Raw genomic sequence first — 115343 nt, 5'->3', positions numbered from 1 at the left:
CGAGCGGTTCAATGTTTATGCCACGGATCTTGGCGAAGAAGGCCTCGATCTGGGTAAGCTTTATGATTATGACATCATCATTCTCGATCTCAACCTGCCCGATATGCATGGTTATGATGTCTTGAAAAAGCTGCGGCTTTCCAAGGTCAATACACCGATCCTGATTTTGTCGGGGCAATCGGAAATGGAAGATAAGGTGAAAGCCCTGGGCTTTGGCGCCGATGATTATCTGACCAAGCCCTTTCACAAAGAAGAGCTGGTGGCCCGCATCCATGCCATTGTGCGCCGGTCCAAGGGCCATTCCCAATCGGTGATCAAAACCGGCAAGCTTTCGGTCAATCTGGATACCAAAACCGTGGATGTGCGCGGCAATCGGGTGCATCTGACCGGAAAAGAATATGCCATGCTCGAACTTTTGAGCCTGCGCAAGGGCACCACCCTCACCAAAGAAATGTTTCTCAATCATCTTTATGGCGGCATTGATGAGCCGGAATTAAAAATCATTGATGTGTTTATCTGCAAGCTGAGAAAAAAGCTGGCATCGGCCACTGATGGCGAAAACTATATCGAAACCGTGTGGGGGCGTGGCTATGTTTTGCGCGATCCCGATGAAGACAGCCATGGCGAAAAAAATACGGCCACAAATTCCGGGGACAGAAGCCCCAAGGGGGCCGAAGTCGCCAACGCGCTGGCCAGTTAAAAGCCGGCAGACCCATTGAAACAAAAAAAGGCTCGCCAAGTGATGAAACGCACTGGCGAGCCGATTTCAGATGGTGATCATAAAACTCCGATCAGCGCTTGCGGCGGACGATCATCCCAAGACCAAAAAGCCCGGCCATGTAAAACAGCGCACTCGCGGGCACGGGCACATCGGTAACATAGCGGCTGGCAAACAGAAAATCCTGCGACGAGACATGGGACACACGTTGCGCGCCATCTGTCAGCCCCAGCCAGCCCCAGCCCACAGGAAAGCCGCAATGCACTGATTGCGGGCAATCGAGCCGATGGTTATTGGATAAAAAGCTGAACAGCCGACCCGATTGATCGCCCCAGGCAATCAGGCCCACCTGCATCCCGGCATCAATCCCTAAAACAGAATCCAGAAAGCTTAATTGGCCGGTTCCCTTGGAACTGGCCCCCGCACCATCACCAAAAATCTGGATCCCCGGATTAAGAGGATCGAAATCAGCCGCCGCTGCAAATCCCTGATAGGTGAAATCAAAGCTCACCGGGGCCGAAGCCACATAAGACCCGCCCCCCGAATCGCGCCCACCTTCGCCCACGCCTGTGATGCGAAAGCTGTTCAGGGCCGGATCATCATGCACTTCAAGCCGTGCTGTTACCTCGGTAAAAGCAAAGGTCCACACATCGGATGCACGCCCGCCACCGGTCATAAAACGCTCGATCCCATCAAGGCGCAGGCCATAAATCGGCGGTGCCTGATTGCCATCGGGGTGGCTGAACAGATTATAATCATGGCTGGCAATGACCGCAGCCTCCACCGGAGCCGCCATCGCCATTCCCGACAGGATCACCGCCACACAGGATGCCGCAGCGCTTTTCATTCCCTTAGCTGTCATCTTCGCCCCCATCTCGCCTGTCGGCTCAAAAATCAAACGGTCCATGCCTGATCACGCCAAGCGCGCCAGATCTCCCCCCTGTCACAGCAAGATATGGGCCATTTCGGCCATCACCATAAAAGCCATTCATAATCAATATGTTAGTTCCCTCTCATCCTTATTTGTCGCGTGACTATTTTTGATCTGTAAAATTAGCTGACGGCTTTGTCCCATTTTAGAACAAGTCTATGCGCCGCCCGCATCAGCCCTGCCAATATGGTGATGGCGCGCTCAGTGGCCCTTTCATGCTAGGCTCGTCCGGGGCTATGATCGTCCCAGCATGATATTTGGAGCCTTATATTTAAAGCCTGATATTAAGAGACCGATCACCAAAGACCGATAGCTGGAGAGTGCGCTTCATGTTCATCCATTTTTTCCAAAGCCTGCGGCAATCCGGTGTGCCGGTGAGTCTCAAGGAATATCTGATGCTGATGGAAGCCCTGGATGAAGGTTTGGCCGATTATTCGGTCGAGACATTTTATTATCTATCCCGGGCGGCTTTGGTGAAGGATGAAAGCAATCTTGATAAATTCGACCGGGTATTTGGCCATGTGTTCAAAGGGCTGGATCTGCTGAGCGATGGCGATCAGATCGAATTGCCTGAAGATTGGCTGAAAAAACTGGCGGAATTGCATCTAAGCCCGGAAGAAATGGAGCAGATCAAATCTTTGGGCGATTTCGATCAGATCATGGAAACCTTGAAAAAACGCCTCGAAGAGCAAAAAGAGCGCCATCAGGGCGGAAATAAATGGATCGGCACCGCCGGGCGATCGCCTTTCGGGGCCTATGGCTATAATCCCGAAGGCGTGCGGATCGGACAAAAGGAAAGCCGCCATCGCCGCGCCATCAAGGTGTGGGACAAACGGGAATTCCGCAATTTCGATGATCAGGTGGAATTGGGCACCCGGTCCATCAAGGTGGCCCTTGGCCGTTTGCGGCAATTTGCCCGCACCGGGGCTTTGGATGAATTTGATCTTGATGATACCATCCGATCCACCGCGAAAAAGGGCTATCTGGATATCAAAATGCGGCCTGAGCGGCATAATGCCGTTAAAATCCTGCTGTTTCTTGATGTTGGCGGATCGATGGATGATCATGTGAAGATCACCGAAGAGCTATTTTCCGCAGCCCGCAGCGAATTCAAGCATCTGGAATTTTTCTATTTCCACAATTGCCTTTATGAAGGCGTGTGGAAAGATAATCGCCGCCGCCATCAGGAACGCATCGATACATGGCAGATTTTGCACAGCTTTCCCGCCGATTATAAGCTGATCTTTGTGGGCGATGCATCCATGAGCCCCTATGAAATTGCTTATCCGGGCGGCTCGGTGGAACATTGGAACGAAGAATCCGGGGAAACCTGGATGCGCCGGGCCTTGAGCGTTTATTCCAAGGCCGTGTGGCTCAATCCGATCCCGGCCCAGCACTGGGCTTATAGCCAATCGCTGACGATGATGCGCGATCTGATGAAAGATCGGATGTTTCCCCTGACTTTAGCCGGATTGAACGATGCCATGCGGGCACTCGTTTAAAGGCGGTCTCCGCTGACCTCAAACGGCCCCTTCAGCGCACATTTTCATTGACCTTGATGCAACAGCGCGTCTCCTTGCCATCCAAGGCGCTTTCCATGGAAAATTTGACCAAAGCCGCGTGGGAAACATCATGGGGTCGATCCGAAAGGCGCAGAAAGCGGCAGGTTTTCCGCTCTTCAATGGGGCCATCGGCCAAATCATCTGGCCCGGCTTTTTTCGGCTGATAGCGATAATTGATGCTGATCGTGCGCAAATCTGCGGGGAGGATTTCAAGGGCATATAAAATCGAGGGGATATTATCAGGTCGCCTTTTGAAATGGGCATGGGGATCGTAATTGGGGAAAACGGTTTGTTGGGCTTCAAGCGCAGTCAGCGGTTGATCTTTTATGGAGACATCTTGCCATGAAAGGCTGTGATCGTCATGAGCAGAGGCGATCCACGCCTTGCAAAAGCGCACCTCTTCATGATCACACGCGGCCAGCCCCAAAAATCCAAAACAGAAAAGAGCACGTCCGAGCCGCATCCGCCATTCCTTCGACAATGGGCAAAATTATGTGGCAAAATCATGCTCAGGCGCCCATCATGATATCCGCTTGTTCCGTCTTATTTTTATCAGCATTCGCGTTCACAATAAACACACGATCGGGTGGCAGGGTCACACAGGCTTTGGTGCCCTCAGCCAATTGCGACTGCAAACCCAAGCTCCCATCATGGCGATCAAGATAGGCCACACTCAAGGGCAGGCCAAGGCCCGCCCCTTCATGATTGCGGGTAAAAACATTTTGTATCTGGCCAAAGGGCTGCAAAGCGCGCTCAACATCTCGCTCCGACATGCCAATGCCTTCATCCTCTATGCACAGACGAAAGGCCCCATCATCAAGCAAGGCGGTCGTGATCCGCACCTCGGTTCGGGGCGGCGAGAATTTCACCGCATTGGACAGCAGATTGAGCAGCGCCTTGCAAACCAGGTGCCGATCAATCAGCAATTCTATGGACGAAAGCTGATGAGGCGAGGACATATCAGCCATCACAAGCGCGATTTCTTTCGCTTTCGCCTGTGATTGCACCTTTTGAAGGGCTTCAGCGATCAGATTTTCAGCCTTGCATCGCTGTTCATCCAGATCTTTTTCCCAGCTTCCAATATAGGAAAGATCAAGAATATCATTGATCACCGATAATAGATTATGGCCAGCCTGATGAATGGATTTGGCATGTTCGCGATAACGATCATTGCCCAAGGGCCCCAGCATTTCATTGGCCGCCATTTCCGAAAAACCGATGATCGCATTGAGGGGGGTTTTCAATTCGTGGCTGACCTGCGCCAGAAAATTGCTTTTTGCAACATTGGCCGCCTCGGCCCGCGCCCGGCTCTGCTTCAGGGCTTTATTCATCCGTTTTTGATATACGAATAAAATGCTGGCGATCAAGGCTGCGAAAACAGCCACAGACAGCCATAAACGTTGCAGCTTCAATCTCTGCTCATTTTGAAATTGGCTGGATTCTGCCGCTAATCTTTTCGCCTGTTCTTCCTCGACCCTTTCATCAAGGCGCATCCGCAAGCCGGAAAGATCGCCTAAATACATGTTTTTCAGCGCTTTCATCCTTTGATTGGTATAAACTATATGGGATGTCAAAGCAGCTTCATATTGCCCCTGAGCTTCCTCAAGCTGTGATTGCAAAAGGAAAAGGAAGGATGCAAATTCCGATCCCTCTAATTCAGGGTTCTGTGCGATATAATCACGCACCTGTTGGATATAGGGTTTAGCAGCTTCAAGGCGATCCAATGCGATCAAATTCTGCGCTTGGGTCATCGCCAGATCGGCCGAGAAAGGGGCATTGGCATCAAGGGCGGCAAAAGCCTTATCGGCCCATGAAACCGATTGCTCATAATCTTCCATAAAATGATAGGCTTCAGCCAGCCCATAATAGACATAAAAATGGCTATCGCTGCGCTCTCGCCCTTCGAGTAAAGACAAAAACCTCTGGTAAATTTCCACCGCCCTTTGCGTATCCCCCAAAGAAGCGGCAGTCGTTGCTAAATTAAAGAGAATGGTTTCGCCATCAATCAGCACTTCGATCTGATCCGCCAGATCCAGCGCCTTTAAATAATAACGCGCAGCGCCCTCCACATCATCAAGATTGGTCATCACATAACCGCTGATATTAAGCAGATCGAGACGCAGAAAAGATTTTAATTGCTCATCGTCCACAGCATCCAAAAGAACAAATCCTGTTTCCAGAATTTCAAGGGCCTGTTGCATCTGCCCAACCACAGGATAAAGGGCGGCCATCCGGCTGCCTGCATAAAGGGCAGCAGCAGGCTTGTTCTTGAGCCTTGCCTCTTCTTCATAAATTTCCAGAGCCCCCAAAGCCGCCTGATAGCCCCCTTCCATGCCATTGGCATAAGCCAGCGCAATCTGGCCCAGCGATTCCATTTGCCGATCATCGGCCAAACGGGCCTCAGCAATCAGGCGGTTGGCCCAGATGAGGCTTTCCTCTTGTAATTCAAGCCAGGAAAAAAAGCTGGCAATCCTGAAGATTTGAAGCCTTTGCGCCCTGCCCTGAAGCTGTTCGACCAAGGCGATTTCATCATCCAGAAAAGCCTGCGACAGCACATGCTGACCATTTTCAATCCGCTCCATAACCTGATCCAATAAATCATCGGTCTTGGCAGCAGATTGATCAGACAGAACAGACTGTTCAGGGCTTTGCGCGAACGCAGAAAAAGCGGGCGCCAGCACCATAAGGGACACGACCAAAAAATGGGCAAAGTGCTGAAAAAATATTTTTCTTTCCATCAAGGAAATCATTTCATGAATTTTATTTGAAACAACCATGCGATCTATCTGCATGAACCCCGTGCTGCTATGATACGCGCTTACCGTGAGTCAAGATCAATAGATTGTGATGATGTATAATTTCATTGCTGCAATGGATAATGATATTTCACGTAAAAATATGCTTATTATAAACAGATCTGTAACAAAGGGCATAAACAAGGCTAAAATCGATAAACCATAGAACGAATCACCAAGGCATCATATAAATTCCCGGAGTCCTTATCGGGCTGAGCGACGAGAACCCTTTTCCCGCTCTGCATTGCTTCACCCCTCATGATCAGGATTGACATGAAAATCGAAAACAAAAATTGCCTTTTTGACGATTATCTAAAGATCGAAAGCGCCGATATCAGCTTTGGATTCAAGGATCAAGGCATCTCTGGCCCCCATCGTTTGATGCGCCTCAATCGGCGCGATGCGGCCTCGGTTTTGCTGATTGACGATATTCAGCGGGAGGTGATTTTAGTCGAGCAATTCAGATGGCCCACCCATGAAAAAGGCCCCGGTGCGCTTTTGGAAATCGTCGCCGGGGTGATCGAAGAGGGGGAAAAACCGGAAGACGCGGCCCACCGCGAAGCCATCGAGGAAGCGGGGCTCACCCCCGGCCCCCTGACCCTGATCAGCTTGTGCTATCCCACGCCCGGCTATTCCACCGAGCGGAGCTTTATCTTTGCTGGCACCATCGATCATAGCAAAGCTGTGCATAAAGGCGGTGGCACCGATCCCGGAGAACATATCGAGATCGTTCGCATCCCTTTCGATGAGATCAAATCTTTGCTGGCTTCAAACCGGCTTCAGGATGCAAAAACCGTGATCGCCCTGCAATGGTTTTTGTTGCAGTCCTGATTGACAAGGCTTCACTGGGGCTTCATTGGGCTTTCAGGCTTTGCTGCACGGCCCGCAGATCATCATCCATCGCCTGCCAAATCGGGCTGGATTGTGCATCCGCATCCATGGCCACCCGATCCGCCAGCCACTTTATCTGCTCATTCAGCACCATGCGGCCATCATAATCATCCCGCTCGAACAAACCGGCCCCCATGCGCGACATTTTTTCATATAAGGTCATCAAGGGACGCCCCGACGCATCGGCTTTGCGCAGCAATTCAACCACGTAACTATCGAGATCACGGGCCCGCATCCGAATTTCCTCGGTCGCGGGTCCATATCCCTCCCGATTGTTCAGAGTTTCTCGCGCTGCCCGTTCCGATGAGCGGGCAAAGGCTTCATCCACACTGGTCAAAGACCCGCGCAAGCGATCATCTCCGGGCGCATGCATCTTCATTTTATAGCCCCGCTTGCCGGTCGATCGCCGGGGATCGATCTGCTGTTCGGCAATGATCCGGGCCAAAGCGGCGGCCACTTCTTCGGTTTGATCCGCCAGCAAAAGCACCGCAGTGGAAATCTGCCCCTCGCTTTTGCCCAACATCACAGCCACCGGGCGTTCATCCTCGATCACCTTGATGGGAAAGCGCAGTTCAGGCTCGATCCGGGCGGCTTCAAACAAAGGCACGCTGACCGCATCCACATAAGCCTGCGCCTCATTCAATCCATCCTGCGCCCTGAGCGCAAACGAAGCGAACACGCCAAGCATGATCAAAAGGGCGGCAGCCCTGCGCCTTGCCATAAAAATAACCTGTCTCCTCATTGCCTGATCACCGCATCAAAAGGCCATGAAAGCCTTCCATCGGCATCATCTATTTCCTGATTTGGAAGCGCAAGGTTTTTGCCAAAGCCTGGCCATAAGGCGGCAGGGCCCCAATCAATCTGGTGATATTAAAGCCCGTTTGCCGATAGATCGTGCGGGCATGGCTGAAGCTTTTGAAGCCTTCCACCCCATGATAAGACCCCATGCCCGATGGGCCGATGCCCCCAAAGGGCAGATCTTCGTGGGCCACATGCCACAAAACATCATTCACCGTTACCCCACCCGATGTGGTGCGCGCGATCACATGGCGCTCCTCGGCCTGATCCCGCCCAAAATAATAAAGCCCCAAAGGACGATCATGGGCATTGATATAGGCGATGGCCTCATCAATAGACTGATAGCCCACAAGGGGCAGGATCGGGCCGAAAAGCTCATCGCGCATCACCGTCATCTGATCATCTACGCCGCTCAGAATATAAAGAGGCATGGTGGTGCTTGCCCGATCATCGGGCTGTTTCTGGCCATCCGAGCCACACACCGAAAGACGCGCCCCTTTTTCCTGGGCATCCTTGATATGAGCCTGCAAGCGGCTGTGATGGCGACTATTAATGATGGCCGTATAATCAGGATGGCGATCCATTTGCGGATAAAGCCGGGCGGCTGTTTTTTCCAAAGCCTCCACACAGGCGGCCATCCGATCCTGTGGCACCAGCAGATAATCCGGGGCCAAACAAATCTGCCCGGCATTCATCAGCTTGCCAGTCAAAACCCGCTCAGCCATCTGTTCGAGATCGGCGCTTTTCGAGACGATCACAGGGGATTTGCCGCCCAATTCCAAAGTCACCGGCACCAGATTATCTGCCGCCGCCCGCATCACATGGCGGCCCACAGCGGTGGAGCCGGTAAACAGCAGATGATCAAAGGCAAGGGAGGAAAAAGCCTGACCCACATCAGCCCCGCCGGTGATCACGGAAATTTCCTCGCCATCGAAATACTGGCCGAAAAGCTGCTCCATCAAGGCCGAGGTGGCCGGTGTCAATTCAGATGGCTTGATCATCACCCGATTGCCCGCTGCCAAAATCCCAGCCAGGGGCGCAAAGGTCAGATTGACCGGAAAATTCCATGGGCTGATCACGCCCACAACGCCTTTCGGCTGATACGCGATCCGCCCTGATGCCCCCAAAAGCCCAAGGGGAAATTCAAGGCCGCGCTTTTCCGGCTGCATCCAATAGCGCAAATGTTTCTTGGCAAATTTCAAGGCCTTCACCGCCGAAGCGATATCGGTGAATTTCGACATCAGCACCGGGCGAGAATCGAAATCCTGCGCCATCGCCGCACACAGCGCATCTTGATGATCAACCAATATGGCAAGGGTTCGGTCAAGGCGGTTGATGCGGCTTTTCACTGAGACCGGCGCCTCATCAAGAAAGGCTTTTTTCTGCGCCGCCAAAACATCATTCATGGCTGCCCGATAGGCCTCTATCGTTTGATCGGCATCAATTGCTTGCATCCGGCTGGCCATCCCATCCATCCTTTTCAAAGACAGGGTTCATCACTGCAGGGCCAATGAAGGCTTGGCCCTGTTTCGGTCTTAATCTAGCATATGATAGGCTGGGTGCATCTTTTTAATCCCCTCTATTGCGGTGGGTTCCGGCTGATCGGGGTTGGATTTTAAAGCTGCCATGAAAACCTGATCAAGGAACCAGCCCTGATGACATCCGCCTTGCGTTCATATGTCTTGCTTTTCAATGCTCTTATGGTTGCGGCTTTCGTCTGGCCCCCCATTCCGGCACAGGCCCAAAACCGCGAAACAGCGCAGGCAGGGGCGCAGAATAATAACGATAGCCAGACCAAAGCAGACGATGGCCAGCTTTATTCCCCCGGGGCCATTCCGCCGCCACCGGTGTCGGAAGCCCCGCTGGTCCTGGCCCACGCCCGGCCCAATTTCAATAATATCAATGGCGTTATCTCTTTCATCGATGGGGTGGTGCATGGGGCGATGGCCCGCGATCACATCTCAGGGGCGATGATCGCGATCATCAAGGATGATGAAATTCTATTGAACAAAGGCTATGGCACGAAAAGCGATGGTAACCTGATCGATCCCGAAACGACCCGATTTCCGATGGGTGCCCTATCGGATATCATCATCTGGACCGCCATCATGCAGCTTCAGGAAAGCGGCTATCTCAGCCTTGATGATCCCATCAATCGGCATCTGCCCCCACAGCTTCAGCTTGAAATCGATCCCACCGGGCCGATCCTGATCCGCCATCTGATAAGCCATAGCGCCGGATTTGAGAGCGCGGGCAGGCCCAATCAGCGCCGCCCAGCGGGAGAAATCGCCCTTTATTCCGAGCACAATGCCGCCCTTGGCGCTGCGATCATCAGCCAGATCACCGGGCTTTCCATCGCCGATTATAGCGATCAGAATATCTTTGCCCCCCTTGATATGGCGGATAGTCACATGGCCACGGCCGATGCGCTCTCCTCCACGGCCAACGATATAGCCCGATTGATGGGGGCCTTTCTGGCGGATGGGCAATGGCGAAATGGACGGATATTGCGTCATCACACAGCGCAGCGCATGTTTGAACCACTGTTTCAAAATGCCCCCTTTGTGGTGGGGATGGCCCATGGATTGATGACCTATAGCCTGCCCGGTGGCTTTCGTGGTCTTGGCCACAGAAGTCACTTGGGCCAAAGCGACCAAGGCGGGCAAAAGAGAATACTTCAGGCCAATCTGGTGATGATCCCCGAACTGCACCTTGGCATTTTCATAGCCGCCACCCTACCCGGCGGGGCAAGCCTTGTTGAGACTTTGCCGCCTCTTCTGGTGGATCATTATTTCGCCAGCGGTGATGAACCTCATGCACAAGTCGCCCCAGAGACCGCCGCATTTGAGGCACAGAACCCGGATGATTTCATCGGGCTTTATCGCCCCTTTTCCAAGCCCTTGCGCTCGGTGGCCGGGCTTTTATCGCCATCCGATTTTTATATCGAGGTGAAAATCCCGTCTGACAAAGAGATGAGCAAAACCAATGGCCTTTTGATCCGCCACCCCGATCATGATGGGGGCAAGGCCCAATTATACCATCCGATTGGCCCGGCACTCTATCAAGCCGAGGGGCTGGAAGCCCCGCGCGCCTTCAAAAAAATCAGCAGGAAAGGGATCAGTCGATCCGGGCAGATGATTTTAACCGATGAAACGGGCCTTGATCCCGCCCGCAAAATCGGCTGGGCCGCCACGCCTGCCTGGTTCCTATGGCAAAGCCTGATCATTGCCGGGCTGGCGGTGATCAGCCTGCTGATCGCCTGCCGAAACAGCGCGCGACTGATCAAGACCCCATCACATAAAGCGCTGCATATCGGAATGATTCTGTCATCAGTCTTGTGGCTTTTCTTTTTGACAATTTTGCTGATCGCCGCCGCCCGCCCCATCCTTGCCCCGCTCATGATTCCGATACTTGGCTATGGTGCGCTTTTGGCACTTTTTATAAATCTGGCCAATCTCGCCATGCTGATCCGCCTTGCCATGCTGAGCCACTCTGGGCGTCATCAGTCTTTCATTAGTCATGAGTCCTTTTTGGCTGCTATAAAAAACAATGGCACCCGGATTTTTCAGGCCCTGATCATCGCGATCAGCCTGATTTATCTGTTTACCCTTTTTCAATGGGGGTTTTTCCCCGGTTTTTGACCTGACCACAAGCGGATCATGAATATGACAGATCATCGCCCCCGGCTCATACATTCCAAATGCCACACAGGCGGCATGTTCGGCCTTGCGCTCATCGCGCTTTTGGCCACAAGCCCGGCACAGGCCCAGAGCACGGCCCCCGATCCCAGCACAGATCCTAGCACAGATCCCAGCACCAACCCCAGCGCAGACCCCTGGTGGGTCGCGGGCAAATCCGCCATCGAACAGCGTTTATCGGTGCAGAAAAACGAAAACCGGGCCAAAAACATTATCCTGTTCATTGGCGATGGCATGGGTATTTCCACCCTCACCGCCATGCGCATTTATGATGGGCAATCGCGCGGCGAAAGCGGTGAAGAAAATATCATGCCCTATGAACGCTTTCCCCATAGCGCGCTCATCAAAACCTATAATCATAATGCGCAGGTGGCCGATTCCGCAGGCACCGCATCAGCGATGATGACCGGGGTGAAAACCAATATCGGCGTGATCAATATGGCGGCCCGGCATCCCGTGGGCCAGTGCGGTGATTGGCAATCGGGCCAAAGATCAAGCTTTGCCGAAAAGGCCGCGCAGGCGGGCCAATCCATTGGCGTTGTCACCACTGCCCGGCTGACCCATGCCACGCCGGCCACCGTCTATGCCCATAGCCCTTCGCGGGATTGGGAAGATGATAGCGACATACCCACCGAGGCGAAAGCCGCAGGCTGCAAGGATATCGCCACCCAACTCCTCGATTTTGGCCCAAAAAATGGCAAAGGGCTGACGGTTGCCATGGGCGGTGGGCGCGGGCAGTTCCTTCCCAAAGAAACAAAAGACCCCGAATATCCAGACCGCGCAGGCAATCGCGCCGATGGCCGCGATCTTAGCCAGGAATGGCTGCAACGCTATGATCGCGCGGCCTATGTCACATCGCTTGATCAACTCAGCGCCCTTGATCTTGCAAAAACCGATCATCTGCTCGGGCTGTTTGAGCCTTCGCACATGAAATTTGACTCCCAAAGAGCCAAGGATTTGGAGCAAGGAACCGGGCCGGGCGAGCCATCCTTGGCCGACATGACCGGCATCGCCATCAATATGCTCAGGAAAAACGACAAGGGCTATTTTCTGATGGTGGAAGGCGGGCGGATCGATCATGCCCATCATGGCGGCAATGCCTTCAATGCCTTGCAAGATGGGCAGGCCTTTGCCCGGGCCGTGGCAATCGCTTTGGAAAAGGTGGATCTTAATGAAACGCTGATCCTTGTAACCGCCGATCACAGCCATGTTTTCACCATGGCGGGTTATCCGGCGCGCGGCAATCCCATTTTGGGGCTGGTATCGCCCCCGGCCAAAGATGGCAGCCCATCCCATGAACCGGCCCTGGCCGCGGATGGCAAGGCCTATACCACTTTGGGCTATGGGAATGGCCCCGGCGCCATCAAGGGCGAGCGCCCCGATCCGGCAAAGCATGAAATTGACGCCCCCGGCTATCAGCAGCAGGCGCTGGTGCCCTTGCCATCGGAAACCCATGGGGGCGAGGATGTGGCTTTATTTGCCACCGGCCCCTGGGCGCATCTGGCAGGCGGCGTTTTGGAACAGAATGTGATCTATCACATCATGGATTATGCCAGCACAGCGCATAAGGCTCCCTGAAAGCCCCATTCAAAGGCCGCCTCAATCCAGCAATTTGGGGCGGTCTTCGGGGCGGCCCAGCAGATAACCTTGCATATAATCAGCACCCAAGGCGCTTAAAAGCCTTGCGGTGCGCTCGTCTTCCACCCCTTCGGCGATCACTTTCACATTCGATTGCTTGGCGGCATCGATCATATTGGCCACCAGATTCCAGATCGGCGGTTCATCGCTGATCCGCGAAATCAGGCTTTTATCCAGCTTGATATAATCGGGATTAAGGCCGATCAGCATGGTCAGATTATTGAACCCGCTGCCAAAATCATCAAGGGCTATGGAATAGCCCGCATTGCGGCAAAAATTGATCATCCGCGAAAGCAGCGAAATATCGGCCACCGCTTCGCTTTCAACAATTTCAAAAACCACCTGGCTGGGGGGGATCTGCGCTGCCTCGATCAGATCAAGGGTATCGGTAAAGGCCGATTGCCCCAAAGAAACGCTGGTGGGCAAAACATTGATGAACAATTTTTCCGGTATTCCAAAGCGTGCCGCAGTGCGCACCGCGCAATCACGGGCTGCCGCATCAAGACGCGCCGACAAATTCGGCTCGCGCGCGGCCGTGAACATTTCCATGGGTGGCACCATGGTGCCATCATCGCGCAGACCGCGAAACAGAAATTCATAGCCCATCACCGCCCGGCCATTCACCTCGACAATCGGCTGCACCTGGCTTTTAAACCGCCGATCATCGAGCATTTTTACAAGCCAACGCGAAGAATGATGATGAACGAAATGCTCTACCGTCTGGATATTGGCAAAATCCGATAAAACCGGGGCCTTTCCATTCAAAACAAGGGCCTTGGTTGTCTGCCTTTGCTCCAGATCGAGGCGTTCCCCCAAAACATGCGCCAAAAGCGCCACATCATTGGCAAAAATCCCCACCACGCTTTGGGCATCGGTGGCAAAGCTGGTAAAGCCCTTGGCCCGTAATTCTCGCGACAAGATCATGGCTTCATCCGGATTGCTGGCCCATAGCAAGGCGCGCACCAAACCGGGTCTGGCTTCGGGCAGATCTGTCTTGAATACAGACATGCTCATGAATAGTCCTTTAAAGGACTTTGCAATGATGCGGCCAGACTAATGAGCATTTTCAATCTTATGACACTTTATTTCGAGCCAAGGTCATTAAAACCCTATTGATTGAAGTTAGCGGCGAGGAATAAACAAAGTGTTAGCATTTTCATCCGACCAAAGACGGATATTGCTGGAAAATGGCCCGAATCCCTTCAATTTTAGCCTTTTTGGCGAGAAGAATTTTCAGAAGAATAAAAGCTTTTTGCGGACAGAAAAAGCCAGCCGGTATCAACCCCCGCGCAATGAGATCGATTTCAGCGCCGCGATAGCCATAGGTTGATTCGAAGACCCGCCCGGCGCCTGATTGGCTGGCCAGAATTACCGGCATGGTGGCGGCAAGATCGGCCAGTTGGTCAGCCATCGCTTCCGGCACATGGCCACCGCCAAAGCCCGCGATCACCAGCCCGGCGGTGTCATTGGGCAGGATCAAATCCGCCCCCGTGCTGCCATAAGCAATCATATGAAGCGCTGCAGCGGGCAGATGATCCGCACTGAGATCATCGCCCATATCAGGCTTTGCAAAAACCATCGCCCGGGCCAGCACATGAATGCGCCCCTCGATATGGCAGGCCACAGGGCCTGCACCCGGCGATTGAAAAGCCGCCAGATTGCTCATATGGGTTTTTTGGGCAAAAACCGCGCTGTGCAATTCATCATTCATGCATAAAAGCACATCAAAGCCGCGCAATTGCGGGGAACAGGCCGCCCGCATGGCCGCCAGAAGATTGGCTGGCCCATCCGCCGATAGCATGGTGGGATGCCGCATCGCCCCGGTAAAGATCACCGGCACCGGCACATCGATCAGCATCGATAAGGCAAAGGCGCTATAGGCAAGGCTATCGGTGCCCTGGGTCACCACAATGCCATCGATGCCATCGGCCACCGCTTGATTGACAAGGCGGGCCAGATGGATGATCTGCGGCAAGCCGATATTGGCACTGCCCAGCCGCGCCAGTTCGGTGATGGAAATATCCGCCAGATCGCCAAGAGCGGGAACCGCCGCAATCAGCGACGCCCCATCAAGGCTGGGCACCGCCCCGCCATCCGGACCATTGGTCATGGCAATCGTGCCACCCATGGTAAACAGGGCAATCTGCGGCTTTGCCATCCCTTATCCCATATTCATAGAAAGCGCGCCGAACCGATCAGGCCCCCAAGGCCTTTTCAGCCGACACATAATCAACACCCAGATCCTGTGCCACCGCTTCATAAGTAAGATGACCACGATGCACATTCAGCCCATTGCGCAGATGGAGATCATCGCTCAGGGCTTTTTTATAGCCCTTGTCGGCCAAAGCGAGAGCAAAAGGCAAGGTCACATTATTGAGCGCAAAAGTGGAGGTGCGCGCCACCCCGCCGGGCATATTGGCCACGCAATAATGCACCACATCATCAACCAGATAGATGGGATCATTATGGGTGGTGGCCCGGGATGTGGCAAAGCAGCCGCCCTGATCGATGGCCACATCCACCAGCACCGAACCGCGCTTCATGCGCGAAACCATTTCGCGGCTGACGATCTTGGGCGCTGCGGCACCGGGCACCAGAACGGCCCCCACCACCAGATCGGCCCCCAGCACATGTTCTTCCACCGCATCGACGGTTGAGAACACAGTATTCAATTTCGAACCGAACTGGAAATCCAGTTCCTGCAGGCGGCGAATGGATTTATCCAGCACGGTCACATGGGCTTCCATCCCCATGGCCATCCGCGCCGCATTGGTGCCCACCACACCGCCGCCGATGATCACCACATTGGCCGAAGGCACGCCGGGCACCCCGCCCAGCAGCATCCCACGGCCACCCTGACGCATCTCAAGACAATGGGCACCCGCCTGAATGGACATCCGGCCCGCCACTTCGCTCATCGGCGCCAGCAGGGGCAAGCCGCCCCGGGCATCGGTCACCGTTTCATAGGCAATCGCGATGGCGCCGGAATCGAGCAGGCCACGGGTTTGATCGGGATCGGGCGCCAGATGCAGATAAGTGAACAAAATCTGGCCTTCCCGCAGCATTTTCAATTCCGCTGCCTGCGGTTCCTTTACCTTCACGATCATATCGGCACGGGCAAAGATTTCTTGCGCGCTATCAACGATTTCGGCCCCTGCTGCCTGATAAAGCGCGTCGCCCAGATCAATCTCATGCCCGGCGGATTTCTGCACGATGACCTGATGGCCATGGGAAATCAGTTCGCGCACGCTGGAAGGCGTCAAACCGACACGAAATTCAAGATTCTTGATTTCCTTGGGAACACCCACAAGCATAGCACACTCCATTTTTGTTAAACCGCTGTGCGGCCCTGATTTCCTGCGCCTTTATACAATGATAAAACCGCCCTGTCTTTCCTTGTGGGTGCCCCCTTCCCACCCCGGCGCAACTTTGATCGAAAGCTTCATATTTTTTGATCATTTGGAAAGATTAAGGCATAAAATAAGCGGTGTTTCCAGCATTTCATTATAAGCAATCCATGCGGGCCATTGAGGGGGCACGCGATAGAGTTCGCAATGGCTGCTTGACCTTGGCGCATCCGCCTGCAAACCTCTCAACAGATTTTAATCATCACGCAGGGACAAGAAATGTTGAAAGCATGGCTTTTGGGTGCGGGCCTTTTGGTGCTGGCCGGTTGCGACCAAACTGGCGACCAAACTGGCGATCAAACTGGCGGCCAAAATGGCAATCAGGCGCTTGATCAAAACGCCATGGCCAGCAGCCTGCATCAATATACCGCGACCCTTGCATCCGATGAATTTGCGGGCCGGGCCCCCGCCAGCGAAGGCGAAGAAAAAACCATCGCTTTTCTGGAGCAGCATTTTCGCGCGCTTGGCCTGAAGCCGGGTTTTGGCGACAGCTATGTTCAGCCCGTTCCCTTGGCTGAAATCACTGTCAATCCCAAAGGGGGCCGCTTTCATGCCGCCTTTACCAAAGAGGGTGAGGCCTTAGGGATGGGCTATGGCAGCCAAATTCTGGCCTGGAGTTTGCGCGAAGAGCCCGAGATCACAGTCGAGGGTTCGGAGGTGGTTTTCGTGGGCTATGGCATCAACGCGCCAGACTATGGCTGGAATGATTATGAAGGCATCGATGTTAGGGGTAAAACCGTGCTGATGCTGATCAATGATCCGGGCTATGCCAGCGGCGACCCCGCAATCTTTAATGGCAAGGCGATGACCTATTATGGCCGCTGGACCTATAAATTTGAGGAAGCCGCCCGTCAGGGCGCTGCTGCCGCTCTTCTGATCCATCAAAAAGACCCCGCTGGCTATCCATGGGATGTGGTGCAATCAAGCTGGTCCGGCCCGCAATTCAGCCTCGTTTCAGAAGATAAAGGCCAAAGCCGGGTGGCCGTGGAAGCTTGGGTCTCCTCGTCCGCTGCCACGGCTTTGCTCCAACGTGGTGATCTGACATTGGATGAGGCCCAAGCGCTCGCCCTTTCCCCCGATTTTAAGGCCATGCCCCTGCCCGTCACATTTTCAGCGAAGCTCAACAGCACTGTGCGCCATACCACATCCCATAATGTGATGGCGGTGCGTGAGGGAGCCACCGCGCCGGATGAAGCGCTGATCTATATGGCCCATTGGGATCATCTGGGCACCGATCCCAGCCTGAAGGGCGATAAAATCTATAATGGGGCGCTTGATAATGCCACGGGCACGGCGGGGCTGATGGTGCTGGCCGATGCCTTCAGCAAGGCCCCAACCCCGCCCCGCAGGTCTGTTGCCTTTCTGGCGGTAACAGCAGAAGAGCAAGGACTTTTGGGATCGGCTTATTATGCCGCCCATCCCGCCTTTGCCCCCCATAAAACCGTTGCCGCGATCAATATGGATGGGCTGAATATCCATGGCCCGACGAAGGATATCACCCTTATCGGCTGGCAGCAGAATGATCTGCAGGATATGCTGGAAGCCGCCGCCCAAAAGCAGGATCGCATGGTGGTAGCCGAACCCACACCGCAAAACGGCTATTTTTATCGCTCCGATCATTTCAGCCTCGCCAAGGTGGGTATCCCCGCCCTTTATGCCGATAGCGGGGTTGATAGCCGCGCCCATGGCCGCGAATGGGGATTGGCGCAGCAGCAGGATTATATCGATCGGGCCTATCACAAGCCCGCCGATGAATATGATCCGAACTGGGATTTATCAGGGGCGGTGGAGGATTTATTGCTGTTTTACGAGATCGGCCATCAACTGGCTTATGGGGATCGTTGGCCCTTATGGAAGGAAGGATCGGAATTTCGCGCCATCCGCGAACAGGATCTGGAGGACGCCCAATGAAATCCCCCTTCTTTGCCTTATGCGGGCTTTTTGTCCTCGCGGCCTGCGATCAGGCCCCCAAAAACAGCGATCCGGCATCCGGCGCATCCCAAAGCCTTGAAGCCCGGGCGGAAAAACTGGCCCACCAATTTCTGATCGCCGATACCCATATCGATGTGCCTTATCGGTTGCATAAGCTTTATGAAGATGTGACCCGGCCCACAGTTGATGGTGATTTCGATTTCCCCCGGGCTTTTGCGGGGGGGCTTGATGTGGCTTTCATGTCGATCTACACCCCTGCGGCTTATGAATTCGAGGCGCCGGGCAAAGCCACGGATCATGCCGATCAAATGATCGATCTGGTGGAACGGATCATGGCCACAGCCCCCGATCAAGCCACCATTGCCCGCAGCACCGATGATGTGATGGCAGCCCGGGCGGCGGGCAGGATCGCTTTGCCTTTGGGCATGGAAAATGGCGCCCCCATCGCGGGCAGCCTTGATCTGCTCGATCATTTTTATAAGCGCGGCATCCGCTATATCACTTTGGCCCATTCGCGCTCCAACCATATCGCCGATAGCTCTTATGATGAAGCCCGCCCCCATGATGGGCTGACCGCATTCGGCACAAGCCTCGTCCATGCCATGAACCGCATGGGGATCATGATCGATGTCTCGCATATATCGGATCAGGCTTTTTGGGATGTGATGGATGAAAGCGCCACACCGGTGCTGGCCACCCATAGCTCGGCCCGGCATTTCACCCCGGGATTCGAGCGCAATATGGCGGATGACATGATCAAGGCCATGGCCGCCAAAGGGGGCGTGATCATGATCAATTTCGGTTCGGCCTTTCTCACCGAAGCCGCCAATGGCTATAATAAACGCCTCGATACCGCCTATGAAGCCTGGCTTGAAGAAACCGAACAAGAGGCAAGCGCAGAGCTGGAAACCGCTTTCGAGACACGTTATCGCGCCGAAAACCCCTATCCCTTTGCCACCTTATCCCATGTGTTGGATCATATCGATCATGTGGTTGAAATCGCCGGGATCGATGCCGTGGGTATTGGATCGGATTATGATGGCGTAGGCGATAGCCTGCCGGTGGGGCTGAAGGATGTGTCGGCCTATCCCAATCTGATCAAAGGGCTTTTGCAGCGCGGCTATGATGAAGCCGGGATCGAAAAAATCATGGGCCGCAATCTGATGCGCCTGTGGCGGGCGGTTGAAGATCACGCAAACGAGGCGCAGAATGATGCCACAGCACCCGCCAATGAATAAAGACACGCTGAATAAAGACGGGGCGGCGCAGATTTTGCGCATCGGGCTTTTGGGGGCCGCACGCATCACCCCACGGGCCATAGTTGAGCCCTCGGCGCTGCATGGCGATATTGATCTGATGGCCATTGCCGCCCGCGATAAAAGCCGGGCCGAAGCCTTTGCCGAAGAGCATGGCATCCTCGAGGTGGCCGATGATTATGCTGCCCTGATCAATCGCGCAGACGTGGATCTGGTCTATAATGCCCTGCCGCCCGCTTTTCATGCCGATTGGTGCATCAAGGCCATGGAGGCGGGCAAGCATGTGCTGTGTGAAAAGCCCTTCGCCCTTGATGAAATGGAAGCCCGCGCCATGGTTGCGGTTGCGCGCAAAACCGGCAAAAGGCTGATCGAAGCCTTTCACTATCGCTATCATCCGCTGTTTTCGATGATTTTGGCGCATGTCAAAAGCGGCCAATTAGGGCAGTTGCAGCATATCAGTGCCACCTTCAGCACGCCCATCAGCGATTCCGCATCCGAATTTCGCCGCCATCAGGCCCTGGGGGGTGGCGTTTTGATGGATATGGGCTGCTATCCCCTGCATTGGTGCCGAAGCCTGACCGGGCATGAACCGGAAAACATGGTGGCCGAAGCGATTGTGAAAGACGGCGTGGATGAAGCGGTGGGCGCGGAATTTAGCTGTGGCGATACCCAATGCGCCATCACCATGCGGATGGATACTGAAGCCGAGCGGGGCAATCATCTGCTGATCGAAGGCAGCGCAGGCCGCCTGTTTGTAAAAAACCCCCTCGCCCCGGACCGCGGCCATCATTATATCATCGAAACCCTTGAAGGCAGCGAGGAAGGGGAAATCAGCGGCCCCACAACGATGGAATGTCAGTTATTGGCGGTGAAGCGGGCTCTTTTCGAAGGCCAGTCCCTGCCGACAGAAGGGGCCGACAGCATCAACAATATGCGCGCTATCGATCTGGTGCGCCATGCTGCCTCCCTTCCATAAAGGGCGGCCATCCTTGGCTTGGACCATCCTTAGTTTGGACAGGGGCCATAAATCGCGCTAAGAATGGGCCGACCGTAAAAACTCCATAAAATCGGGACCACAGAGATGTTTTTCGACTTTCCAACCCTGCGTTTTGATCATGGTGAAGAGCTTGATATGCTGCGCGAAACAGCGCGGCGCTTTGCCGAGGATAAAATCGCCCCGCGTGCCGCCGAAATCGATGCCACAAACACCTTCCCCCGGGATCTGTGGCCCGCGATGGGGGAAATCGGCCTTTTGGGGATCACCGCCCCCGAAGCCTATGGCGGCGCGGATATGGGTTATCTTGCCCATTGTATCGTGATGGAAGAAATCAGCCGGGCATCGGCATCGGTGGGGCTGAGCTATGGTGCCCACAGCAATCTGTGCATCAATCAGATCGTCATCAATGGCAGCGAGGCGCAGAAAAAAGCCTATCTGCCCAAGCTGATTTCCGGCGAATATGTGGGCGCGCTGGCGATGTCGGAACCCGGGGCGGGATCGGATGTGGTTTCGATGAAAACCCGGGCCGTGAAGCACAATGACGGCTATGTCATCACCGGCAATAAAATGTGGATCACCAATGGCCCGGATGCCGATGTGCTTTTGGTGTATGCCAAAACCGATCCTGATGCCGGATCGAAAGGCATTTCGGCTTTTCTGGTGGAAAAAGATACCCCCGGTTTCACCACGGCGCAAAAGCTCGATAAATTGGGGATGCGCGGCTCCAATACCTGCGAACTGGTTTTCGATGGGGCCAAAATCGGCCTTGATCAACTGGTTGGCGAAGAAAACAAGGGTGTGCGGGTTTTGATGTCGGGCCTTGATTATGAACGGGTGGTGCTGGCCGCAGGGCCTTTGGGGATCATGCGTGCCTGTTTGGATGTGGTTTTGCCCTATCTGCATGAGCGCCAGCAATTTGGCCGTCCCATCGGCGAATTTCAACTGATGCAGGGGAAAATCGCCGATATGTACACAAGCTATGGGGCCTGCCGATCCTATGTTTATGCGGTGGCGCAATCCTGTGATCGCGGCGAAACCACCCGCAAGGATGCGGCCGGTTGCATTTTATACGCAGCGGAAAAAGCCACGCAAATGGCCCTTGAAGCCATTCAGGCGCTGGGCGGCAATGGCTATATCAATGAATATCCCACGGGCCGATTACTGCGCGATGCGAAGCTTTATGAGATCGGCGCGGGCACATCGGAAATCCGCCGGATGCTGATCGGCCGCGAGCTTTTTGGCGAAACCGCCTAATCCTTTAAGGGTTGGGACTTTTCAGGCCGCAGGATTTCAGCGCCTTTGGGTTTTGCGGCTGCTTTGATCGGGGCCATAGCTGGTGCTGAGATAATCAAGGATTTCCCCCCTCATCTCATCATCGAGGGGGGGCATGCCCTGTTCTTTTGTCATCCAGTCCAACAGATAATCCCAGCGATCGCGGCTCAGCCTTTGCTGGGTGACCAGCTTCATCGAATGGCAGGCCGAACACATATAAAATGTGGTTTCGCGTCCCTCGCCCGCCTGCATCATGGCCATTTCAGGTGGCATATCCGGATCGAAATCTTCATCTGCCTGTTGGGCATGAACCTCAGACCCCACCAGCAAAGCGAGCATAACAAACCAGCCGAATTTCATCATCATGCCACCGTTACCGCGATGCGATGATAGAAATTATTGAGATAGCCCTTGGGATTCCAGCCAATGGTAAAGGGCTGAGATATGCCGCGATCATCGGTCGCTTTCGCCCAGATTTCATAATAGCCCGGTTCCGGAAAGCTGATATGCCCGCGCCATTGCTGCCAGGCAAAGGGATTGGCGGGCTCATCCAATTCGGCCTCTTGCCATGTGGCGCCGAAATCATGGCTTATGTGCATCTGCGCCACTTTCCCCTCGCCCACCCAGGCATGGCCGCGCACATCCAGCGCCGGCTTGGAAAGAGCCATGCCATCCACCGGATGGGTGATCAGGGATTTCACCGGCATCGCTTCGATGATCTCGAAATCACTTTCCGCAACATCGGTTCCCGGGGCCACGGGAAAGCGCGGCACGCGATAGCTGGTGCCGGTCATCTTGGCGCCATCATGCACCTGATCGCGCAGCCAGATGCGGGTGAGCCATTTTTGCGAGCAGCTTCCCGGCCAGCCCGGCACCACCAGCCGCAAAGGCGCCCCATTCATGGGATGGATATCGCCGCCATTCATGCCAAAGGCGATCAGATTGTGCGGATCCATGGCTTTTTCGATAGGCACCCCGCGCGACAGGGGCATTTTGGATGGATCCCCCGATAAATGGCTATCCGCCCCTTCATGAGCGGTGTAGATCACATCATCCTTCACCCCTGCGGCTTTGAGCACATCGGCCAGCCGCACGCCGGTCCATTCCGCACAGGCCACGGCCCCCACCGTCCATTGATTGCCGCTGGCACCCGGTTCAAAAAAAGCCCGGCCATTGCCGCCACATTCAATCACCAATCGTTCGGTGACCGTTTCAAAATCGCGCTTTAAATCCGCGATGGATAAGGTCATCGGCCGATCCACAAGGCCATCGATGCGCAAACGCCAATCCGTGGCCGACATATCTTCGGGCGGAAGGCCATTATTGCGAATGAAATGCCGCGCAATGGGGGTGATAGGATCATCAAGGAGATGCGCCGGGGTTTCGGCATTGAAAGGCCGGTCATTCAAAATGATCAAGCCATCCTTCCCCGCAACAACACTGCCCTGCGCCAAGGCATGGGGGATAAGCCCGGCGGGAAAATGGCGATGAAAGGGCACCGCAGCGCCCAAGGCCGCCCCAAAAGCCGCAAGCCCCGCACCGCGCAAAAAACCGCGCCGATCCGCATGGGCCTTCCGCCCAAATAATCGGGCTTCGGCTTCCAGCGGATTATCCGCATAAAAGTCCGTGAGAGGAGTGGGTTTGGGGTCCGACATGCCTGCCTCTTGGTGATTAAATCCGATAAAATAGATGACCTGCTCATTATGCTTAGTTTTTCTATTGCGGTAAAGTCACCTTGCCTTCACCAGCGTGCGAGGCTTGGCTTGCGGCCATGCAATCCCCCTGTTTTTTAATCAGAACAAAACAGCCGTTTTTTGACCTCATTCGTTTTTGCAATTTTCTTGTCATTATTGCATTTTTGTGCAAAATCTTTAGCATAAAATACCATAAACGATTCTGATACAGGCAGGGTGACGGGGGTTTTGATCATGATAAATGGCAGAAATAAATGGATAATGGCCTCTGCCTTCGCATGGCAATGCTCTGTCATGATGGTGGTGATTTTTGCATTTTTCACCGCCTTGGGCACCTTTTTTCAGGGGGCCGAGGCCCATGGGCAAAGCCTGATCAGCAATTCCAAAAAGATAGAGCCCCAAATCTTAAACAAAAATGAGCCGCATCTGCTGCCGGTCAAAGATCGCCCGATCAAGGATGATGTCATCTATTTCATGCTGCCTGATCGCTTTTATAATGGCGATCCGGCCAATGATCGCGGTGGAATGGCCGGCAGCAAACTCGATCATGGCTTTGATCCCACCCACAAAGCCTTTTATCATGGCGGCGATCTGAAGGGGGTGATCGAAAAGCTTGATTATCTGGAGGGTTTGGGGATCACGGCCATCTGGATGGCGCCAATTTTTAAAAACAAGCCGGTCCAAGGCCCCAAGGGACAGGAATCGGCAGCCTATCATGGCTATTGGATCACCGATTTCACCCGTATCGATCCCCATTTCGGCAGCAATCAGGATTTGAAAGATCTGGTCCGCATGGCCCATGATCGGGGCATCAAGGTCATTTTCGATATCATCACCAATCACACAGCCGATGTGATCCAATATCAGGAATGCCAAGGGGAAAATATTTGCCCTTATCGCTCTTTGGCGGATTATCCCTATACCACCCGGGGGGATCGGGAGGGCCCGGCCATCAATCAGGGCTTTATGGGGGATGAACCACACTATCAAACAGATGAGAATTTTGCCCATCTCACCCGCCCCGATTGGGCCTATAGTCCCTTTGTCCCCAAGGCCGAAGCGGATATAAAGGTGCCGCAATGGCTCAATGATCCCATCTATTATCACAATCGCGGGGAGACCACTTTTAGGGGCGAAAATTCCCTTTATGGTGATTTTGCCGGGCTTGATGATCTGTTCACCGAACATCCCAGGGTTTTGGCTGGGATGATCGAAATTTATAAATTCTGGATCAAAGAATTTGGTATCGATGGCTTTCGGATCGATACGGTGCGCCATGTGAATATGGCGTTCTGGCAGCGTTTCGTGCCGGAAATCCGTGCTTATGCCGCAGCCCTTGGCAATCCCCATTTCTATGTTTTCGGCGAGGTTTATGATCCCGACCCCAAAGCCCTGAGCCAATATGTGCGGGATGGAAAATTCCCCGCTGTGCTGGATTTCGGTTTTCAATCCATTGCCCAAAAGGTGCTGATTGATGGGGCCCCCACGCAGATGCTGGCAGATTTTTTCGCCGCCGACCGGCTGTATCAAAGTGATTGGAGCGATGCCGGCCTTTTGCCCACTTTTCTGGGCAATCATGATATGGGCCGCTTTGGGCATTTTCTCCTCAAAAAATTTGGCGCCGATGCCGATGACGAGATGCTGCTCAAGCGTCTGCGCATGGCTCATGCCCTGATGTTTTTCGCGCGTGGGGTGCCGGTGATCTATTCTGGCGATGAACAGGGTTTCACCGGCGATGGCCATGATCAGGATGCCCGCGAAGATATGTTTAAAAGCAAAGTTGCGGTTTATAACGATAATCGCCTGATCGGCAGTGACGCCAGCACGGCCGAGGATAATTTTGACCCCACCCACCCCCTTTATCGCAGCCTTGGCAAATTCGCAGCCCTTTACCGCGCCCATCCTGCCTTGCGCCGGGGGGAGCAGATCAGCCATTTTGCGGCAGAAACTGCTGGGATTTACGCCTTTTCCCGGATCGATGTGCAAAGCGGCGCGGCACTCCTGATCGCCATCAATAGCGCTGAAACTCCACAAAACGCACGATTGAGCACCCTGAAAGCATCAGGAATTACTGCGGACGAGCCCGGCCTTTTGCTTGGGGATGGGCAAGCGGTGCGCGATGCTGTCAGCGGTGATCTGCAGCTTCACCTTCCCCCTTTATCTTTTGCTGTATGGGGCCTTTATGACAAAGAATGACATCATCAGATCACGCCATGAGTCTGCCCCGAACAGGCCGGATGAACGGAGGCATCCTGAAGAACCCTGGTGGCGCGGTGCGGTGATCTATCAGATCTATCCCCGCAGCTTTGCCGATGCCGATGGTGATGGCATCGGGGATCTGAAAGGCATATTGGATCATCTTGATTATATTGCCGCTTTGGGGGTGGATGCGATCTGGATTTCGCCCTTTTTCACCTCGCCAATGGTGGATTATGGCTATGATGTTGCCGATTTCTGCAATGTCGATCCCATTTTCGGCACACTCGATGATTTCGACGCGGTTTTGGAAAAAGCCCATACCCTGGGGCTGAAGCTGATTATCGATCAGGTCTATTCCCATAGTTCGGATCAGCATCCATGGTTTTTGGAAAGCCGCCGGGATCGCAGCAATCCCAAGGCCGATTGGTATGTGTGGGCCGATCCGAAAAAAGATGGCGGCCCGCCCAATAACTGGCAATCCCTGTTCAAAGGCGCGGCCTGGACATGGGATGGCCGCCGGAAACAATATTATCTGCATAATTTCTTAAGCGAACAGCCCGATCTCAATCTGCGCAATCAAGCAGTGCAGGATGCGATTTTGGATATTGCCCGTTTCTGGCTTGATCGCGGCGTGGATGGCTTTCGGCTGGATGCCGCCAATTTCTATATGCATGATGCCCAATTGCGCGATAATCCACCCAGCGGTCGCAGCGGCTTGCGGCCCTATGATTTTCAAGAGCATCTTTATAATCGCTCGCGGCCCGAAAACTTTGCTTTCATCGCGCGTTTGCGGGCGCTTATCGACAGTTATGAGGATCGCTTTACCGTTGCCGAAATCGGCGATCACAGCTCCCTTGAGGAATTGATTTCTTATGTTGAGGGTGCAGATCGTTTACACACGGCCTATAGCTTTGTTTTCATTGAAAATGATCGGCTAAGCGCACAGCTTGTAAATGAAGCGGTTTCGGCCTGGGATCAGGCAGATAACAGCGCCTGGCCAAGCTGGGCATTCAGCAATCATGATGCCCCAAGGGTGGCATCCCGCTGGGGCCGGGATCGCGGGGGTGAACATGATCCGCGTTTTGCCAAGACCCTGAACACGCTATTATGCAGCCTGCGCGGCACGGTGTTCATCTATCAGGGGCAGGAATTGGGGCTAAGCCAGGCCGATATTCCCTATGCCCGGCTCGCCGATCCCGAAGCCATTGCCAATTGGCCCGATACGCTGGGCCGCGATGGGGCCCGCACCCCCATGCCATGGCAGGCCCAGAGCTCTCATGCCGGGTTTTCAACCACCGAGCCCTGGCTGCCCATCGATCCTGATCATCTGGCTTTGGCTGCCGATGGCCAGCAGGCCGATCCCCGATCCTGCTATCGGCAGATGCAGGATTTTCTGGCCCTGCGCAAGAACCACCCGGCCCTGCGCCATGGCTCCCTCCATTTTTTTGAAAGCCCCGAACCCATCGTGGCTTTTGAACGCCGCCATGGCGATGATCGCCTGCTGTGCGCTTTCAATCTGGGCCCCGATCCTTTGGATTGGCATCCCCAAAGCACCGGCCCCCAAAGCACCGGCCAGTGGTCAAAGCTTGCTATCACGGGGCTGGATGGATCGATCAAGGCTGGCGGCCTGCATCTGCCCCCCTTTGGCGGCTGCATCCTGAGCCACGAAGAGGGCAGATAAAGCGCTGAACGATCAGGCGCCGCAGGATTCGCGAACAATCAATTCGGTTGGCAATTGTTCCGACCGCACCGCCTGACCATCGAGCAGGCGTAATAATTTGCTGATCAAAAGCCGCCCCGCCTTATCCACATCCTGAGAAATGGTGGTCAAGGTGGGGCTGGCATAGGCGGCCATGCGCACATCATCATAACCCACCACCGATATATCCGATGGCACATGAAGCCCGCTTTTCAACAGGCCCCGCACCACCCCGATGGCGATCAGATCACTGGCCGCGATCACCCCATCAAAGCGGATCCCGCTTTCGATCAGCGCCTCGATCGATTCCATTGCCGATTCCAGATAAAAATGCGCCGACCGCACCAAAGCCGGATCGAAAGGAAGATCAGCATCCGCCAAGGCCTGCTTATAGCCCTCAAAACGCAGGCGCAGTTCGGGGGCTTCAATATCACCAATGAAAGCGATGCGCCGCCGCCCCAGCCGGATCAGATGGCTGGTGGCCCGGTGCCCGCCTTTGAAATTATCGCTGCCCACGGTGCAATATTTCTGATTGGGCAGGCGCGCCCCCCATACCACAAAGGGCACACCGCGATCCGCAAGACTGTTGAGATCATCATGCACCGTGCTTTGGCCCAGAAAAATCAGCCCATCTGATCGCCCGGTGCTGAGCAGAGACAACATGCCATCCAGATCGCTTGGCATCACATGCGAAATCAGCAGATCGCAATCGCGCTCGATCGTCTGATCTGCAAGCCCGCCTAAAAGATCGAGCAGAAAGGGATCAGAAATCCGCCGGTCGCGCCCCTGTGGGGGTGGGATCACCGCTGATATGGTGCGCGATGTGGGGGCCACCGGCCCCAGCTTATCACGCAGGCGGCCGGAATAATGATGGGTTTGGGCAATCTGCCTGATCCGGCTTTTGGTGCGCTCGCTCACCAGATCGGAATTGTTCAGGGCCCGCGAAACCGTTGAAATGGAAACGCCCGCCAGTTCTGCCAGATCTTCCAGCCGATAAAGCGGGCGATCACCAAAAACGCCCCGCTCATGCATTCGTTTTTTATCCATGGAATTGAGGTTCCACCCGCCCTTATGATTATCAGGGGTGACCTTAGCAAGGCGCGGGCTTTTTGCAAATCGGCAATTCATTTTTGCAAAAGCCCGGCCGTGCCCCATTTCCACGCATGATCAGGCGGCCTGCGCTTCACCCGCTTTGTGGCGTCCTGTGGTCTGGCGAAACAGATAAAGGCACATAAGGATCGCCAGCATCGGCACCAACGACAGATAAAAGGCGGTCTGGCCATCAAAAGCCTCGAACACCCGCCCGGTGATAAGCGAACCCGTGGTGCCCCCAAGGGCGGAGAAAATCACGATCAGACCGGTCATCGAGGAATGCCGCGCCGTGGGCAAGGCCGATAGAATAACCGAATTGATGGCCGGATAAATCGGCGCCATGAAAAGCCCGATCAGCGGGAACAAAAAAGCCGCCATGGGGGCCTCGGCCCAGCCGCTCACGACCTGTCCTTCCAGCCCCCTTGTGAGGGGCAAGGTCAGCAAAACAAGACCAGCCATCGCCAGCACACACACATTAAGCACGGGATACCAACTCACTCGGCTTAAAACCGCCCCCGCGCTCAATCGCCCAATCGCCAAAGAAGCGGCAAAAATGCTGGTGGCCTGCACGCTCATGTCCGAAGGCAGATTTAAAACCTTGTTATTGAAATTGGGAAGCCATGTGCCGATGCCCTGCTCGATCAGCACATAAAGAAAAGCCGAAATGACAAAAACCAGCACCATCGGCAAGGCCAGCAATGCCATCATCTTGCGAAAATCCTGAACCATCGAGCTTTTGTCCCCATGGCTGCCGCTTTCATCCATTTTGGTGCTGAGCAACAACACGATATTGAACAGGCACAAGACCGCCAGAACCCAATAAACATCGAGCCAATCAGACCCGCCTGAGGATCCATCGCCGATGAAGAAGCCAAAAATCCAGTAGCCTGCAAGCACTCCCACCATGAACATGCCTTCAAGCACATTCATGAAACCGGCATGATCGCGGGGGTTTTTGGTGATCAATCCGATCGAGGAATAAACCGATACCTTGACGAGAGCAAAAGCCACCCCCACCGCCATGAACATCATCTTGGTCGCAAAAAAGCTATTGGCCAGCGGCATGGCCAAACAGGCGAGCGTGACCAGCATAAGCCCCGCAATCATCGAGCGGCGATAGCCAAAACGCGGCAGAAACGACGCCACGACAAAAGAAACGACCGCAATCGAAAGGTCCTTGAAACCCTCCAATATGCCCGCAGCACTTTCCGTGACCCCGAAGCTGTTGATCGATTGCATGATCACCGTGCCCACGGAATTGAGCAGGATGGCGAACACGATATAGGTCGTGATCAGCGATAGTCGGATCCTTATCGTTTCCACGCGCGATATCCTCCCATTATTGCAGCCCTTTTTTGGGCCGCGTCTTTTATCTTTCACCGAGATTGGCCCTTTATCCTGGCCTTGTCACCCGATCAGCCGATGTCGTTCCTGATGATCCTGCCCTCATGATCCTGATGGTCATCAATTTCATGTGTCAGCATCATATCCTATTGCATTATGAAATGCATTTCATTAAGTTTTTGTCTTATAGATAACCAAGAAAATGATGATCACGCAAAGGCACTCGCTCAGCCTCTTGCCGTGAAACAATCGGTCCGACCGGGGGAGGCGTTCAGCAAGATGTCCATCACAAAAAATCCATTCCTTAAAGGATCGCCCTACAAGCTCGATGCCTGGTCTCTCAGCGAACAGGGGAGCGAACAGGGGGTGGATCAGGCGAACCTGCCGCGCAGTCTGTCGCTTTTCTCGGTGGGCAATGGCCTGATCGGTGTGCGCGGCGGCTATGAAGATGCGCTGGATGAAGGGGATCTGGGCCGGGCTTTGGTTTATGTGAATGGCATTTATGAAACGGTTCCCATCCATTATCATGAAAAAGCCCATGGCTTTGCCGAAAGCAGCGATACCCGCCCGCCCGCGCCCAATGCAACGCCGATCCATCTTTATGCCGATGGGGAAAGGCTTCATGCCGGCAGCACCCGGCTTGTTTCATCCAGCCGCCGCCTTGATTTCAAAACCGGCGTTCTGGAAAGCCATCTGTGCTGGAAAACAGCGCGTGGTGCCATCATCACCGCCCGTTATGAACGCCTCGCCTGCCTGCAAAGGCCCGGCATTCTGGCCAGCAGAGTGACCATCAGCGTCAAGGGTGCACCGGCTGATCTGTCCATCCACTCCTTCATTGAAGCGGCTGAAGTAGAAGCCCCCGCGCGCGATCAGGAAAAGCCCCATGAAGGGGCCCATGATCCCCGCCTTGGCCCGGCATTCAAGCAATCCCCCTTTATCAGGCGTTCCGCGATCATCGAAGGTTTGGCAGAGGGTATGCTTTATCAATTGGCCAGAAGCGGGCAATATCTGGCTGTTGTCGCCGATCATGAAGCTTCAAACGGGCTTAACAGTTTTCCTTCCGAAGCGCGTGGGGGAACGGATCGGGGCGCGGAGCAGGCGTATAAAGCCAGCTTATCGGATGGCGAAAGCATCAGCCTGACCAAATTCATCTGCTATGAAGCCAGCCCGCCCACTCCGCAGCCCGCCGCGCTTCAGGATCATGCCCGAAAAGCGCTCGATGATCTGGCAGCCGCTAAGGCTTTGGGCTTTGCCGGGCTTTTGCTGGAACAGGCCGATGATCTGGCCGATTTCTGGGTCCATGCCGATATTGCCATTGATGGGGCGCCCGAAGATGGCTTTGCCCTGCGCTTTAATATGTTTCAGCTTTTGCAGGCGGTGGGCCGGGGCGGCGATACATCCCTGTGCGCCAAAGGCCAGACCGGTGAGGGCTATGAAGGGCATTATTTCTGGGATGCCGAAATTTTCGGGCTGCCCATGCTGGCATCGGCACGGCCACGGCTTGCCCGCGATATGCTGCTTTATCGCTGCCGAACTTTGGAACAATCGCGCCAACATGCCCGCGAAATGGGCCATGCTCGCGGTGCCCTGATTGCCTGGCGCACCATCAGCGGGCGAGAATGTTCGGCTTATTTTCCCGCCGGTTCTGCGCAATATCATATCAATAGCGATGTGGCCTATGCCCTGAAACGCTATGTGGATATGACCGGCGATGAAGATTTCCTGATCGAACACGGGGCCCGGCTTTTATTTGAAACCGCCCTGATCTGGAACGACATCGGCTTTTTCAATCCACTGAAAAACAACGCTTTCTGTATCAATTGTGTCACCGGGCCGGATGAATATACAGCCCTTGTGAACAATAATTTCTATACCAATGCCATGGCCCGCAGGCATCTTGATCATGCCTATGAAATCGCCCGATGGATGGAGGCGAAAGCCCCCGATGCCTTTACCGCCCTTGCCCACGGGATCGGCCTCACCCAGGATGATATCGCCCTGTGGCGCAAAGCCGCTGATCAGATGTATCTGCCCTATAGCGAAAATTTAGGGATTCATGCGCAGGATGACAGCTTTCTCGACAAGAAACCCTGGGATATTGCGGGCACGCCAGCCGATAAATTCCCTTTGCTTTTGCATTATCATCCGCTGAGCCTTTATCGCCATCAGATCTGCAAACAGGCCGATACGGTGCTGGCCATGGCTTTATTGGGCGATCAATTCGATCCGGCCGATATGACCCGGGATCTTGATTATTACGAAGGCGTAACGGTCCATGATTCAACCTTGTCGGCCTGCATTTTCGGGATGCTTTCCAGCCAGTTGGGGCGGGCGGAAAAGGCTTTGGATTATTTCCACCATGCCGTTTATGTGGATCTGGGAGATCTGCACAAAAATACCGGGCATGGCCTGCATATGGCCTCATCCGGGGGAAGCTGGATGTGCATCATCGAAGGATTTGCGGGGATGCGGATCAAGGGAAATGATGCCCTGAGCTTTGCCCCCTGCCTGCCTGAAAAATGGACGGCTCTGCGCTTTAATCTGGGCTTTCAAAATCGCTTGATCGCCATCGAGATCACTCCCCAAAAAACGCAGTATCGCCTTTTGAAAGGGGCACCCATGCGCATTTATCATGGTGATCAGATAATGATACTGGATGAAACGCAGGATATCAGCACCCCCACCCGCCAGACAATCGCCGAAAACAGTGGTCAGAATAGAGGCACGAGAAGCGCATGATAAAGCGAATTTTCAAAGCCGTTCTCTTTGATCTTGATGGCGTGCTGGCCGATAGCGCCATGGAGCATTTCAAGGCCTGGAAAAAGCTTGCTGATGACTTGGGCATTGCCTTTGATATCGATATCAATGAACGAATGAAAGGGGTGAGCCGCATGGCATCCCTTGATATTTTGTTGGAAAAGGCATCGCGATCCTATTCTGATGCCGAAAAAAACCAGCTGGCCGATCGCAAGAATGGCTATTATCGCGCCATCATCGAACAGCTCAGCCCGGATGCTCTATTGCCCGGTGCCCGTGATGCCCTTCTCGCCTGTCGTGATCTGGGCTTGCAAACCGCATTGGCTTCGGCCAGCCGCAATGCCCCCACCCTGATCGAAAGGCTGCAGATCAGTGATCTGATCGATTATATTGCCGATGCCGGGGCGGCCAGGCATTCAAAACCCGCCCCCGATATTTTCCTTATGGCGGCCAGGGGCATTGGCTGTGATCCCCAAGCCTGCCTTGCTTTGGATGATGCGAAAGCCGGCGTGCAATCGGCCAAGGCGGCGGGCTGTTTTGTGATTGGTGTGGGGGATCGCGAGACCCTTGATGAAGCCGATGCCATCATCCCCAATATCGCCGCCTTCAGGCCAGCGGACTATTGCCGCTGATCAGCTCGAATCCCGGATGATCAGGCGGGTTTCCAGCATTGCCGAAGCGGGCCTGTGGCCTTCAATGGCCAGCATCAGCTTTTCAACCAATAAGGCGCCCGCCCGGTGCACATCCTGCCGGATGCTGCTTAAGGCCGGGTGGAAATGCTCGGCGGCCGGAATATCATTATAGCCCACCACAGACACATCTGCGGGCACCGCCAATCCGGCCTGACGCAAAGCGCTGATCACCGCCATTGCCGCCGTATCGCTACCCGCGAAAATGGCATCGGGGATCGGATCGGGGCTTTGCATCATCCGGGTGGCGGCTTCATGGCTCGTGGCATAAGAAAAATCGACCATCGACAGATCGGTGATCTGCAAACGTGCTTTGTCTTCGGGATGGCTTTCGCAATATTCTTCAAGGGCCGCCACAAGCCCCTGACGACGAGCCGAAATCTCAAAATGCTGGGGATCGCCGATGAACAGGAAACGGGATCGCCCGCGTTCAAGCAAATGGCGGCCGGCCAATAAACCACCGCGAAAATTATCGCTTCCCACCGCACAATAAGACAGCCCATCTTCCACAGCCCCCCACACCACAAAAGGCACAGGGCGGCCCGCAAGAGCGATCAATTCATCCCGACGCCCGCCTTCCCCCAAAAAGATGATACCATCCGCCCCGCCCGATAAGGTGAGGGATGCCAATTGCTCGATAGTGCTATGGCTGGGCGAGCATAAGAGCAAATCCTGATCCCGCTCACCCAAAGCTTCGGATACCCCCGCCAGCAGATTGAAGATGAACGGATCGGAAATGCGATTTTCACGATGGGAGCCAAAATCAAGCACGACCGCGATGGTATGGGCACGATTTTGCCGCAGTTTTCTGGCATTGCGATTGACCACATAGCCATATTTTGCAGCGACTTCGAGCACATGCTGGCGGGTTTGTTCGGTCACCAGCGGGCTGTTGCTCAAAGCCCGCGAAACCGTTGGCTTTGAAACCCTGGCAAGGCGCGCGATATCGTCCATCGTTTTCGCCCGCCTGCCGATCATTTTTGTGCCAGTCCCTTTCAACCCATCACCCCTTTGAACTCTTCCCCCTCAAAGGGGTCTGAAGCATTTTCCGATCGCAGTGGATCGGATCAAATACTCTCAATATCTGTTTGACCGCGATTTCTTTGCCGCGTCGTGATCCCACTCCGCTCGAAATCGCTCAAGCCTATCATAATCACGGCCATGGGCTTGTTATCATGTTTTGAGTTGTAAGCAAAAACGACGATTCCCCTTCCCTCGAAAAATTGACGCCCCCCTTCTGGCGAAAATTCATGAAACAGAATAGATGCTGATCTGCCACAGTCCATCTATTTTTTTGACATTCATGAAATGCATTTCAGAAAAACATTGAAATGCATTTCATTTAGACCTATTGAATCAAATACACGTAATGATCCGGGCTATCAAATCCCCGGAGACTATAGACGGCGGCACAAAGCCGACGCAAAACTGCCATATCTGCCCATTGGCCAAACCGGCCCTATGGTGATGTGGTGATGGATGGCTCTTTATGGGGAGGATGACATGACCTCAAAAACACACGGCTCACGGGCCGCGCGCATTTCTGCACGCGGTTTCCTGACAACAGTAGCGGGCTTTGCCCTGCTTTATGGTGCAAACGCTGCAACCGGGCAGGCTTTTGCGCAAACATCGACCACCGATAGCGAGCAGGCTGCCGATCAGCCCAGCCAGCGGGAACAAAGCAATACCCTCAGCCTTGAGGAAATCGTGGTCACCGGCCGCCCCGGCGGCGCGGGGATGCGCAAGCTGGATGCCAGCTTTGCCATCACCACCATGAATAATGATGCAATTAACAAATTCGCGCCCAAAAGCACCGCCGATCTTCTGAAAGCGGTTCCCGGTGTGTGGGCTGAAAGCTCTGGCGGTGAATCCGGTGCCAATATCTTCGTGCGCGGCTTTCCCGGCGCAGGTGACGCCGAATTCGTGACGATTCAGGTGGATGGCATGCCCATCTTCCCGCCCCCCACATTGTCTTTCCTTGAAAATTCCAGCTTGTTTCGGATCGATGAAACGGTTGAGCGCATGGAAGCTTTGCGCGGCGGCCCCAATCCTGTCTTCTCCAATGGCCAGCCAGGGGTAACGGTCAATTTCATCCAAAAACAAGGTGGCCCGGAAACCGAGGGCATCATAAAGCTGTCTGGCACCGATTTTGGTGAAAAGCGGGTCGATGTACAGATGAGCGGCCCCTTGGCTGATGATCTGTTCTACAGCTTTGGTGGCTTTTACCGCACATCGAACGGGATCAGAGATGCCGAATTCAATTCCGAACGCGGCGGACAGATCAGCGCCAATATCACCAAGCTATTCGATAATGGTCAGATCAATGTTTATACCCGCTTCCTTGATGATCGCGGGGCCTGGCTTTTGCCGATCCCCCTGTTGTCGGATGAAAATGGCAATATCGAAGATTTCCCCGGCTTTGATCGCGGCACCGGCAATCTGATCGGCAATGACAATCGCCTTGGTGTTATCGAAACCGGCCGAAATGGCGAAACCCGCCGTCTGGATCTGGCCGATGGCCGGGGCGCTGAATTGTTTATGATTGGTGGCAGCGCCGAATTTGAATTCGATGGCGGCTGGACTGTCCGCGAAAAATTCAATTATATGTCGGGCGATGCCAATACCATCGGCCTTGTGCCAGCCGATACCCCCCGCACCTTGGGCGATATTCTCGCTGGAATCGATACGAATGGCGTAGGCGGCACATTCTCCTTCACCGGTACTGGGGCCCAGATCACCGATCTGAGCCAGCAGGCGCTGACGGCGGGCATGTGGTCGGTGGAAAAGGATATCGAATCCTTTACCAATGATTTTTCGGTCGCCAAAGAGCTGTTTGAAGGCAATACCTTCACTGTTGGCCTTTATATTTCCGATTATTCATCAAACGATCTTTGGTTTCTGGGTAATAATCAGCTTCTGGCTGCCGAAGAAAATGCCCGGCGCATCGATCTCAGCCTCAATGATGGCACCCAGGTGACCCGCAATGGCTTTATCGGCGCGCCGTTCTTTGATGTGAATGCCGCCTATAATGGCCGCAATATTGCCGCCTATTTTGCTGATGAATGGCAGATCACCCCCGATCTACGCATCGATGCCGGCTTCCGCATCGAAAACCAGAATATTGATGCCACCCTTGAGAATGTGGATTTCGGCGTCGATCTTGATGATGACCCCACCACCCTTTTCAACAATAATGCCGCTGTTTTGAATGGCTCCTTCCGCACCATCAATTTTGATGAAACGGAAACATCCTGGACCATCGGCGCGAACTATAATCTAAACCAGGATATGGCGATTTTCGCTCGGGTCAATAATGGCCAGAAATTCCCGCAATTCGATAATCTGCGGGATGGGGCGGATGGCATTCAATCCATCGATCAATATGAAGTGGGGCTGAAGGCCTCGACGGATATGGTCAGTGTGTTTGCAACCCTATTCTATAATGATTTCAAAGGTTTGCCAGAACAACGCTTTATCGATGGCGAAAATGTGGTGATCATTTCCGGCTCGAATGCCATCGGTGTGGAAGGCGAATTCGTGGTGCGGCCCTTTGAAGGCTTGTCGCTCGCCCTCACCGGCACATGGCAGGATGCCGATTTTGATGGGAATAGCGTCAATGCCGGCAATCGCGTTCAGCGTCAGCCGAAATTGCAATTGCGCTTCACCCCCAGCTACGACATCGCCCTGCCCTGGGGCTTTGCCACCCTTTATGGCACCTTCACCCATGTGGGGGATCGCTTCTCGGATTCTGAAAATCAGCAGGTTCTGGAAGATTATCAAAAGCTCGATGCCGGGATCGTCATGGATGTGGATAACTGGACCTTCCAGGTCACCGCAGACAATCTCACCGACAGCCATGGCTTGACCGAAGGCAATCCCCGTGTTCTGGGGGCCCAAACCGGCACGGCGATCTTTGCCCGGCCGATTTTGGGGCGGTCCTTCCGCTTCAGCCTGAGCTATAATTTCTAAGAACCACAAACCACTGGGCCCGGAGACACCCTCTCCGGGCCTTTTTTTTACCCATACGCATCATCTAATGGAAAGATCCGATCATGCAGCACAGAGCGTGACGCCCCCGCATCCGTTTGATCCTCACCATGATAGCAGCCTTTGGCCTTGCTGCCTGTGGGCCGGAGGCTTCCCCGGAACAAGCCCCAGAACAAGCCCAAGCGCTTGACAATGATGTGCTTGCCTTTCAACTTCGCGAAGGGCGCATTTTAAACAGCTTTTATCGGCACGGGCCGGTTGCCGCCCATATGCTGGCCACATCGGGCCTCAAGCCGCGCATCATCACCGCCTATCCGGCTGGCAATAGTGATGTGTCCCTATGGTTCAAAGCTTTGTCTTCACCAATAATCTGGCACCAAAGCCCTGAGCTTATCCCAGAAAGCCGCCATCAGGATGGCACCGCGCTTCATGGCGCATTTTAACCTATATTGGACGCGATAGCCTTTTGAGCCTGCAACTGCTGTCGCCTGTTCTGGGCTGACGAAGAGAAGCGGTCGATCTGCACAGGCAAACCACACAGGACCTGCAGCAAAATATTTGGCGGTAAAATGAATTTTGAGTGCATTTCCATGCAGGCTGGCTGGGGCGGCAGGATTCGAACCTGCGCATGACGGGATCAAAACCCGTTGCCTTACCACTTGGCTACGCCCCATCACTGAAGAGCAAGATCATCAGCGCGTTTGGATGGACCTTAAAGCATAGGCAAAGCCGCCTGTAAAGCGCTTCAAAGTCCGTTTGGAAAGATTATCGGGTGATCCCCAAAACACCCAAACGACGGGTGAGTGAGATATAAACCAACAGATAGCTGAAACCGCTGAGAACGATCAGGGCCAGCGTATAAGAAGGCCACAGAAAAGCGGCCATTCCGGGCAAAATCACGTGCGCAAGATAGACAAAAAGGCCATAGCGCCACGACATGCTATCATTGATCACATGATGGAAATGATTGCGATCCGGTGAAAAAGGCGCCCGCCCACGGCTGACCCGGCTGAAAATCAGCCGAATACAATCAAGAACCGGGATCAGGAACCATAGAACGATCATATCCGCAGGCAGGGCCATGGCGCTGTGATTAAACACATAGATCGATAGCATCCCCAGAATGATCGCCAGAGAATAGCTGCCCGCATCGCCCAAAAACAGCTTGCCCCGGATATTGAAAAACCCGGTCACAGTCAGGGAAATCAGCAGGCTGATCAAAATCGGCCGCAATTCATCAGGGGCCGGAAGCATAAGAAAGGCCGACCAAACAATGCTCATCCCGATGACCAGACCATTTTTGCCATCCGCCATATTCACGGCATTTTGCAGGCCCAGCAAACAAACGAGGGCAAACCCGGCGGCCACTGTGCCCGGCAAAAGAAAGGCCGCATCGGAAAAGGAAAAATGCAAAACGGTCAAACGCAGATCGGGGATCATCGCCACCGCAAACGCCAGGATGAACGCAGAAACAATCAACCGCCAAACAGGCCGCATATGGCTGCGATCATCAAAAAATCCCACCAGAAAAATGCCGAAGGTGGCAAAGCTAACGATCCAAGGAAACCCATTGAGCCCGGGCTGAAAGATAAAGGTGCTGGAAATAAAGGGAAAAATAATCGCAACACCCCCGATCAAAGGTGTTGGGCGGCTATGGCGTTTGCGGCCATTCACCCCATCGGGCATATCCATGATGCCAAGGGCATGAGCCAATGGCTTTGCAACAAGGCAGGCAACCAGCGCCATGGCAAAGGAAATCAGCCCTGCAGCAAATAACAGATCCCCGTTCACATTCTCTCTCCACCCGCTTGCGACACGTCTTCTTATAGAAAGCCGGTTAACCGGTTCTGAATAACTAAAACCCAATTATGTAAATTTCGCGGCACATGAATAAAAGACATTCAAAACATCGATGGTGCAAAGCAGATTATGCATCCCTGGATGGGTCCGTCATCCTGACTTAGCGGTTGGTTTGTCAAGATATCGCCCAAAAGTCAAATAGTTAATTAACAATCTGCGGCCAATCGGAATAAATCCGCTGGCGGTTAATCCCGGCGACATAATCATATAATCGGCTGTTGAGCCGCAATCTTTGTGCACTATCCCGGGCCAAATCTGTCAATTCCGTGCTCACAGAGCGACGCGGGCCACCAAATGGCCATAATCCACCAAGGGGAATGGTGATATAAACGCCCTTATCAGGAGATGTGCCGCCAAATTCGCGATCCGATCCATCCGAAAGGGCGAGATAGCCGCCGATCCGCACGCCATTAGCAAAACGCCGTGAAAGATCGACGCTGCCGCCCCAATCCCCCGCCAGAAAGCGCCCGGCCCGCACCACCGCCAGCACGCCGGATGCCCATTCCCGATAAAGGCTGATCTCACCGCTTAGGCTATCGCGGCCTTCCAGCCCAAAAAGCTGATCTTCATCCCGGCGTTTCAGCCAATTCAATTCCCCCCCCACTGACCAGCCATCATCGGGATTGCGATAGAGCAATTCGGTGGAAAGGCCTGCATAGATCTGCTCAAAAATGCCCGCAGAAACACGGCCATAAAGATGCGGTGCAAAGCCACCACGCCAATCGGCCTGCAAATAAGGGATCGATGTGCGGCCATTTTCGATGAAGCGCTTTACATCGCTGCGCACCACGGGCAGATCGCTGCTTGATGAAGCCGGGCTGATCTGATCCAGATTGCCCGCAATAAACCGCCGCACCGCCCCGGATAATTGCAGCCCCGGCGCAAGATCGAGGGAGCCCAGCAGATCGATAGAAAGATCAGCAAGCCAGGTACCGCTTTCCTGATCGCCGATATGCTGGATGAGAACCGGAGCCACCCCCCATTCCAGAAAGGGGCTGGCCTTGTCATTCTCCACCCTCATGATTTTGTCCGGTAGGGGCGCAGGCTCCATCTCGATGGCCGAAGTGAGCCAGATTTCCTCAGCCGAGCCGCGCCCCGCCACAGCCCGCACCACATCCCGGCGCAAAAGCTGCACATCGATGGCATCATGCCCGCCCACGCCTCGGCGGATCGAGATGGCTTCCAATTGCTCCGTGCCATGCCGCGCCAGATCGCGGGCAATCCGCCCGATCCGTTGGATTTCAAAATCCGATGGGCCGCCATCAATCCAGATGGTCATGCGGCCATCCAGCCATTCCAAGGATCGTGGCCTGATCCCCGCCTGGGCCATTCTGGCAAAAAAATCGGCGGCAAAGGCTTCAAGGGCGGTTTGATTATCATAGCCCGATGCCATAACAAGGCTTTCCGCCACATCAAGCCTTTGCGACAAAAGCGCCCCATCGATCCGGCTGCCATCAGCGGCATCGATCTGCACTGTGGCCCGGGTGCGGCCCTCGATGCGGAGCGATGAAACCGGGGCATCGGCTGTTGCCATCATGATTGCACGGGCGCTGGCCATGGCTTTTTGGGCCGCAAAATCGCGTTCAGCAAAGCCATCCGCAAAAGATCGCACTTTGATCAGATAAAGATCATCGGGCAAGGCGAGCAAAAGCGGATCGGGCGGAGCGCTGGCAAAGGCCATATCCCCATTGACCGCCCCCCCAAAATCATAAAGGGCAACCCCATCCGCCAGCCGGATCGTGGCGGCATATCCTTCATCAGCACCATAAAGCCCATCCACAAGCGCCAGCACCGCCCCGGCAGCACGGCCATGATCCTCATCGCGTTGATAAAGACGGGCGTCACTTGGCTTTTCCGGACCGAAGCTCAGCCAAAGCTGATCGATCACCAACGGGATGGCCTCAAAGATCGCGCGCGCCAAAGCCTGTTCATCCATAGGGCCAAGCCCCGCCATGGGAGAGGTGATCGCCACATAAACAGCATTGGCATCCGCAGAAATCCGCGCCGTATCATAACCTGCCCGGCGCAAAAAGGCGGAAAGCTCAAGCACCAGATCATTGGTCCTCCGATGGGTGGACCCAGCGGGCTTTGGTGCACCTGCTGCCTCATCCCCCGATGGTTCTGGTAAAGGTGCGCCTGCCGCCGGATGGGCCCCTTGGCGCCCATCACGCGGATAAAAACGCGGCAGATCAAACAGATCGAAACGCACCGCCATTCGGGCTGAAAGGGTATTCCCCCGCTCAAAGCCAAGGGCCATATCAAGCCAATGAACCGGTCTGTAATTCACCCCCATATTGATGGGAAAATCTTCGTCAAAGCGATTGCCAAGGGGCGCGCGTTCTGGGTCAGCCCCGCTATAATCAAACTTCACCGAAAAACCATCAATAGGCGTGTGCCATTCCACACCACCAAAAAAAGCCAGATCATTGCCGGAAAAATAATTGCCGAAATTAAACGAGCCGCGCACATCGCCAGAACTGCGGCGGCGAAAGCCATCATCAAGAGAATCAAGGGGATTGCCGATATGCCCCCGGCTACCGAAATAGCCCCACCCAAGGCCAAAGGTAATATCCACAGAGCCAAAACGCTTGCTGGCTACCAGATATTCCCCGCCAAAATCCGCATCGCCAAACAGATCCTGCCCCCCCAGCGCCACAGCCGGCAAGAAATCCCCTTCCTGAAGCAGGCGAATTTTCAGATCAAATCCGCGCTGACGCCGGGTGCCGCCCCCTTTCAACGAAAACAGATCTTCCAGAAAGGATATCTGGCCCAAAGGCAAAACCGTGCCATCCTGGGCAACATTGGTGATATCCGTGACCCTAAAATTCGCTTCCAGCCAGGGCAAGGGCTGCGCCCGGATCGTAAAGCCGCGATAAGGCTCGACAAAAAAACCGCCCAATTCAACGGTTCCCGCCTTTGAAAAGCGCGCCGAAGGGCTTTGGAGCAAGCCGGTGGTGCCAAAAGCCGTGGTGGACGGTTGGGGCTCGTCAAACCCGGCCAGGCTTTGCCCATGGCTTTCGCCAACAGCCATGAAAAGCCCGAACAGGCCCACCGCCCCCATAGCCTTCAGGCTGAAGACCATCCCGCATCCCCACACATCAGCGCGAGATCACGGCAATAGACGCCGCAGACACCGCCAGATTGCTTATGACATCGGAAATTTCCCGCACGATATTGAGGGTTCGGAGGGGATTGACATCTTTTGGCACAACAATGGTGCTGCCCGGGGGCACCATCGATGCATTGCGCGACCAACGCGAGAGTGAAACCGGCTGCGCAACCCCATTGGGGAAAACGACAAACACCCGGTTTTTATCAGCGGTTTCCTGAAATCCCCCGGCTTCATCCAGATAATCCTCGATGGATTTGCCGCTTCTGAATTGCAGGGCACCGGGATTAAGCAAATCCCCTGCCGTCAGTACAAAATTGGGCCTTTTCGGGATGAAGATGGCATCGCCCGTTTCCAGAACCAGATCGCGTTCGGGATTTTGGCGCAAAATCTGGGGATCGGCTTCCACCACAACCCGGCCGGCTGCCTCAACCGTTGCAAAGGAACTGACCAGAGAATTGGCCGCCGTCAGGGCATCGCCGGAAATATTTTCCCGTAGCATGGCCAGTGCCAAAGCATTATTCAGTTCGCGCGCAGTGCGGCGGAAGCCTTCCTGCTGTTCCTGCTTCACCCGCATCCGGGTAAAAACCGCGCCAAAGGGATAGGCCTGATCGGTCAGCCCGCCCGCCCGCATCATGACCTGAAGCAGGGTTTCTCCGCGCTTGATGGTATAAACACCGGGCCTTTTAAATTCCCCCGACAGCAAAACCGTACCGGCTTCCATGGTCGCCTGCTGCGATGCAAAGCGGATGGTGCTGCCCGGGGTCACATCGATACTGGCCAAAGAGGCGCTGCGCAAATCAACATAGCGCCTTTCGGTGGCCCCCAGTGCCGCCAGTTCACGATTACGAATGCTGGAAATTTCGATCTGTTCGGGATCGGCAGACAGACTCAGCCCACCACTGGCCGCCACCAGATCACGCAAAGAGGCCGATCCGGCAATGGGATAAAGCCCGGGCTGGCGCACGGCCCCCATCATCACCACCGAATATTCAATGGCCAATGGCAGGATTTCCGGGCGCTCATCGAAAAATTCATTGCATTGCGCCGCCTGCGCGGCCAAACGCGCCAATTCGCTGGCCGAAACGATTTCATCCGAAGAAAAATCAGACGCCCGCTGCACGGCTGAATTATCCCGATTTCTGCTGCCATTCTGGCCAACCGCGCCCAATTGGGCCTGTTGGCCTTGTTGAAGCTGCTGTTGCTGCTGTTGTTGCTGCTGCTGTTCCTGTAACTGCCGATCTTCCTCGACAATGAATACCGAACGCGCCGCCGCCGCCAAGCGTTCACTATCTGCCTGACGCGCCCGCCGAGCCAAAGACACCACCGCATCACATTGATCCGGCGTCACCGATTGCGGGGCGAGAACGGCACTGCGCACGGCTTCAGATGAAAGATAATCCAGTTCGCGTGGCCCCAAAACCAGCAGGCTATCCTGATCACGCAAAACCACATCTTCGGTGCCCGCCAAAATCGGCCCCAGATCAACCGGCTTATAGGCCAGTTGCTGCGACAGATCATCAATGGTCTCGACAATGGCAAAAAGCGAATAGGGGGCCATTTTCAGGGCATCGCCCCCTTTCAGCAGAGCACTGATAGTGGGGGCCGCGCTCAATGGCTTGAAACCGGGCTGGCGCACATGGCCCAAAAGCTGCACCCGTCCCAGATGCACCTGACGCTGGGGATAAACCTGATAGAGATCGCCCGAAGCCACATGATCCGTGGCGCTGGTGCTGGCAAAATTCTGATAGCCATCATTGCCGATGCGATTGCGATCAATGCTATAGCCCCGTGGCCGCAAAGACCCCCCGGCCAATTGCAGCACCTCGGCCACAGCGATCCCTTGATCCGCTGCTTTGCTTTGGTCGGTCGGCAATTCATAAATGGCCGGGCGCACCACATCCCCCGCCACTGCCACGGTGGGGCCGATCAGGGGCACCAGCAGGCGATCCCCATCGCGGATCTGAAGAGAAATATCCCCCGTGCCGAAAAAAACATCGTAAAGATCAATCTCAAGGCGCTGGCCATCGCGAAAAATCGTCAAACGACGCAAGGAGCCGGATTTCTTGATCCCCCCCGCCAAAGCCACCACCTGCAACAGATCGGATTGGCTGGTGGCCTGATATTGTCCGGGATAGTCCACTTCTCCCATGACCGTAACACTGACCTGACGCAAAGCCCCGATGGAAACATAAGCTTCCGTGCCCAAAAGCGATTGCGCCACGCGCTGGCGCACATCCCGGGCAAAATCGCCAAAACTGCGGCCCGCAGCCGGAATCGGTGCCAAATCCGGCAAGATGATCCGGCCTTCACGATCAACCCCGGTGACGATGGTGCCACCACTTTGCCCCACCATGGTGACGACGATTTCATCGCCAACGCCCAGAATATAACCATCGGATAAGCGCCCGGTGACCGGCATATCCGATGCCGCCAGGCTATCGCGAAACAGATCATAACCAAATTGCCGCAACAAGGGCGGCGCTTTGTCCCGCTCTTTGGCGGCACGCATCTCTTCGAGCTGCTCCAATTCCAGTTCGGTCATCGGGCGAAGGGATGCCTGCGTTTGCAATTGCGCCTGCTCCAGCCGTTTGCGGCGCTGATTTCTGGCCCGGGCTTCTTCGCTTTCAATTTCGCCGGGTAAATCCCGACCCAAGCGCCGGTTATAATCCATCTCAAGGGGAGAGAGCGGCTCTTCAACAGGAAAAAGCTGCTCGCCTTTGGGCCCAATCTTATCATTCGTCTGGTTGCCCTTAGGCTGCCGCGAAAGATCAAGGGCCGACGGGGTTTCCACAGGCCGATTGCTCAAAGATTGGCCTTGGTTAAGCGCCCGGCGCAGGCTATCGGCATCGGGCAATTGCGCTTGCGCCCCACCGATCAGGATCAAAACGCCCAAAATCCCAACAACCAGACGATGGATGAAAGGATTTGCCCCCATGAGGGCAGGCGTAAAAGCATATCGCCGCGCATCCATTTTCACGATCCCACATCCCCGCAGTATCCGATGGAGTTCATCTGCCATCACCCGCAAAAAGCTCTCTGCACAATCTAGATATGCGTCTCACTGTCAAGCCCGTATCGGATTAAAAAGCCCAAAACACCCTTCGCCTAGGCATGATCGCCCTGATCATCGCATAAACCGCCCGCCCAAGACCACCATTGCGGTGCTTTGGCCTGCAAAATTTCACGCGCCGAAAGCGCCTGCGCCACATCATCAAACAGAGCAAAGCAGGTGGCCCCCGATCCGCTCATCCGGGCCAGACGCGCTCCGGGCAAAGCGGCAAGGGCGGCGATCAGATCGCCAATGGCCGGGGCGATCCCACAGGCCGCAGCATAAAGATCATTGCGGCTTTCCCGCGCCAGCCAATCCAGATCCTGCCATTTGATCTCGGCAGGCAAGGCGGGGGAAAAAGCCCCAGCCGCCTGCTTATAGGCCAAAAACACATCCGGCGTGGGCACCGGGCAACGGGGATTGGCCAAAATCACCCCCCAGGGCGGCGCCGCACCCGCCGGGCTGATCTGTTCGCCAATGCCCGCCACCCAAACGGGCCGGTTTTGCAGGCAAGGCGGCACATCGGCCCCCAATGCTTGGGCCAAGGCCTGTAATTCATCCGCCGCGATGGTGTGTTGCCACAGTTTCAGGCAGGCCAAAAGGGCCGCTGCCGCATCGGCCGAGCCCCCCCCCACCCCGGCGGCCACCGGGATGTTTTTGATCAGCCGCACATCATAAGAGCCGGTGATCCCCAAATGACCCTGCAAGCGCCGAATGGCGCGGATCACCAGATTGTTCTGATCGGCTTCGCCTGCCAAAGCCTCGGCCATAGGGCCATCGATGCGCAAGCGAATGTGGTTTTCCCCCGCTTCCCGGCCAAGGGGGCTGATCTCAAGACGATCATAAAGGGCGGGAAACACAAACAGGCTATCAAGCAGATGATAGCCATCATCCCGACGCCCGGTGATATGGAGGAACAGATTGATTTTTGCGGGCGCAAAAGCGGTCACATCGCTTATCTTGTCGATCATCCGATATCACTTCCCATCAGGGCCGGGGTTGATCGGAGGCTTTAGGGGCAACAGAAGATGACGTCATGGCAACGGTTCCAGCATTGTCCGTTTGTGCAGCGGCAGCCTTGTCCGCCTCATGCTCTTTTTGCGCAAGCTCAAGGCCGATCTGCAATTTCTTCTCGATCAAGGCCCGCTGATCGGCTTCGGGATCAGAGGCCAAAGCATGGTTCCATTGAAAGCGGGCTTCGGTGCGGCGGCCCACCTTCCAATAAGCATCCCCCAGATGATCGTTCAATGTGGGATCGGATGGTTCCAAAATCACGGCCCGTTCCAGATGGCGCACCGCCTGTTTATAATCGCCCCGCAGATAATAGGCCCAGCCCAAACTATCGATGATAAAGCCATCATTAGGGCGCTGCGCCACCGCCTTTTCGATCATCTCGGTGCCTTGTTCCAGATTCATGCCCCGATCAATCCAGCTATAGCCCAGATAATTGAGCACCTGCGCCTGATCAGGATTAAGCTCCAGCGCTTTCAGAAAATCCGCTTCCGCCTTTTCAAATTGATCTGTGCGTTCATAACCGATCCCACGGGTGAAATATAAAAACCACGGGGCCACATCGGGATCATTGGTATTGAGATGAATGGCTTTGGTATAGGCGGCCACCGCAGGCTCGAATTTTTCATTGCTGCGATAAATATCCCCCAAAGTTGCCCAGGCCTGCGCACTTTCAGGGCGCATCGCCAGATAAGTCTGCAACAGATCAACAGCCTTCTCAAGATCACCCGCTTGATGGTGAATCCAGGCGGCCTGAAGCTGAGCATTTTCATAAACGCTCGCCTTTTTATCGATTTTCTTCAGTTCTTTGAGGGCCAAATCCGTCAGTTCGGCCTCGACCAGCATATTGGCCAGCCGCAGATGGGCATCATCCATATCCGGCGAAAGAAAGCTTGCCAAACGCGCATAAACAATGGCCGGACGATGGGCGTCATCGCGATCAAGCTCCCCCGCCGCACGGAACATCACAAGGCTGACAGCGCCTGCGGGGGTGGCGGTCAAACGATCAGGGATTTTACCCGCGAGCAATTGATCGCGCGCCTTCAGCAGAAAAGCATTATCGCTAAAGGCCTTCAAAAATTCATCGATCAGCGAAAGGGCCTTGTCGCCTTCTCCCCGTCCTTGCAAAAAAGCGGCATAGGAAACAACCGGCTGCAAAGAGGCCATCTGCGTGCCTTCAAGGGCGGCCAGATAAGCGGCCCGCGCCGCATCATCCTGCTTTAAATAATCGAGCAGATAGGCCCGATGGGCCGCGGCAAAAGGCTTCAAAGCGGCCATCTGATCAAGGGGACGCAATGCGATGAGCGCGGCATCGCGCTGGCCTTGGGCTGCATGAATCCAGGCCGCCGCAATAGGGGCCACCAGCATTTCAAAGCCCCCTGTGCGCAAGCTGTCGATATAGCCCTGCGCTTGTTTATAGCGCCCGTTTTTGAGGGAATCGAGGGCCAGAAACAGCGTGGCTAGGCTGTTATCGGAACCGCGCGCATAAAGCCTGCGGGCCACCAGGGCTGCCTGATCAAAGCGCCCATCGGTGAGCAGCGTGATAAAGGCCCGGCTCAAGATCATGCTGTTGCCGGGGTCCTGATCAGCGGCTTTCAGCAAATAGTCAGCGGCCCGGGGATCCCCCGTTTGATGCGCAAAACGGCCCGCGACATAGCTGCCAAAATCCACCTCACCCAGCGGAGCACTGGCAAAGCTGAAGCCCTCCTGTTCCTGCGCGACAGAACAGCCCGAGAGCAGGGCGGTGGCCAGAATCAATCCTTTGGTGCGCATAAACGACATTCATATCTCTCCGATCAGGATCATCAGTCCACAGCACAATCCATGGCAATGGTGCATCTTCTTGTGCCCGATTGGCGCATTCTGCCCTGCCACCATCATGGCAAGCCTACATATTGGGATAATTTGGCCCGCCGCTACCCTCTGGCACCACCCAATTGATATTTTGTGTGGGGTCCTTGATATCGCAGCTTTTGCAATGAACGCAATTTTGCGCATTGATCTGCAGGCGCGCCTGCCCCTCTTCGCGGCCTATGATTTCATAAACCCCTGCCGGACAATATCTTTGTTCCGGTGCTTCATAAAGCGGCAGATTGATCTTGATGGGCACATCAGGATCTTTCAACTGCAAATGCACGGGCTGATCTTCTTCGTGATTGGTATTCGACAAAAAGACCGAAGACAAGCGATCAAAGCTGATCACCCCATCGGGTTTGGGATAATGGATCTTTTGATGATCAGCCGCTTTTTCCGTGGCGCTGTGATCGGCCTGCTGCTTGAAGGTCCAGGGGACGAGAAACCCAAGGCCGATACTGTTGAGCCATAAATCAAGGCCGGAATAAAGCGTTCCCAAAGTCACCCCGAATTTATGCAGGGCCGGACGGGCATTGCGCACCTGATGCAGATCCGTCCAGATCCATGATTGCTTCAGGGCTTCGGGATAGGCATTCAGGATCGTGTTTGCTGGTGCCCCATCAGCCGCCACACCATCAGCCAAAGAGTCATCAAAAAGGGCGGCATAGGCGGCATCGGCCGCCAGCATCCCGCTTTTCATGGCGCTGTGCGATCCCTTGATCCGCGGCACATTGACAAAGCCCGCCGAACAGCCGATCAGCGCCCCACCGGGAAAGACAAGACGGGGGATGGATTGCAGCCCCCCTTCATTGATCGCCCGGGCGCCATAGGAAATGCGCCGTCCCCCTTCCAGCAGGGGGCGGATGGCGGGATGCTGTTTCCAGCGCTGCATTTCCTCGAAAGGATAAAGCCACGGATTTTTATAATCGAGGGCAACCACAAAGCCGATGGCCAGTTGATGATCGTCCTGATGATAGATGAACCCACCGCCGGCCACATCGCTGAGCGGCCAGCCCTGCGTGTGGATCACCTTGCCCGGCTCATGCTTATCCGGCTCGATTTCCCATAATTCCTTGATCCCGATGGCATAGGTCTGGGGCTCGCAATCCTTGCGCAGATCGTATTTTTCAAACAATCCCTTGGTCAGCGATCCGCGCACGCCTTCGGCAAAAAAGGTATAGCGGGCATGCAGTTCCATGCCGGGCTGATAGCTTTCCTTGTGGCTGCCATCCCGGGCCACACCCATATCACCTGTGGCCACCCCGCGCACGGCGCCCTTATCATCATAAAGAACTTCGGCGACCGCAAAACCGGGATAGATTTCAACGCCCAAAGCTTCGGCCCGTTCGGCCAGCCAGCGGCACAGATTGCCCAGGCTGCCCGTGTAGCAGCCTTTATTGTTCATCAAGGGCGGCAAAAGCGCATGGGGAATGGATAGCTTGCCGGATTCGCGCAAAATCCAGTGATGATTAGAGCTCACCTCCAGACGCAAAGGGCAATCGCTCTCCCGCCAATCGGGGATCAATTCATCAAGAGCAATAGGATCGACAACGGCCCCCGACAGGATATGGGCGCCCACTTCCGAGCCTTTTTCCAGAACGCACACGCTCAGCTCGCGCCCGTCTTTTTCCGCCTGTTGTCGCAATCTGATGGCCGCCGCAAGCCCGGCCGGGCCCGCACCCACGATCACGATATCAAATTCCATGGCGTCGCGTTCCATATCCTCGTCCTTTTCTCCGTCAGCCATAAGATCCACAAGGCCCGCAATTTATTTCAGAACCAGCACAGATGCTTTTATAGCTTATGCCCGCATCCATAACAGCCGGTCAAATAGGATAGGTTCGTTTCTATCATGATCGCCCCTTTCGTGATCGAATTTTATTGAGAAAAATGCCATAAACGCCATCATGTCAAAAATACCTTCATGATCATTTGAAAGACTGCCCCCACAAAATGCCGCCCCCGCAACTGACATCCGATCTTCAAAGCATGGCAAGCCGCGCTGAACTCAACGCTTTGCTATCATGGTATCTTGAGGCGGGTATCGATGACATCAGCGCAGATCAGCCCATTGATCGCTTTGCTGCCAGCCTTGAAAGCCGCCCGGTCAACGCCCGCAACGGCGAAATTGCGCGGCAAACGCGGCCCCCTGAAGATGCGCGCCCCGCGCCTAAACCATCCGGGGCAGCAAAGCCCACAGCACACCCCCCCGCCCTTTTGATCGATGAGGCCCAAAGCGCGGCTTTGGCGGCAGCCAATTTAGGCGCGCTTGAAACCGCCCTGGCCACTTATGAAGGCTGCGCCCTGAAGCGCACGGCGATGTCTTTGGTTTTTGCCGATGGCCCCCAAAAAGCCCGGCTGATGGTGATCGGCGATGCCCCCGGGGCCGAGGATGATCGATCCGGCATTCCCTATTCCGGCCCGGGCGGGCTGTTGCTTGATCAGATGCTGGCCGCCATTGGCCTATCGCGCCAAACCGATGTGCATCTGGCCATGCTGGTGCCATGGCGTCCGCCGGGCAATCGCCCCCCCAATGAAAAGGAAATCGCCCATTGCCTGCCTTTTTTGCGGCGTCATATCGCCCTTGTGGAACCGCAGATCGTGCTTTGTCTTGGCGGGGTTGCAGCATCGGCCCTTTCGCAAAATCATCACACGATCACAAAGCTGCGCGGACGCTGGCAAAAGCTTACACATGCGCTTTTCTCGCCTGAACATAGCCAAAATGATATCGCCATGCTCACAAGCTGGCCCCCCGATATGCTTTTGAAACAACCGAGATTGAAAGCCGATGCTTGGGCGGATTTATTATCGCTTCGCCTGCATCTGGAAAAAAATCACGCCCCCCTCAATGGGCCGGACGAATGAGGCCTAAAGCGCGATGACAGCAATGGATCAAAAGCACCATAGGCTGGGACAATGGGGCCTCATCGGGGCAGTGATGATGCTGTGTTTTGCCCCATCATCCTTGCTGGCTGCCGATGGGCTTCATAAAAAAAGCCCCACAGCCGCTTCTTCTGCCCTTTCTGATGAAACCAGGCCGGCTGCCACCGCATTCCGCATTCCCCCCCTTTTATCCCCCGATGATCAGGCGCGCTATCGCCGGATTTTTGCATTGCAAGCGGATGGCGCATGGAAAAAAGCCGATGCCATCATCCGCGATCTCGATGATCCTTCGCTGATGGGGCATGTGCTGTATCAACGCTATATGCACCCTACCGCCTATCGATCACGCTATCAGGAATTGAAAGACTGGCTGATCAACTATCGCGATCACCCCGGGGCTCAAAGGCTTTATGCCTTGGCCAAAAAACGCCAGGGAAAAGCCGCCCCGCCTCCCAAACCCTTGCCGATCAAAGGACTCTGGGGGGCGGCCCAAAAGCGCGAAGCGCCCCCCCCGCCGCCCCGCCGTTCCGATGATGAACTGTGGCAGGTGAAAGAAGCGTTGAAACAGATCGCTCGGGAAAAACGTCGTCGCAATGGAGATCGCGCCGAAAAGCGCTATTGGGCGATCGAGCGCCTGCATCTTCTCACCCCCGCCGAAGAAGCCGGGGCCTTGGGCGATGTGGCTTTTGCCTATTTTTTTGAAGGTCTTGATCACAAAGCCCGGCTTTTCGCCTTGCGCGCCACGGTAATTTCGCCTGAATTTTCCGGCGATGCGCGCTGGTATGGGGGGCTCGCCGCCTTCCGCCTAGGTGATTGCGCTGCGGCCACCCAGCTTTTTTCCGGTCTGGCCCAATCCCCTATGATGGGGGCTTGGCGGCGGGCCGGGGGGGCCTATTGGGCCGCACGGTCTTCATTTTTGTGCGGCAAGCCCGAAGATGTGAGCCGCTATCTGCACTTGGCGGCCCAAAATGGCGAAAGCTTTTATGGGTTGATCGCCCAAAGGCAATTGGGAATGCGCCCGCCGCAAAATTGGGACGCACCTGTTTTGCCCGCCCGGTTTTTGGCCAATGATGGCAAAAATCCAGCCATCCGGCGCGCCATCGCGCTCGCACAGATCGGAGAAAGCCAAAAAGCCGATGAAGAAATGCGCGCTGTTTTGGGCCGCACGGATCGCACAGATTGGCCTGCCTTGGCGGCTTTGGCAGCCCATTTGGGCCTGCCGGCCAGCCAATTGCGGGTGGCCCGGGCGCTCGGGGATGGGGATCTATCCCTTGCCTTGCACTATCCCCTGCCCGATTGGACCCCCGATGGCGGCTTCAGCATCGATCGCGCCCTGATTTTTGCCATTATGCGTCAGGAATCGCAATTTTCCATCCGCGCCCGATCCGGCATGGGGGCTTCGGGGCTGATGCAGGTGATGCCCGCCACGGCCAGCTTCATTTCCGGCGATGCCTCTTTGCGCTGGCAGCAAAGCCGCCTTTATGACCCGGATTTCAATATGGCTTTGGGTCAGCAATATATCGAGCATCTGGCCACCCTGCCGGTGGTGGAAGGCAATCTGTTCATGCTGGCAGGGGCCTATAATGCCGGGCCGGGTAATCTGGCGCGCTGGCGCCAAAGCATCGATTATAAAAATGATCCCCTGCTGTTCATTGAATCCCTGCCATCACGGGAAACCCGCGATTATATCGGGCGCATCGCTGCCAATCTGTGGCTTTATCGGATGCAATTGGGCCAGCCCACCCCCGGCCTTGATGCGGTGGCATCCGGGGCCTGGCCGCTTTTGGAACGGCTCGATGATCGGCTTGCCGCCGAAAGCGCCGGGCCATCCAAAGATACGACTTCAAGCGAAGAAAGTACCCACTATGCCCGGAATTGACGAAAGCCGCCCCTTCATCCCGGTTTCCATCGCTGTTTTGACCATTTCAGACAGCCGCACCCCTGAAACCGATGGTTCGGGTGATCTTTTGGTAGAGCGATTACAAAGCGCGGGCCATCGGCTGGCCGGGCGGGCGATCTGTGCTGATGAAATCGCCCTCATTCAAAAGCAACTCAACCAGTGGATTGATGCCGATGATGTGGATGTGATCATCGCCACCGGCGGCACAGGGGTCACCGGCCGCGATGTGACGCCGGAAGCCTTTGAAGCCCTTTATGAAAAAGCCATCCCCGGCTTTGGCGAACTGTTTCGGATGCTGAGCTATCAACTGATCGGCACATCGACCATTCAATCACGGGCCACTGCCGGGGTTTGCCGGGGCACCTATTTATTTGCCCTGCCCGGCTCCACCGGGGCGTGCCGCGATGGCTGGGATAAAATCCTGCGCGATCAATTGGATCATCGCTTTCGCCCGTGCAATTTCGTGGAATTGATGCCCCGCCTGCAGGAACGCTGAACCGGCTTTCAGGGCTTTACAATAGCCGCCCAGGCATCATCGCGCGCCCTTAAAAGGCCAAAGCGCAAGGATGACAGGGTTTTTTCCACAACTGGCGGAGGGATCTGCCCGGTCCGCGAGGCAAAAGCCACCCCATGGACCTGCGCCAATTCCACAAAATAATCAATCAGCACCATCGCCCTTTCCATGAAAAGCGCTTCATGGGCATCGGGCGGAAAGCGTTGGGCGCGGCTGATGGCGGCATATTGGGCGGCATAATCGGCCATGATCGGCGGCCCCATGGCCCCCAAGGCCTCGCAAAAGCGGGCAAGGCGCATGGCATCATCCAAACCCTGGGGCAGATCGAAAGCCGGCGATGGGCAATTGGCCACGGCCTCCAATGAGGTGACGATCTCCTGAACCACGCCATCCAAATGATCAGCGATCACGGCGGGCTGACGGATCAATCCCGGCCCGGCCAGAATGCTGGCCACGGATGTCGGAACCGGGTCCTGTCCGCTGCCTTCATGATCTGCCATTAATTCATCGATCCATCGCTCAAAACTGGCCCGAATTGAAAGGCATCGGGCCGAAAGGATTCCGCCACAAAAATGGGGAGTTGATCGGCATAATGGGGCGACCCCTGATCAAGGGTCGCAGACCCGAATTGATGCACCGAAAAAGAGCGCACAGCCCCATCCTGATCCCATTCCACAAGCTGAATATAGCTATCGCCCGCCATCCCATCCAATGTGCCATCATCACCAAGGGATCGCCCACCATACACCGCCCGCAAAGCATCCGGCCCACCGCCCAGCGTCAGTGTCTGCGATCCACGGCGGATCTTGTTGATCGCGCCCCAGGGCACGCGCAGCCCGCCATGATGGGCGATCAGTTCATCCGCCGTTTGCCGCAAGGCCAAAGCCGGGTCCATATCCCAGCCATTGAACGCAAAGCCATGGATGGCTTTGAGGGTGCTGAGAATGACCAGAGCCGCCGCCGTACTTTCAGGCTCGGCCGTATTATCCCATGATAGCACAACATCCTGAGCCTTGGCCATGAAGGGATCATCCCGAAAATCAAGGCGTTCGATATATTTGACAAAGCGAACCATATTCGATGTTGGGGCATAGCTTTGATCATATTTGATGCGCAGAATATCTTCATGGCTGATCGCCGGATCGGCATCGAACAGGGCCAGCGCCCGCAAAGCCCGATTGGTGAGATGCTTTTCCACCGCCAAAGTGGGGGGAATGGCATTGCGGCCCAGATCGTTTTCCCCCGCCGTGGCGCGCAAAGGCGTGCCATTGGCGCTGATCAGATAGCCCGCATCGGGGTTGATCAATTTTGGTACGGCGGCAAAAGGCAAGCGGCCCCGCCAAAGCAGATCGGGATCATCGCCGGGCAGGATTTTGCTGTAATCCGGGCCGGATTTGCGATCAGGAATGGCGGCATTATAAATAAAGGCGATATTGCCCGCACGATCCGCATATACCGTATTGAGGCTGGGCACCGCCTGCATGGCCATGGCATCCATCCATTGATCCATGCTGCCCGCCTTGTTCATGCGGTACCATTGTTCCACCGCCCGCACATCCCCTGCCCCGGCATAGGCCATCGCTTTAAAACCCGATGGCGTTTCCAGAACCGGGCCATGCACGCTCCATAATAACGGGCGCTTCACGGTCCAGGCAAAAGGCCCCCACAGATGCACCGGGATGCGGGCCGTGCTACGCTCGAAATCCCGCCAGCCGCCATCATAGCGATAGGCCGTGGGCTGATCGGGATCATCAACCTCAAGCTGATAGAAATCGACCAGATCAGGCTCATTCACCGTATGCGCCCAGCCCAGATCGCGATTATGGCCTACCAATATCACCGGCGAACCGGGAAACAGCGCCCCCGCACTTGCCCAGCCTTCGCCCGATTGCAGCCGGGCTTCATACCATGCCACCGGGCCGGTATAGGGCTGATGGGAATTGATCATCAGCCGGGTTTTGCCATCGCTGCTGCGCGAAGGTGCCACCGCAAAGGCATTGGAGCCCAGATGCACCCCACCCGTTAGATGGAGAACCTGCTGCAGGGATCGATTGAGCGCCGATAGGTCTGCGCCCTCGGCGGTGCCTGCATCCCCGCGCATCGCGTCTTTGATGATCCCTTCAAGGCCATAGAAAAAAGGCGCGCGAAACACGAAACCCGCCACCACATCCCGCCCGCTGGCCGGCAGGGCATAGGGGCTGAAGCGACCGGGATGATCGGCACCATAGGCATTGATACCAGCGGCATAGGCTTCGACAACCGCCCGGATGGCAGGCGACAGATCGCGTTCATATCCGGCCGCCACCGTTTCATCCACCCGCAGTAACCGAACCAAAAAATCGCTGGGCGCCGCCGCCGCCCCATCGCGCCGGGCCAATCCCCCCCGCGCCATCAGCAAAACGGTCTCGATGGTTTCCCAATCATCTTGCGCATGGGCATAACCCAAACCAAAGGCCACATCGGCATCACGGGGGCCCTTGATGCTTGGCACCCCAAAATCATCGCGAATAATCATGGCATCATAGCTTTGGGCCAGCTTTTTGGCCGCCGCCGCATCAAAATCGCCCCCCGGCTGATAGCTCAGGATCAAAAGCCCCAATAAAATCGCAAGGCCAAGAAGGGCCATGGCGACCAGAATGCGCCGGGTTTTTTGCCCCATCATCGCCTTCATGCATCCACTTTCAATGATAAGGGCGACCAGCCCAGGCCATCCGACCCCTCGCCCGCAGGCAGGCGACCGATCTGCTGCCAGCTTTTGGCATCAATCACCGCAATTTCCGATGCATTGGTCATCGCCACATAAAGCCGCTGACCATCGGGTGAGAAAATCGCTGTAACCGGCACGGTTTCCCCACCTTTGACCGATTGCAGGGCGATGGTTTTAATCACCGCGCGGGTGGCATAATCGATCAGGCTGATGGTGCCATCCCGGGCATTGGTGGTGATGGCATGACGGCCATCGGGATGCACCGCCACCCGGATCGGCATCCGCCCGGTTTTGATGGTGGCAAGAACCTCGTGCGTTTTTGTATCGAAAACCAAAACACTGTTATCCGTGCGGCTCGTCACCCATAGGTCTCGATCCTTGGGGCCAAGGGCGATGCCCTCGCTTTCCGGGCCGGATAAAACCGTGCGCACAACCGTGCCCGCCACCAGATCAATAACGGAATATGACCCCGAACCGATATTGGCCACATAAGCCCGCGTGCCATCATCGCTCACCGCCAGCATATGCGAGACCTGCTGACCGGTTTCGATGCTTTTTTCCACCTTGCCGCTTTCGATATTCACCACAATCAATGCGCCACTGCCCTCAGTGGTGATCAAAAGGCGGCGGCCATCCGCCGAAAAAGCCAGCCCATGGGGGCGGCTATGGGGATTGAGATCAATGACCTTCAAGGCAGTGGCGCTGGGTACATCATAAAGGCTGACGGTATGGCCCGGACGGGCCGCCGACCCATAGGCAACCACCGCCGCCACCGCCCCATCCGGTGAAATCGCCACTTCATGGGGGCCATGGCCGGTGGCGCGGGTAGCCCGAATGAGTCCGCTTTGCAGATCGATGAAGCTGACCGTATCGGCAGATTTATTGCCCACCACCAGCGTTTGCGCCGATGATGGATTTCCCGCTGCCAAAAGGCTTCCCAGCAGGACCATAATCGCCCCGCTGATCATCCGCAGCCGCCGTTTCATATGAAGCATGATCTGCCCCCCAAGTCTTGTGCACCATCAGGGCCACAGCATTAAACTTATGGTCGGTCTTGTCCAGTGATCAACAGCCTCAAGCGCAGGCAAACAGTGGATAATTCAATAAAAATCCGTTTCAGAAAGTTTCCTCGATAAAAGGCCCCATAGCCTCGCAGGTGGGACGATGGGTGAGATTGAGATGCAAGGGGCTGATCGCTATCCAGCCGCTGCGCACCAGCCCCAGATCGGTTTCACGGCCGGGGCGGCCCGGTTCCCTTGATAAACGGAACCAGTAATAGGGCACCCCGCGCATATCCATTCTTTGCTCAACCTTCAGATGCCCCAGATCCCTTTGGCCCTGTTCGGCAATTTTCACCCCCAGAACCGCATCGGCATCGATCGAAGGAAAATTGATATTGATGAGCGTTTCCGCAGGCCAACCTTCGGCCAGCACCTTTTCGATCATCCGGCGGCCAAAGCTGCGCGCCGCACTCCAATTCGTGGGTTCGGGAAACGGCTTGATGGCCTGGCTCAAGGCAATCGAGGGGATCCCCGCCAAAGTGCCTTCCATCGCGGCGGCCACAGTCCCTGAATAGGTGACATCCTCGGCCAGATTGGCCCCGCGATTGATGCCGGATAATAACAGGGTCGGGCGCTGATCCTTCATGATATGGTTGACCGCCAGCATCACGCTATCGGTGGGGGTGCCGCGCACCGCAAAGCGCTTTTCATCGATCTGGCGCAGGCGCAAAGGCTCGGTTAAAGTGAGGGAATGGCCCGCGCCCGATTGCTCGGACTCCGGGGCCACAACCCACACATCATCGGATAATTCCCGGGCGATCTCTTCGAGATAGCGCAAGCCCGTGGCGTGGATCCCATCATCATTGCTGATCAGGATGCGTTCGGCAGAAATGGCCTGGCTCATGGCGCGATCCTTTCGATTGGCCCCATATAGGGTTTAAGGGCATCCGGGATGCGGATCGATCCATCCGCGCTCTGGTAATTTTCCATAACGGCGATCAAAAGCCGCCCCACCGCCAGACCCGATCCATTGAGGGTATGCACGAAACGGGTTTTCTTCTCGCCCTTCGCCCGGCTCCGCAGACGCATCCGCCGGGCCTGAAAATCGCCGCACAGGCTACAGCTCGAAATCTCGCGATATTGATCCTGACCGGGCAGCCAGGCTTCGATATCATAGGTGGCGCGGGCCGAAAATCCCATATCACCGGTGCACAGACGCATCACCCGATAGGGGATATGCAGGCGCTGCAAAACCGCCTCGGCGCACTGGACCATTCGGTCCAATTCCTGCGCAGATTGTTCCGGGGTGGTGATCGAAACCAATTCCACCTTGCTGAATTGATGCTGCCGCAAAATACCCCTTGTATCGCGCCCGGCGGCCCCGGCTTCCGATCTGAAACAAGGGGTCAGCGCCGTTACCCTTTGGGGGAGCTGATCTTCATCAAGGATTTGTTCGCGATCCAGATTGGTCAGCGTCACCTCGGCGGTGGGGATCAGCCAGTGTTCATCCCCCACGCGATAGAGATCTTCGGCAAATTTCGGTAATTGACCGGTCCCGATCAGGGCATCGGAGCGCACCAGAAAAGGTGTGGCCACTTCCTGATAGCCATGCTCGGTGGTTTGCAGATCCAGCATGAACTGCCCCAGGGCCCGTTCCAAGCGGGCCAGCGCCCCGCGCAGCACCACAAAGCGCGAGCCGGAAATCCGCGCCGCCGCCTCAAAATCCATCAGGCCCAAAGCCTCGCCCAATTCATAATGCTCTTTGGGGGCAAAGGCGAAGGCGGGCAGATCGCCCACCTTGCGCACCTCCACATTATCGGCTTCATCGCGGCCATCGGGGGTATCATCAAGGGGCAGATTGGGCAGGCGCAAAAGCTGTTCTTCAAGGCTCTGTCCCAGTTCCCGCTCTTCCGTCTCCAAAGCGGCCATTTTATCCTTGATCTGCGCCACCTGATCCATCAACCCTTGCGCATCTTCGCCTTGCTGTTTGGCGATCCCGATGGCTTTCGATATCTCATTGCGCTCGGCCTGCGCTTCCTGCAATTGGGTGAGCAAGGCGCGGCGGCGCTGATCAAGGGCTGCGAGTTCGCCCGCCACGGGGGCAAGGCCACGGCGGGCAAAGGCTTGATCCAAACTCTGCGGATCATCACGAAACAAAGCAATATCAAGCATGAAAAGCTATCCATCCGTCTGGCATGATTGCGGATCGGGATGCCGGATCAGCCTTGAAGCTCATTCTTCAGCCGCTTTTTCCGACTGACGAGCCGCCCGCCGCGCAGACATCCCGATGGCGATGATTGATAGCTCGTAAAGCAGCAGGATCGGAATGCCAAGCCCGATCTGGCTGATGAGATCAGGCGGGGTAATCAAAGCCGCCATGGCAAAGGTGGCGACAACCGCATATTTGCGTTTTTGGCGCAGATCATCGGCGGTAATCAGCCCGGCCCGGCCCATCAGGGTCAGCAGAACCGGAAGCTGGAATGACAAGCCAAAGGCCAAAATGAGCTTCATGATCAAAGACAGATATTCGCTGACTTTGGCTTCCAACTGAATGGCAAGCTGACCATCCCCCCCTGCCTGCTCAAAGCCCAGAAAAAATTCCCAGGCCATGGGGATGATGATGTAATAAACCAAGGAAGCCCCCAGAACGAACAACACCGGGGTGGCAATCAAAAAGGGCAGGAAGGCCTTTTTTTCATGCTTATAAAGGCCGGGGGCAACAAATTTCCAAACCTGAATGGCGATGATCGGAAAGGCCAGAAAAACAGCTCCGAAAAAAGCCACCTTCAGCTTGGTGAAAAAGGCTTCATGAAGGGCGGTGAAAATCATCCGCCGCCCTTCATGGCCCATCAGGGCGTTCGCCAATGGTTTGGTGAGGAAATTATAAATCGGATCAACGACGAACCAGCAGCCGATAAAAGCCACACAAATCCCCACCACCGACCAGATCAGGCGCGACCGCAATTCCATCAGATGCGCCATCAAGGGCATTTTACCGCCCTCGATATCATCGATCAGCGGATCTTTGATCGCCGCCTCATCTTTCATGGTGGGGGCGGCCTCGCGATCAGCCACGGCTCACCTCATCAGCGCGCACAGGCGCATCTATCAAAGGCGCGGCCATCGGTTCGGCCTCCGCAAACTCAGCCTGCGCTCCGTCCTTATGTGTTTTATCATTGGGCAATTCGTTGATCGGCGATGGGGTGTCTTCACTTTGGAGGTTTTGCGATCCGGCATCTTGTGGCGCATCGGTTTTGGCGGCATTTCCCCGATAAGGCCGGGGGCCGCCATCGCCCCCCACCTTGAGATCGGAAAGCTTCGGCCCGGCTTTGACCTCTTCACCGGTGGTGGGATCGATCAATCGGGTTAATTCGCGCTTCGGGTCCTTCATGGTCGCCTGATAGGCGCGCGCTTTTTTGCGCAGATCCTCAAGCTCGGTTTCGCGTGCCAAAGCATCCATATCGCTTTGAAATTTCCCCGCCAAAGAGCGCGCCTTCGACATCATCTGGCCCACAGCCTTCATCACCTTTGGCAGATCACGCGGGCCCACAACGATCACGGCCACCACAGCGATCACCAGCATTTCAGTCCAGGCGATATCAAACATCGGCAGGCTTTCTCATCGCTGCATCAAGGTAGAACAGGCCCTGAGATAGAGAGACTCATTGCCAAATTCGCAGCAAAACACATCAAGCGCTTTTGCTGGCTCCATCAGCGGTCTCACCCACATTCTGGCTGGCGGCATCGGCGTTATTCACCCCGGCCTGGCTTTTCACGGCCCGCTTGTCGGCGATCGCTTTGCGCTCCTTTGCCTGATCGCTGTCATCCGCGGTGGATTTTTCAACCGCCGCTTCATCCTCGCGCAGGCCTTTTTTGAAACTGGTGATGCCCTTGGCCACATCGCCCATCAGATCAGAAATCTTACCACGGCCAAACAGCAAGATCACAACAACGGCGATCAGGGCGATTTGCCAAAAACCGATACTCATTTTCACTCTCCTGTTGTCCGCCGTCCGAAGGGATGGGGGCGATCTTCATCAAATTTTGCAAACCTAACCGCAAGCCACGCATCATCGCAAACACATGATGACGATTTATGGCATCATGGCGATATTTGAGGCCCGATGCAATGCGCACACTATAGCATAACTCAGCTTCTTCTACTCATAGCTGTTGAAGGAATAGTTGAAAATGATTGAGATTTGCTGAAATCCTGACGTCATCCCCAATTTTCAGGGCATCCTGCCGAGATTGTACCATGATGAAATGTGTATCAACCTGTGGCGTTTCAAGAACAAGCCTTTGCACCGGGCCCAAAAGCCGGGCGTCTTTCACCCGCATGATCAGGGCTTCAGGGCTTTGGGAAACCTGCAGGGCTTGCCCCCTGAAATAAATCGAGACATCGGCCCCGTCTTGCAATCCCCTGGCATCAAGATCGCCAAACAAGGTGCGAACACAGCCATTGCGAACCGTGCCCGCCAGCCGATTCGGCGCCCCGAAAAAATTCATCACAAAGGGATCAACGGGATTGAGATACACCTCTTCCGGCGTTCCCGATTGCACGATCTGCCCATCACGCATGATCAGGATGCGATCCGCCACCGCCAAGGCTTCATCGGGATCATGGGTCACGATCAGGGTGGGCACCGCGCGGCTTTTCAAAACATCGACCGCGCGCTGGCGCACATCGGCACGCAAGGTGACATCAAGGCCCGAGAAAGGCTCGTCCATCAGCATCACATGGGGGCGCGGGGCCAAAGCCCGGATCAGGGCCACGCGCTGTTGTTGCCCCCCCGATAATTGATGGGGCCAGGATTTGGCTTCATCAAGCAGCCCCACCTGCGCCAAAAGCTCGTGCACCACCGCCTGTCGGTCGCTCCGGCTCATTTTTTTCAAACCAAAGGCGATATTGTCGGCCACGGTCAGATGCGGAAACAGCGCAAAATCCTGAAGCACCAAACCGATATGGCGCCGTTCGGGGGGTTCGTGCACCCCGGGGCCTGCCACCTGCCTGCCGCCCACATAAACAGTTCCCCGGTCTGGGCGCTCCAGCCCCGCCGCAATCCGCAATGTGGTGGTTTTCCCACAACCCGAGGGCCCGAGCAAACACACGATCTCACCCGCTGCCACGGAAAAGGAGACATCGAGCACCACATCCCGGCCATCATAGGCAAAGCCCAAGCCATGAAGATCAAGGGCAAAGCTCATCCCTCATCCTCCGCAAGGTCGGGATCGCCGCTTTTCGCAGCATGGCGGGCGATCACCTCCTCAAGATCGGTTTGCCCATCCCCCTCATCATCCGGCGCCATCGCCGCGTCTTCGCGGGCGGATGCCTCCAATCGCGCCAAAGCATCATCAACACTATCAAGCAGGCCTGCGGCCTTCAATTCCGCCAATCCGGGCAGATCATCAATCGACCCAAGGCCAAAATGGGTGAGAAAGTCATCGCTGGTGCCAAACATCAAAGGCCGCCCGGGGGAGCGCCGACGCCCCCGGGGCCGCACCCATCCCGCTTCCAGCAAAACATCCAAAGTGCCCCGCGACAGGCCAACGCCCCGGATATCCTCGATATCCGCCCGGGTTACCGGCTGATGATAGGCAATGATCGCCAGAGTTTCCACCGCCGCCCGCGATAATTTGCGCGGTTCGGATACATCCTGACGCAGCAAAAAAGCAAGATCGGATGCCGTGCGAAACTGATAGCCGCCCCCCACCTGCACCAGGCTGATCCCATGCCCGCGATAGCTTGCCTGCAACACGGCCAAAGCCTGCTCCACCGCATCCATCGCCGTTTCATCGGGCAAACGATCCTGTAATTGCTGCATATTCAAGGGATGCTCGGCGGCAAAAATCAGCGCTTCCACCATCCGCAAAATATCGGGCGGTGGCACATCATCGGTTTCAGATTGCGGCTTTTCCGTCATCATATCAGCATATCAGCGATCAAATATGGGGCCATGGGCGGGGCGGCGCAGATAAAGCGGGCCATAAGGCTCCATCTGCTGCAATTCGGCCTGACCCGTGCGGGCCAGTTCAAGGCTTGCCACAAACATGCTGGCCAAAGCCGACCGGCGCAAGCGCGGATCATCAATATTCTGCGGCAAAAAATCGCGCAGGGTCGTCCAATTGAAAGCGCTGCCCATCAGATCATTCAGCCGCTTGATCGCCTCTTCCAAAGAATAAACCGGCCGCCTTGGGATATGGATGGAGTGCACCGTTGCGCGCACCGAAAGATCGGCATAAGCGCGCAAAAGATCATAAAAGCTCAGATCATAAAGGGCATGACGATCCACCCGCAGTCCTTCGGGGGCGCCCCGGGGATGCACATCGCGGCCCAGCCTGTCATGCCCCATCAGGGCCGCCCCGGCTTCGCGCATGGCATCCAGCCTTTGCAGGCGCATCTGAAGGCGCAGGGCCATCTCTTCGGCGCTTGGCTCGTCTTCATCATCATGCCGAGGCAATAAAAGCCGCGATTTCAAATAGGCAAGCCACGCCGCCATCACCAGATAATCCGCCGCCAATTCCAGCCGCAAACGCCGCGCCCGGGCCATGAAGGCCAGATATTGCTCAACTAAATCAAGGATCGAGATTTTGGCCAGATCAAGCTTTTGACTGCGTGCCAAAAGCAGCAGAACATCGAGCGGCCCTTCAAATCCTTCAACATCAAGGACAAGCGCCTCATCCCCATCATCCGCCCTGTCGCCCGATGGCGGGCGCGGGGCCGTCTCATCCGATGGGGGATAGGAACTCATAATCCCATCCTGATGGTCGCCAAAAGCCCATCATAAAGCCATTGGCTGGGTACCAGCAAAAGCGTGCGCCCCGGATCGAAATCCAGCCCCAATTGCCGGGTGAGCATGGGCAGTAAAAACAGCCCCCCCACCACGATGAAAAGGCCAAACCGTTCGAGCTGCGCATAGCGCCAGGCCAATGCATAAGGCAAAAGCCCCACCATCACCCGCCCGCCATCAAGGGGGGGGATGGGCAGCATATTGAAAATGGCGATCAGACAATTGAAAAACACCATCACATGCAGCATGTTGAGCAGCCAATTGCCAAAGCCGCCCCCGATGCCCCCCGCCACCGGCAACAGCACCGCCGCTATGATGGCCATCACAAGATTGGCCCCCGGCCCCGCCAAAGCCACCAAAATCATATCCCGGCGCGGATGGCGCAGACGGCCAAAATCCACCGGAACCGGCTTTGCATAGCCAAAAGCAAAGCCGGTCAGCACGATCAGGATCAGGGGCAATAAAACCGTTCCGAAAGGATCGATATGCACCAAAGGATTGGCCGAAACCCGCCCCGCCCGCTTGGCGGTATCATCGCCATTCAATAAAGCCACATAGCCATGGGCCGCTTCATGAAGGGTAATGGCCAGCAACACCGGCAGAACCCACACGGCAATCCGGGCGATGATCTCGCCAAATTCCATCACATCCGATCCTTTGCCATCCTGCTCATGACCAAGCCCGGATCAACTGCGAAAGCCGGGCGCTGGCATTATCGAGATCAGCCTCGACCGGCGATGCGATGCGCCCCAGGGCATCCGAAATGCGCCGCGCACTTTCGGAAGAAATGGGCGTCACCGCATCCAGAACCGCCCTTGCTTCCGCCCAATCCCCTGAGCAATGCAACACCAGATCGCAGCCCGCCTCAAGCGCCAGAACAGCGCGTTGGGGCATCGGGCCATCCAATGCCTTCATGGTAATATCATCGGATAAAAGCACGCCATCAAAGCCGATATCGCCCCGGATCACCTCTTCGATGCCTTTTTTCGACAAGGTGATGGGCAGATCGGGATCGATCGCCGCATAGCGGATATGCGCGGTCATCGCCATCGGGGCATCGGCCAAAGCCTCGAAGGGGGCGAAATCGGTTTCGCACAGGCTATCCATATCGGCATCCACAAAAGGCAACGCCAGATGGCTATCGGCCATCGCCCGTCCGTGCCCGGGGATATGCTTGATCACCGGCAGCACCCCGGCAGCGATCATCGCATCCATGCTCACCCGCCCCAGGCGGCTCACCATATCCCGATCAGCGGAAAAAGCCCGATCACCGATGATATCATGGGCATGGGGCCAGGCGAGATCGAGCACCGGAGCGCAATTCACCGTGATCCCCATGGCCCGCAATTCGCTGGAAACCAATGTGGTGGCCAATTGCAGAGCGGCGGCGGCCTCGATAAAATCTTCGGCGGCGATGCGGCCAAAAAAGGCCGCCGGGGGCATGGCCCGCCAATGGGGCGGGGTGAGCCGGGCCACCCGCCCGCCTTCCTGATCGATCAGCACCAGCGCCTGATCATCCTCGACCACCGCCCGAAAAGCCGCCACCAGATCGCCAAGCTGCGCCGGATCGGCACAATTACGCCGAAACAGGATCAGCCCCGCCGGGCGTTCATCGGCAAAAAGGGCTTTTTCCTCTGCGGTCAGTTCAAGACCTGCCGCCCCGACTATGATGGGTTTTCTGCGCGTCACCGGGGTGTCACCACAATACAATTCAAACCAACCGATTTTGCCTCGTCACATTTGGCAAGGGCGGCAGATCGATCAGGAAATGTGCCAAAGCGGACCCGATAATAGGTTGCCATATCCCGCTTCGCTTCAACGATTTCAGATGCCAGCCCATCAAACACCTTGGCATGATCATATTTGGTTTTCACCATCCAGGCCACCGCATCATTTTTCATCCGAAAAGCCGCGATCTGGATCGCCCATAAATCCGTGGGCAAGCCCGATGAAGCCACTTTGGCAGGATCAGCCGACACCGATATCTGGTCAGTTTGCGACGTTTCCTCGGCTTTAACCTCAGCCTCTACCGTCTTAGCGGCGCTGGCCTGGCTGATTTCTGCGCTGATTTCTGCTGGGGCCTCGGTTTCAAGGGGAGCAATGTCAGGGATTTTCGGTTTTTCCAGCGCCGTTTCCGCCCCTGCGCGCAAGGTCACCTCGGTGCTCAAGCGCTCCCCCGTCACCCGATTGAACACCAGCTTATCCTGATGGGGCACCTGCATCCCGCCGCGATCTTGCGGTTCGATCTTGGCCGGGCCTTCGGGGGCGGAAAGCCGCACCACCTCGCCGCCCTGTTCCTGCTGATCATAAAGCATCCAGATCAGCCCGCCAAAAAGGGCAATCACCCCCAGCGACAAGGCGGCCAATAAGGGCCGTGGAATCAGTGCGAACATGGCCGCGAGGCCTTGGGCGGGCGGTTCGGCCACCGCTTCATCCACGGGCTGAAGCCATGGCGGCGTTTGCTCTTTGGCCCGTTCATTGGCCGCTTCATCGGCCGGTGCGTCATTATCATTTACCATCGCACATCCATCGGACCTTTGGCCCCTCCCCAAATATATCAGTGCATTTCATCAAGCGGTTCCACACCCAAAACAGCAAGGCCCGAGGCGATCACCAGGCCCGTAGCCCGCACCAAAGCAAGGCGTGCAAGGCTCAGATCTTCATGATCTTCCAAAATGAACCGACGCCCCGGATCATCATTGCCCTGATTGTAAAGGCTATGAAAATCGGATGCCACGTCGGAAAGATAAAAGGCGACGCGATGGGCCTCATGGGCGACAGCCGCCGTTTCGATCAAACGCGGCCAAAGCGCCAAACGCTGGATCAGGGCGATTTCTGCCGGGGTTTGCAAAAGGCTGAGATCCGCGCTTTCGAGGGCCGCATCATCAAAACGCGCATGGGGAAACGTGTCCTCGCCCTTGCGCAAAGCCGATTGCACCCGGGCATGGGCATATTGCACATAAAAAACGGGGTTATCTTTCGATTGTTCTTTCACTTTGGTGAAATCGAAATCCAAAGTCGCATCATTCTTGCGCATCAGCATCATGAAGCGCACGGCACCTGCGCCCACTTCATCCACCACTTCGCGCAAGGTGATGAAGGTGCCCGCCCGTTTCGACATTTTCACCGGCTCGCCATCGCGAAACAGCCGCACAAGCTGGCAAAAGCGCACATCATAGATGGCCTTGCCCGCCGACAGGGCCTTCACCGCGGCTTCCATGCGCTTGGCATAGCCCGCATGATCGGCCCCCAAAACCAGCACCATATGATTGAAGCCACGGATGAATTTATCATAATGATAGGCAATATCGGCGGCAAAATAGGTGTAGCTGCCATCCGATTTTTTCAACGGCCTGTCGCTATCATCGCCAAAGCGGCTGGCCCGAAACAGGGTTTGCGGCCGGGGTTCCCAATCTTCGAGCTTTTTGCCCTTGGGGGGTTCTAAAACCCCTTCATAAACATAGCCTTCCTTTTCCAGCCAGGCGATGGTTTCATCGATACGGCCCGATTGATGCAGGCTGCGTTCCGAAAAAAACACCTCATGGGTGATCCCCAAGGCCGCCAGATCCTCGCGGATCATGGCCATCATCGCCTCGGTGGCAAAGCTGCGGATCGGCTCCAGCCACATATCCGAGGGCTGATCAAGCCAGGCATCCCCATGGAGTTCGGCCAAAGCCTGCCCCACAGGCACCAGATAATCGCCGGGATAAAGGCCTTCGGGGATGCTATCGACCGCACGCCCCCGGGCTTCGCAATAGCGCAGATAAGCCGATTGCGCCAAAACATCGATCTGGCTGCCCGCATCATTGATATAATATTCCCGGGTCACGCTGAACCCGGCTTTTGCCAGAAGATTGGCCAAAGCATCGCCCACCACGGCCCCGCGCACATGGCCCACATGCATTGGACCGGTGGGATTGGCCGAGACATATTCCACATTCACAGCCCCCCCGGCCCCCATGGATGAGGAACCAAAATCGGTCCCCACCCGCAAGATGGCGGCCAAGGCCCGCTGCCAGAAGGCTTGGGAAAAGCGCAGATTGATAAAGCCCGGTCCAGCCACATCCACCGCCACCACATCGGGCACCCTGCGCAATCTGGCCGATAGATCCTCGGCAATCTGGCGGGGATTTTTGCCCGCCGGTTTGGCCAGCACCAAAGCCGCATTGCTGGCCACATCCCCATGATCGGGATCGCGGGGCGGTTCTGCGGTTACGGGGCCAAGATCAAGGCCCGGGGGCAAAAAGCCTTCCGCCGCGCTCTCATCAATGGCGGTGGTCAGAAGGCTTTGGAAATGTGCGAATACATTCATATGTGAATTGCCGATATGGTAAAGAGTTTTTCATGATCGCGCAGGGCGAAACGATCGGTCATGCCGCCGATGAAATCGGCAACCGCCCGCGCCGTTTCGGTGCTGTCGGGTTGGGCGGCGCGCCGTGCCCATTCGGCAGGCAAAAGCTCAGGCTCGCTCATATACAAATCAAACAGATCGCGCACCACCCTTTTTGCCTTGGTTGTGGTGCGCCGCACCGAGCGATGCCGATACATATTTTGAAACAAAAATTCCCGCAAGCCATTCACAGCCTGTTGCATCCCATCGGAAAAACCGATCACCGCATGGCCCGCCGCACGGATATCTTCAACCGAAGACGGATCGAGCGCTGCGATCCGTGCTTGTGATTCAGCCAGTATATCATCGGTCATCCGCCCGATCAGGCGGCGCACCAATTCATGAATGCGCACGCTTTTGGGATGGTCGGGATAGGCCTTGTCGATCTCGTGCAGGCTTTCGGCCACAAAGGGAACGGCAGCGAGATCGTCGAGGGAAAACAGCCCCGCCCGCAAGCCATCGTCGATATCGTGATTATTATAGGCCACATCATCGGCAATGGCGGCCACCTGCGCTTCGCCCCCCGGCCAGCTATGCAATTCCAGATCCTGCACGGGCAGATAATCGCGAAAGCCAAAGGGCAATGCGGCGGGGGGATGCGCCGGATCGATGGGGCTTTCCACCAAAGGGCCATTATGCTTGGCCAGGCCTTCAAGGGTTTCCCAACACAGATTGAGGCCATCGAAAGCGGCATAGCGGCGTTCAAGGCTGGTGACCAGCCGCAGGGTCTGGGCATTGTGATCAAAGCCTTCATAAGGGGCCATGGCCTGATCCAATGCGGTTTCGCCCGCATGGCCAAAAGGTGGATGGCCCAGATCATGGGCCAGCGCCAGTGCTTCGGCCAGATCTTCATTCAGCCGCAAAGACCGCGCCAAGGCCCGGGCGATCTGGGAAACTTCGATGCTGTGGGTGAGCCGGGTTCGAAAATGATCGCCTTCATGATACACGAAAACCTGCGTTTTGTGCTTCAACCGGCGAAAGGCCGAAGAATGGATGATGCGATCCCGATCCCTTTGGAAAACCGAGCGCGTGGCGCTTTCGCCCTCGGGCACAAGGCGGCCACGGCTTTGGCTGCCCCGTGATGCATAGGGGGCCAGTAAAATTTCCATCGCCAGATGCGGCGCATTTTGATGCGAACTGCTCATCCGCCATGCTTATCGGCTCTTTTGCCGGGGCGCAATCCATCTGGTGCCCATCTGGTGCGCATCTGATACATTGACAGATGGCATCGAAACCCTAAATCTAGGGTGAGATGCTTTGCTGCACACTGATCTCGCAATAAAGGTGAAACCCGATCATGGCTGATGCGCCCGCCCCTGTGACCCTGACTGAAAAAGCCGCCAGCCGGCTCAAGCAGATGATTGCCAGTGAAGGCGAAGATGGCCTGGCCTTTCGCATTTCGGTGTCAGGCGGCGGCTGTTCGGGCTTCAGCTATAAATTCGATCTGGCCAAAGACTCCGAACCCGGCGATATCGCCTCCAATCAGCATGGGGTGAAGGTTTTGGTGGATGATATGTCCCTGCTTTATGTGCTGGGGGCGCAGGTGGATTATGTTGAAGATCTGATCGGCGCGTCGTTTCAGGTTAAAAATCCCAATGCCGAATCATCCTGCGGCTGCGGATCATCTTTTTCGGTGTGATCACCTGACCCTAAATCCGATAAAACGATCCCACCCCCGACAGCATCACATTGAAAGCAAGGCTGATCCGCTCACCGCCTTTGGTGGGGGTTTCATAGCCATGACGGATCTGGCTGGGAAAAAGATAGCAAATCCCCGATTGCGATGGATAGGCGATGCGATTGGCAGTGAAGATATTTTGCTGCTTTGAGGCAATCGCCAGATAAGGTTGCGTGTTGATTTCCGGCTTTTCAAACATCAAAGGCGCGCTGTTCTGGCGATCCGCCTTCAGATAATAAACCCCGCTTAATATCGAATTGCCATGCTGATGCATCCGCTGATAGCCGCCTTCAGGAGCCCGGTTGACCCACGCATGAACGATGGAAAAGGCTTCATAATCATAGCAATACACATGATCGAGACAATCTTTCACACAGCCATCGAGAAATTTCGCCAAAGCCCGGAAGCGATCTTCCTTCAAGATATTACGGTTCTGGCTGGTTGATTCCGTGATCGAGCCAAAATTCGGCTCATAGTGCAGATCATCCACCGCTATCGCCTTGTGATCGGGATTTTCATAGCGCACCACCGCGCCTGCCGGAAAAATGGGCCGCACATCGCCTTTTGGTTTTGGGGTGTTTTCGGGCTGGGACATGGGCCGTCTCCTCATCTTCCAAGGGTTGTATTTCCACAAGGCTCTGCCTATCAAATGTTTCTTATCGTGCTTCATGATCCGCGCAAAGGACAAATGCTGCGCCAACCTGTTTTTCCCCAGCCTTTTTTCTTCTGCCTTTTTCCAAATATCGCCGGGCTGTGATATGGCCTTGGCTTGACAAGCGGCCCCACCGGGGCGATCACAGGTCTATCGCATCCCCTGCCCCGAAAAGGCCCTGCTTTTATGTCGAAAAAGGCTGATCCATCCCATCCGCTTTATGGTGCCAATCTTGCAACGCTGTGGACCGTGTGGCGACGTTCGGGCGGGCTTGCCCCTCATGCCCGCCTGAAAATGCTGGCCGCATTCGGGGCAGCACTGGGGCGGCTGCCTTTTTCCCTGATCGAGCGCGGCACCGTGGCCCTGCGCCCCAAAGCTGGAGATCATCAGGCACCGATTTTTATTTTGGGGCATTGGCGATCAGGCACGACCCATCTTTATAATGTGCTCTCGAAATCTGATCGCTTTGGCTATGTTTCCCCCTTTGCCACTGCTTTGCCATGGGATTTTCTGCTTTTGGGCCGGGCGCTCGAACCATTGCTCGTGAAAAAGCTGCCAGAACATCGCTATATTGATCGGGTGCGGGTGGATGCGGATTCCCCGCAGGAAGATGAAATTGCGCTGGCCAATATGTCGGCCCTGTCTTTTTATCACGGGCTTTATTTTCCCCAAAAATTTGACGACTATTTCCAATCGGGGGTGTTTCTGGATGGTGTGAGCGCCAAAAAACGCGCTGAATGGGAAGGCATTGTGCGCCTGTTTTATAAAAAGCTCTCCATCGCCCAACCGGGACGCCAGCTTTTGATCAAAAATCCGGTGTATACTGCGCGACCGGCCCAATTGCGCGCCCTGTGGCCGGATGCCAAATTCATCCACATCCATCGCAATCCGGCGAAGGTGTTTTTATCCATGCGCAATTTCTATCAAGCCCTGTTTGCGCAATTTGCCCTGCAGGATTACGGCCATCTGGATATCGATGAGATCATTTTGGCGACCTATGATCGGATGATGCACAATCTGCGCCGGGAAACGGCCGATCTGCCGGATCATCAATTTCATGAATTAAGCTTTGATGCCTTCCAGGCCGATCCCATGGCAGAAATCGGCCATATCTATGATCGCCTCGGCATGGATGGTTTTGATACCGCCCGCCCGGTGTTTGAACGCTATCTTGGCTCGGTGGCCGATTATCAGAAAAACAGCTTCACCGCCCCCCCTGATCTGCGCCAGAAACTGATGGATCGCTGGGGCGATCATATCCGCCATTGGGGTTATGAGGACGCGCTTTGATGGGGGGCCGGCATACGGCTTTGGCTGTGATGCTCTCCCTTCTTCTCGCCGCATGCGATCAGCCTGATGCGCCGCCCTCGCCTTATGGTGCAGGCCATTGCCGCGCGCTCGCCCTTCATGATGAAGATGGGCGCCTTATTGTCGGCGTGGAAGATTTAGCCGTCGATCATCAGCGCGGCATGCTTTATCTGGCCGCCTATAACCGCCGCATCGCCCTTGATGAAACGCCCGCGCCATCCCTTTATCCCGGCGGACTGCTGGCTTTGGCCCTTGATGATCTTGAACAGGGCGGCGAAAGCCTGACGGTGACATCTCTGACGCGCGCAGCCCATGAAGCCATGCGCCCCCATGGGCTGGATTTATGGATCGGCCAAAATGGGGATGGGGATGCGGATAATAAGCGGATTTTATACAGCATTGATCGCGCGCCTTATCATGATCATCAAGGCAGGCTGATCACGGATCGGCCCCGGATCATCGCCCTGGGCCTTGATGAAAGCGGCACCACGATCACCCATATCACCCATCAATCCCTTCATGGCACGGGGCTGTGCCATCCCAATATGGTTGTGGCTTTGGCCCCGGATCGCCTGCTCATCAGCAATGATCTGGGAAGCTGCAGCAAAAGCGGGCGATGGGCCGATCAGATCTTCAACCGAGCCAATGGTGCAGTGGCGCTGCTCGATGCCCAAGGCGCCACCGAGCTGCGTGATGATCTTGCTTTCGCCAATGGCCTTGCGGTTGCCGATCACAAAGGCAGGCCCCATCTGATCATCGCAGAAACCCGGGGCAAAAATCTGCGCATCCTTGATCTGGGCGATGCCCGAAATCCTGCTCCCGCCCCCGCTCCCAATGGCCTGCCCAAGCTGATTGCGCTTGCTGCCGCCCCCGATAATATCAACCCTGGCGATGATGGGGCCTTTTATATCGCCGCCCTTGATCATCTGTTGTCCTATGCTCTTTTTCGCGCCTTCAATGCCCCCCTCAGCCAGCCCGACAGCATCATTTATCGTCTGGAACTGACGGCTGATGGCAGGGCAAATCTCAGCCAAGTGCTGCGGGTCGATGGCAAGGTTTTTCCCGGGGCCACAAGTGCTGTAAAAAGCGGATCGCATCTGATCATGGGGTCGGCCTTTGGCGAGGGATTGGCCATCTGCACGCTCCATTCCGCCAAGGCAAAAACGGCTATGGGCCAAGGGGACAATGCATGAATGGGCCTGTTTTAATCACCGGCGGCGCGGGTTTTATCGGCAGCAGCCTTGCCCGGCAGGTGCATCAGCTCGGGGCTGATGTGCATGTGCTTGATCCTGCCGCCTGCCCTGATCTTTTGCCACCCGATCTTTTGCCAAAAGGCGTGATCGGTCATCCCGGGTCGATCCTTGATCAAGATGCCCTGATGAACGCCATGAAGGGCTGCGAAACGGTTTATCATCTGGCCGCCAATGCCCGGCTTTGGGCGGCTGATCCCGGGCTTTATGAGCAGATCAATCATCAGGGCACGGCCCGGGTGATTGCCGCGGCCAGGGCCCTTGGGGTGCAGCGGCTGATTGCCACCTCCACCGCCCTTATTCTCCGCGATTGGCGCGATCCCAATCCCGAACCGATCAGCGAAAATGATCCCAAACCGCCGCTGGAATCCATGCCCGGCCCCTATAGCCGATCCAAATGGCTGGCTGATGAAGCCTTGCGCCGGGCCATGGGCGGATCGCTGGAAATCCTGATCCTTTATCCCACGGTGCCCATGGGGCCACCCGATCATTTCGCAACCGAACCAACCGATATGATCAAAGGGTTTTTGCACCATCCCCCCCCCGCTTATCTGGAGATGGGCCTCAATCTGATCGATGTGGATCAAACCGCAAAAGCCCATCTGGCCGCAGCCCAAAATGCCCCGGATGGCAGCCGTTTTGTGCTGGCGGGCGAGACCATCGGCTTTGGGGCCATGCTCGATCATCTGGCGCAGATCAGCGGCCGCCCGATGCCCCGCAAAACCATTCCCTATTGGCTGGCGGCCATGGCCGGCCATGGGGGCAACATCATCAGCCGACTGAACGGTAAAGCCCCCGCCGCTTCAGTGGAAGGGGTGCGGGCAGCACGATTTTTCCGCCGCTATGATAGCAGCCTTGCCCGCGCCCTGCTGCATTGGCAACCGCAGCCGGCCAGCCAGATTTTAAAGCGCACGGTTGAGGCTATTCTCGATCCGAAGGGCTGATCCGCGCAAATAAAGCCATCTGCGATGGCCCGCCCAAAAGCGGATGGGCCCCGCCCAATGGCTTTAAATCCACATCATAGCCATGGCGTTTGGCCACCCCACGGGCCCAGGCGGCAAAGCGGGCGCGATCCCATTCAAAGCGATGATCGGGATGGCGAAAGCGATGGGGCGGCACCCCCAGCAAATCATTGAATTCGCTATTGGGGGTGGTGATGATGATCCAGCGCGGGGAAAAATCATGAAATAATCGGCGCTCAAGGCGCGAAAGATCGGCGGGATCAAGATGCTCGATGGTTTCCAGCATCACCGCCAGATCAAATCCCTGCCAGCGCTGATCGGCATCCAGCATCGATCCTTTGGCAAGGGTGACACGATCACGATCTTTTTGCGGCAGGGCGGACAGTGTCTGGCGCAGGCGGCGGATCGCCTCTTCCCCCATATCCATCCCGGCGAGCTTTTCAATCACCGGATATTTCAGCAATTCAAGGATCAAAACCCCATCGCCGCAGCCCATATCCAGCACCGACCGCGCGCCCAAGGCCAATATATCCGCCACCACCTGATCAAGGCGGGCCAGATGCAGCTCCGTGCTCATTGGCCTGCCTTTTTGAGAAAAACCACATCCTTCGCCGGGCTGTGGCAGGATAGCCCATAGTGATCGGCCAGAATCTGAAAACTGCGCAGGCGATAGAAAATTACATGGGTGGGATCGCGGCGATAATGCCATTGGGCAAAGCGGGCATCATCGGTTTGAAAACAGGTCATGATCGCCAAAACCCCATGGGGCGCCAACAGCCGCACAAGCTGATCAAATATCTGAGCCGGGTGATAAAGATGCTCGGCCACTTCGGTGCAGCAGATGATATCATAAGCCCCCGCCTTTTCGCCCGGATCGATGGCCGCCTGATCGGGATGGAAAAAAGGATCATAAAGGACGCAATGATGGCCTGCTTCCTTGATCATCATCGCCAAAGCCGGGCCGGGACCGCAGCCAAAATCAAGAGCCTGAAGGGGCCTCTCAGCTAAACTTTGGCCAGCGGGGTTTTGATCCAGATAAGCCAGCAAGGGATCGAGAAGCCGGGCGATAAAGCGGCGATAGCCGGGATCATCCACGTCATTTTCATGCTGATCATAATGGGCTTTTTCGGCCATGGGCGGCAAATGATGGCGCGGATGTAAAAACCGGATCTCGCACTGCTCGCAGGCATGATAGGCTTTGCCCTCAATCTCGATGAAGGGCATCGCCCCGGCCATACCGCATAGCGGGCAGGCTATCGTCTCATCCTTTTTGGATTTGTGCATAAACCTCATCCAGCCCCTGCGCCAGGGCCGAAACGATCCGGTCGATTTCCGCCTCGGTAATGATGAAAGGCGGGCAGATCACCAAAGAATTGCCCGTGGGGCGAATGATCACCCCCTTCATCAGCACGGCATTCGCGATATGGCTGCATAATCCCATCTCCAGAGGATAGGCAGTGCGGCTTTGGCGATCACGCACCAGTTCGATCCCGGCCAAAAGGCCGATGCCCCGGATTTCACCCACCAAAGGATGATCGCCAATGATGGATGCCAAAGCCCGGTGCAGAGCGGCCCCGGATTGCCCGGCCTTTTCCACCAGATGTTCGCGTTCGATGATCGCCAGATTTTCATGGGCCACCGCACAGGCCACGGGATGGCCCGATGTGGTGAACCCATGCTGAAAGGCGCCGCCCTGATCCAGCACCAGATCGGCAATAGAATCTGTGACTACCGCCGCCGCCAGGGGCATATAGCCCGAGCTTAAACCCTTGGCCAGAGTCATGAAATCAGCTTCAAAGCCGTAATGATTTTGGGCAAACCAATGGCCGGTGCGGCCAAATCCGGTCACCACCTCATCGGCGATCAGCAAAATGCCTTCTTCTTTGCAGATGGCGGAAATCTCCGGCCAATAGCTCGATGGCGGCATGATCACGCCCGATGTCACCTGTATCGGCTCGGCAATGAAGGCGGCAACCTGATCGCGCCCCAATTCCATGATTTTGGCCTTCAAAGCGGCGGCGGCTTTGCGGCCATAGGCTTCGGGATCAAGATCACCCCCCAAACGATACCAATAAGGGGCTTCGATATGGCTGACGCCGGGCAAAGGCAGGCCGAAAGCCTGATGCATCACCGGCAGGCCATTGAGGCTGGTGGTGAGCATGGTGGAGCCATGATAGGCGTAATCCCGGGCGATGATATGCTGGCGCTCTGGTGCGCCTTTCAGCCGCCAATAGGCACGCACGCATTTCAGGATGGTTTCATTGGCTTCCGAACCGGAATTGGCAAAAAATACCCGATTGAGCGATCCCGGCGCCAGTTCAGCGATCCGTGCCGACAAGGCCGCGGCATGGGGATTGGTGACCGCCTGAAAGCTGTGATAATAGGCCAGATCGTGCATCGCCGCGCTGGCTGCCTGTGCCAGTTCCGGGCGGCCATAGCCCACATTCACGCACGCCAAACCCGCCATCGCATCCAGAAGCGCCAGATCCCCCTCGCCATAAAGGGTGGAGCCCGATGCCCGCTCGGCGATGAACGCCCCCGATTGGGCCAGCGCCTGATGATCGGTAAAGGGATGGATATGATGCCGCCGATCCCCCTCACGCAGAAACTGGCGCTGCTGCGCGCGCTGTTCGGGGCTTGGTGCTGTGGGCACGGCTGATGTTTTTTGCTGAGAGGCCATGACGATCCTTTTTCACAGGAATATCATGCCCCTGATACGATGGTCATGGCTAAAAAAGCCTTAAGATCGCGGCATCCGTCCTCGTTCCACCCAACATCGTAAAACCATCAACCCGTGCAGATATAGCTTTTGAGCGATTGGGCCTCCATCTCCGCCTCGGCAATGCGGATTTTGACGATATCGCCAATGGAAACAAGGCCCAACAGCCGATCATTGTGCACCACCGGCACATGGCGAAAGCGGCCCTTCGTCATCACCGCCATGAGGGACGCAATGGTTTCATCGGGGGATGCGGTCACCACATGGCGGGTCATGATCTCGTGCACGAAACGATCTAAAAGCGCAGGGCCATGGATGGCCAATTCTCGCACCACATCGCGTTCCGACAGCATCCCTGCAATGCTCCCTTCATTATCGAGCACCAGAACGGCACCGATTTTTTCCTCGGCAAGCAAAGCCACCGCATCGCGCAGGCTGGCGCTTTCCAATATACTGGTAACAGCCGAGCCTTTTTCTTTTAAAATCGAGGCTACAGTCATGGAACTCTCCCCTTGTCATCCTCTGTGCTGGCGAATATGGCTTTGACTGGCTATGCTGTAAAAGCTGCGAAATGAGGTTAAGAATACCATAACCATAGGGTGCATGACCATGGCTTTCAGACAACAGGCGCGGAACTGGCGTTTCCTTTCCGCCGGGCTTTTATTGCTCTCGATGCTCGCCCTTTTCCTGATGATCGCCCCCGGCCCCGGCGTGCGGATCGAACTTTGGTCATTCGGGATGGCGATCAGCCTGATGCGCTGGGCTTTTTATATTGCCGCCTTCACCGGCGTGGTCAGCATTCTGGCTTTGCTGATGGCCGCAGCGGGTGGCCATAATGCCATCAGCGGGCGGCTGGCTTTATCGATCCTTTTAAGCGGTGCCGTGGTTACCACGCTTTATCTTTTGCGCAGCGATGCCACCGCCGCCGTGCCGATCCATGATGTCACCACCGATCTTGCCGATCCGCCGCGTTTTCAAAGCCTTAATCCGCGTGATGGCAGCCCGATGATCGTGCCGGATCGTGGGCGCAGCGATCTGGCTGATCTGGCCCCCGAAACACGCTGGCTGGTTTATCACCGGGAAGCTTATGGCGATCTTGCCCCTTTGATGCTCGATCTGCCCCTCGATGAGGTGCAAAATCTGGCGCTGGCCGCAGCCAAAGATCTGGGGTGGGAAATCGCCGACGCCCCAATCGCGGATGAAAGCATTTCCGAAAGCGCCTTGCCCGAAAGCGCCCTGCCCGAAAGCGCTTTGCCCGAAAGCGCTTTGATCGAGGCCACAGACACCACATTCTGGTATGGTTTCAAAGATGATATCATAGTGCGCCTGCGCTATGAGAATGATCAAACCCGGGTGGATGTGCGCTCTGTTTCCCGCATCGGGATCAGCGATCTGGGGGCCAATGCCAAACGCATCCGCGCCTTCCTTGAAACCTTGTCAGAAAAAGCCATATCCCGCTCATGAAAACAGTGTTCACAGTTGCCATCCTGGGTGCCCTGCTTTTGGCTACCGCCATCACATCCTATATCGTGATGCAGGAAATCACGGATATACCCCTTAGTCTCCATGGCATGATCGCCATGGGATTGGGGATTGTCTTTACCATTGGCATCGGTGTAGGGCTGATGTGGCTGGTTTTTTATTCGGCTCGTTCGGGCCATGATCAATCCGCCCATGGCGATGAACGCGAATAATCCTTTTTTTGGGGGTTTACAGCCCTTCATCACATCCCGGCTTTCATAGCCCCAAAATCAGCGGACCCCGTTTATGACGATCGCATCCTTTCAGGATTTTTGGAATCTTGTCGTCGATGTTTGGCAGCATGGGGTTTTTGGCATCCATATTGCCGACAGCCTATTTGCTTTGGGGATTTTTCTCCTCTTCATCATGCTGCGCAATATCCTGACCCGCTTTATTTTATCGGCTTTACAAAGAGCAGCCTCGCGCACAAAAACCGATATTGATAACCAGATTCTTGAGGTCATCCGGGCCCCTGTTCGCTTCATTCCCATTGTTATGGGGATCTTTTTTGCCACCAGCGCCTTGAATGTGGGCGAAGATGTGGAAGCGTTCTTCAACCATATCAATCGCTCCCTCGTCACCTTCACTTTATTTTGGACCTTGCATCGGATCGTTTCCCCCATCGGCGGGATTTTGATGCACAGCCGAGGGATTTTAACCCCGGCGATGGTGGATTGGATCATCAAATCGGCCAAGGTTGCCTTCATTTTGCTGGGCTCTGCGGCCATACTTGAAATCTGGGGCATTGCTGTCGCCCCGATCATCGCGGGGCTTGGGCTTTTTGGCGTCGCGGTGGCTTTGGGGGCGCAGGATCTGTTCAAAAACCTGATTTCGGGGCTTTTCGTGATTGGCGAACGTCGCTTTCATCCCGGCGATTGGATTTCTGTTGATGGCGTTGTGGAAGGTGATGTGGAGGAAATCGGCTTTCGCACGACCAAAATCCGCCGTTTCGACAAGGCCCCCGTTTATGTGCCCAATTCCAAATTATCGGATAATGCGGTCACCAATTTCCAGAGAATGACCTATCGCCGCATCAAATGGATCATCGGGCTGGAATATCGCACAACCGGCGACCAGCTTCGCCGCATCCGTGATGGGATCGAGGCTTATATTCTGGAAAGCGATGATTTTGCCAAACCCGAAATGGCCAGCACCTTTGTGCGCATCGATGCCTTTTCAGCCAATTCCATCGATATTTTGCTCTATTGCTTTACCCGCACCACAAAATGGGGCGAATGGCTTGAGGTGAAAGAGCGGCTGGCCTTCAAAATCAAGGACATCGTTGAAGAAGCAGGAGCCGGATTTGCCTTCCCCAGCCGCTCGCTTTATGTGGAAACCATGCCCGATGCCGCCGAAAGCTTTCCCCAATCTGCCAATAAGGCCGATACGGCAGCCCAATCCTTGACAGCAACCAACGAAATCGTTCAAAAAAATTCTTAACAGTACGATGCTGTGTTTTCAGTGTCCCCAACAGAGACCCTCTCCATGACCATAAAACGCGATCCGATCATTCGCACGGCCCCGCGCCTTGCTGATCTCAATCTGAATGGCCATATTTTCGGCGGCTGGCTGCTATCGCAAATGGATGTGGCGGGTGGCATCACCGCCAGCAAACGGGCCAAGGGCGCGGTGGCTACCGTAGCTATCGAGGGCATGAAATTTCACCGCCCGGTGCATGTGGGGGATTTGATCAGCTGCTATGCCGATATCAAATCTGTGGGCCGCACATCTTTGCATATCAGCGTTGAGGTCTGTGTAACCCGCCGAGGCATCGAGGAAGAATTCACCGTAACCGAAGGCACCTTCATCTTTGTGGCCGTGGATAGCGAAGGCCGCCCCCGCCCCGTGGATCAGCCGGACTGATCCCTTCGCCCTTATCAGAATGATCAGGATCGCGCCAAAAGGACCAATAAGCGCTCTGCGGCCTTGGTGAAATCCTCATCTGTTTGCACCATCGGCAGATTGGGAAAACCACGCGCAAAATGGCCCCCATCCGCCCTGTGCGATGGGGCTGGCCTGAAGCCCCCGGCATCGCAAGATGAGAGCACCGTTTCTGATCCCGCCATCCATGCCTTCATCGCATCGGCATTAGGGGAAACCACCACGGCCTTCATGGAAGGATAGCGCGCCTGCGCCCGGGCCAGAATGTCCATATCCGCTGGCACCACCACATCAAGACCGGCATCCATCCAGCTTTCGATCTCGCGCCCGATGCCATAGAGTGTCGATCCATCGCCCCAATGCAGGGCAAAAAAGCCCTGGTTCACATAATCATGGAAAACATCGCGGGGCAGATAATGCGCATCTTCAGCCCGCGATGGCTCCACCCTTTTGCTGCCGCTATCAGAGGGAAGTGCGAGATAGCGTCGCGGGAAAATCACCCGGCCACGGCCCAGATGATGGGCGCGGGCCTGCTGCACCAGCCGGCGCATCCCGCCACCCGGTGGCCCGATCAAAAGAACCAGCCGCCCTGCTAAGTTGATCTGCTGATGATCCGGGGTCGCTTCACCCACAATCTTTCCAAGAAACACGGCGCTCTCGCTATCAGGTCAATTCAGATCAGAATGCACCAACTGCGTTTAAGCCATGTGACATTGAAATGAGAGAATTGTGACAAAAGCGAGGATAAAGCGGGACTCAGGCGGCTTGGCACTGCCGGCACAATCCCTGCACCTCAACCGTTTGGCGGCGGATCAGAAAGCCATGCTGATCGGCCTCATCGCGCACCAGCCTTGCGATATCCCGGCCCAGAAGCTCGGTCACCACCGCACAATTTTCGCAGATCAAAAACTGGCTGACATGGGCTTCCCCCGGTGATGGGCAACCCACATAAGCATTGAGGGATTCAATCCGGTGGATCAGCCCGTTTTCCAGCAAAAATTCCAGCGCCCGATAAACCGTGGGGGGGCGCACCGCGCGATCAGGGGCCGACAGCAGTTCGAGCAGATCATAAGCCTTGACCGCCGCGTGGCCGTTCCAGATCAGTTCCAGAACCCGCTGGCGCATCTCGGTCAAACGCGTGCCCCGGCGGGCACAGATCAGCCGGGCCGTATCGATAGCCGCCATTTGACACTGATCATGATCATGCGGCCGATGATCGGATATCATTCCTTGATCTCTTTGTTTTTGCACCATGGCCTCCCTCTCATTCTGCCAGCTTAGCGCGATCAGGCGATAGATTTCTACCTGCTTTGGCGTTTTTCGGGTTTAACGTGTCATAGGTGATATTAAGGCTTGACGATAATGAGATAATATAACATTACAGTTCCCAAGAAACAAATCCCCATAAATTCACATTGAGGACCGATTACCATGTCGCGGGAAAAAGCTTATCGTCTCTTTATCATCAGCCTTGCCAGCAGCACGGCCCTTCATGGGATGGCCAAAGCCCAGATGGCCACTGATCAAGGCCATCCCGGTCATGATCGTGGCGGCATCGAGGAAATCGTCGTCTCGGCGCATCCCGGCGGGCGATCCCGCTTTGAAATCCTGCAGGGAACATCGGTTTTGGCGGGGGAAGAATTGGCCCGCAATCTGCGCGGTACCATCGGCGATAGCCTTGATGGCCTGCCCGGCTTATCGCAAACATCCTTTGGCCAAGGGGCCAGCCGCCCGATCATCCGTGGTTTGGCGGGTGATCGCTTGCGTATCCTGATCAATGATCTGGGAACCTTTGATGTTGCAACAACCAGCCCCGATCATGCCCCGGCGGTGGATCTGGCCACGGCCCGCAAGGTTGAGGTGATCCGTGGCCCCGCCACCTTGATGTATGGGGCTAATGCGATTGCCGGGGTGGTGAATGTGATCGATGATCGCGTGCCCCGTGCCTTACCTGAAAATGGCCGGGTGGATGGGCAGTTTCTCACCAGCTATGGCACCAATGGCGACGAAGTGCTCAATAGTGGCGCGCTCACGGCCAATATCGCCGGAGGACTGATGGCCCATGTGAATGGTTTTTATCGTGATGCCGGGAATTTCAAGGCTCCCGGCTTTTTACGATCGGATCGCGAGCGCGCCGCCAATCCCCTGCCCGCCGGCGAGAGCGAGCCTTTTGGCCGGGCCGAGAATTCCGATCTGGAAAATTGGGGGGTCACGGGTGGCTTATCTTATGTTGGGCGACATGGCTTTCTGGGCGCCTCTGTCACCCGGCTCGATAATAATTATGGCATCCCCGTCGAGCTTGAAGAGGAAGAGGAAGAAGAAGACGGCGAAGAAGGTGAAGAAGGCGTGCGGATCGATATCGAACAGACACGCTATGATCTCATCGGGGAATGGACCAGCGATTTTCTGGTCTTTGATAAAGCCCGCTTTCGCTTTGGCTATGCCGATTATGAACAGGCTGAACTCGAAGGCGGCGAGATTGGCACCCTGTTTTTAAATGATGAGTGGGAAGGCCGGATTGATCTGGATCAGATCGCTTTTGGCGGCTGGACCGGCACCAGCGGCCTGCATCTGCGCAGTCGTGAATTTGAAGCCATCGGGGCTGAAGCCTTCGTTCCCCCCAATGAAACGTTTCAATGGGGGTTATACAGCTTCCAAAGCTATGAAATCGGACCATGGCATTTTGATGCGGGGGCCCGACTTGATCGTCAGGAGGCAAAATCCGATATTTTGGGTGTCGAGCGCAATTTCACCGGCATCAGCCTCTCTGCCGGGGCTTCTTATACCCTTGGGAAAGGGTATCTGATCGGGCTCAACAGCTTTCGCACCGAGCGCGCCCCCAATGCCGATGAACTTTTCTCGAATGGCCCGCATCTGGCAACCTTCACCTTTGAACTGGGCGATGTGGATCTGGGCGAAGAAACGGTGAAAGGCCTTGAACTCAATCTGAAAAAAGCCGACGGTCCTTTTGAATTCCTGATCAATGGCTTTTATTATGATTATAGTGATTTCATTTTCGAGCGCTTTACCGGCGAGGAAGAAGATGGTCTGCCCGTGGCCCAATTTTCTGCCACCAATGCCCGCTTTTATGGCCTTGAGCTTGAAGCGGATTATGAGCTTTGGCGGGCGGGCGAACAGGCCTTCTCCATCAATGCCCAATTGGATTTTGTGAATGCCAAGGAGACGGCCAGCGATACCCCCTTGCCCCGCATCCCGCCTTTGTCATTCACCCTTGGTGGCGATTATGAAAGCCATTATTTCGATGTGCATATCGCAGCGGAATATGTCGCAAGCCAGAAAGACATTGGCGAATTTGAACTGCCAACCGATGATTATGTGAACCTTACGGCCAGTCTTGTCGTTCATCCCTTTGAAGAGCGGGATATTTCACTGATCATCGAGGGCCGCAATCTGGCTGATAGCGATATTCGCTTCCACACCAGCTTCCTCAAGGATCTGGTGCCTGCGCCGGGCCGCACCGTGCGGTTCATGCTTCGTGCCGGTTTTTAGGGGATTGAAAGGCTTATCCCACGCCTGATCTATGGCTCCATTCTGGGGCTCCATTCTGGGCCTGCGGATCACCTGCCTTGACCGGCTCAGCCGCACCCACCCCATGGGTGCGGCCTTTTTCACAGCCCGGCACTGAGCCGGGATCAGAAAATGCCAAACCAAGGAGACGCCATGATTGATCTTTACACATGGGCCACCCCCAATGGACACAAGGCCTCGATCATGCTTGAGGAATGTGCGCTGGAATATACTGTTTTTCCCACCGATATCGGTCAGGGATTGCAAAAACGCGCAGACTTTCTGTCCATCAATCCGAATGGAAAAATCCCCGCGCTGGTCGATCATGATGGCCCATCGGGCGATATCACGGTTTTCGAATCGGTTTCCATCCTGCTTTATCTGGCCGAGAAAACCGGAAAATTCCTACCCGAGGCGGGCGAAGATCGCTATCGGGCGATGAATTGGGTGATCTGGCAGGCGGCCAATCTGGGCCCGATGATGGGGCAGGCTTTTCATTTCTATCATTATGCGCCCCATCGCTTGCCTTATGCTATCGAACGCTATCGCGATGAATCGAGCCGCCTGCTTTCGGTGATGGATAACCAGCTTTCCAAAAGCGCCTATCTTGCCGGAGACGACTATAGCATCGCTGATATCGCCAGCTTTTCTTGGACCAAATTCGGGTTGAAATTCCTGCAGGAAGAAACGCAGGGAAAAATCCCCGATATGCCCCATATCCAAAGATGGCTGACCGCGCTTGCCAAACGCCCCGCCGTGCAAAAGGGTGTCTGCGTGCCCGATATTTAGGCGGCCTGCCTGATCCCCCTAATCGCTTTCCACCGCCAGCCCAAAGGCTTCAAGCCCATCGGCCAGATAAATAGCGAGCAAGGGGGTGGAAAGCAGATAATCAGCGGTTGTGTGGGTGGCTTCGCGCCGGGCTTCTGCCCTGATTTGGGGCAGTTCATCGGCGCTGAAGGTGCCCCGCCCCACCCACATCAGGGTCACCAGATCGATGCGCTCATCTTCATTCAAATCATCGATGAACTCCGCTAGCGCATTGAAATCGGCTTCGGCGCCCCGGCGCTCGGTCACATCCACATCCCCGTCCCCTTCATGATCATGGGGCAGATCGCCATAGGCTTCCTGCACCCGTTCGATGATATGGGAAACGGTGTCTACCGTGATATTAAGCGGGCTGTCATCGTCGTCTATCGGCTCTGGCGGCGGCTTTCCGGGAATCATGGCTCATCCTCCCTCCAACACTGTAGAGAAAAGCATGACCCCGGATCGGCCCCTTGGTCAATCCATCATCGCATCACATGTGATCAAAATGAAAGCCGAGCCAAGCCAAAAGCTCCGCCCCAAATCCTATTCGCTGCCAAACAGATCAAGCGCTGCATGGGTCATCGCCTCCACCCCGGTTTTGATCGTGGGTTCGGGCAAGGGCGCAAAAAATGGCGAATGAAGAGATGGCAGGCTGATCTCTCCACGCGCAGCCGCCGCCACTTTTTCAGGCTCCACCGCACCCAGCCAGAAAATCACACTGGGAATGCCTTCGCGGCCATAGCGGCCAAAATCCTCACCCCCCATCACCGGCTGGGTTTCCAACACATTCTCTGCCCCCAAAGGCCCGCTAAGGGCTGCAACCAATCGCGCAGTGAGATCGGGATCATTATAGGTGGAGGGGGTGAATTCATCCTTCACCACCACTTCGGGCAAGCGATCTGAGGGCAGGCCAAAAGCCAGCGCGGTATTTTTGGTGATCCGCTCGATGGCTGCCAAAACCCGGCTGCGGGTGGCATCGGAATAGCTGCGCACGGTCAGTTGCAGATCGACCCGATCACTGATGATATTGTGCTTGGTGCCGCCATGGATCGATCCCACCGTCACCACCACCGGATCTTGCGGGTCCACCTCGCGGCTGGCGATGGTTTGCAGGCCCAAAACGATCTGGCTGGCCAGCACCACCGGATCTTTGGTGGCATGGGGATAGGCCCCATGGCCGCCAATGCCATGCACCGCAATATCCACTGAATCCACATTGGCAAGGGCATAGCCCGGCACATAAGCCAGCTTACCCGCCGCCAAAGATGAACTGACATGCAGCGCGATATTATAATCGGGACGGGGAAAGCGCTCGAACAAGCCATCGGAAATCATCGCTTTGGCCCCGGCTCCGCGTTCTTCCGCCGGCTGGCCGATCATCACCAAAGTGCCCGACCATTGATCACGCAAAGACACCAGCCGCCGCGCCGTGCCCACAAAAACGGTCATATGCACATCATGGCCGCAGGCATGCATCACATGCACATCCTGGCCATTCTGTTCCACCGCCGTCACCGTTGAGGCATAGGGCTTGCCGGTCATTTCCTTCACCGGCAGGGCATCCATATCGGCGCGGATCAAAAGCGTGGGGCCGGGGCCGTTTTTAAAAACCCCCACAAGCCCATGGCCGCCCACATCGGGGGTGACATCAAAACCCAATTCCCCAAGCTCGCTGGCCATGCGCGCTGCGGTCTCGGCTTCTTGAAACGACAATTCAGGATGGGCATGAAGATGGGTATAAAGCTTTTCGAGATAAGCATAATCGCTTTCAATGCCGCTTTCGATGGCGGCATCATCTGCGGGCGATTGAGAGCCAGACACCTGCGCCCAACTGAGGCCGGGCGCAAAGAAGGCTGCCATGAGCCCAAAAACCCCCAGATGATGACGCCCCAGCCGCCACGACCTCGGCCCCGAAATTTTTAGAAAACACATCATCTTGATCCCCTTTGTCATTTTTAGTGGCACTCTCACATTATAAGATGCAAGCATGATGCGAAATAAAGGAGAGAGCCATGACTTTTGTGAAAAAAATTCTGCCCTGGTTGCTGACCGTGTTCATTGCCTTTGTTTTTGTGCAATCCTTGGCTTTCAAATTTACCGGAGCGCCCGAACCGGTCTATATTTTCAAAACCATTGAAGGCTGGGCCCAAAGCAGCCTTGGCCTTTCCGGGCTTTTTGCCCCCGGCGGCATTTTCAGCCAACAGATCGTGGGGGTGGCGGAATTGATTGCCAGCCTGCTTTTGCTTGCGGGGGCGGCCCTTGGCGGCCTGAAGGGGCAAGGCCGGGCCGCAAAAACCCATGCCGTGGGCGCGCTTTTGGCCCTTGGGGTGATCAGTGGGGCGATCTTCTTTCATCTGTTCACCCCCCTTGGCATTGTGGTGGGCAGCGAAGCCGATCAAATCGCCAGTGATGGCGGCAGCCTGTTCATCATGGCGCTGCTGGTGTGGATTTCCAGCGCAGCTCTGCTTTTCCGCCATCGCGATCTGATCAAAAGCCAATAAATCATCAAAACCGGCCAAAGCCCGGGGATCGCTTTTATGCATAGAGATCATCACAGCCACAGCCATGGCGCCCTCCACAGCCATGGCGGTGGGCATGATCATCAAAACGAGCGCCGCACATTCTTTGCAATGCTTTTGATCGGCGGTTTCATGCTGATCGAAGTGGCGGGGGGGCTGATATCGGGCTCTCTCGCCCTTTTGGCGGATGCCGGGCATATGCTGACCGATGCGGCGGCGCTGGCGCTCGCCTTTTCCGCCTTTCGCATCTCTCGCCGCCCCCATGATCGGGGCAAAAGCTTTGGCTATTACCGATTCGAGGTGATCGCCGCCTTTATCAACGGATTGGCGCTTTTTGCTCTGGTGATCTGGATCGTGATCGAGGCGTTAAAGCGTATCGCCTCCCCGCCCGAGGTGATGGCCGGACCGATGCTGGCGGTGGCGATCGTCGGGCTTCTGGTCAATCTCGTCGCTTTTCGTCTGATCCACGGGGCGGATCGAAACAATCTCAATATCCGCGCGGCTTTATGGCATGTGATTGGCGATATTCTGGGCTCAATCGCCGCGATCATCGCCGCCATCGTCATTCTTTATACGGGCTGGACCCCCATCGACCCGCTGCTGTCCTTGCTGGTGGCGGGGCTTTTGATCCGCGCCGGTTGGTCGATCACCCGGCGAACCCTGCATATCCTGATGGAAGGTGCGCCTGATCATATCGATCCCGAAACTCTGGCGCGCGAACTTTCACACGAAATCGTGCAAATTTGCGATGTGCACCATCTGCATGTCTGGCTTTTAACCGCCGAACGCCCGCTTTTGACCATGCATATCACCATCCGGCCCGAAGATCGCGCCGATGATGTGTTACTGCGCGTAAAAGATTTCCTTGCCAAACGCTATAACATCACCCACAGCACCATTCAGATCGAATCTGATGGCTGCGCTGATCATCCGCCAAGATGATTCCACTGGGATTTATTTTCGTTCCCAATCGATATGATAAAGATCAAAGCGCCGGTCCTTCAGATTGGTCACCGTGCCGGAATTGCGCGCCCGCACCAGATCATCAAGATGCAGATCGGCAAAAGCCACGGTTTCGGCATTAGGGGTGGTATCGGCGGCGATTCCATCCCGGGCAAAGGGAAAATCACAAGGGGTGAGAATGCAGCTTTGGGCATATTGAATGTCCATATTCTCGACATTCGGCAGATTGCCGACATTCCCCGCCATCACCACATAGCTTTGATTTTCCACCGCCCGCGCCTGGGCACAATAGCGCACCCGCAAATAGCTTTGCCGTTCATCGGTGCAAAAAGGCACGAACAGGATCAGGGCGCCCTGATCCACCAATCGGCGGGCGAGTTCGGGAAATTCGCTGTCATAGCAGATCAAAACCCCGATCATGCCGCAATCGGTGGGGATCGCCGCCACCTCTGTTCCCCCCTTGATATTCCACCAGAAACGCTCATTGGGGGTGGGGTGGATTTTATCCTGAGCATGAACCGCCCCATCGCGCAGGAATACATAGGTGATGTTTTTCACATCCCCCCCTTCCATCCGCACCGGGGTTGAGCCGCCAATGATATTGATATTATAGCGCATCGCCAGATCGCGCATGGTTTCGCGAAATTGCTCGGCATAGCGGGTCAGCGCCTCGATCCCTTCCTGAGGGGTCAGCTTTTTCGGCTCGGCAGACAATAATTGCAGGGTAAACAGTTCAGGGAACACCACGAAATCAGAGCGATAATCGCTGGCGACCTCGGTGAAATAGGCCACATTCTTAATAAATTCCTCAAAGGAATCCACCGCCCGCATTTCCATCTGAACGGTGGCCACCCGCACCGGACGCCCGCTGACCCGGCTGCGATGAATGCCTTTGGTTTCCTCGGTATTGGCGATATCGGGATTATGCCACTGCATCAAAACAGCGCAGCCAAAGCTTTCCTTGTCGCTGGGCAGATAATCGCGCAAAATCTGCACCGGCTCGAAATTATTGCGTAATTGAAAGCCGATCACGCTATCGCGCACGCGGCGATCCTGGGCCGCTTCCAGATAGGCTTCAGGCGTTGGAAAGCGCCGCCGCCGCCGCCCATAGCCGGGCATCCGGCCCGCAAAAACAATGCCTTTGAGTCCCTGCTCGCGAGCCAGTTTTTTCCGCGCATCATAAAGCCTTTGGCCGATTTTCAAGCCACGCACATCGGGATCGACCGCAACCTCCATGCCATAGAGCACGGATCCATCGGGATCATGGCGCGAGGCAAAACCATTGCCGGTAATCTCGGCCCAGCTATGGGGCTTTAAGGCGATGGATTGAGAAATCCGAAAGGTGAGGCACACCCCGATGATGGCCTCATCCAAAATGGCGACAAACTGGCCTTCGGGATAGCGGCTGAGCGGCCCGCGAAGATTTTCCGGGGCCATGGTGGGCATGGTGGGATAGGCTTTTTTCAAAAGCGCCACCACATCATCAATATCGGAAAACTGGAATTGCCTGATATATAAACTGCGCTTTTTGGTTTGATCGGCCATCCGGTCTTCATCCTTTTCCTGCAAAAGCGCATGAGCCTGTTGCAACACGCATTGCCCTCTCATCTCGCCTTTTGCTAGTCTTCTACAGATATGCTGCGAAATAGCAAATTGGTTAAAGCTGCCAAAAAAATAAAAGGGATCGTTTCATGCGGATCGTTCATTTGCTGTCAATTTTTCTGATTGCATCCTTTGCGGCCCCTATGGCCGATGCCCATCCGATAGCCCAAACCAAAGCGGGCCATCATGATGCCTTCCGGCAATTGGAAGAACAATGGCCCGGACCCAACAGCATCAGGGCGGCATCCGGCGCGCCGGGGCATGAATATTGGCAGCAATATGTGCATTATAAAATCGATGTGCGCCTTGATGATGCAAATAAGCGGATCACGGGGCGGGTTGAGATGCGCTATGAAAACCGCTCGCCTGATCGTCTTTCCTATGTGTGGCTGCAGCTTGATCAAAACCGCTTCAAGCCCCATTCCACATCGCAGGAAAGCCTGAGCGATCCCTTGGCCGGTCGCCTGTCCTATGCCCGTTTGCGCGAAATACGGCTGATCGAAAGCGGCGGTTTTGGTTATGAGATCAAAGCCGTGACCGATCAGAATGGCAAAGCCCTGCCCACAATGATCACCGATAGCATGATGCGGGTGGATCTGCCCCAGCCTTTGGCTCCGGGGGCCAGCACCAGCCTTATTGTCGATTATCAGTATAACATCTTATCGGCCAAAGAGCTGTCGAACCGGACGGCCTATGAAATTTTGCAGGATGGCAGCCCGAATTATTTCATCTCCATGTGGTATCCGCGTTTGGCCGCTTATACCGATTATGGTGGCTGGATCACCAAGGCTTTTCTGTATGGCGAACCCGCCATTGATTTTGCCGATTTCGATGTCTCGATCACCGTGCCCGAAACCTTCATTCTCTCTGCCACGGGCGTTTTGCAAAATCCCGATAAGGTTTTGAGCCGCACCCAACGCCAGCGGTTGGAACAGGCGGAAACCGCCCAAAAGCCACTGTTCATCATCACCCCCGATGAAGCGGCGCAAAATGCCGTGCGCCAAGCCGATAGCGAGGTGATCTGGCATTATAAGGCCGAAAATGTGCGCGATTTCGCCTTTGCCGCCGCCCCCGGCTTTATTTGGGATGCGCAGGGTTATGAAACTGCTGATGGCCGCATGGTGATGGCCCAATCCCTTTATCCGGCAGAAGGCGAGCCTTTATGGAGCCGCTATTCCACCCCGGCGATCATCCAAACCTTTGAAACCTATGGCCGGATGGCAATGGATTATCCCTGGCCCCATGCCACATCAATCAATGCGCCCATCCGCTCGGGGATGGAATATCCCATGCTGGCGGCCAATGCCCCGCGCCCGGAAAAGGATGGCACCTATTCCCGGCGCACCAAATATGGGCTGATCGGGGTGGTGATCCATGAGGTGGGCCATAATTGGTTCCCGATGATCGTCAATTCCGATGAACGCCACTGGCTGTGGATGGATGAGGGGCTCAATTCCTTCCTCGATGAACTGGCGCTTGCCGAATTTGATCCCGATGCCCCCCTGCGGAGCGAACCCCGCGATCTGGCCGAAAGAATGACCCGGCCCAATCAGGTGCCGATCATGACCCAGTCGGATGCCTATATCAATCGCGGCATCACAGGCTATGCCAAGGTTTCTGCCGCTCTCACCATCCTGCGCGAAACGGTGATGGGGCGCGAAGCCTTTGATTTCGCTTTCCGGGAATATGTCCGGCGCTGGGCCTTTAAACGGCCCCAGCCCGCCGATTTTTTCCGCACCATGGAAGATGCCAGCGGCGTTGATCTCGATTGGTTCTGGCGGGGCTGGTTTTATTCCACCGATCATGTGGATATCAGCCTTGATCAGGTTACATTGGCGACCATCGATACCAAAAATCCCGATGTGGAAGCCGAATGGAAACGCGCCCAAAAAGCTGAGGTTCCCCGTTCCATCACCCTGCAGCGCGATGAAGGGATGGTACGTCGCACCGACCGCGAACCCCATCTGCGCGATTTTTATAATGAGCATGATGAATTCACGGTCGCCCCATCTGATCGCAAGGCCGCTGAAAAGCTGATCGCTAAGCTGGAGCCATGGGAACAAGAGCTTCTGGCGCTTGGCTCCAATCTTTATTTCCTTGATTTCAGCAATAAGGGTGGGCTGGTGATGCCCATTCTTTTAGAAATCACCTATGAAGATGGCAGCACAGAAAAGCGCCCGATCCCGGCAGAAATCTGGCGCAGCAATCAATCCCATGTCACCAAGCTGATCATCACCGATCAAACCATCCAATCGATCAGCATTGATCCCAATCTGGAAACCGCCGATGCCGATATGACCAATAATCATTGGCCAAGAAAGCCGGTGGAAACCCGGCTGGAGTTGTTCAAACGCGCGCCGCAAAAAAACCTGATGCAAAAGCTTGAGGGCGGCGCGGATGATGAAGCCAAAAGCAATGAGGGATGAGGCAGGCTTTCCGCGCATCCCTTTTAAGAAACGCCTGGCACTTCTCGCCGAAGCTTCTGATGCTGCTCATGGGTGGTCTCTCTTGGCAGTTTAACGGAAATCGCCTACAAGGATCAAACGAAGGCAAGCGGCAGCATGCTTTCCTTAAAACAACTTTGAAGTGCAAATTGCGTGATCAAAAGAGTGTTCATGCTCCCCATGCCCAAAAGGCTGGAGATGGACAAATGCGGGGAAAGACCGATGCTTCGATATAATCACTCCTGGCTCTTGATGATCGGCATCATTGCCGGGCTTTCCGGGCCGATTTTGGCCTTGTCTGCCAAGGCGCAGGGCATGGGTCCGCAGCAAGGACCGGATAAATCCTATCTCATTTTATTAGCGCAAAAGCTGGGGCGCACCGCTGGAAATGCCGAATTTTGCGGCTATGATGGCGATGATATTGAAGAATTCATTGCCAAATCGATGGCTCGACTGGCGAAAGAAAGCGAAGATCGGGTCTTGCTGGCGGGGGGACGGGTGGAGTTCAATGCTCATGCCGCTTTCGGTCGTGCCGAAGGCCCTGAAAAGGGCTGTCAAAGCTTTGGCCTTGCCTATGCCGAAGCCAAAAGCACCCTGCTATATTGAAGGAGCGGATTGATTGAAGGAAGGGGGGCTTTCCTGAGAAATCCGAACGCTTTTATCCTTCATCTTCAGCGGGCGGCCGACACATCCGCCGGATCGGGCACGATGAAAATCGGCCCTTCGATCTGCTCCGATTTCTGGGGCCATGCTTTTTCCAGCGCCTGTTCCACAAAAAGTGCCAAAACCGGCGCCAGGCGATAATCCGCTTCATATCTGGAAAAGATAAAGCCCTGTTGCGCAGGGCCTGTGCGCATGAGCTGATCCGCTTCCAATGTTACGGTCATTTTATCCTCAATGATTTTTTCGCCCGCGCGCGTGCGCATTTCGATCTTGCCCACCACAAAGCTGCTGGATGCCCGCAAATAAGGCTCGCTATGATCATCGAGCTTGATCCGATCAATCTTCAAGCGGATGCTGCCATCGAAATCGGGCTGGGCCCTGGCAATATTATGCTCCACCATAGCGATGAGCAGATTTTCCACCGAAAAAGCGTGCAAATCAGGGATCAGCGCCGCCCCGGCCCAAGGCAATCGGGGGGCGGTGGGCTTTTCGCTCCCCTGAACATCGGCACTCTCATCGCGTGAAGACAGACTGCGGCGAAAGCGTTCTTCCTGGATACGCTCTATGCGGTTGATGGCGCGCATATGGCGCTTGAGTTTTCCGGAAAATTCAATCGTCAATTCATAAGGATGCAATGCCACGCTTGTTTCTGCATCCGCCATCATAGCCTTGTTTTCAGCCAAAGCCGTGGCGGGTGGCAAAACAAGCCCGAAAGCCAGCACCAACCCAACCCCTATCCTGATCGCTGCCGCCCAAAAACCGGCCTTGCGCATCCTCATCCCCCGGTCGCCTGATATGCTTTTAATTATTGAATATGATGGATTCATTGGGGCCGCTCAGGCGAATGATCACCGGCCCGTTGATCTCGTCATCCTGCTCAGGCCAAAGGGATTCAAGGGCCCTTTCAACAAAATAAGCAAGGGTCGGCCCCACACGATCCGCTTCATCCGTTTCGATGAAGGCATATTTTGGCCCATCATAGTTTAAATCAACACTGGGATCGATGACCAGATTGGCCGATACATCCTGTGATTTCACAAGATGACCTTCAGAATCGAGCCATTCCACCTTGCCCAAAACATAGGAACTGGACGCATTGAGAAAAGCAATGGGATGGGACGAAACCTTCAATCGATCAACGGTCAGGCGCAAGGTTCCCTGAAAATCTGGCACTGCACGATTGAGATTATCTGCCGCCAAAGCAGTGATGAGATTGCTCATCGTATAATTCTCGGCATCGGGGATCAGGGTTTCCCCTGCCCATTGGGTATTCATCGTACGGCTTTTGGCAAAACGATGAATCGAACTGCGCAGGTGGGATCGATCATCGGTACCGGTTTTGCGGAAGCGTTTTTCCAATCTCCGCTCCAGATCATCGATCGATTCCATCCGCTTGCTCAAGGCTTTGCTGAACACCGTTTCGATTTGATAGCCATCCATTTGGGGGGCAATCGCAGAGGATGTTTGAGCCAGCACCGGGCTTGCGAAAAATGCACATAAAGCCAATGCCGCACTTGGTGGATAAATAATGCGGGCCATAGTGGTTTTGATCACATCTGCGCTTATCATGCTAACCTCCTGCACTGTGCCTTTAAAATTTGCTATAAAGGGGCTGAACATCTGCTGAACGTCCCTTTCACCCTCTCCCCCAATGGCTCGATGGGGCTGCTCTAAAAGGACCGGAAATCATGCAGCCTGATCGCTTCCACCCTGCCCCCACTGCCTTTCATTCCTGTCATAAATGGCCCGCCACCCCCTGTGTTACAAGAACCCGGCCTGCCGCGTTCCGCCTGTCCTTGGCCTTCATCCTTGTCTCTACTGTACTGATCTCGTTATCTGGCTGCACAAAAATCGAGCAGGGCATCGCGGTGTTGAGCCATGATGTCACAACCCGCTTGAGCAAAGCCCCCGCCGGGATTTATCGCGCCGATCCCGATCATATTTCGGTGCATTTCAGCTTAAGCCATCTGGGCTATAGCCAGTTTACCGGGCGTTTTGACACCATCGACATCAGCCTTGATTTAAAGCCTGATGATCCGCTGGAAAGCATGATGGATGTGCGCATCCCCCTGCAATCGGTAAATAGCGGCAGTTCAACGATTGATGACATCCTGCGCACGGATCTATTTGATCTGGCCCGCTATCCAGAGATCCATTTTACTGCCGAAAGCATCCGCAGCCAGAATGGGGTGGATGGCACCATCGAAGGCCAGTTGGAAATGAATGGCCGCCGCCGCCCCATCCGCCTTGAGGTCACCTTTAATGGCTATGCCAAAAATCCGCTGACCGGGGCCCCCACTTTGGGATTTTCCGCCCGCACCCGCCTTGATCGCTCAGCCTTTGGCCTTGGCAAATGGTCTCCCGCCGTGGGGCATGAGGTGGCGATCATGATCGAGGCGGAATTGATCCACCAGCCATAAAACATCCCCTTGGAAAAACGCCATAAATACAAAAAAGGGCCGCCCGAAAGCAGCCCTTTTCGTTTCTTTGCCCCAATGTGCCAGTGGCACTGAAAAATCAGGGCCTTATCTGTTATTCATCCAGCGGGATGGGGATGAAATAATAATTACCCGCGCGATAAACCCTGAGCAGGGCCGCCGAGCGTCCTTCCTCGCGGATGGATTTGATCGCCGCACTCACATCCTCGGGTGAAGACACAGCCTTGCGATTCACCTCGACAATCACATCGCCGGGGGCAATCCGCTGGCGCAGATCCGGTGCCACCTGAAGAACAATGGCACCATTCACATCATCAGGCACATCATATTGCTGGCGCAGCAGCACCGTCAAACCTGACAAATTCATACCCAGTTCTTCAGTCACCGAAGGCTGAGCAGGGGTTGTGGGATCATCGGGTCTTGGCCGTTCGCCGGTCACCACCGAAAGATTGACCCGCTTGCCATCGCGCAAGACCGTCAGGGTCGCTTTTTCTTTGACACCCAACGCACTGACAACCTTCACCAAAGCCGTGCTGTCTTCTACTTCTTCGTCATTGAATTCGACGATGATGTCGCCTTCTCTGATCCCGGATTTGGCCGCCGGGCTATCGGGGGTCACGGAATTGACCAAGGCACCCTTGGCCTTTTCAAGGCCCAGGGCTTCGGCCGTCATTTTATCCACGGCCTGGATCTGCACGCCCAAAAAGCCCCGGCGCACATAGCCATGTTCTTCGATCTGCGAAATCACCCGTTGGGCCTGATCCGATGGAATAGAAAAGGCGATCCCCACATTCCCGCCTGTGGGGCTGAAAATGGCGGTATTCACGCCGATCACTTCACCATCGAGATTGAACAAAGGCCCACCCGAATTGCCCCGGTTGATCGAGGCATCGGTCTGGATGAAATCATCGAAAGGGCCCCCGCTGATCTGGCGATGATGGGCGGAAATGATCCCCGCCGTCACCGATCCCCCAAGGCCAAAGGGATTGCCGATGCTCAAAACCCAATCGCCAACCCGGGCTTTTTTGCTCGATCCCCATTTCACAAAAGGAAAATCCTGATCCGATTTGATCCGCAAAAGGGCCAGATCACCCTCCTGATCGCGCCCGATAACCTCGGCCTGATATTCTTCGCCATCCACTGTGCGCACGGTCACTTCATCGGCTTTTTCGATGACATGGTTATTGGTCACCACCAGCCCTTTGGGATCGATGATAAAGCCAGACCCTAAGCTTTGCAGCTTGCGCGTAGGGGCTTGCCCATCCCCCCCCTGACCGGGCTGACGGCGATCAAAAAATTCATCAAAAAAATCTTCAAATGGCGAACCCGGCGGGAAAGGCGAACGCCGCGTTGTGGCTTCGACATTTTGCACGCTGGAGATATTGACAACCGCCGGAGAGAGCTTTTCCACAAGATCCGCAAAACTTTCCGGCATTTGCCGGGCCTGCGAAAGAGACGCCGTGGCAAGAAAAACCACCGCCGCAAGCAACCCCACCCATAAGAAAAGATGCTTGATCCGATTTTCGCGGCTGGCATCAGTTCTGGCATCAGTTCTGGCATCAGCTCTGGCGCTCAATCCATCACTGGCTTTTGTTATCGCTATCGCTGTCGCATTTTTATGGCGCATGACACCTCCTTTTATACAAATTCACCTGCTCATATCCCCTGCATTTTCCCTGATCGAACATCTTTTAGACAAGGACCGGACCTAAGGGCGGATCAAAAACGCCCCACCCAAATCATCACAAAGCCAAAGAGCAGGCCGCCAATGCCCGCAAGGCGCAGTTTCTCGTTTCCCGAGCTTAGCACCAAAGCGTGCAAACGGCGCATCTGATCCGGCATCAAAATATAGGCCACACCTTCCAGAACAAAAGCCAACCCCAAAGCCACAATAAAATCAGTCCATAGAAAGCTCATGGGGCTGGCCTCAGTTTATTTTTTCGCGTTCTGATTACCAAGATACTCAAGAAAAGGGCTATCCGGTGACAAAACGATGGTGGTGGAATTATTGCCCAGTGCATTGCGATAGGCTTCCATAGAGCGGTAGAATTCAAAGAAATCCACATCCTTGCCAAAAGCCTCGGCGAAAATCTTGGCCGCAGCCCCATCGCCTTCACCCCGCAGCTTTTGCGCTTCGCGGCCGGCTTCAGCCAGCAAAACAGTGCGTTCACGATCAGCCTGCGCCCTGATCCGTGCCGCCAATTCGCGGCCTTCCGCCCGGGCTTCTTCAGCTTCACGCTCACGCTCGGTCCGCATCCGATCAAAAATGGTCTGCGAATTGGCATCCGGCAAATCCACTCGGCGCAAGCGCATATCAACCACTTCGACACCAAAGCGATCAGCATTGAGATTAACCTGTTCGCGGATTCTTTCCATCAGTTTGGCGCGTTCACCAGACACGATGTTGCGCAAAGGTTCAGAGGCCAGAACCTGCCGCAGATTAGATGCCACGATGGTATCGATGCGGCTTTTGGCCCCTAATTCATTCCGCACAGTTTGGTAGGTGAGCAAAGGATCGGTAATCCGAAAGCGGGTAAAAGCATCTACCTGCAGGCGCTTTTGATCCGAGGCAATCACTTCTTGCGTGTCGATATCAAGATTGAGAATGCGGGAGTCAAAATAATTCGCCTGTTGTAAAAAGGGCAGCTTCCAATGCAGCCCCGGCTCCTTGACCACCCTTCGGGGATCGCCAAATTGCATCACGATAACCTGTTCGGTTTCCCGCACAGTAAACAAACCGGTACTGGCAATGGCAATCACCACGCCCAGCACAATCAGCAAAAATATCGAGCGTGCGTTCATTATCTGTCTCCGCCTGATGTTTTGTCATTGCGGCCCTTGATCGCAGGCAGCGCCATATAGGGCACAACGCCCGAACCGGCATTCTGATCCATGATCACCTTATCCATATCGGTAAAGATATTTTCCATGGTTTCCAGATAGATGCGGGTGCGCGTCACATCTTTGGCCTGAGCATATTCCTCATAAACCGATAAGAAACGCGCCACATCCCCCTGAGCACCGGCAATCACCTGTTCCTTGAAGGCTTCGGCTTCCTGAAGGATCTGATTGGCGCGCCCACGGGCTTCTGGAATGATCTGATTGGCATAGCGATCCGCTTCATTGCGAAACCGCTGACGATCCGCTTCGGCGGCCTGCACATCACGGAAAGCATCGATCACCTGCATGGGGGGATCAACCTTTTCAAGCTTCACGCCGCCGACCAATATCCCCGCTTCATAGGTATCCAAGGATTGCTGGATCAGGGTTTGGGCTTCTGTTTCGATCGCACCGCGCCCCTCGGTCAAAACCTGCTGGATGTTGGTGCGCCCAACGATTTCCCGCATCACACTTTCCGCAACCGATTTAACGGTTCCTTCCTGTGGGCTTTGGATATTGAACAGATATTTGGTGGCATCCTTGATCTGCCAAAAAACCGTGAAAGACACATCCACGATATTTTCATCACCGGTAAGCATCAGGCTTTCATCAAGCAAAGCTGAAGGGCGATTGGCCTGCCCCATGCCCTGACGAAAGCCGATATCAACCCGATTAACAACCGTAACCGCTGGGGTAAGAGCGGTTTCAATCGGCCATGGCAAATGCCAATGCAGGCCGGGAAGGGTTGGCTGCTCGGCCGCCGCGCCAAAGCGCAGGACCACGCCCTGCTCATCGGCATTCACCCGATAAATCCCGGTCGCCGCCCAAAGAATGAGCCCTAAAATGATCAAAAGGGTGATCCCGCTTTTACCGCCTGCGCCCTGGGGCAGCATTTGTTTCAAGCGCTGCTGGCCTTTTCTGATCATCTCATCCAGATCGGGCTGAGGCCCTTGGGGTCGTCTTGGCCCCTGAGGCCCCTGAGGCCCTTGCGGCCCGCCACCCCATGGGCCATTTCCGCCACCGCCGCCGGTATTTTGCCAGGGCATAAATTTTCTCTCCCGTTGATTTAAAATCAGAGCACTTCAAACACTGCGGTTCAAAACTGCGCTTTTGCAAAGAATTCCTGTAACGCTATATATGAAAGACGGGGACCTGTCGCAATGTCAGCTTTCCATTCTATGACATAAAGTCACGATAAATATCCATTTGACTACAGATAAAGGCCCAATATGACCGCCGATAAACAACAGATTCTCGATGCCTTGAAAACCGTCATCGACTCCGAAAGCGGGCAGGATATCCTGTCATTGGGCTATGTAACAGGGCTGGTGATAAAAAATGGCCATATCGGTTTCTCGCTTGAGCTTCCCGATGCCCAAAAGGCCAGCCGGTCCGAGCCTTTGCGCGCCAAAGCCGAACAGGTGGTGAAAGCCATTCCGGGCGTTTTATCAAGCACGGTGGTGCTCACCGCCGAACGCCCCCAAGGCTCCACACCCGCCGCGTCTCGCCCCCCTCACCCCCCCCAAATGCCCGGAAAACAGGGGCCAAAGCCCGCGCCTCCCTTGGAAGGGATCAAGGATGTAAAGGCGATCATCGCCATCGCCAGCGGCAAGGGGGGGGTTGGGAAATCAACCACCGCCGTTAATCTCGCCCTCGCTTTAGCGCGTCAGGGCCTCATGGTCGGGCTTTTGGATGCCGATATTTATGGCCCCTCGGTGCCCCGGCTTGTGGGGGCGCATGGCAAGCCAGACGTGGCGGGGAAAATCATCGAACCGATCATCGCCCATGGGATCAAAACCATGTCGATCGGTTATCTGGTGGATGAAGAAAAAGCCATGGTCTGGCGCGGCCCCATGGTGGGATCGGCCGTCACCCAGCTTTTGGGCGATGTGCATTGGGGGGCTTTGGATATTCTTGTGGTGGATATGCCCCCCGGCACCGGCGATGCGCAGCTCACATTATCCCAAAAGGTGCCTTTGGCGGGGGCGGTAATCGTTTCCACGCCCCAGGATATTGCGCTCATCGATGCCCGCAAGGGATTGGCGATGTTTCGCCAGGTGGATGTGCCGATTTTCGGGATCATCGAGAATATGAGCTATTTTCTTTGCCCCAGTTGCGGGGATCGCGCCGATATTTTCGGCACCGGTGGGGCGCGCGAAACCGCCGCCGCTTTGGGGGCCGATTTCTTAGGCGAAATTCCCTTGCATATGGATATCCGCGTCACATCCGATCAGGGCACCCCGGTGGTCTCGGTATCGCCCGATGGTCCGCAGGCCCGCGCCTATCTCGATATTGCCGAGAAAATCGCCGCTCGCCTCTCTGCCAAATAACGCTGAGGGCTGGTCACTGGCCAGCGCTTGTTCGACAAAGAGGGGCTGGTCACTGACCAGCGCGTATTCGATAAAGGGGGCTGGTCACTGACCAGCCCAGCGACGCAGCAGATTGGCGCGGCTTTTGGCGATGAGATCAAAGCTTTCCGATTTGCCGTCCTGCTGATGGAGTTGGTCCATCGCGCGACCGAGATCGAATAAAACCTCCCGCGCGCCCGCATCCCGCACAAGGCTTTCCACCCATGTGACCGCCACAAAGCGCAGGCCGGAGCGCACCGGCTCAACCCAATGAAGGCTGGTGGAGGGATAAAGCACAAGGCTGCCTGCGGGGAGCTTGAAGGCTTCCTCTCCGCCCAAGCCCGCCAGCACCAGTTCCCCCCCTTCATAGCTTTCGGGATCATTGAGAAAAACCGTGCAGGATAAATCAGTGCGCAGCAAGTCTCGCCCCATCAGGGCATCATCCACATGGCGGCCATAGCCCTCCCCCGGTCCGGTCCGGCTGATCAGAGGATCGGCGATCCGCGCGGGTAACGCCACGGCCTTGAACAGGGGATGCTCCAGCAAAGCCTGTTTGATCCGCCTTTGGCAATGGCTGCGCGCGGCAGAAGATTTGGCCTGCCAGTTTGATTTCACCGCACGCGCATGCCAGCCCGCCGTTTTCGCCCCCGGCTCATATTCCAGCTTGGGCAGCATCTCTTGTAAACTTGACAGATCATCAGAATTCAAGGCATCACTAATGAGAATGAACATGATTTGCAATCCTAGATTCAGGATAAGACAATGACACAATGGCGTCGTCGCAGACTTTGGACAAGCCTTGGCGCAGCCGCGCTGATCACCCCGGGCCTTGCGACAGGGGCCTTGGCCATGGCCGATAAACCTCTATCAGAGCCGGGGCTATCCGCGGCCGCCAACCAAGACGCTGAAGAGCGCGCTCATAACCCACGCGGAGACGATCTGACCAGAACGGCTTATGCCAGCGTGATCCAACAGGGCGGCGAAGGCGGCGAAGGGGGTGAAAGCGGCGGCGAAGGGGGTGAAAGCGGGGTCGATCCTGTTGCCGCTCAGCATGATCCGGTGGTCTATCTCACCGCTCTCGATGTGATCAGGGCGCATTATCTGGCCGGTCTGGCCGCTTATCGCGCTGATGATCATCAGGCCGGGGCGGAAATGTTCGTTCACCCCATTTCAGAAGTTTATTATGATCTGGAAGCGGCCTTCAAAGCCCAAGGGGTCGATCCCTTCGTTGAGGCCATGTTCAAGGCTGGTGATCTGGCTTTCGCCGGTGAACCCACCGAAAAGGTGGAAGCGGCGGTTAAAACGGTGCTGGCCGCCACTGATGCCGCAGCGAAAAAAGCCCCCCGAGCCAACCACGCCACCGCCGCCATCGAAGCGGCGGTAATTGCCGATATGGTGGATCGCGCTGCTTTGCAATATCGCCTTGTGGCTGCCGGGGATAATAAGGATGCCTGGCTTGATGGTTATGGCTATCTGAAAGCCGCCCAAAGGCGCGCCGATTTGATCCGCGAGCAACTTGATCCCCGTTTTCGCGATGCCCTTGATGAAACCCTGACGCTTTTATCCTCGGCCTATCCCGAAGGCCTGAAGCCCGCCGACGAAGCCCTTGATCCGGGGCTTTTACTGGCCAAAGCAGGACGGGTCTCGCTCTTGGCATCGGGCTTGCGATAAACCGGATCAATGCGAACCCCTCAAAATAAGGGCGCATCAACATAAAAAAGAGCGGCCCCTGATCATGTGACCGCTCTTTCTTTCCGTTGAATATGGATCAAAAGGCCTGGCTTAATTGGGCAAAAGGACCTGATCGATCACATGAATAACGCCATTCGAGGCGGCGATATCGGCTGTTGTCACCGTTGCATCATTGACCGAAACCCCTGATGTGGCATCGATGGCAAGGGTGCCACCCTCAACCGTTTTGGCGTCAATCGTTTTCCCGGCCAGATCTGCCGACATCACCTTGCCCGACACCACATGATAGGTGAGGATAGCAACAAGCTTTTGCTTGTTTTCCGGCTTCAAAAGATCTTCAACCGTGCCCGCAGGCAATGCGGCAAAAGCGGCATTGGTGGGGGCAAAAACCGTAAAGGGCCCTTTGCCCGACAAGGTTTCCGCCAGGCCCGCCGCCTTCACGGCTGCGACAAGCGTTGAAAAATCGTCATTGCTTGCAGCAATTTCAACAATCGTTTTCCCGGATTTATGATCATCGGCAGCCACCGGGGCCACCATGAAGAGGGCCAAAAGGGCAGACAGAACCAAACGAAATTTCATCGTCTTCGCCTCCTATGCGCTGATAAAGCTTGTCTGTGCGCTGATCATTCAGCAGGCACTGTCGATCTTTACGCATCATTAAGGATGGCGGTTTTGATTATGGCAAAATAAGGCATGTTTTGGTGAGGATTTGAAAAAGGCACCGAAAATCAGACCCAAAAAATGATAGAGATAAAATCAATCAAACAAGCTTGAAACCGATGTTTCATGGCTGATGCGGTTCATCGCTTCGGCAATCAGGGGCGCAATGGTGATGCGCCGCACCTTCGTGGACAGGCGCACCGCTTCGGTGGCCAGGATCGAATCGGTGATCACCAGTTCCTTCAGAGATGAAGCCCCGATGCGCGCCACCGCCCCGCCCGATAAAACACCATGGCTGACATAGGCCGAAACCGCTTTTGCCCCCGCCTGCATCAGGGCATCGGCGGCATTGCACAAGGTGCCCGCCGAATCGACGATATCATCAACCAGCACACACACCTTGCCATTCACATCGCCGATGATGTTCATCACTTCTGAAACCCCGGCCTGCTCCCGGCGCTTATCAACAATGGCCAAAGGTGCGCCCACCCGCTTGGCATAAGCCCGGGCCCGCACCACGCCGCCCACATCGGGCGATACGATCATCAGATCATCCTGGCTGTAATGATCGCGCAGATCGCGGCCCAAAACCGGCAGGGCATAAAGATTATCCGTGGGAATATCGAAAAAGCCCTGAATCTGACCTGCATGAAGATCCATGGTCAAAACCCGATCCGCACCTGCCGTGGTGATCAGATCGGCCACCAGCTTGGCTGAAATCGGCGTGCGCGGCCCCGGTTTGCGATCCTGGCGGGCATAGCCATAATAGGGCAGAACAGCGGTGATTCGCCGAGCCGAAGCCCGCTTTAAAGCATCGATACACACCAGCAATTCCATCAGATGATCATTGGCCGGAAAACTGGTGGATTGCGCCACGAAAACATCCTCACCGCGCACATTTTCATGGATTTCCACGAAAATTTCCTGATCGGAAAAGCGCTTTACGCTGGCTTTGGTAAGGGGAATATTGAGATAGGCGGCAATGGCTTCGGCCAGTGGCGGATTGGAATTACCGGTCAGGATTTTCATACTCTGCTCCGTATGCATCTTTTGCGTCCATCACCGCATCGGCTGCGGCCATGGCTGGCCATGCCCATCACAAACCCGGCGGTCAGGTCACCCAACCGTTCTGCGACAATCTTGCAGCGCTCTTAGCAAGCGCTGCCCCTGCTGTAAACAGACCATCCTCAGGAAAGACCGCCTCATAAGAAAACAGCCCATGGAATGCCCCAAAGCGGGGGCCCAACTTCATGGCTTTAACCCAATCACCGAAAGCTGACGGCCATAATCGGGCTCATCAAGGTGGGTGGCCCGGCGAAAACTATAAAACCGATCCGCAAGGCGATAGGTATCAAGGCCCAGGGGATCAACCGCCCTCACCCCGGCACGGGCCAGAAGGGCCGCCACGATCCCCTCCAGATCGCATTGAAAGGCTTCTGGCCGCCCACCCCCAATGAAGAAATCGGCAAAAGCGGGGTCCTGATCGCAAAAAGCCTGCCGCACCTCGGCCCCCACCTCATAGGAAGCCTGCGCAATCATCGGGCCGATGGCTGCGCTCATCTGATCGGGCCGCGCGCCATAAGCGATCATCACCTCAATCGTGGCCTCGATCACCCCGGATGCCGCACCGCGCCAGCCCGCATGGCAGGCTGCCACCACCCCGGCTTTGGGATCGGCCAATAAAACCGGGGCGCAATCGGCGGTCACAATGCCTAAAAGCAGGCCGGGCTGATCGCTGATCAAGGCATCGCAGCGTGGCGGATCATCCGCATCATATAAAGCATCGCCCCCCTCGCCCCGATCTTCTGGAAAGGCTTTGATCCCCCGGATCGGGCGGGCCAGATTGCTGTGAATCTGATAGGGGGTGAGCAGCGTCAAACCGCCCATGGCGCCTTCGATCCGGCGGCGATTTTCCGCCACCGCAGCCGCCTTATCCGATGAACCGCGCCCGGCATTGAGGCTGGAATAAAGGCCGGTTGAAACACCGCCCGACCGGCTGAAAAATCCATGAACCACCCCCGGCATCTGCCCCAGTAATGCGGACGGAATGGGGTGAGGCGCATCCGACTGAAGAGACGGACCCCTTGCCGAGGACGTGGGTTCATTCGGTGTCACTATGGGCTGCCCTTCTAAATCCGGGAAGAAGACGCCGTAGAGGCACAATGGCCATCACCTTGAAAAGATCGCCCATCAAATCGGGGGCCGTCAAGCGCCGCACCGCCGCCTTGATCTCTTTTTGCTGCTTGTCTCCGGCGCGTGAGCACAAAAGGGCCGCCCGCACATCGATACCCAAAGCCTTGAGAAAATCCCCTTGGGTGATCGGCCCCGCCACCGCCGCGCCATGATGTCTGGCGGTGATCGCCAATTGCTGGAAATCCACATGGGCGGTGAGATCGGTTTGCCCGGGGCGGTGGAAAATATCCACCCTTTGATGGCGGCGCACGGCCTGCAGGGTTTCCCCCACTCCGGAAACACAATGGCCATAATCGATGATCAGGGCCGCCCCATCAAAAGCCAGAATCCGGCGGCTGATATCCTCGCACACAGCCAATCCCGCCGGGCAGATTTCCACGATGCTGCCAATGGGGGCAGACCGCAGGGCTTCAGGCACCAGATCGACCAGATCGATCTGATCCTGATCAGCAGGATACAAACAAAAGGAAAAAGTCTGGCCATCGCTGGTGATGGCCCGTTCAGCCCAGCCATTTTCTGTTTTCACCAGTTGATGGACCGGCAAGGCATCGAAAAATTCATTGGCAATCAACAGAACCGGGCCATCGGGCACATCATCGAAATGATCATGCCACTGCGGCTTGGCGATCCCCATGCGCCCCAATCGCTGGGCTTGCGCCTTGATCAGGGCTTCATTGGCTTCCACGAAATGCACCGTCACCGCTTCTTTCAAGCCGGGGACGACAGAGAGCGCGCGCAGGGCATCGGCCATAAGGGTGCCCCGACCGGGGCCCAGTTCAACCAGCCGCACCCGCCGTGGCTGGCCCATGGCTTCCCAGCGATCCGCCAACCAAAGGCCAATCAACTCCCCAAAAATTTGGGATATTTCCGGGGCCGTAATGAAATCGCCCGCGCCCCCCAAAGGATCATTCTTGCGATAATAGCCATGATCGGGATGCATCAGCGCTTCGCTCATATAGCGATGCACGGTCATGGGGCCATCGGATGCGATCCTCTCGTGTAAAAGCCGGGCAAGGGGCGTGCTCACCGCTGCCCCCGCTCATTTTTAGATGCCGAACGCTCTGAGGCCTGCCCGGCCCCACGCATTTGGGCACTCTTGCGCGATTGGGCCGCAGAAATGGGATCGAGCCAGCGGGGGAAATGACCCGTGGCGGCGCTCCAGATCACCCAGAGGCCGAAAAAAATCATCGGCAGGCTGAGAATCTGGCCCATCGAGATGAAATCGGCAAACAGCCCCAGATGCTGATCGGGCTGGCGGGCAAATTCCACCAGATAGCGTGCCAGACCATAGCCGATGAAAAACAAACCCACGATCAGCCCCGGCAGTTTTCGCGCTTTATGCGTCCAATATATGAGGGCGTTCAACACAATGAAAAGGATCAGCCCTTCGAGCAAGGCTTCATAAAGCTGGCTGGGATGGCGCGGCACCTGCACGGGATCGGTGGGGAAAATCATCGCCCAGGGCACCGTGCTGGGGCGGCCCCATAATTCGCTATTGATGAAATTGGCCAGCCGCCCGAAAAGCAGGCCGATGGGCACGGCGGCAGCAATCATATCGGCAAAACCCAGCAAGGGCAGCTTTTGCGCCCGGGCATAAAAGATGATCGCCAGCGTCACCCCCAAAAGCCCGCCATGAAAGGACATGCCGCCATCCCAAAGGCGTAGAATAGCCATGGGATTATCAAGATAAACGGCGGGTTTGTAAAACAGCACATAGCCCAGACGACCACCCAGAATCACCCCCAAGGTGGCCCATGTCAGAAAATCATCGATCTGGCGGCGGGTGATCGGCACGGCCAAAGCCACGGCAACCTTGCGCACCCAAAGCCAGCCCCCCAAAAGGCCGACCAGATAGGCAAGGGAATACCAGCGGATGGGAAATCCGAAAATGCTGACCAGAACAGGATCGATCTGGGGATAAGCCAGCACCCCATTGGCCAGCAAAAAGGCAGGCCCACTGGCCATGGGCTGCAGCCCCATATCAATAAATTCCAGCATGGTCGCCTGTGCCCTTCCGTTTATCTCGGCCCCTTCGTGGGGGCACATCATCCGCGCCACAAGCGTGAAGTCAAGTTTGATGGGGACACGCTTTGCAGAAAGCCGGCAGGGATCGCCGGAGAACCAAAGCTGTCAGGCGGGCGAAAAAACAGTCTTTGCAAAAAGCCGGCTATCCCCCCATATTCGGAGGATGATTCTAAACGCTTGAAAGACTGAAACACCATGCAGACCGATAACCGATTTTTCGATGATCTGGCAAAGCTTGCCACCGGGGCCGCGGGGGCGCTGACATCCGTTCGCTCCGAAGCGGAAGGCGCCGTGCGCGCATTTCTTGATCGTCGATTGGGCGAGCTTGACCTTGTGACCCGCGAAGAATTCGACGCGGTGAAGGAAATGGCGGCCAAAGCCCGGGCGGAAAATGATCGCCTGAACGACAGGCTCAAGGCCCTTGAAGACCGGCTGGCTGAAATGACGGACGAAAGTGGCCCCAAAAAGCCGACCCCCAGCGCCCGCAAGGCCGCCGATAAGCCCGTTCAAGGCAAACCGGCTTCAGGCAAAACAAGCGCCAATAAAGCAACGGGCACTCGATCAACAGACCCCAAAACCGATTGAATGATACTAGGTCTGGTAAGTTGTAACGAAAATTTAACCAGATCTTGCAGTTATCCACAAGATATTGAGGCGGCTTCCCCAGAGTTCCCTTGCACAGTGCCTGGCAAGCTGGCACCATTGCTCTCGTGTCAAATGTCACAGAGCGGCCAGATCATTGGCCAAAAACCAGTGGCCTGGCAGATGTTGGTGTTTTGGCAAGATCGACAAGACTGTCTTGACGAGACCAGCCGGTGGCCTGCATAGCCCCGGTGGCTTCTACAGGGAAGCAGCCAAAGGAGTGACAGCGCATGACAACGCTCATTGCCGACGACAGCATCGCCACAGAATCCAATCCCCTTGATCTGGTTGAAGATTTGGCCAATGCCAATGATTGGATTTATGATCGACAAGATGATGAACTGACCGCTGCGGTAACCGGCGGCTATTGCGAATATCAGCTCCGTTTTTTCTGGCGCGAAGAAGAACGTGTTTTGCAGGTTGCCTGTGTTTTTGATGGCCGGGTTCCCGAAGCCAAGCGCGCCGCCGTTTATGAAACATTGGGCCTGATCAATGAGCGGCTGTGGCTGGGGCATTTTGAAATGTGGTGCGATGAAGGGCTTTTGATGTATCGCCACGCCACCATCGCCGATGAAGAAGGCTGCGGCCTATCCGGCCATCATCTGGCCGTGATGGTGGAAACCGCCCTGAGCGAATGCGAACGCTTTTATCCGGTTTTTCAATTTGTGGTCTGGGCCGGTAAAACCCCGCGTGAAGCCCTTGATGCCGCCATGCTGGAAACCATGGGCGAAGCCTGAACCTTAAGACGAAGCCTGAACCGTAAGGCGAAAGCTGGTCCGTAAGGCGAAGCCTGATCCGTAAGGCGAAAGCTGGTCCTAACAATCGCCAAAAAGCGAATATTGCCGCCTGTCGCCTGCATCTCCCGCGTTTGAGCCCCGGTCCCCCTTGGCATTGGCTTTGGGTGGCGGGGTAAACAGGCTGCAATCAAGCTTTTTGATCGCGCGATTATAGCCGATTTTGGCGATGGCCAGCCGCAGCCGGGCGGTGATCATCTCGGCATAGGCCCCTTCGCCACGCATCCGATGGCCAAAGCGTGCATCATTCAGCCGCCCGCCGCGCATATCACGCACCAGCTTCAGGATGCGCGATGCCCGATCCGGGCGTTCCTCATGCAGCCATTCTTCAAACAGATCCTTGATTTCATGGGGAAGCCGCAGCATCACCCAGCCTGCCTCGCGGGCCCCGGCTGCATAGGCGGCGGCGAGGATTTTCTCGCCTTCATGATCAGTCAGGGCCGGGATTACCGGGGCCACCATCACCCCCACCGGCACTCCGGCTTCGGCCAGCGCCTTCATCGCCCCGATGCGGCGACCGGGCGTGCTGGCGCGTGGCTCCATCCGGCGGGCCAGCCGATGATCAAGGGTGGTGACAGACAGCGCGACTTTCACCAGATTGCGCTGGGCCAAAGATGATAAAAGTTCCAGATCCCGCAAAATCAGGGCCGATTTGGTGACGATGGTCACCGGATGGGATGTTTCATCCAGCACGATGAGAATCGACCGCATGAGCTTTTGATCACGCTCGATCGGCTGATAGGGATCGGTATTGGTGCCAATGGCTATCGGAGCGCAGCGATAGCGGGGATGGGCAAGCTCTGCCCTTAAAAGATTGGCCGCATCGGGCTTTGCAAACAGCCGGGTTTCAAAATCCAGCCCCGGCGACAGCCCCATATTGGCGTGGCTGGGCCGGGCATAGCAATAGATGCAGCCATGTTCGCACCCCCGATAGGGATTGATCGACCGATCAAAAGGAATATCGGGCGAGCTGTTTTTGGTGATGATCCTGCGCGCTTTTTCCAAAGTGATATGGGTGGCAAGGGGGGCCAGATCCGCCTCATCCTCGGCCCAGCCATCCTCAACGGCCTGACGCGATAATGGCTCGTGCCGCCCCGATGCATTGGAAACCGCCCCCCGGCCCCGCCGCAGGGGCGCCCGCACAGGATTGGCAGAACCCATAGGGCTGATGGAACCCATGGGGCCGGTGGCAAAGCGTTCATCATCGCCCCCATCCGCATCCGCATAAGCTGCCGATGGGAAAGGGTCTTCATCTATGGGCGGCCAATCCTGCATAATGCTTGATGATAAGGGGCGGAAAGGAACATATCAAGAACATTTTATCAGGCGTTTTCATAATCTGCCGCCAATCTGTCCACAAGCTCCTGAACCGATGGGCAATCGCTGATACCGCCCACGCCCTGGCCCGCGCTCCAGATCGATTTCCAGGCCTTGCCTTTTTTCTTCTCGCCGGTTTCGCGCATGGATAAATCCATATCCACCGATTTAGCGACCGCCCCCGGGGTGGGATCAACCCCGGCCGCCACAAGGCTGGGGGCCAGAAAATTGCCCATGATCCCAGACACCTGATCGGTATAGACGATATCGCTGATATCCGATTGCACGATCATTTCTTTATAGGCCTGATCGGCCATGCTTTCGCGGGTGGCAATGAAGCGCGTCCCCAGATAGGCAAAATCCGCGCCCAGAATTTCCGCGGCCCGCACCCCTTTTCCATCGGACATGCTGCCCGCCAGAATGATCGCCCCATCAAACTGTTCGCGTAGCTTGGGGATGAAAGCAAAGGGGCTAAGCTGCCCGGCATGGCCGCCGGCCCCGGCGCACACGGCGATGATGCCATCCACCCCGGCTTCGATGGCCTTTTGCGCATGGCGCATATTGATCACATCATGAAAAACCAGCCCGCCATAAGCATGAACCTGGGCCACAATATCGCCCGGATGCCCCACCGATGTAATCACGATGGGCACCTGATGCGCCACCACAAGGGCTGTATCTTCGGCCAAACGGCTATTGGATCGATGAACGATAAGATTGACCCCGAAAGGCGCGGCATCAGGGTTTCGGCGCTTTTCCATATCCTGAAGCCAGCCATCGAGCTGTTCGATGGGCCGGGCATTGAGGCTGGGAAAAGTGCCGATCACCCCGGCATTGCAGCAGGCAATCACCAATTCCGGGCCGGAAACGAGAAACATCGGCGCGGCGATCACCGGCAGGCGCAAGCGCCCCTTAAGGGCAGCGGGCATGGTCATGGGGCAGGTCTCCTGTTGCACAGTCTGATAGGCTTTACCCACTGTGCCGGGAAAAAATCGGGCTGTCATCGCCTCGTTTCAGGGAGGTCAAGCTCCATCACGCGCCATTCGAGGCCGTTTTTTCGCCATTCCGAGCCCTCAGCCGATGGCGGCGCGCACGGCATCAAGGCTTGAGGACACGATATCAAAGCGTTCCGGCGCATCATAAACCCGGGCCAAAGGCTCGGGCACGGGCGGCGCGAAACCAAGGGCCTGCTCCACCGCATCGGGAAATTTTGCCGGATGGGCGGTGGAAACCGACAGAACTTCGCAGCCCGCCGCCCCTTTTGCGCGATGGGCCGCCGCCACCGCTACCGCCGTATGGGGATCGATGATCCGGTCGGTTCTGGCAAAGGTTTCGCGGATGGTTTGCAGAATTTCAGCGTCATCCACCGCATGGGCTTCAAGGCTGAAGGGCAGATCATCGGCCCAGTTTTGCGGCAAGGCAAGATGCCCGCTTTCCACCATATCCGCCATTTGCGCGGCAGTTTTTACGGCATCGCAGCCATTGAGCAGGAATAACAGGCGTTCGAGATTGCTGGGAATTTGAATATCCATCGCCGGGCTCAGGGTTTGGCGCACCGGCCCACGGGTTGTTTTGCCTTCGGTGAAAATCCGGCTCAAGGCATCATTGGCATTGGTGGCCACGATCAGATGACGGATCGGCACCCCCATTTTCGCAGCAATCAAGGCCGATAGAGCATTGCCGAAATTGCCGCTTGGCACCGCCACGGCAAAGGGCCTGCCCGCCCGCGCCATCTGCGCGCCGATAAACACATAATAGGCGGTTTGGAATAAAAGCCGCCCCCAATTGATGGAATTGACCGACAACACCGCCTCATCAGGACGTTCGGCCCGCTCGGCCAAAAGCGCCTTGGCAAAGCGCTGGCAATCATCAAAGCTGCCTTCCACCGCCAGATTGAGCACATTGGCATCATCCACCGTTGTCATCTGCCGCCTTTGCACCTCTGATACCCGGCCATGGGGATGCAGGATCACGATCCGCGCCCCCGGCTGCCCCCGGAAGGCGGCAATCGCCGCCGAGCCTGTATCCCCCGATGTGGCCCCCAGAATAAACAGCTTGCGCGCCTTATGCGCCGATAAAGCCGCCAGCAATTGCGACAGGGGCTGAAGGCCATAATCCTTGAAGGATAATGTGGGGCCGTGAAACAGCTCCAAAAGCCAATGATGGGCGCCAAGCTGATTGAGGGGGGCAATGGCGGAATGGCGAAATCCGGCGAGAGCTTTGCGGGCGATATCTGCCCAGGCTGCGGCGGAAAGCGCGCCGCCATCAAACAGCCCCCCCACAAAAGCCAAGGCTTGGGCATAGCTGCCCGCCCCTAGCCGCTCCAGCTCGGCTTGATCGATATGGGGCCAGATTTGGGGCAGATAAAGCCCGCCGCCGGGCGCTAGGCCACTGGCCACCACCGTTGCAAAATCAATATCCAAATCCGCCCGGGTGCTGGTATAGCGCATCAGAAAAGCCCTTTTCCGGCTGTTGTCATGTCGTAGAAAAGATCCATGCGGGTGGCAAATTCCTCGGGGTCTTTTTCCTTCACCAGCGCATCATTTTGTGGATGCAGGCGATCATAAAGCCGCGTGAGGGTAAAGCGCACCGAAGCGCCTAGACATAAGAGAGGCAGGGCCACCCGCTCATCCGCCGAAAGGCCACGCTTTGCGCTATAGCCCGCGATCATCGCTTCGGCGCGGCGCGGCACAAAGCGATTTTGCGCATCAAAGCACCATGAGGCCAAGGCCACCGCCAGATCATAGGCGCGCAATTCATCGCAGGAAAAATAGAAATCGATCACCCCGCTGAACCGGCCATTGCTGAAAAAAACATTATCGGGGAAAAAATCCGTATGACACGATCCCATGGGCAGATGATAGGGCCAACTATCGGTGAGCCGATCAAGGGCGCGCAAGATGGATGGCAGCCGCCTTTTAGCCGCCCGATCCGCCGCCTGTTCGCAGCTTTCAGCCAATGGCCCCCAGCTTGAAAGCCCATAGGGATTAGGGCGAAAGCCGCCATAGCCCTCGGCCCCATGATGCAGCCGAGCCAGCCCGCCCCCCGCCTCGCGGCAGGCATCGACGCCGGGATCGAGCAGGGATTTGCCTTCCAGAAAACTGACGATCAAAGCCGGACGCTGGCACAGGGATTTGAGCGCACGGCCTTCGCGATCGGCAATGGGCCGGGGCACCGGCACCGCACGGGCATCGAGCTGCAACATCAGATCCACCACATAAGGCAGGGCATCCGCAGGGGTGCGCCGCTCGAACAAGGTCAGCACATAAAGGCCGGTGCTGGTCAAAAGCTTGTAATTGGTATTTTCCACACCTTCGGCAATAGGCGTCAGCGTCACCGCCTCGCCCAGATCATAATCGGCAAGGAAGTGCGCAAGGTCGCTTTCGGAAACTGTGGTAAATACGGCCATAGGTGCCCGGATATAGACTCTTTGGGCGGCATAATGGACATAAAATTATGCCTTGCCGCAAGGCCAGAGATGAAAGCAGGGATAAAAACTGATCAATGATTAGAATTTATGCGCGCGGAAATGCAAAAAAATCAAACATAATATCCTTTGAATTGCCTGCTCTTACAATTTTTCCTTAACGGGTCTCTGGCATAAGAAGGCTAGGAATGATTTCAGGGCGGTCAGTATGTACGACGGGTTGGATCAGGCAGAGGAATTCGCACAAAGCGCCCATGCGCTGATGAAACAGCATAAAATTCCGCCTACACCGCAAAATTACCAGATCTGGTATAGCTATGCCACGGGCCGCAATCAAAGCCTGAAAACGGCCATCGATGTGCTGATCAGCAATAGCTGCGATTTTAACGAAGACCGCAATGCCGAGATCGCGGAACAGTATTTTGGCTCGGGGCGCGGCAGTCGGGAAGTTCATGAAGCCACCGAACGCCTAGAGACCATCGCCAAAACGATTCTCACCCATGTGCAGGATACCAAAGCGGGCAGCCAGAAATTTGGCAAGCGCGTGGCCAGCCTGTCAACGGAAGCTGGCAATCTGGCCAGTGGTGATGAAATCAAAAGGCTGGCTTTGGGCCTGTTGAAAGAAGCGCGGGCGATCACTGAAATCAGCAGCAGCCTTGAAAAAAACCTCAGCGTCACGGGCTGTGAAATCACTGAATTACGCTCGTCGCTGGTTCAGATGCGCAAGGACGCCACCACCGATCCTCTGACGGGGCTTGCCAATCGGCGTGAGTTCCTCAATGTCTTGAAAGCAAGCGCCATGGATGCGGCGGAAAGCGGCGAGACTTTGTCTCTCATCATGATGGATATCGATCATTTCAAAGAATTCAATGATCGCTATGGCCATAAAATCGGCGATGAAGTTCTCAAGATCGTTGCCGCGAAATTGAAGCTGACCCTGAAAGGCAAAGACCTGCCCGTGCGCTATGGCGGCGAGGAATTCATCGCCATCCTCCCCCAAACCTCAACCGAAAGCGCTATGACTGTGGCGGAACATATTCGCCAATCCATTTCCTCAAGCGCCCTTAAAAACCGCCTGACATCGGAAAGCTATGGCAAAATCACCGCCTCTTTCGGCGTGGCGAGCTTCATCCATGGCGAACGGTTGGATGATTTCATTCAACGGGCCGATGAAGCCCTTTATCGGGCCAAACGCGATGGCCGAAATCGAATCGAAATGGCCCTGGATTCGCAATTACAACAATTCGGCTAAGCCTGATATCAATCAAGCTGTCTATTTGTTCAATTTCAAGTTCTTGTTTTTATACGTTCAGGCTCTAAACAATTGCGAATAAATAAAGAATTTGTCATATAGCTGTCATGAAGTTATCATTTTCCCGTAACGAATATTTGCGGGAGAGATAAAATGCGTACAACAAAAATCTCCGGGCCCCTTGCACGGTCTGTCATCTTAGGGCTGTCGATGGCCTCTTTGGCGGCCTGCGCAACGGTATCGGATGCCCCGGATTATCATGCCTCGCGCAATGCGGCGCTTATCAAGCCCGCGACTGCCGATCATTATGCCATGAAGGATATTTTGCTTGGTGATTTCGATCAGGCAGAACAGCGCCTGCGCAACGCCGAAGCCTATGATGAAAACGACCCTTACCGACTGATTAATCTGGCGCTGGTTCTGCAAAAAACCGGCCGCATGGAAGAAGCCGCAGCCCTTTATCGGCGGGTGCTTGAACTGGAACAAAATCCCCGCGCTGGGCTGGCTTCCGGCTATGGCCAATCGGTGAAAGATATCGCGGGCAAGGCGCTGGCTTCGATCGACCGCGAGAGCAATGAGCCGAAATGAGGCTCTGATCCACCTCTAACCATTACACGGCCCTGATATCTGCCGTTGCATCCGGGGCCCCTCAATCGTCACCCCGGGCTATTTATCTTTCGTCATCAACTCTGTTGTTGGAGTTTCATATCTCTGATTTTTGCGTTAGCGATGACGATGATTTTTCGCATG

Annotated in this window: 100 protein-coding genes, 1 tRNA gene and 1 pseudogene (1 of these 102 running past the window's edge); 39 read left to right on the top strand and 63 right to left on the bottom strand. The window is 55.7% G+C overall.

The genetic code is table 11. The features are described 5' to 3' along the window. A pseudogene (locus QK300_RS09850) lies at window positions 1-613 on the top strand (response regulator transcription factor); its annotated part reaches 65 nt to the left of the window's first position; the annotation flags it as partial. Window positions 614-791: 178 nt separating this feature from the next. Here the strand turns inward: QK300_RS09850 and QK300_RS09845 are convergent. Beyond that, the gene (locus QK300_RS09845) at window positions 792-1580 is read right to left on the bottom strand and encodes a VPLPA-CTERM sorting domain-containing protein (protein WP_281301521.1); all 789 of its coding nucleotides are present in this window, start codon (window positions 1578-1580) and stop codon (window positions 792-794) included. Window positions 1581-1978: 398 nt separating this feature from the next. On the opposite strand from QK300_RS09845, the gene QK300_RS09840 reads away from it, so the two are divergent. Then, window positions 1979-3151 (top strand): VWA domain-containing protein, encoded by a 1173-nt coding sequence (locus QK300_RS09840; protein ID WP_281301520.1) that lies wholly within the window; start codon window positions 1979-1981, stop codon window positions 3149-3151. Window positions 3152-3182: 31 nt separating this feature from the next. Here the strand turns inward: QK300_RS09840 and QK300_RS09835 are convergent, their stop codons facing one another. Together QK300_RS09835 and QK300_RS09830 are read right to left on the bottom strand one after the other, a co-directional pair. Then, window positions 3183-3674 (bottom strand): hypothetical protein, encoded by a 492-nt coding sequence (locus QK300_RS09835; RefSeq protein ID WP_281301519.1) that lies wholly within the window; start codon window positions 3672-3674, stop codon window positions 3183-3185. A 46-nt stretch (window positions 3675-3720) separates the two neighbouring features. Continuing rightward, window positions 3721-5793 carry a HAMP domain-containing sensor histidine kinase gene (locus QK300_RS09830; protein WP_281320840.1) on the bottom strand — a complete coding sequence of 691 codons (2073 nt, stop codon included), beginning with the start codon at window positions 5791-5793 and terminating at the stop codon, window positions 3721-3723. A 486-nt stretch (window positions 5794-6279) separates the two neighbouring features. Between QK300_RS09830 and QK300_RS09825 the strand changes: the two genes are divergently transcribed. Continuing rightward, on the top strand, window positions 6280-6837 hold the full coding sequence (locus tag QK300_RS09825; RefSeq protein WP_281301517.1) for an NUDIX hydrolase: 558 nt from the start codon (window positions 6280-6282) through the stop codon (window positions 6835-6837). Window positions 6838-6859: 22 nt separating this feature from the next. Here the strand turns inward: QK300_RS09825 and QK300_RS09820 are convergent, their stop codons facing one another. Both QK300_RS09820 and QK300_RS09815 read right to left on the bottom strand, forming a co-directional pair. After that, a complete protein-coding gene (locus QK300_RS09820; RefSeq protein WP_281301516.1) occupies window positions 6860-7618 on the bottom strand; it encodes a hypothetical protein in 759 nt (252 codons plus the stop codon). Window positions 7619-7688: 70 nt separating this feature from the next. Continuing rightward, window positions 7689-9149 carry a coniferyl aldehyde dehydrogenase gene (locus tag QK300_RS09815; protein WP_348651868.1) on the bottom strand — a complete coding sequence of 487 codons (1461 nt, stop codon included), beginning with the start codon at window positions 9147-9149 and terminating at the stop codon, window positions 7689-7691. Window positions 9150-9350: 201 nt separating this feature from the next. Between QK300_RS09815 and QK300_RS09810 the strand changes: the two genes are divergently transcribed. Further along, complete coding sequence (locus QK300_RS09810; RefSeq protein WP_281301514.1) at window positions 9351-11336, top strand: serine hydrolase domain-containing protein; 1986 nt, start codon at window positions 9351-9353, stop codon at window positions 11334-11336. Between the two features lie 24 nt (window positions 11337-11360). Continuing rightward, on the top strand, window positions 11361-12971 hold the full coding sequence (locus tag QK300_RS09805) for an alkaline phosphatase (protein ID WP_281301513.1): 1611 nt from the start codon (window positions 11361-11363) through the stop codon (window positions 12969-12971). 21 nt (window positions 12972-12992) lie between these two features. On the opposite strand, the gene QK300_RS09800 is transcribed toward QK300_RS09805, so the two are convergent. The 3 genes from QK300_RS09800 to ald all read right to left on the bottom strand — a co-directional run bounded on the left by QK300_RS09800 (window position 12993) and on the right by ald (window position 16345). After that, the gene (locus QK300_RS09800; protein ID WP_281301512.1) at window positions 12993-14045 is read right to left on the bottom strand and encodes an EAL domain-containing protein; all 1053 of its coding nucleotides are present in this window, start codon (window positions 14043-14045) and stop codon (window positions 12993-12995) included. Between the two features lie 142 nt (window positions 14046-14187). Next, complete coding sequence (locus QK300_RS09795; RefSeq protein ID WP_281301511.1) at window positions 14188-15189, bottom strand: asparaginase; 1002 nt, start codon at window positions 15187-15189, stop codon at window positions 14188-14190. Window positions 15190-15226: 37 nt separating this feature from the next. After that, on the bottom strand, window positions 15227-16345 hold the full coding sequence (gene ald / locus QK300_RS09790; RefSeq protein WP_281301510.1) for an alanine dehydrogenase: 1119 nt from the start codon (window positions 16343-16345) through the stop codon (window positions 15227-15229). Window positions 16346-16657: 312 nt separating this feature from the next. Here ald and QK300_RS09785 point away from each other — a divergent pair, with 312 nt between their 5' ends. From QK300_RS09785 to QK300_RS09770, 4 genes are all read left to right on the top strand, one after another. After that, window positions 16658-18349 (top strand): M28 family peptidase, encoded by a 1692-nt coding sequence (locus tag QK300_RS09785; RefSeq protein WP_281301509.1) that lies wholly within the window; start codon window positions 16658-16660, stop codon window positions 18347-18349. After that, complete coding sequence (locus tag QK300_RS09780; RefSeq protein ID WP_281301508.1) at window positions 18346-19608, top strand: dipeptidase; 1263 nt, start codon at window positions 18346-18348, stop codon at window positions 19606-19608. The genes QK300_RS09785 and QK300_RS09780 overlap by 4 nt, the downstream gene beginning before the upstream one ends. After that, the gene (locus tag QK300_RS09775; protein WP_281301507.1) at window positions 19601-20602 is read left to right on the top strand and encodes a Gfo/Idh/MocA family oxidoreductase; all 1002 of its coding nucleotides are present in this window, start codon (window positions 19601-19603) and stop codon (window positions 20600-20602) included. Before QK300_RS09780 ends, QK300_RS09775 begins: the two co-directional genes overlap by 8 nt. Before the next feature lie 105 nt (window positions 20603-20707). Continuing rightward, window positions 20708-21877: an isovaleryl-CoA dehydrogenase gene (locus QK300_RS09770; RefSeq protein WP_281301506.1), complete on the top strand. Its 1170-nt coding sequence runs from the start codon at window positions 20708-20710 to the stop codon at window positions 21875-21877. Between the two features lie 36 nt (window positions 21878-21913). On the opposite strand, the gene QK300_RS09765 is transcribed toward QK300_RS09770, so the two are convergent. The 3 genes from QK300_RS09765 to QK300_RS09755 all read right to left on the bottom strand — a co-directional run bounded on the left by QK300_RS09765 (window position 21914) and on the right by QK300_RS09755 (window position 23912). Further along, window positions 21914-22261, bottom strand: a complete 348-nt coding sequence (locus QK300_RS09765; RefSeq protein WP_281301505.1) for a hypothetical protein — start codon at window positions 22259-22261, stop codon at window positions 21914-21916. Next, window positions 22258-23550, bottom strand: coding sequence for a sulfite oxidase (locus tag QK300_RS09760; RefSeq protein WP_281301504.1), 1293 nt, complete (start codon window positions 23548-23550; stop codon window positions 22258-22260). Before QK300_RS09760 ends, QK300_RS09765 begins: the two co-directional genes overlap by 4 nt. 134 nt (window positions 23551-23684) lie before the next feature. Then, the gene (locus QK300_RS09755; RefSeq protein WP_281301503.1) at window positions 23685-23912 is read right to left on the bottom strand and encodes a hypothetical protein; all 228 of its coding nucleotides are present in this window, start codon (window positions 23910-23912) and stop codon (window positions 23685-23687) included. Between QK300_RS09755 and QK300_RS09750 the strand changes: the two genes are divergently transcribed. Together QK300_RS09750 and QK300_RS09745 are read left to right on the top strand one after the other, a co-directional pair. Beyond that, window positions 23884-25785, top strand: coding sequence for an alpha-amylase family glycosyl hydrolase (locus QK300_RS09750; RefSeq protein ID WP_281301502.1), 1902 nt, complete (start codon window positions 23884-23886; stop codon window positions 25783-25785). The two genes, QK300_RS09755 and QK300_RS09750, sit on opposite strands and share 29 nt — an antisense overlap. Then, window positions 25772-27469 carry an alpha-glucosidase gene (locus QK300_RS09745; protein ID WP_281301501.1) on the top strand — a complete coding sequence of 566 codons (1698 nt, stop codon included), beginning with the start codon at window positions 25772-25774 and terminating at the stop codon, window positions 27467-27469. Before QK300_RS09750 ends, QK300_RS09745 begins: the two co-directional genes overlap by 14 nt. A 12-nt stretch (window positions 27470-27481) precedes the next feature. On the opposite strand, the gene QK300_RS09740 is transcribed toward QK300_RS09745, so the two are convergent. Continuing rightward, a complete protein-coding gene (locus QK300_RS09740; protein ID WP_281301500.1) occupies window positions 27482-28534 on the bottom strand; it encodes a substrate-binding domain-containing protein in 1053 nt (350 codons plus the stop codon). Window positions 28535-28654: 120 nt separating this feature from the next. Further along, window positions 28655-29902 carry an MFS transporter gene (locus QK300_RS09735; RefSeq protein WP_281301499.1) on the bottom strand — a complete coding sequence of 416 codons (1248 nt, stop codon included), beginning with the start codon at window positions 29900-29902 and terminating at the stop codon, window positions 28655-28657. Between the two features lie 300 nt (window positions 29903-30202). Here QK300_RS09735 and QK300_RS09730 point away from each other — a divergent pair, with 300 nt between their 5' ends. Beyond that, on the top strand, window positions 30203-32662 hold the full coding sequence (locus QK300_RS09730) for a glycosyl hydrolase family 65 protein (RefSeq protein WP_281302293.1): 2460 nt from the start codon (window positions 30203-30205) through the stop codon (window positions 32660-32662). Further along, on the top strand, window positions 32659-33312 hold the full coding sequence (gene pgmB / locus QK300_RS09725; RefSeq protein WP_281302294.1) for a beta-phosphoglucomutase: 654 nt from the start codon (window positions 32659-32661) through the stop codon (window positions 33310-33312). The genes QK300_RS09730 and pgmB overlap by 4 nt, the downstream gene beginning before the upstream one ends. On the opposite strand, the gene QK300_RS09720 is transcribed toward pgmB, so the two are convergent. After that, window positions 33313-34323, bottom strand: coding sequence for a LacI family DNA-binding transcriptional regulator (locus QK300_RS09720; protein WP_281301496.1), 1011 nt, complete (start codon window positions 34321-34323; stop codon window positions 33313-33315). 549 nt (window positions 34324-34872) lie between these two features. Between QK300_RS09720 and QK300_RS09715 the strand changes: the two genes are divergently transcribed. Both QK300_RS09715 and QK300_RS09710 read left to right on the top strand, forming a co-directional pair. Continuing rightward, window positions 34873-37338 (top strand): TonB-dependent receptor, encoded by a 2466-nt coding sequence (locus QK300_RS09715; protein ID WP_281302295.1) that lies wholly within the window; start codon window positions 34873-34875, stop codon window positions 37336-37338. Window positions 37339-37466: 128 nt separating this feature from the next. Next, window positions 37467-37799: a hypothetical protein gene (locus QK300_RS09710; RefSeq protein WP_281302296.1), complete on the top strand. Its 333-nt coding sequence runs from the start codon at window positions 37467-37469 to the stop codon at window positions 37797-37799. 155 nt (window positions 37800-37954) lie between these two features. On the opposite strand, the gene QK300_RS09705 is transcribed toward QK300_RS09710, so the two are convergent. From QK300_RS09705 to QK300_RS09675, 7 genes are all read right to left on the bottom strand, one after another. Continuing rightward, window positions 37955-38029, bottom strand: a tRNA-Gln gene (locus QK300_RS09705). 92 nt (window positions 38030-38121) lie between these two features. Next, window positions 38122-39147, bottom strand: a complete 1026-nt coding sequence (locus tag QK300_RS09700) for an MraY family glycosyltransferase (RefSeq protein ID WP_281301493.1) — start codon at window positions 39145-39147, stop codon at window positions 38122-38124. A gap of 211 nt (window positions 39148-39358) precedes the next feature. Continuing rightward, window positions 39359-42298, bottom strand: a complete 2940-nt coding sequence (locus QK300_RS09695) for a YjbH domain-containing protein (RefSeq protein ID WP_281301492.1) — start codon at window positions 42296-42298, stop codon at window positions 39359-39361. Window positions 42299-42314: 16 nt separating this feature from the next. Next, the gene (locus QK300_RS09690; protein WP_281301491.1) at window positions 42315-45299 is read right to left on the bottom strand and encodes an SLBB domain-containing protein; all 2985 of its coding nucleotides are present in this window, start codon (window positions 45297-45299) and stop codon (window positions 42315-42317) included. Window positions 45300-45433: 134 nt separating this feature from the next. Continuing rightward, window positions 45434-46348, bottom strand: a complete 915-nt coding sequence (locus tag QK300_RS09685; protein ID WP_281301490.1) for a 4-(cytidine 5'-diphospho)-2-C-methyl-D-erythritol kinase — start codon at window positions 46346-46348, stop codon at window positions 45434-45436. A 16-nt stretch (window positions 46349-46364) separates the two neighbouring features. Next, the gene (locus QK300_RS09680; RefSeq protein ID WP_281301489.1) at window positions 46365-48170 is read right to left on the bottom strand and encodes a tetratricopeptide repeat protein; all 1806 of its coding nucleotides are present in this window, start codon (window positions 48168-48170) and stop codon (window positions 46365-46367) included. A gap of 106 nt (window positions 48171-48276) precedes the next feature. Then, a complete protein-coding gene (locus QK300_RS09675; protein ID WP_281301488.1) occupies window positions 48277-49989 on the bottom strand; it encodes an electron transfer flavoprotein-ubiquinone oxidoreductase in 1713 nt (570 codons plus the stop codon). A gap of 206 nt (window positions 49990-50195) precedes the next feature. Between QK300_RS09675 and QK300_RS09670 the strand changes: the two genes are divergently transcribed. Genes QK300_RS09670 through moaB form a run of 3 tightly spaced genes read left to right on the top strand, consistent with a single transcriptional unit; the run spans window position 50196 to window position 53521 of the window. Beyond that, the gene (locus tag QK300_RS09670; protein WP_281301487.1) at window positions 50196-51107 is read left to right on the top strand and encodes a uracil-DNA glycosylase; all 912 of its coding nucleotides are present in this window, start codon (window positions 50196-50198) and stop codon (window positions 51105-51107) included. Window positions 51108-51120: 13 nt separating this feature from the next. Continuing rightward, entirely contained in the window at window positions 51121-53004 is a 1884-nt protein-coding gene (locus QK300_RS09665) for a lytic transglycosylase domain-containing protein (RefSeq protein ID WP_281301486.1), read from the top strand. Then, window positions 52991-53521: a molybdenum cofactor biosynthesis protein B gene (gene moaB, locus QK300_RS09660; RefSeq protein ID WP_281301485.1), complete on the top strand. Its 531-nt coding sequence runs from the start codon at window positions 52991-52993 to the stop codon at window positions 53519-53521. The genes QK300_RS09665 and moaB overlap by 14 nt, the downstream gene beginning before the upstream one ends. 8 nt (window positions 53522-53529) lie before the next feature. Here moaB and QK300_RS09655 read toward each other — a convergent pair whose 3' ends face one another. From QK300_RS09655 to QK300_RS09580, 16 genes are all read right to left on the bottom strand, one after another. Then, window positions 53530-54039 (bottom strand): hypothetical protein, encoded by a 510-nt coding sequence (locus tag QK300_RS09655; protein WP_281301484.1) that lies wholly within the window; start codon window positions 54037-54039, stop codon window positions 53530-53532. Further along, entirely contained in the window at window positions 54039-56201 is a 2163-nt protein-coding gene (locus tag QK300_RS09650; protein ID WP_281302297.1) for a penicillin acylase family protein, read from the bottom strand. The genes QK300_RS09655 and QK300_RS09650 overlap by 1 nt, the downstream gene beginning before the upstream one ends. A 5-nt stretch (window positions 56202-56206) precedes the next feature. Then, on the bottom strand, window positions 56207-57241 hold the full coding sequence (locus QK300_RS09645) for a YncE family protein (protein WP_281301482.1): 1035 nt from the start codon (window positions 57239-57241) through the stop codon (window positions 56207-56209). Window positions 57242-57362: 121 nt separating this feature from the next. Then, window positions 57363-58151, bottom strand: a complete 789-nt coding sequence (gene surE / locus QK300_RS09640) for a 5'/3'-nucleotidase SurE (protein WP_281301481.1) — start codon at window positions 58149-58151, stop codon at window positions 57363-57365. Beyond that, window positions 58148-59419 (bottom strand): serine--tRNA ligase, encoded by a 1272-nt coding sequence (gene serS, locus QK300_RS09635; protein WP_281301480.1) that lies wholly within the window; start codon window positions 59417-59419, stop codon window positions 58148-58150. Before serS ends, surE begins: the two co-directional genes overlap by 4 nt. Before the next feature lie 60 nt (window positions 59420-59479). Next, window positions 59480-60322 (bottom strand): twin-arginine translocase subunit TatC, encoded by an 843-nt coding sequence (tatC, locus tag QK300_RS09630; RefSeq protein ID WP_281301479.1) that lies wholly within the window; start codon window positions 60320-60322, stop codon window positions 59480-59482. Further along, a complete protein-coding gene (tatB, locus tag QK300_RS09625; RefSeq protein WP_281301478.1) occupies window positions 60315-60854 on the bottom strand; it encodes a Sec-independent protein translocase protein TatB in 540 nt (179 codons plus the stop codon). The genes tatC and tatB overlap by 8 nt, the downstream gene beginning before the upstream one ends. Before the next feature lie 82 nt (window positions 60855-60936). After that, window positions 60937-61236 (bottom strand): twin-arginine translocase TatA/TatE family subunit, encoded by a 300-nt coding sequence (gene tatA / locus QK300_RS09620; RefSeq protein WP_042083270.1) that lies wholly within the window; start codon window positions 61234-61236, stop codon window positions 60937-60939. 175 nt (window positions 61237-61411) lie between these two features. Then, window positions 61412-62455, bottom strand: a complete 1044-nt coding sequence (locus tag QK300_RS09615) for an ABC transporter ATP-binding protein (RefSeq protein ID WP_281301477.1) — start codon at window positions 62453-62455, stop codon at window positions 61412-61414. Further along, window positions 62452-63174, bottom strand: coding sequence for an SMC-Scp complex subunit ScpB (gene scpB / locus QK300_RS09610; RefSeq protein WP_281301476.1), 723 nt, complete (start codon window positions 63172-63174; stop codon window positions 62452-62454). Before scpB ends, QK300_RS09615 begins: the two co-directional genes overlap by 4 nt. Before the next feature lie 9 nt (window positions 63175-63183). Then, entirely contained in the window at window positions 63184-63999 is an 816-nt protein-coding gene (locus tag QK300_RS09605; protein WP_281301475.1) for a ScpA family protein, read from the bottom strand. After that, entirely contained in the window at window positions 63996-64682 is a 687-nt protein-coding gene (locus QK300_RS09600; protein ID WP_042083265.1) for a site-2 protease family protein, read from the bottom strand. Before QK300_RS09600 ends, QK300_RS09605 begins: the two co-directional genes overlap by 4 nt. A 25-nt stretch (window positions 64683-64707) precedes the next feature. Beyond that, the gene (gene nagZ, locus QK300_RS09595) at window positions 64708-65727 is read right to left on the bottom strand and encodes a beta-N-acetylhexosaminidase (protein WP_281301474.1); all 1020 of its coding nucleotides are present in this window, start codon (window positions 65725-65727) and stop codon (window positions 64708-64710) included. Continuing rightward, window positions 65724-66557 carry an SPOR domain-containing protein gene (locus QK300_RS09590; RefSeq protein WP_281301473.1) on the bottom strand — a complete coding sequence of 278 codons (834 nt, stop codon included), beginning with the start codon at window positions 66555-66557 and terminating at the stop codon, window positions 65724-65726. Before QK300_RS09590 ends, nagZ begins: the two co-directional genes overlap by 4 nt. Window positions 66558-66595: 38 nt before the next feature. Then, a complete protein-coding gene (gene argS, locus QK300_RS09585; RefSeq protein ID WP_281301472.1) occupies window positions 66596-68350 on the bottom strand; it encodes an arginine--tRNA ligase in 1755 nt (584 codons plus the stop codon). Next, complete coding sequence (locus tag QK300_RS09580; protein WP_281301471.1) at window positions 68347-69573, bottom strand: deoxyguanosinetriphosphate triphosphohydrolase; 1227 nt, start codon at window positions 69571-69573, stop codon at window positions 68347-68349. The genes argS and QK300_RS09580 overlap by 4 nt, the downstream gene beginning before the upstream one ends. Before the next feature lie 152 nt (window positions 69574-69725). On the opposite strand from QK300_RS09580, the gene erpA reads away from it, so the two are divergent. Then, entirely contained in the window at window positions 69726-70067 is a 342-nt protein-coding gene (erpA, locus tag QK300_RS09575) for an iron-sulfur cluster insertion protein ErpA (protein ID WP_281301470.1), read from the top strand. Between the two features lie 10 nt (window positions 70068-70077). On the opposite strand, the gene QK300_RS09570 is transcribed toward erpA, so the two are convergent. Beyond that, the gene (locus QK300_RS09570; protein ID WP_052370712.1) at window positions 70078-70701 is read right to left on the bottom strand and encodes a TIGR02466 family protein; all 624 of its coding nucleotides are present in this window, start codon (window positions 70699-70701) and stop codon (window positions 70078-70080) included. A 243-nt stretch (window positions 70702-70944) separates the two neighbouring features. On the opposite strand from QK300_RS09570, the gene QK300_RS09565 reads away from it, so the two are divergent. The 3 genes from QK300_RS09565 to QK300_RS09555 are packed head-to-tail and all read left to right on the top strand — an operon-like array spanning window position 70945 to window position 74260. Next, a complete protein-coding gene (locus QK300_RS09565) occupies window positions 70945-72048 on the top strand; it encodes a sulfotransferase (RefSeq protein WP_281301469.1) in 1104 nt (367 codons plus the stop codon). Next, window positions 72048-73259, top strand: a complete 1212-nt coding sequence (locus tag QK300_RS09560; RefSeq protein WP_281301468.1) for a hypothetical protein — start codon at window positions 72048-72050, stop codon at window positions 73257-73259. Before QK300_RS09565 ends, QK300_RS09560 begins: the two co-directional genes overlap by 1 nt. After that, a complete protein-coding gene (locus QK300_RS09555) occupies window positions 73256-74260 on the top strand; it encodes an NAD-dependent epimerase/dehydratase family protein (RefSeq protein ID WP_281301467.1) in 1005 nt (334 codons plus the stop codon). The genes QK300_RS09560 and QK300_RS09555 overlap by 4 nt, the downstream gene beginning before the upstream one ends. On the opposite strand, the gene QK300_RS09550 is transcribed toward QK300_RS09555, so the two are convergent. The 4 genes from QK300_RS09550 to QK300_RS09535 all read right to left on the bottom strand — a co-directional run bounded on the left by QK300_RS09550 (window position 74238) and on the right by QK300_RS09535 (window position 77497). Beyond that, window positions 74238-74855: a methyltransferase gene (locus tag QK300_RS09550; protein WP_281301466.1), complete on the bottom strand. Its 618-nt coding sequence runs from the start codon at window positions 74853-74855 to the stop codon at window positions 74238-74240. The genes QK300_RS09555 and QK300_RS09550 overlap by 23 nt on opposite strands. After that, complete coding sequence (locus QK300_RS09545) at window positions 74852-75562, bottom strand: class I SAM-dependent methyltransferase (protein ID WP_281301465.1); 711 nt, start codon at window positions 75560-75562, stop codon at window positions 74852-74854. Before QK300_RS09545 ends, QK300_RS09550 begins: the two co-directional genes overlap by 4 nt. After that, window positions 75540-76958: an aminotransferase gene (locus tag QK300_RS09540; protein WP_281301464.1), complete on the bottom strand. Its 1419-nt coding sequence runs from the start codon at window positions 76956-76958 to the stop codon at window positions 75540-75542. Before QK300_RS09540 ends, QK300_RS09545 begins: the two co-directional genes overlap by 23 nt. A gap of 107 nt (window positions 76959-77065) precedes the next feature. Further along, complete coding sequence (locus QK300_RS09535) at window positions 77066-77497, bottom strand: CBS domain-containing protein (protein WP_281301463.1); 432 nt, start codon at window positions 77495-77497, stop codon at window positions 77066-77068. A 109-nt stretch (window positions 77498-77606) separates the two neighbouring features. Here QK300_RS09535 and QK300_RS09530 point away from each other — a divergent pair, with 109 nt between their 5' ends. From QK300_RS09530 to QK300_RS09515, 4 genes are all read left to right on the top strand, one after another. Then, window positions 77607-78461 carry a DUF1499 domain-containing protein gene (locus QK300_RS09530; RefSeq protein ID WP_281301462.1) on the top strand — a complete coding sequence of 285 codons (855 nt, stop codon included), beginning with the start codon at window positions 77607-77609 and terminating at the stop codon, window positions 78459-78461. Beyond that, entirely contained in the window at window positions 78458-78691 is a 234-nt protein-coding gene (locus tag QK300_RS09525; RefSeq protein ID WP_281301461.1) for a hypothetical protein, read from the top strand. The genes QK300_RS09530 and QK300_RS09525 overlap by 4 nt, the downstream gene beginning before the upstream one ends. A gap of 73 nt (window positions 78692-78764) precedes the next feature. Next, on the top strand, window positions 78765-79958 hold the full coding sequence (locus QK300_RS09520; protein ID WP_281301460.1) for a mechanosensitive ion channel family protein: 1194 nt from the start codon (window positions 78765-78767) through the stop codon (window positions 79956-79958). Window positions 79959-80003: 45 nt separating this feature from the next. Then, on the top strand, window positions 80004-80381 hold the full coding sequence (locus QK300_RS09515; RefSeq protein ID WP_281301459.1) for an acyl-CoA thioesterase: 378 nt from the start codon (window positions 80004-80006) through the stop codon (window positions 80379-80381). Between the two features lie 23 nt (window positions 80382-80404). On the opposite strand, the gene QK300_RS09510 is transcribed toward QK300_RS09515, so the two are convergent. Both QK300_RS09510 and QK300_RS09505 read right to left on the bottom strand, forming a co-directional pair. After that, window positions 80405-81049, bottom strand: a complete 645-nt coding sequence (locus QK300_RS09510) for a hypothetical protein (RefSeq protein ID WP_281302298.1) — start codon at window positions 81047-81049, stop codon at window positions 80405-80407. Window positions 81050-81155: 106 nt separating this feature from the next. Then, complete coding sequence (locus tag QK300_RS09505) at window positions 81156-81584, bottom strand: transcriptional repressor (protein ID WP_281302299.1); 429 nt, start codon at window positions 81582-81584, stop codon at window positions 81156-81158. A 246-nt stretch (window positions 81585-81830) separates the two neighbouring features. Here QK300_RS09505 and QK300_RS09500 point away from each other — a divergent pair, with 246 nt between their 5' ends. After that, a complete protein-coding gene (locus QK300_RS09500; RefSeq protein WP_281301456.1) occupies window positions 81831-83909 on the top strand; it encodes a TonB-dependent receptor in 2079 nt (692 codons plus the stop codon). Window positions 83910-84080: 171 nt separating this feature from the next. Next, window positions 84081-84716 carry a glutathione binding-like protein gene (locus QK300_RS09495; RefSeq protein WP_281301455.1) on the top strand — a complete coding sequence of 212 codons (636 nt, stop codon included), beginning with the start codon at window positions 84081-84083 and terminating at the stop codon, window positions 84714-84716. A gap of 18 nt (window positions 84717-84734) precedes the next feature. Here the strand turns inward: QK300_RS09495 and QK300_RS09490 are convergent, their stop codons facing one another. Beyond that, complete coding sequence (locus QK300_RS09490) at window positions 84735-85151, bottom strand: DUF3775 domain-containing protein (protein WP_281301454.1); 417 nt, start codon at window positions 85149-85151, stop codon at window positions 84735-84737. Window positions 85152-85277: 126 nt separating this feature from the next. Continuing rightward, the gene (locus QK300_RS09485) at window positions 85278-86669 is read right to left on the bottom strand and encodes an amidohydrolase (protein ID WP_281301453.1); all 1392 of its coding nucleotides are present in this window, start codon (window positions 86667-86669) and stop codon (window positions 85278-85280) included. A 77-nt stretch (window positions 86670-86746) separates the two neighbouring features. Here QK300_RS09485 and QK300_RS09480 point away from each other — a divergent pair, with 77 nt between their 5' ends. Together QK300_RS09480 and QK300_RS09475 are read left to right on the top strand one after the other, a co-directional pair. After that, window positions 86747-87235 carry a hypothetical protein gene (locus QK300_RS09480; protein ID WP_281301452.1) on the top strand — a complete coding sequence of 163 codons (489 nt, stop codon included), beginning with the start codon at window positions 86747-86749 and terminating at the stop codon, window positions 87233-87235. Between the two features lie 36 nt (window positions 87236-87271). After that, entirely contained in the window at window positions 87272-88195 is a 924-nt protein-coding gene (locus QK300_RS09475) for a cation diffusion facilitator family transporter (RefSeq protein ID WP_281301451.1), read from the top strand. Between the two features lie 12 nt (window positions 88196-88207). On the opposite strand, the gene QK300_RS09470 is transcribed toward QK300_RS09475, so the two are convergent. Continuing rightward, the gene (locus tag QK300_RS09470; protein ID WP_348651867.1) at window positions 88208-89761 is read right to left on the bottom strand and encodes a bifunctional GNAT family N-acetyltransferase/carbon-nitrogen hydrolase family protein; all 1554 of its coding nucleotides are present in this window, start codon (window positions 89759-89761) and stop codon (window positions 88208-88210) included. 146 nt (window positions 89762-89907) lie between these two features. Between QK300_RS09470 and QK300_RS09465 the strand changes: the two genes are divergently transcribed. Then, the gene (locus tag QK300_RS09465) at window positions 89908-92244 is read left to right on the top strand and encodes a M1 family metallopeptidase (RefSeq protein WP_281301449.1); all 2337 of its coding nucleotides are present in this window, start codon (window positions 89908-89910) and stop codon (window positions 92242-92244) included. A 240-nt stretch (window positions 92245-92484) separates the two neighbouring features. Continuing rightward, window positions 92485-92868, top strand: coding sequence for a hypothetical protein (locus QK300_RS09460; RefSeq protein WP_281302300.1), 384 nt, complete (start codon window positions 92485-92487; stop codon window positions 92866-92868). 65 nt (window positions 92869-92933) lie between these two features. Here QK300_RS09460 and QK300_RS09455 read toward each other — a convergent pair whose 3' ends face one another. Together QK300_RS09455 and QK300_RS09450 are read right to left on the bottom strand one after the other, a co-directional pair. Beyond that, window positions 92934-93704, bottom strand: a complete 771-nt coding sequence (locus tag QK300_RS09455; RefSeq protein ID WP_281301447.1) for a hypothetical protein — start codon at window positions 93702-93704, stop codon at window positions 92934-92936. A 22-nt stretch (window positions 93705-93726) separates the two neighbouring features. After that, a complete protein-coding gene (locus QK300_RS09450) occupies window positions 93727-94494 on the bottom strand; it encodes a hypothetical protein (protein WP_281301446.1) in 768 nt (255 codons plus the stop codon). Between the two features lie 119 nt (window positions 94495-94613). Here QK300_RS09450 and QK300_RS09445 point away from each other — a divergent pair, with 119 nt between their 5' ends. Beyond that, window positions 94614-95345, top strand: a complete 732-nt coding sequence (locus tag QK300_RS09445) for a YceI family protein (RefSeq protein ID WP_281301445.1) — start codon at window positions 94614-94616, stop codon at window positions 95343-95345. 112 nt (window positions 95346-95457) lie between these two features. Here the strand turns inward: QK300_RS09445 and QK300_RS09440 are convergent, their stop codons facing one another. The 4 genes from QK300_RS09440 to hflK form a co-directional block, all read right to left on the bottom strand. Further along, a complete protein-coding gene (locus tag QK300_RS09440; RefSeq protein WP_281301444.1) occupies window positions 95458-96990 on the bottom strand; it encodes a Do family serine endopeptidase in 1533 nt (510 codons plus the stop codon). 92 nt (window positions 96991-97082) lie between these two features. Continuing rightward, a complete protein-coding gene (locus QK300_RS09435; RefSeq protein ID WP_281301443.1) occupies window positions 97083-97280 on the bottom strand; it encodes a DUF2065 domain-containing protein in 198 nt (65 codons plus the stop codon). 15 nt (window positions 97281-97295) lie between these two features. After that, entirely contained in the window at window positions 97296-98165 is an 870-nt protein-coding gene (gene hflC / locus QK300_RS09430) for a protease modulator HflC (RefSeq protein WP_281301442.1), read from the bottom strand. Then, window positions 98165-99289 (bottom strand): FtsH protease activity modulator HflK, encoded by a 1125-nt coding sequence (gene hflK, locus QK300_RS09425; RefSeq protein ID WP_281301441.1) that lies wholly within the window; start codon window positions 99287-99289, stop codon window positions 98165-98167. The genes hflC and hflK overlap by 1 nt, the downstream gene beginning before the upstream one ends. A gap of 183 nt (window positions 99290-99472) precedes the next feature. Here hflK and apbC point away from each other — a divergent pair, with 183 nt between their 5' ends. Then, window positions 99473-100573, top strand: coding sequence for an iron-sulfur cluster carrier protein ApbC (gene apbC, locus QK300_RS09420; protein WP_281301440.1), 1101 nt, complete (start codon window positions 99473-99475; stop codon window positions 100571-100573). 84 nt (window positions 100574-100657) lie between these two features. Here apbC and QK300_RS09415 read toward each other — a convergent pair whose 3' ends face one another. Further along, window positions 100658-101323: a Fe2+-dependent dioxygenase gene (locus QK300_RS09415; RefSeq protein WP_281301439.1), complete on the bottom strand. Its 666-nt coding sequence runs from the start codon at window positions 101321-101323 to the stop codon at window positions 100658-100660. Window positions 101324-101353: 30 nt separating this feature from the next. On the opposite strand from QK300_RS09415, the gene QK300_RS09410 reads away from it, so the two are divergent. Next, window positions 101354-102262 carry a hypothetical protein gene (locus QK300_RS09410; RefSeq protein ID WP_281301438.1) on the top strand — a complete coding sequence of 303 codons (909 nt, stop codon included), beginning with the start codon at window positions 101354-101356 and terminating at the stop codon, window positions 102260-102262. A 111-nt stretch (window positions 102263-102373) separates the two neighbouring features. Here QK300_RS09410 and QK300_RS09405 read toward each other — a convergent pair whose 3' ends face one another. The 5 genes from QK300_RS09405 to lgt form a co-directional block, all read right to left on the bottom strand. Continuing rightward, on the bottom strand, window positions 102374-102820 hold the full coding sequence (locus tag QK300_RS09405; protein ID WP_348651866.1) for a fasciclin domain-containing protein: 447 nt from the start codon (window positions 102818-102820) through the stop codon (window positions 102374-102376). A 219-nt stretch (window positions 102821-103039) separates the two neighbouring features. Then, window positions 103040-103972, bottom strand: coding sequence for a ribose-phosphate pyrophosphokinase (locus QK300_RS09400; RefSeq protein WP_042083191.1), 933 nt, complete (start codon window positions 103970-103972; stop codon window positions 103040-103042). A 219-nt stretch (window positions 103973-104191) separates the two neighbouring features. After that, entirely contained in the window at window positions 104192-104968 is a 777-nt protein-coding gene (locus QK300_RS09395; protein ID WP_281302301.1) for a polyphenol oxidase family protein, read from the bottom strand. A gap of 76 nt (window positions 104969-105044) precedes the next feature. Beyond that, window positions 105045-106163 (bottom strand): SAM-dependent methyltransferase, encoded by a 1119-nt coding sequence (locus tag QK300_RS09390; RefSeq protein WP_281301435.1) that lies wholly within the window; start codon window positions 106161-106163, stop codon window positions 105045-105047. After that, complete coding sequence (gene lgt, locus QK300_RS09385) at window positions 106160-107134, bottom strand: prolipoprotein diacylglyceryl transferase (protein ID WP_281301434.1); 975 nt, start codon at window positions 107132-107134, stop codon at window positions 106160-106162. Before lgt ends, QK300_RS09390 begins: the two co-directional genes overlap by 4 nt. 222 nt (window positions 107135-107356) lie before the next feature. Between lgt and QK300_RS09380 the strand changes: the two genes are divergently transcribed. After that, window positions 107357-107746: an accessory factor UbiK family protein gene (locus QK300_RS09380; protein ID WP_281301433.1), complete on the top strand. Its 390-nt coding sequence runs from the start codon at window positions 107357-107359 to the stop codon at window positions 107744-107746. Window positions 107747-108033: 287 nt separating this feature from the next. Beyond that, entirely contained in the window at window positions 108034-108540 is a 507-nt protein-coding gene (locus QK300_RS09375) for a YbjN domain-containing protein (protein WP_281301432.1), read from the top strand. Window positions 108541-108618: 78 nt separating this feature from the next. On the opposite strand, the gene QK300_RS09370 is transcribed toward QK300_RS09375, so the two are convergent. From QK300_RS09370 to QK300_RS09355, 4 genes are all read right to left on the bottom strand, one after another. Continuing rightward, complete coding sequence (locus QK300_RS09370; RefSeq protein ID WP_348651865.1) at window positions 108619-109776, bottom strand: PA0069 family radical SAM protein; 1158 nt, start codon at window positions 109774-109776, stop codon at window positions 108619-108621. Between the two features lie 143 nt (window positions 109777-109919). Then, complete coding sequence (locus tag QK300_RS09365) at window positions 109920-110849, bottom strand: nitronate monooxygenase family protein (RefSeq protein WP_281301430.1); 930 nt, start codon at window positions 110847-110849, stop codon at window positions 109920-109922. 138 nt (window positions 110850-110987) lie between these two features. Beyond that, window positions 110988-112364, bottom strand: coding sequence for a threonine synthase (gene thrC / locus QK300_RS09360; protein WP_281301429.1), 1377 nt, complete (start codon window positions 112362-112364; stop codon window positions 110988-110990). Continuing rightward, window positions 112364-113323: a homoserine kinase gene (locus QK300_RS09355; RefSeq protein ID WP_281301428.1), complete on the bottom strand. Its 960-nt coding sequence runs from the start codon at window positions 113321-113323 to the stop codon at window positions 112364-112366. The genes thrC and QK300_RS09355 overlap by 1 nt, the downstream gene beginning before the upstream one ends. Before the next feature lie 226 nt (window positions 113324-113549). Here QK300_RS09355 and QK300_RS09350 point away from each other — a divergent pair, with 226 nt between their 5' ends. Together QK300_RS09350 and QK300_RS09345 are read left to right on the top strand one after the other, a co-directional pair. Beyond that, the gene (locus tag QK300_RS09350; protein ID WP_281301427.1) at window positions 113550-114593 is read left to right on the top strand and encodes a GGDEF domain-containing protein; all 1044 of its coding nucleotides are present in this window, start codon (window positions 113550-113552) and stop codon (window positions 114591-114593) included. 153 nt (window positions 114594-114746) lie between these two features. Further along, the gene (locus QK300_RS09345; protein ID WP_281301426.1) at window positions 114747-115181 is read left to right on the top strand and encodes a tetratricopeptide repeat protein; all 435 of its coding nucleotides are present in this window, start codon (window positions 114747-114749) and stop codon (window positions 115179-115181) included. The last annotated feature ends 162 nt before the right edge of the window (window positions 115182-115343 follow it).

This window comes from Iodidimonas sp. MBR-22, from assembly GCF_029946565.1.
GTDB classification, from domain to species: Bacteria; Pseudomonadota; Alphaproteobacteria; order Sphingomonadales; family Rhodothalassiaceae; genus Iodidimonas; species Iodidimonas nitroreducens.
This window is presented reverse-complemented; position numbering and strand designations above follow the sequence as displayed.

Bases quoted from the DNA above. Each gene is read 5' to 3' on its own strand.
- QK300_RS09460 (WP_281302300.1), top strand. From the start codon at position 92,485: ATGCTTCGATATAATCACTCCTGGCTCTTGATGATCGGCATCATTGCC.
- QK300_RS09565 (WP_281301469.1), top strand. From the start codon at position 70,945: ATGTCGAAAAAGGCTGATCCATCCCATCCGCTTTATGGTGCCAATCTT.
- QK300_RS09765 (WP_281301505.1), bottom strand. From the start codon at position 22,261: ATGATGATGAAATTCGGCTGGTTTGTTATGCTCGCTTTGCTGGTGGGG.
- QK300_RS09520 (WP_281301460.1), top strand. From the start codon at position 78,765: ATGACGATCGCATCCTTTCAGGATTTTTGGAATCTTGTCGTCGATGTT.
- QK300_RS09760 (WP_281301504.1), bottom strand. From the start codon at position 23,550: ATGTCGGACCCCAAACCCACTCCTCTCACGGACTTTTATGCGGATAAT.
- lgt (WP_281301434.1), bottom strand. From the start codon at position 107,134: ATGCTGGAATTTATTGATATGGGGCTGCAGCCCATGGCCAGTGGGCCT.
- QK300_RS09655 (WP_281301484.1), bottom strand. From the start codon at position 54,039: ATGGCAGATCATGAAGGCAGCGGACAGGACCCGGTTCCGACATCCGTG.
- QK300_RS09365 (WP_281301430.1), bottom strand. From the start codon at position 110,849: ATGACCATGCCCGCTGCCCTTAAGGGGCGCTTGCGCCTGCCGGTGATC.
- QK300_RS09440 (WP_281301444.1), bottom strand. From the start codon at position 96,990: ATGCGCCATAAAAATGCGACAGCGATAGCGATAACAAAAGCCAGTGAT.
- QK300_RS09570 (WP_052370712.1), bottom strand. From the start codon at position 70,701: ATGTCCCAGCCCGAAAACACCCCAAAACCAAAAGGCGATGTGCGGCCC.
- QK300_RS09820 (WP_281301516.1), bottom strand. From the start codon at position 7,618: ATGGCAAGGCGCAGGGCTGCCGCCCTTTTGATCATGCTTGGCGTGTTC.
- QK300_RS09840 (WP_281301520.1), top strand. From the start codon at position 1,979: ATGTTCATCCATTTTTTCCAAAGCCTGCGGCAATCCGGTGTGCCGGTG.
- QK300_RS09370 (WP_348651865.1), bottom strand. From the start codon at position 109,776: ATGGGTTCCATCAGCCCTATGGGTTCTGCCAATCCTGTGCGGGCGCCC.
- QK300_RS09715 (WP_281302295.1), top strand. From the start codon at position 34,873: ATGACCTCAAAAACACACGGCTCACGGGCCGCGCGCATTTCTGCACGC.
- tatA (WP_042083270.1), bottom strand. From the start codon at position 61,236: ATGAGTATCGGTTTTTGGCAAATCGCCCTGATCGCCGTTGTTGTGATC.
- pgmB (WP_281302294.1), top strand. From the start codon at position 32,659: ATGATAAAGCGAATTTTCAAAGCCGTTCTCTTTGATCTTGATGGCGTG.
- QK300_RS09815 (WP_348651868.1), bottom strand. From the start codon at position 9,149: ATGCAAGCAATTGATGCCGATCAAACGATAGAGGCCTATCGGGCAGCC.
- tatB (WP_281301478.1), bottom strand. From the start codon at position 60,854: ATGTTTGATATCGCCTGGACTGAAATGCTGGTGATCGCTGTGGTGGCC.
- QK300_RS09410 (WP_281301438.1), top strand. From the start codon at position 101,354: ATGACACAATGGCGTCGTCGCAGACTTTGGACAAGCCTTGGCGCAGCC.
- QK300_RS09415 (WP_281301439.1), bottom strand. From the start codon at position 101,323: ATGTTCATTCTCATTAGTGATGCCTTGAATTCTGATGATCTGTCAAGT.
- QK300_RS09740 (WP_281301500.1), bottom strand. From the start codon at position 28,534: ATGGATAAAAAACGAATGCATGAGCGGGGCGTTTTTGGTGATCGCCCG.
- QK300_RS09605 (WP_281301475.1), bottom strand. From the start codon at position 63,999: ATGAGTTCCTATCCCCCATCGGATGAGACGGCCCCGCGCCCGCCATCG.
- QK300_RS09475 (WP_281301451.1), top strand. From the start codon at position 87,272: ATGCATAGAGATCATCACAGCCACAGCCATGGCGCCCTCCACAGCCAT.
- QK300_RS09680 (WP_281301489.1), bottom strand. From the start codon at position 48,170: ATGTCGTTTATGCGCACCAAAGGATTGATTCTGGCCACCGCCCTGCTC.
- QK300_RS09465 (WP_281301449.1), top strand. From the start codon at position 89,908: ATGCGGATCGTTCATTTGCTGTCAATTTTTCTGATTGCATCCTTTGCG.
- apbC (WP_281301440.1), top strand. From the start codon at position 99,473: ATGACCGCCGATAAACAACAGATTCTCGATGCCTTGAAAACCGTCATC.
- QK300_RS09395 (WP_281302301.1), bottom strand. From the start codon at position 104,968: ATGCCGGGGGTGGTTCATGGATTTTTCAGCCGGTCGGGCGGTGTTTCA.
- scpB (WP_281301476.1), bottom strand. From the start codon at position 63,174: ATGATGACGGAAAAGCCGCAATCTGAAACCGATGATGTGCCACCGCCC.
- QK300_RS09355 (WP_281301428.1), bottom strand. From the start codon at position 113,323: ATGGCCGTATTTACCACAGTTTCCGAAAGCGACCTTGCGCACTTCCTT.
- QK300_RS09555 (WP_281301467.1), top strand. From the start codon at position 73,256: ATGAATGGGCCTGTTTTAATCACCGGCGGCGCGGGTTTTATCGGCAGC.
- QK300_RS09645 (WP_281301482.1), bottom strand. From the start codon at position 57,241: ATGCTTCATATGAAACGGCGGCTGCGGATGATCAGCGGGGCGATTATG.
- QK300_RS09720 (WP_281301496.1), bottom strand. From the start codon at position 34,323: ATGGACGATATCGCGCGCCTTGCCAGGGTTTCAAAGCCAACGGTTTCG.
- QK300_RS09350 (WP_281301427.1), top strand. From the start codon at position 113,550: ATGTACGACGGGTTGGATCAGGCAGAGGAATTCGCACAAAGCGCCCAT.
- QK300_RS09665 (WP_281301486.1), top strand. From the start codon at position 51,121: ATGACAGCAATGGATCAAAAGCACCATAGGCTGGGACAATGGGGCCTC.
- QK300_RS09805 (WP_281301513.1), top strand. From the start codon at position 11,361: ATGACAGATCATCGCCCCCGGCTCATACATTCCAAATGCCACACAGGC.
- QK300_RS09530 (WP_281301462.1), top strand. From the start codon at position 77,607: ATGGCTTTCAGACAACAGGCGCGGAACTGGCGTTTCCTTTCCGCCGGG.
- QK300_RS09800 (WP_281301512.1), bottom strand. From the start codon at position 14,045: ATGAGCATGTCTGTATTCAAGACAGATCTGCCCGAAGCCAGACCCGGT.
- QK300_RS09405 (WP_348651866.1), bottom strand. From the start codon at position 102,820: ATGGTGGCCCCGGTGGCTGCCGATGATCATAAATCCGGGAAAACGATT.
- QK300_RS09485 (WP_281301453.1), bottom strand. From the start codon at position 86,669: ATGATGTGTTTTCTAAAAATTTCGGGGCCGAGGTCGTGGCGGCTGGGG.
- QK300_RS09495 (WP_281301455.1), top strand. From the start codon at position 84,081: ATGATTGATCTTTACACATGGGCCACCCCCAATGGACACAAGGCCTCG.
- QK300_RS09505 (WP_281302299.1), bottom strand. From the start codon at position 81,584: ATGGCGGCTATCGATACGGCCCGGCTGATCTGTGCCCGCCGGGGCACG.
- QK300_RS09770 (WP_281301506.1), top strand. From the start codon at position 20,708: ATGTTTTTCGACTTTCCAACCCTGCGTTTTGATCATGGTGAAGAGCTT.
- QK300_RS09670 (WP_281301487.1), top strand. From the start codon at position 50,196: ATGCCGCCCCCGCAACTGACATCCGATCTTCAAAGCATGGCAAGCCGC.
- QK300_RS09810 (WP_281301514.1), top strand. From the start codon at position 9,351: ATGACATCCGCCTTGCGTTCATATGTCTTGCTTTTCAATGCTCTTATG.
- QK300_RS09455 (WP_281301447.1), bottom strand. From the start codon at position 93,704: ATGAGGATGCGCAAGGCCGGTTTTTGGGCGGCAGCGATCAGGATAGGG.
- serS (WP_281301480.1), bottom strand. From the start codon at position 59,419: ATGCTTGATATTGCTTTGTTTCGTGATGATCCGCAGAGTTTGGATCAA.
- QK300_RS09380 (WP_281301433.1), top strand. From the start codon at position 107,357: ATGCAGACCGATAACCGATTTTTCGATGATCTGGCAAAGCTTGCCACC.
- QK300_RS09730 (WP_281302293.1), top strand. From the start codon at position 30,203: ATGTCCATCACAAAAAATCCATTCCTTAAAGGATCGCCCTACAAGCTC.
- QK300_RS09830 (WP_281320840.1), bottom strand. From the start codon at position 5,793: ATGGAGCGGATTGAAAATGGTCAGCATGTGCTGTCGCAGGCTTTTCTG.
- QK300_RS09825 (WP_281301517.1), top strand. From the start codon at position 6,280: ATGAAAATCGAAAACAAAAATTGCCTTTTTGACGATTATCTAAAGATC.
- QK300_RS09590 (WP_281301473.1), bottom strand. From the start codon at position 66,557: ATGGTAAATGATAATGACGCACCGGCCGATGAAGCGGCCAATGAACGG.
- QK300_RS09580 (WP_281301471.1), bottom strand. From the start codon at position 69,573: ATGAGCAGTTCGCATCAAAATGCGCCGCATCTGGCGATGGAAATTTTA.
- QK300_RS09400 (WP_042083191.1), bottom strand. From the start codon at position 103,972: ATGAAAATCCTGACCGGTAATTCCAATCCGCCACTGGCCGAAGCCATT.
- QK300_RS09515 (WP_281301459.1), top strand. From the start codon at position 80,004: ATGACCATAAAACGCGATCCGATCATTCGCACGGCCCCGCGCCTTGCT.
- QK300_RS09710 (WP_281302296.1), top strand. From the start codon at position 37,467: ATGATAGCAGCCTTTGGCCTTGCTGCCTGTGGGCCGGAGGCTTCCCCG.
- hflC (WP_281301442.1), bottom strand. From the start codon at position 98,165: ATGAACGCACGCTCGATATTTTTGCTGATTGTGCTGGGCGTGGTGATT.
- QK300_RS09525 (WP_281301461.1), top strand. From the start codon at position 78,458: ATGAAAACAGTGTTCACAGTTGCCATCCTGGGTGCCCTGCTTTTGGCT.
- moaB (WP_281301485.1), top strand. From the start codon at position 52,991: ATGCCCGGAATTGACGAAAGCCGCCCCTTCATCCCGGTTTCCATCGCT.
- QK300_RS09540 (WP_281301464.1), bottom strand. From the start codon at position 76,958: ATGGCCTCTCAGCAAAAAACATCAGCCGTGCCCACAGCACCAAGCCCC.
- ald (WP_281301510.1), bottom strand. From the start codon at position 16,345: ATGCTTGTGGGTGTTCCCAAGGAAATCAAGAATCTTGAATTTCGTGTC.
- QK300_RS09615 (WP_281301477.1), bottom strand. From the start codon at position 62,455: ATGAGCTTTGCCCTTGATCTTCATGGCTTGGGCTTTGCCTATGATGGC.
- QK300_RS09775 (WP_281301507.1), top strand. From the start codon at position 19,601: ATGAATAAAGACACGCTGAATAAAGACGGGGCGGCGCAGATTTTGCGC.
- QK300_RS09795 (WP_281301511.1), bottom strand. From the start codon at position 15,189: ATGGCAAAGCCGCAGATTGCCCTGTTTACCATGGGTGGCACGATTGCC.
- QK300_RS09675 (WP_281301488.1), bottom strand. From the start codon at position 49,989: ATGGCTGACGGAGAAAAGGACGAGGATATGGAACGCGACGCCATGGAA.
- QK300_RS09650 (WP_281302297.1), bottom strand. From the start codon at position 56,201: ATGATGGGGCAAAAAACCCGGCGCATTCTGGTCGCCATGGCCCTTCTT.
- QK300_RS09600 (WP_042083265.1), bottom strand. From the start codon at position 64,682: ATGGAATTTGGCGAGATCATCGCCCGGATTGCCGTGTGGGTTCTGCCG.
- QK300_RS09745 (WP_281301501.1), top strand. From the start codon at position 25,772: ATGACAAAGAATGACATCATCAGATCACGCCATGAGTCTGCCCCGAAC.
- QK300_RS09550 (WP_281301466.1), bottom strand. From the start codon at position 74,855: ATGAGCACGGAGCTGCATCTGGCCCGCCTTGATCAGGTGGTGGCGGAT.
- QK300_RS09375 (WP_281301432.1), top strand. From the start codon at position 108,034: ATGACAACGCTCATTGCCGACGACAGCATCGCCACAGAATCCAATCCC.
- QK300_RS09750 (WP_281301502.1), top strand. From the start codon at position 23,884: ATGATGGTGGTGATTTTTGCATTTTTCACCGCCTTGGGCACCTTTTTT.
- QK300_RS09435 (WP_281301443.1), bottom strand. From the start codon at position 97,280: ATGAGCTTTCTATGGACTGATTTTATTGTGGCTTTGGGGTTGGCTTTT.
- QK300_RS09450 (WP_281301446.1), bottom strand. From the start codon at position 94,494: ATGATAAGCGCAGATGTGATCAAAACCACTATGGCCCGCATTATTTAT.
- QK300_RS09845 (WP_281301521.1), bottom strand. From the start codon at position 1,580: ATGACAGCTAAGGGAATGAAAAGCGCTGCGGCATCCTGTGTGGCGGTG.
- thrC (WP_281301429.1), bottom strand. From the start codon at position 112,364: ATGCGCTATACCAGCACCCGGGCGGATTTGGATATTGATTTTGCAACG.
- surE (WP_281301481.1), bottom strand. From the start codon at position 58,151: ATGAGCCAGGCCATTTCTGCCGAACGCATCCTGATCAGCAATGATGAT.
- QK300_RS09785 (WP_281301509.1), top strand. From the start codon at position 16,658: ATGTTGAAAGCATGGCTTTTGGGTGCGGGCCTTTTGGTGCTGGCCGGT.
- QK300_RS09695 (WP_281301492.1), bottom strand. From the start codon at position 42,298: ATGGTCTTCAGCCTGAAGGCTATGGGGGCGGTGGGCCTGTTCGGGCTT.
- QK300_RS09560 (WP_281301468.1), top strand. From the start codon at position 72,048: ATGGGGGGCCGGCATACGGCTTTGGCTGTGATGCTCTCCCTTCTTCTC.
- QK300_RS09345 (WP_281301426.1), top strand. From the start codon at position 114,747: ATGCGTACAACAAAAATCTCCGGGCCCCTTGCACGGTCTGTCATCTTA.
- QK300_RS09835 (WP_281301519.1), bottom strand. From the start codon at position 3,674: ATGCGGCTCGGACGTGCTCTTTTCTGTTTTGGATTTTTGGGGCTGGCC.
- QK300_RS09780 (WP_281301508.1), top strand. From the start codon at position 18,346: ATGAAATCCCCCTTCTTTGCCTTATGCGGGCTTTTTGTCCTCGCGGCC.
- QK300_RS09545 (WP_281301465.1), bottom strand. From the start codon at position 75,562: ATGCACAAATCCAAAAAGGATGAGACGATAGCCTGCCCGCTATGCGGT.
- argS (WP_281301472.1), bottom strand. From the start codon at position 68,350: ATGAATGTATTCGCACATTTCCAAAGCCTTCTGACCACCGCCATTGAT.
- QK300_RS09470 (WP_348651867.1), bottom strand. From the start codon at position 89,761: ATGGCCGATCAAACCAAAAAGCGCAGTTTATATATCAGGCAATTCCAG.
- QK300_RS09480 (WP_281301452.1), top strand. From the start codon at position 86,747: ATGACTTTTGTGAAAAAAATTCTGCCCTGGTTGCTGACCGTGTTCATT.
- QK300_RS09690 (WP_281301491.1), bottom strand. From the start codon at position 45,299: ATGGATGCGCGGCGATATGCTTTTACGCCTGCCCTCATGGGGGCAAAT.
- QK300_RS09500 (WP_281301456.1), top strand. From the start codon at position 81,831: ATGTCGCGGGAAAAAGCTTATCGTCTCTTTATCATCAGCCTTGCCAGC.
- QK300_RS09445 (WP_281301445.1), top strand. From the start codon at position 94,614: ATGCAGCCTGATCGCTTCCACCCTGCCCCCACTGCCTTTCATTCCTGT.
- erpA (WP_281301470.1), top strand. From the start codon at position 69,726: ATGGCTGATGCGCCCGCCCCTGTGACCCTGACTGAAAAAGCCGCCAGC.
- QK300_RS09685 (WP_281301490.1), bottom strand. From the start codon at position 46,348: ATGATCGACAAGATAAGCGATGTGACCGCTTTTGCGCCCGCAAAAATC.
- QK300_RS09535 (WP_281301463.1), bottom strand. From the start codon at position 77,497: ATGACTGTAGCCTCGATTTTAAAAGAAAAAGGCTCGGCTGTTACCAGT.
- QK300_RS09490 (WP_281301454.1), bottom strand. From the start codon at position 85,151: ATGATTCCCGGAAAGCCGCCGCCAGAGCCGATAGACGACGATGACAGC.
- hflK (WP_281301441.1), bottom strand. From the start codon at position 99,289: ATGCCCTGGCAAAATACCGGCGGCGGTGGCGGAAATGGCCCATGGGGT.